This window comes from Dyella nitratireducens (assembly GCF_014642835.1).
Lineage (GTDB): Bacteria > Pseudomonadota > Gammaproteobacteria > Xanthomonadales > Rhodanobacteraceae > Dyella_B > Dyella_B nitratireducens.
In genome coordinates this window covers 170,614-285,956 of record NZ_BMJA01000005.1, presented here as the reverse complement: position 1 = coordinate 285,956, position 115,343 = coordinate 170,614, and the positions used below count along the sequence as shown (strand labels likewise).

Sequence of the window (115,343 nt, the reverse complement as noted above, 5' to 3'; positions counted from 1 at the left end):
GCGAACGTACGTCACGGCGTTCGCGGATGGCGCGGTAAAGGCCTGCGCGCTCCTCATCGGTAAAACTATGATCGGTCATGCAGGTACCTCACGGGCCGGCAAGCATGGCGGCGATTTTTGCCATGTGCGACTCGGCCGTTTCGCGCACCATTTCCTTATCGGCTTCCGGGTCCTTGCCCTCCCAGTGCAGATCATCTTGCGGCAGTTCCTGCAGGAAGCGGCTGGGCTGGTTGCTGTGGATTTCGCCGTAGCGCTTGGTTTTCGACGACCACGACAGGGTGAGCAATTCCTTGGCACGGGTGATGCCCACGTACATCAGGCGGCGCTCTTCTTCCACGCGACCTTCGTCGATGGCTGCGTCATTGGGTAGCGTGCCGTCCTCGCAGCCAACGATGAAAACGAAGCGGAATTCCAGGCCCTTGGCGGCGTGCAGCGTCATCATGCGCAGCGCGTTGCCGGGCTCGTCGCGATCGGCGTGTGAGAGTAGGGCCAGCTGCGCGGCGAGGTCGCCAGCGCTGTTGCCCTTCTGCATGGCACGGAACCAGTCGGCCAGCTCTTGCAGATTACCCATGCGGCGATCACGCAAAGCCGCATCCTGCGTGCTTGCAGCGATGTGTGCGGCGTACTGCGTGCGGGTCAATATACGAGAGACCAGGTCCGCCGCACTTTCATGCAGCGAGGCGCTGCGCAGTTCATCCAACAGTTCCGAGAACGACGCAAGCGCGGCAGCAGGGCGAGGGCTCAGCTGGCGCAACACGCTGTCGCTGCGTGTCGCTTCGAGTAGCGAGCAGTGTTTCGTCTGGGCGATTTGTCCAAGCTTCTCCAGCGTCGTCGCGCCGATCTCGCGCTTGGGTACGTTGACCACGCGCAGGAACGCAGCGTCGTCGCTGGGATTGGTAAGCAGGCGCAAATAGCAGAGCAGATCCTTCACTTCCGCACGATCCAGGAAGGACAGCGCGCCGGTGAGGTGATAGGGCACACGCGCCAGCCGAAGCGCCTTTTCCAGTGGACGCGCCTGGAAATTGCCGCGATACAGGATGGCCATATCGTGCCAACGCACCTTGTGCTTTTCCGCCAGCGTCGACGCCATGCCGGCGATACGCTCGGCTTCGTGCTCGGCTTCCTTGCATTCGATGACGCGGATCGCTGCGCCTTCCGGATGCTCGCTCCACAGTTTCTTGGTGTGTACGTGCGGGTTGTTGGCGATCAAGGTGTTGGCTGCGCGCAGGATGCGCTTGCCGCAGCGATAGTTCTGCTCCAGCTTGATCACCCGCAGGCTCGGCCAGTCCTTGCCGAGCTGTTCGATGTTTTCGGGATTGGCGCCACGCCATGCGTAGATCGACTGATCGTCATCGCCCACGCAAGTGAAGCTGCCGCGGTCGCCGGCCAGCACTTTCAGCAAGCGATACTGCGCGTCATTGGTGTCCTGGTATTCGTCCACCAGCAGATAGCGCAGGCGTTCACGCCAGGTATCGCGGCATTCTTCGTCGCTTTCGAGGATGCGCAGCGGCAGGCGGATCAGGTCGTCGAAATCGACCGCGTTGAAGGCGGCGAGGCGTTGCTGGTAGAGCTGGTAGATCGTCGCGGCTTCCAGCTCGCGCGGACTGCGCGCGGCGGCCAGTGCCTCCTCGGGCGACAAGCCGCTGTTCTTGGCGCGGCTCAGCAGGTTACGCAAGCCGAACAGCACATCGGGTTTGGCACCCTTGGGCGCCAATTCCTTGACGATGCCTTCGCTGTCGTCCGCATCCAGCACGGAAAAGCCGCGGCGCAAGCCGGCGCGCGCGTGCTCCATCTGCAGGAATTTCAAACCCAGGGCGTGGAAGGTGCAGACGGTCAGTGCTTGTGCGTCGTCCGCACTCACCAGCTTGCCGACGCGCTCGCGCATCTCGCGCGCGGCTTTGTTGGTAAAGGTGATGGCGGCAATCCGGGACGCGGCCAGTTTGCGGCGCTGCACCAGGTGCGCAATCTTCTGCGTGATCACGGAGGTTTTGCCGGAGCCGGCGCCCGCGAGCACCAGCAGCGGGCTGTCGATGTGTTCGACGGCGGCCAGTTGTTGGGGGTTGAGCATGCGTCGGTCGGATCGGTCAGGTGGGCGCAGCGTGATGGATGATCGTAGCAAACCCCAGGTCCCGCGAGCAGGCTTGCAACCGAACCGTCACGGTGGCAGTGGGCCGGGTTACCATGCACGCCTCCGCATGCCCGTCGATCCGCATGGCCAAGCTCTATTTCTATTATTCATCGATGAATGCCGGCAAGACCACCAACTTGCTGCAGAGTGCGTACAACTATTACGAGCGTGGTATGCGCACGCTGATCCTGACGCCTGCGCTGGATAATCGTTACGGCGAGGGCGTGGTGGCTTCGCGCATTGGCTTGCGTTCGCAAGCGGAGCGTTTCACGGCTCAGACGGATTTGTTGGCCATCGTGCGGGCAAACATGGCAGAACATGGCGCATTGCATTGCGTGTTCGTCGATGAAGCACAGTTTCTGACCAAGGCACAGGTATGGCAGCTTACGGACGTGGTCGATGAGCTCGCCATCCCGGTGCTGGCCTATGGATTACGCACGGATTTCCGCGGCGAGCTGTTTGAAGGCAGCCGTTATCTGCTGGCTTGGGCCGACACCCTGGAAGAAATCAAGACCATCTGCCATACGGGTCGCAAGGCCACCATGGTGGTGCGGGTGGACGAGCAGGGGCGGGCGATCACCGAAGGGCCGCAGGTTGAGATCGGCGGCAACGAACGCTATGTCTCGGTGAGCCGCGCCGAGTTCAAGAAGATTACCCAGGGACAAGGCCGCATCGAACTGAAGCAACCCAGCCTGCCGCTGGAAGAAAAGCACTGATCCGGTCTGGATCACATCAAGGAAACCCATGAGCAATCCGGTCACCTACTTCCCCGCCTGGCAGCGCCCGCATTGGCAGCCCAATGACGAGGAGGTCATTTTGCAGTTCTACGTGTTCGGCAATTTCCAGCCGACGCGCGTGCCGTCTGCCACCTATGGCAGCGACGGTCTGCCGGAGGAAGTGCAGCTTTCCAGCCATCATCATCATGTGTTGCGCGATTGGGAAGGCTACCCGCTGAAGGCGCCGCTGGGGGATTTGTTCAAGCACGATTCCCCGGAGACATACGAGAAAGCGCTGGCTACGCCGCAAGTCCTGGTGTTGCACGGCCGCTTCAAGGATCAAGCCGATACCGGCTATTTGCGCGATACCTTCGGCGTGCTGGCCGGATTGCTCGACATCGGCGGTGTGGCGATTCTCGATCCGCAGATGCTCAGCTTGTTCGATGCGGACGAATGGCGCCGACGCTATCTGATCAAGGATGGTGCACCCCTGCGCAGCCACGTGCTGATCCTGCGTGACGAAGATGAGGCTGGCCGCTATTGGGTGCATACGCGCGGCATGCGCAAGTTCGGCCGTCCCGACATCAGCTTGCGCCATGTGCCGGAGAGCGATGTCGACCGTGCCGGCGCGCTATGCCAGCGATTGATTGAACTGGAAACGTTAGGCGCACACTTCGTGCAAGGACAGAACCTGGAGGTCGACGGTATCTTTGGTGGCTTGGTGGCCGAACTAGGTGGCGGATACGACAATCCGGAATTCAACAACACTTATGTGGCCTTCCACTGGCCGGATGAAGGTTGATCGCTATTTCTGGCAACGCGGACACCAGAACGTGGAGCGTTGCCCGATCACTTGCTGACGGATTGGCGTGCCGCAGACCTTGCACGGCTCGCCTTCGCGTCCGTACACGAACAGCTCGCGAAAGAAATACCCTGGCGCACCATCCGGGTTGAGAAAGTCACGCAACGTCGTGCCGCCGCGTTCGATAGCCCACGCCAGGATGCGCTTCACTTCGCCTGCCAGGCGCTGATAGCGCGCACGCGACACCGTACCTGCCGGTCGGCGTGGATCGATGCCGGCCGCGAACAAGGCTTCGCTGGCGTAGATATTGCCCACGCCCACGACAATCGCGTTGTCCATCAGAAACAATTTCACGGCCGCTTTGCGGCCGCGCGAGCGTTGCCAGAGCAGATCGCCATCGAAGGCATCGGTAAGCGGTTCCGGTCCGAGATCGGCCAGCAATTCGTGCGTGGTGCCTGGCGCTTGCCATAACAAACAACCGAAACGGCGCGGATCGGTGAAGCGAAGAATGCGCGGGCGTTCACCCTTTAACGGTTCCAGCGCCATGTCGAAGTGGTCATGAAGGCCCGGCTGTACGTCGGGTGGTAGCACGCGCAACACGCCAGTCATGCCCAGATGCATCAGCGCGCTGCCAGCGTGCGTATGCAACAGCAGGTACTTGGCGCGGCGCTCCACTTCATCAATGCGTTGGCCAGGCAGCAGTTCGGTGATTTCGCGCGGAATCGGCCAGCGCAAATCTGCGCGACGCAACGTTACACCGGCGATGCGCCGGCCGATCAGATACGGGGCGATACCGCGTCGAGTGGTTTCGACCTCAGGCAACTCAGGCATGTCATTGCGCCTGGATGGATGCGCTTTGTGCGGAGCGCGGCATGTAGCGTAATGACACGATACCCACGCGCTCGCCTACTTGCACGTAGACGTTGTGGCCGATGGCGGTCATCGTGCCGAAGCGTAGTGTTTCATCGTTCAATGCCAGCGTGGCCTGCGGCGGCGTCAAGCCGATTTTGGCAAGGTCATAGCTGTTGGCAGGTTGCCAGCTTTGCACCGGCGCGGCGGCAATGCGCAGCAATTCGGCCAGGCGCATGTTGTCGGCACGTGTGGACGTTGCCTGGTCGACACGCCACCAATGCTCGTCACGCTTTACGTAGTGCTCGGCCGGTGCGTTGCCCATGCCGAGTGTTACCTGCGTGATTTTGTCGGGGGCGATGGGCAGCAGCGTGCCGGGGGCGGAAGCACGATCGCTGCTGACTTGCCACCATGCCGCGACGAGCAGCACGATCACGGTGATCAATAACCACAACTGGCGTTGCAGGCCACGCTTCATGCGCGCCGCCTGCGCCAGGCAATCCAACCACCGATCACCAGCAGCGCTATAGGCATGACCAGCATGAAGCCGATGGTCAGTGCGCTCAGTTCACCTTGCGATACGTTGAGTACGCGATCCGGTGCACCACGTGGCGGCATGCTGATCAGCTGGTCATCGCCCAGCAGCCAGTTGAACACGCGCTCGCCCAGTGCGCGGTTGCCACCGTTGCCGAGATAACTGTTGGAAAGAAAGTCGCCATTGCCGATCACGACAACGCGTTGCTCGCTCTTGGCCGGACTGGGCGAGAGACGGCTGAAAGCAAAGCCGAAATCGAGCGGGCCTTTCAGCTGCGCAGCGGCGTTGCCGTCCAATGATTGTGTCGTGGCTTGCGGGCTGGAGCGCAGAAACGGCTCGATTTTCCAATCGCTCTGGCGTGTTTCCGCCAGCGGTGCGACTTCCGGGAACAGCGTGGTGAGCGTGAAGCCGCGTGTGATCATGCTGGGCAGGTAATCGCCAAGTACGATCGTGCGTGGGTCTTTCAATCCCACCGCCGACGAGGAGCCATCGATCAGTTCACCCGGCAGCACGCGAATGCCCAGTGTATCCGCGATGGGCTGCAGGCTTGCATCAAGATTGCCCGGATCGACCAGCCAAAGCAGATTGCCGCCATTGGCAAGGTAATCCGTCAACGCTTTTGTGGCACCTGGAGTCAACGGCGTTTGCGGACCGGCAAGCACGACCAGGTCGGTCTGTCCGGGTACGCTGGTCACTTGCGAGAAATTCAGCGGCACGGCACGCATGCCGCTCTGTTCGAGCTGCGAGGCGAAAGTGCCGAGATCCGCGTTGGCGACGCCATCTGCACGACGCTCACCATGTCCGGTGACGAAGGCGACGATGCGATCGTTGCCGCGTACCAGGCGCTCCAGTGCATCGGTCATGCTGCGCTCGGTCAACGTGTCGAGGCGTTGCTGACGATCGCGATAGTGCAGGATCAGTTCGCCATCCACCGTAATGCCGAGATTGCGCATCGCCGCCGGATCTTGTTGTGGATCGACGAAGCTGAGGTGTAGGTCAGGCTTGGCCTTTTGATAGCGCAGCAGGGCGGTAGCGATGGTCTGGCGCAAGTCGCCTTGTGGGCTCGCATAACTGACGATATCCACCGGACCATCGAATTTCGCCAGTACGGCGCGCGTTTCCGGCGACATGCTGACGCGGCTGTTGTACGTCCAGTCGACGATGTGATCGTGGCGCGCAGTGAGAAATCCGATGGCCGCCGCGCCCAGCAACACCAGCAGCGCGAACACCCAGCCGTTGAGACGGTGCAGTACGTGCCTGTTCATCAGCCGCGCTCCCGATCGGCGGCCAGGCGTTGCGTGCCCAGCGCCAGCGCCACCGCAATCGCCAGCAGGAACCACACGATGTCTGCGCTCGATACCAGGCCGCGCAGCAAGGTTTCCTGGTGCGTGCTCATGGCCAGCCAATTGATGAAGCCGCTGCTGACGCCCGCGAGCTGTGCTCCGAGGTTGATGCAATTAAGCGCGATGCCAATCATCAGGGCTGCTACCGCTGCGACGGCAGGATGCGAGGCGAATGCCGAGCAAGCCACCCCGACCGCGGCCAGCACGGCGAGTGCGAGAAAGGTGCCCAGCGTGGCGGCAGCGAGCTTGCCCCAATCCAGCGTCACACCATGCGCAAGGCTCACCGGCACGGCGATGGCCAGCAATAGCCACAACGCCAGCCAGATCAGCACAGCAAGATATTTGCCAAGCAGGATGCGCGACGCGGACAAGCCGGTGGAAAACAGCAGCGGCAAGGTACCGGTACTGCGTTCGCTGGCCAGCGTGGACATGGTCAGTAGCGGAACCACCAGCAACGCGAGTTCGGTCACGCCGAACGGCAACGGACTGCCGGTGATCAAGCTGCTGTAGAGCCGCACCGCTACCAGGTCGGTGTAGCCGGGGCCATCCGGCAGCGCGGCGAGTTTCACCTGGTTGAGCAGGAACAACTGCAATAGCAACGCAAAGCGCCAGCCGAGTTCCGCCAGCGCAAGAGCGCCGATGGTCCAGCCGAGCGGACGCACGAACAGGCGGCGCAATTCGAGCCGCGTCACAGCGAATAAGGTCATGCGGCTTGAGCCCTGCCGTTCATGGCGATGTCGAAGAACGTTTTTTCCAAAGCAGCATGCTGGTCGGGCGGCAGCGGCGCGTCGTGGCGCAGCACACCTTCATGCAGGATCGCCACGCGGTCGCATACGGCGGTCACTTCGGTCAGCTGGTGTGTGGACAGGATCACGGCGGTGCCTTCGGCAGCCAGTTCGCGTAGCAGCTTGCGCAGCGCGACCACCTGTACCGGATCGAGCGCGTTGGCCGGTTCGTCCAGCACCAGCAGGGCGGGGCGGTGCAGCAGTGCGCAGGCAAGTCCCAGCCGTTGACGCTGTCCCTGGGACAACACACCCGCCAAGCGTTGGGACAGGTCCTGCAATTCCAACCGTTCCAGCACCGCATCGCCGGCTTGCTTGAGCCGGGCGCCGGAGAAGCCACGCAGGCGACCATGTGCATCCAGGTGTTCGCGGATGGTCAGTTCCGGCCACAGCGGGGCAGCTTCCGGCAGCCAGCCGATGGTCTGCCGAGCCAGCTCGGGGTGCTCCAGAAAGTCCTGACCTTGCAGGTGGATCGTGCCGCTATCGGGCATCAGCGCCCCGGCAATCAGGCTCAAGGTGGTGGACTTGCCAGCCCCGTTCACCCCAAGCAGCCCAAGGATTTGGCCGGTCTCAAGGCTTAGCGAGAGATCACGCACGGCCGGGCGGCTGGCCCGGCTTCGGGCGACCCTTTCAAGTTTTAGTACGGGTACTAAAGAGGAGGTAGGCGCATTCATTGCATGATTGTCGGGGTGACCCCATCCCGCAGACAACCGTTGGCTGTCACGATTTAACGGAAGTCGAAAGGATAGGGTCCTACCATGCTGGTAGGTACGGACGCCCTCGACTAGACTGCTTTTTCCTGCCCAGGACTTTCCCACAATGCTCGACGCTGTACTGCATTTCCTTTCCGGCGGCGTAGCCCAGGCCGGTTGGGTGACGATCCTCGTCTACTTGTTGGTGGTCACCCAGATCACCATCTTCACCGTCACCCTCTACCTGCACCGCTGCCAGACGCACCGCGGCATCGATCTGCATCCTGTCATTGCGAATTTCTTCCGTTTCTGGGGCTGGCTCACCACGGGCATGGTCACCAAGGAGTGGGTGGCTGTGCACCGCAAGCACCACGCCAAGGTGGAGACGGAAGAAGACCCGCATAGCCCGCAGATCTACGGCATCAAAAAGGTGTTCTGGGATGGCGTGTCGCTGTATCGCGATGCGAGCTACGTGAAGGAAGATCTGGAAAAGTACGGTCGCGGCACGCCGGACGACTGGATCGAGCGCAAGCTCTACACCGGTCATCCGTACTGGGGGCCGGCGCTGATGCTGATCATCGACTTCACGCTGTTCGGCGTTATCGGCGCGGCAGTATGGGCGGTGCAGATGGCCTGGATTCCGTTCTGGGCGGCCGGGTTCGTCAACGGCATCGGCCACTGGTGGGGCTACCGCAATTTTGAAAGCTCCGACACCGCTACCAACCTCATCCCGTGGGGTTTCTGGATCGGTGGCGAAGAACTGCACAACAACCATCACGCATTCCCGAGCTCGGCCAAGTTTGCGTTGCGCAAGTGGGAATTCGACATCGGCTGGGCCGCCATCTGCGTGCTGCGCAAGCTGGGCTTGGCCAAGGTGCTGCGCGTGGCGCCCACGCTGGACACGCGCCCCAACGTGCACCTGCCTGACGCGGAGACGTTAAAGGCGGTGCTTACCCACCGCTTCCAGGCGATGACCGACTACTACCGCAACGTCATCGTCCCGACCCTGCGCGATGAAGCGCAGCACGCTGGCGAGGGCATCAAGTCGATCCCGCGTCGCCTGCGTCGCGCTCTGGCCGATGGCGGTCGCTGGCTCGACGGTGAAAACCGCGAGCGCATGCAGGACGTGTTGGCGAAGCGCCCCATGCTCAAGACGGTGTGCGAGTTCCGCAACCGCCTGGCCGAGCTGATGGAGCAGCGTGGTGCCGATCAGGCGCTGAAGGGCCTGCAGCAGTGGATCGTTGAAGCCGAGCAGAGCGGCATTCGCGCACTGCAGGAATTTGCTCAGCGGTTGAAAGGGTACTCAGTGGCCGCTGGTTGATTTGGACGGCTAAACGCAACAAGAAAGCCCGCCTCGTTCAAGGCGGGCTTTTTTTATGGGGAGCATCACGGGGATGCGAGTGCTATTGATCGGCGCAACCGGTGTGTTCGGTGCGCGCATCGCCGCACGCCTGGCGCATGATGCGCGGTTCGAATTGATTATCGCGGGACGCACGCAAACAGCGCTGGAGCGCTTGCGGAACGATCTGGGCGATCCGTCTGTGCAGGTGGCGGTGATTGATGTCGAGGCGGTTGATTTGCAGGACATGCTGCGCAGTCATGCGCCCGAGCTGGTGATCCATGCTGCAGGCCCGTTTCAGTCACAGGACTACCGCGTAGCGAGAGCCTCCCTTGCTTGCGGCAGCGATTACGTGGACCTGGCCGACGGGCGCGAGTTTGTAGCAGGCATTCGCGTATTGGATGACGAGGCGCGCAAGGCGGGCTGTCTGCTGATTAGCGGTGCGTCGACGGTTCCGGCGCTAAGCAGCGCGGTGGTCGATCATTTGCGTGACAGATTTGCTGCCTTGGCCTCCATCGAACACGCCATCAGCCCCGGCAACCGCACACCGCGCGGCGACGCGACCGTAGCGGCGATACTCGGCTACTGCGGACGTCGCGTACCCGTTTGGCGAAACGGCAGGTGGCAGGCCGGATATGGCTGGCTTTCGACGAGGCGCAGCTGGTTCATGTCGGGGCCGCGCTGGGTCGGTTTGTGCGACGTACCTGATCTCGCGCTTTTTCCGGAGCGCTATCACGGCGTGCAGCAGGTGATGTTTCGCGCCGGCCTGGAATTGCGCCGGCTTCACTTCGGCGTATGGCTGCTGGCTTGGCTGGTGCGCCTGGGCGTTTTGAAAAACTTGGCGCGCCACGCGCGCCGGTTGCGTCGTATCAGCGAGTGGTTCCTGCATGCGGGCAGCGATGAGGGTGGCATGGTGGTGATGTTGCGGGGCCTCGATGCGAACGCGAAGCCATTGACGCTGCGCTGGTCATTGCATGCGGCAGCTGGTGACGGACCATATATCCCGGCCATGCCAGCCGTGGTGTTGGCGCGGAAGAAGGCGGACTGTCTGCTTAAAGACCGAGGCGCCATGCCATGCATGGGGCTGTTCAATCTGGACGAAGCGCTGGCTGCGCTCTCCGATTATCAGATCAGCACGAGACTGGAAACGCTCACGACATGAATCGTGAGCGTTGTTCTGGCGTGGGTACGAAACATTGCTCGCTGCGCCCGAACAGCCGATAGCGGTGACGGGCAACAATGCGGTAGGCGACATCTCGAATCGAATGGGGAACTGACAACATCATCGCGCTCAACCACCGCCAGCGCCGATAGGGCAATCCGCGCAACACCCGTGCGATGGCAGTGGCGTCGGTATAACCGTGGCCATCTTCAACCAGCAGCATCGAGAGTGGCGAGTCGGGATCGAGGCCATGTGCCTGCAACAGGTGCCTGCCATTCTCCGATTGCATCGAAGCAAATCGATAGCGACCTTCCGTATCGCGCTCCAGCAGAAAGCGCACCCAGCGGCTGCACAAAAGACAGACGCCGTCATACACAACCACAGGTGACGAGATGCTCTCAGTCATCGGTGCTGATCTCCAGCCAGCCACGGTAGGCAACCAGTCTGCCTATCCATGGCAATCGAGTATCGATGGTGAATGCGTAACGGCCGTTATGCTCACCGCTGTGCGAAAGCACGGTGCCCAGCCAACGGCGCGGCAAAGGCATGCCAAGCATGCGTGCGCCGTTCAAGTGCCAAGCTATGCCGTGGGCATCTGGACACAATGTGAAGCGAAGCGTCACTGGGCCAAGCTGTTCCAACAGATGTGTAGCGCTTGCATCGTGGCGCAGGGTGGATTGCATCCGGCCATGCGCAAAACGCCGTGTCCACGTTTCATGATTGCCTCGACGTTCGATGCACACTTCCAGGGTTTGTTCTGGACCAGGAGAGGGAAGTTTTAGAAGGCATCGCAAGGCGCGCACCACGGCGTTGCCATCACCCTCTACATCGGCCTTGCCGCGCGCCAGGATGCGAGGTGCTGAGCCGTGCATGGAGCGCACCGGTCCAGGCAAGTCATGCCAGGCATTTTTGAGCAGGGCCGGAAAAAGTGCGTCGCTTGTTTCCATGCCGCGATCATGCTGAAACGTTCTTTGCATGCGCAAGCGGGCAAAAGAAAACCCGCCTTGAGGACGGGTTTTCAATAGATCCTGGTTTTCACCGGAAGGATTCACCTGACGGTGGATCACTTGATCTTGCCTTCCTTGTAAATCACGTGCTTGCGCACGACCGGATCGTATTTCTTGAATTCAAATTTGTCCGGAGTGTTCTTCTTGTTCTTCTGCGTGGTGTAGAAGTGGCCGGTACCGGCCGAAGAGATCAAACGGATCTTGTCGCTCTTGCTCTTGGACATGACTTAAGCTCCTTAGATCTTTTCGCCACGGGCACGCAGGTCGGCGATCACGGCCTCGATGCCCTTCTTGTCGATGGTGCGCAGCGCCTGGTTGGAGACGCGCAGTTTTACCCAGCGGTTTTCGCTGGCAACCCAGAACCGGCGCTCATGCAGGTTGGGCAACCAGCGGCGGCGGGTCTTGTTGTTGGCGTGCGAGACGTTATTGCCGGTCTGCACACCCTTTCCGGTGACTTGGCATACACGGGCCATGATGACCTCCGTAGATTCTGTAAACCGCCCGTTGGCCAGGGCGACATCGGCCCAGCGGCGCTGTGCGCCACGCGATGCTGGAGGGTGTTGCGGGTCGCTTGGTCGTAAGGTCCGCATCGCGTTGCGGACATGCCCGGTAGGCCGGGTCGACAGGGGCGAGCCGTGCATTATCCCGTAAAAACAGGCGAGTGTGCAATCTGTCACCACTTTTGCGGCTTTCGCCGACATGGCGACAGACGGGGATGTATGGAACAATTCCCCTCCTTTGCGCCGCGCGCGCTTTGCCTTATTGAATCGAGGGATACCCATGGTAGATATCACCGCCAACGGCCAGGGTGCTGGTCAGGCCAATCAGCCGCAGCTCATGCTGCAGAAGATCTACGTCAAGGACGTGTCCTTCGAGGCGCCCAATGCGCCGCAGATTTTCCAGGAAATCGGTGAAATCACCGAGGCTCCCCAGGTGCAGCTCAACCTGTCGCAGCGCGCGACCGGCTTGGGCAGCGACCTGTATGAAGTGGTGCTCACCCTGACCCTTACCTGCACCATCAACGAGCGCACCGCCTATCTGGCGGAAGTGCAGCAGGCGGGCCTGTTCGGTATCGCGGGCTTCACCGAGGCCGACCAGGCCGGCATCATCGGCAGCTACTGCCCGAACCTGCTGTTCCCCTATGCCCGCCAGGTGATTTCCTCACTGGTGCAAGAAGGCGGCTTCCCGCCGTTCCTGCTGCAGCCGATCAATTTCGAGGCCCTGTACGCCGAACAGCAGCGCCGCATGGGCAGCGGTGGCGAAGCGCCGACGCTCAACAGCTGAAAGTCTAGCGAACAGGTCCTGACATGACCGACCAGCCGATCCTGGCTGTCCTCGGGGCTGGCTCCTGGGGCACCGCTCTGGCCACGTTGGCCGCGCGCAACGGCGTGCCCACTCGCCTGTGGGGACGCGATGCGGCGGCTTTGGCGTCGATGGCTGCCAACCATCGCAACCAGCGCTACCTCCCGGATCTGGAGTTGCCATCGGGGCTCGCTTTTGAGCCCGATCTGGCCAAGGCAGTGCGTGGCGCCACCGCGCTGTTGATCGTGGTGCCCAGTCATGCCTTTGCAGAAATGCTGAACGAGATCGCGCCGTTGCTCGATCCAGGCACCAGCATCGCCTGGGCCACCAAGGGCTTTGAACCGGGGACCGGGCGGTTCCTGCATGAACTGGTGGCCGAAAGGCTGCCGGGACGGGCGGCAGCCGTGCTCACCGGTCCTTCGTTTGCACGTGAGGTGGCCGCCGGCCAGCCCAGCGCGGTCACGGTGCATGCCGAGAACGAAGCCTTCGCACAACATCTCGCCAACTTGCTGCATGCGCCGAACTTCCGTGTCTATACCGGCAAGGACGTGCTGGGCGCGGAACTGGGTGGTGCGATGAAGAATGTGCTGGCGGTCGCTACCGGCGTAGCCGATGGCATGCAGCTCGGCCTGAATGCCCGCGCAGGTCTCATCACTCGCGGCATGAACGAAATGCTGCGCTTGGGCGTAGCTCTGGGCGCAAAGCCGGAAACGCTGATGGGCCTGTCCGGCCTGGGCGATCTGGTGCTGACTTGCACCGGGGATCTCTCGCGCAACCGGCGCCTCGGTCTGGCGCTGGGACAGGGCATCGGCATTCATGAGGCGGTGGCGCAGATCGGCCAAGTGGTCGAAAGCGTGGTCACGGCCAATGAAGTCGTGCGTCTGGCCGACAAGCACGGCCTGGATTTGCCGATCAGCAAAGGCGTGCGTGCCGTGCTGCACGGCGAAGTGACGCCGGTCGAAGGCATGAAGGCGCTGATGGCGCGCGAGCAAAAGCCGGAATACCCGCAAGGCTTGTTCGGAACGCATTGAGCTTTTTGTGATGCATACGCGTACCCGCGCGCACCCGAATCGCTGCTAAGCTCAAGGTTTTGATCGCCCCAGGGATCGCATGCGCATGCACCTACCGGACGAGAACCAGCACGGCGATCCTTCCGCCCATGAGGAGCGCGAGGAAAGCCTACCCGGCGTGTGGCGCAAGCTGCTCGGCAAACCTGCTGTTGCCGGAGCGCACGAGCATGTCGTGCTCGGTTTCTTCTTCGAGGTGATGCCGGAAGATGGCGCTCCTTTTGCGCGACTGGACTCAGCCCCGGTACTGCTGGCGCCTGGCGAGCACGGCCGTTTCACACGGCCGGCTCCGTTGGAAAGCAAGATGCTTTCCCATTCCATACTGACGCTGCACGAGCAACGGCTGGCCACCACCGTGCTCGGCCTGCCGCAGGCGTTGCGCAAGTCGCGCAGTTACGCGCGTCTGTCTGGCCATGTAGGCAACGCACTCTTGGCCGAGATGCTGGATACCGCGCCCTGCTTCCTCGGCGGCCTCGCCGGCCTGCGCTTGTCACGCGGTAGATCGCATCAACTGAACTGGCATTGGCAACTGGAACAGGACGGCAGCCAGCGCTTGTTGCCGGCGTTGCCGCATAGCCAGCGCCTGCTGCGCATTGACGGGTTGTGGTACCTGGATGCAGAGCGGGCCGAACTGGGCCATCTGGAAGCCGATCCGGAAGAAACACACTGGCTGGATCTGCCGCCGCTCAAGCACGAATACAGTCGTCTCTTGCGCGGCGCATTGCCGTCCAGCCGCCTGGCGCACCGCATCCCGCAGCCGCAGGTGTTCGACGAGCTGCGTCGTGCCGAACTCGCGCCCAAGCCGGTGCTGACCTTGCACGCACTGACGCGGCATGCACGTCTGGCCGCCGGCACACCGCCGTTGGCCTACGCACGCCTGGCCTTCGACTACGCCGGGGAGCGCCTGCCCGGACGCGGCGGTGAGCCACTGGTGCGCCGCGTGCGTAACGGCCAATTGGTGGAAATCACCCGCAAGCGCGCCGAAGAACTGTCCACGATGGAGCAATTGGAGCGCGCCGGCCTGACGCTGGGTGTGGATACCGAAGGTCTGCCCTGGGATCTGGCCGACACGCTGCCGGAGGACGCCTGGCTGTTCCCCGGCAAGGGCCACGCTGGCGCACTCGAAGTGAACACGCCGGCACGCTGGCTTGCGCTGCGTCCGAAACTCGAAGCGGAAGGTTTTCTGCTCGAGTACGCGCCAAGTTTTCCGTTCGAAGTGCTCGAAGGCCCGGTGCGTTGGTACGGCAACGCGGTGGAAGATGCCGACGACCATGCCTTCGATCTGGAAATCGGCATCGAAGTGGAAGGCAAGCGTCGCAATCTGTTGCCCGCCGTAGCACAGGCGCTAGCCGAGCATCAGCTCAATCTCAGCCCCGCGCCGAATGAGCCCGAGGATGCCGTGTGGTACGCGCCGGTCGATGAGCGCCGTCGTGTGCCGGTGCGCCTGAAAGAACTGCGCGGTCTGCTGGCGCCGCTCGCCGAATACCTCGAAAAGCCGAAGAAAAAACTGCATCTGCCGCGCGTTCAGGCCGGTCGCCTGGAGGAAATCGTTGAAGCGTTGCCGGCTGGCGGTGAGCTGCAGGCGCCGGAGCAATTGCGAGGGTTCACCGCGCGCCTGCGCGATGCGGCCGAACGTGCAAGCGATGCCATTCCCGAAGGCCTCACCGTTGAATTGCGCCCCTATCAACGCGAAGGTTTGCGCTGGTTGAACGCATTGGCCGAAGCCGGTGTCGGCGGCGTGCTGGCCGATGACATGGGCCTGGGCAAAACGCTGCAACTGATCACGCATTTGCTGGCGCTGAAAGAACGCGGCGCCTTGCAGCAGCCCGCGCTGATCGTGGTGCCCACCAGCCTGATTCCAAACTGGCTGGCGGAAATCGGGCGCTTCGCACCGTCCCTGCGCGCGCTGGCGCTGCATGGTCCGCAACGCAGCGGCGATTTTTCGCAAATCGCCGCCCAGGACATCATCCTCACCAGCTACGCCTTGCTGCCGCGCGACGTGGTGACGCTGCGCAAGCAGCCGTTCTCGCTGATCGTGTTCGACGAGGCGCAGCAGGTGAAGAATCCGCGCACGCAAGCACGCCGCGCCGCACTCACTTTGCGCGCGCCACGCTGCATCTGTCTCACCGGCACGCCGTTGGAAAATCATCTGGGCGAACTCTGGTCGCAGGTGGATCTCGCCGTACCGGGTCTGCTGGGCGACGAAGGTGCATTCCGCCGCCACTACCGCGTGCCGATCGAAAAGCAGCGCGACGAAGATTGTCAGGCGCGCCTCAACCGTCGGCTCGCACCGTTCATTCTGCGCCGGACGAAGGCACAGGTCGCGGCAGAACTGCCATCCAAAACCGAAATCACCCGCCGCGTGGTGCTCGACGGCCGCCAGCGCGAGCTGTACGAAAGCTTGCGCCTGTCGCTGGCCGATGAACTGCGTGAAGTGATTGCCCAGCGCGGCATCGCCCACAGCGGCATCGTGGTGCTCGATGCCTTGCTCAAGCTGCGTCAGGTTTGCTGCGATCCGCGCTTGGTCAAGCTGGAGGCCGCGCGCGGCGTGCGCGATTCCGCCAAGTTTGAATTGCTGATGGACATGCTGCCCGCATTGCTCGCCGAAGGCCGCAAAGTGCTGCTGTTCTCGCAGTTCACCGAGATGCTCAAGCTGATCGCGAATGATTTGGAGCGGCGCCGCATCCGCTACGTGATGCTTACAGGCGAAACGCGTGATCGCGCTGAGCCGGTGCAGCGCTTCCAGGAAGGCGATGTGCCCTTGTTTCTGCTCTCGCTAAAAGCTGGCGGCGTCGGTCTCAACCTCACCGCCGCTGATACGGTCATTCACTACGACCCGTGGTGGAACCCCGCGGCCGAGGCGCAGGCCAGCGATCGTGCGCATCGCATCGGGCAAGACAAGCCGGTGTTCGTGTTCCGCCTGATTACGTCGGGCACCGTGGAAGAGCGCATCGAAGAACTGAAAGCACGCAAGGCGGAGCTTGCCGAAGCAGTGCTGGAAGGTGGCGGTACGCGCGAGAAGCTGAGTTTCGATCAGGCTGATCTGGATGCACTGCTGGCGCCCGGCTAAGTAGCTAGGTAGGTTGGGGTGTAAACCCCAACATCGCGCTCCATGGATGCATGGCAATGTTGGGGTTTGCACCCCAAGCTACGGCTATTTCGCATCACTTCCTTGCGGTGTATCCAATGGCTTCGCTTGCACCCACTCCGGTTTGCCGACCACCACCGTGCCATGCACGTCGCTGAAATCAGTGTCTGCCTGGTCATGCAATTTGTTGGCGATGGCAAACGCACTTTGCGGAAAAGGTGAGAACCCGTGCAGATAAACAATGCCGCCACTGCGCGCGGCATCGTCGATCGACTGGATGGCATGATTGAAATGCTGGATCGCACGCGGCGCGGCAATGTGATCGGCGTACTTCTGGCGCAACTTCAAATAAACCGTGCGGGCCTGCCGGATCTCCTGCGGCGTGGCTTTGCTGCGAGCCGTGGCATAGGCCAGCTGGTATTGCGGCTTTTTGCGCTCCGCCGCGAGTGCCAGCCAGGCGAGGCCCAGCGGACGATTCTGCGGCACGTCCGGGGTATCGCCGTTGAAGTACATCAGGCCGAGCACGTACTGCGCGTCCTTGTTGGCCCAATAGGCGGATTCCTCCAGCATGTCCGCCATCTTTCTGTAATTCTCATGCCCGGAGGCGGAACGCGCTTCGCAGGCATAGTAATCGGCGGGCAGGATCGGCTCGAGCGCGGTGGGACAATAGATATCCTTGTCCGAGACGGGCGAATTCGAATTGTCCTGAGCGGGCTGGTATTGCGCAGCATCGGGCTTCGCGCCATTGATCGTGATACCCGGCGCCGAGGATTGCGCCGACGCGGCCGCAGTGAACAAGAGGCCTGCGGCGAGCGTGCTTAAAGCCAATAACGATGGTTTGAACATACCCCTACCTGAATCATTTTCCCCAAAGAGCCATAACGGCCCGGGGCGGTTTTCGATGACATCGTTGCGATCAGTCGCGGGCAGCCACTTCGTCGATATGTTTGAGCAGGTCGGCCGGATCGTCATAGACACGGAACGCACCGGAGCGTTGCAGCTCATCCTGGCCGTAGCCACCCGAAAGCAGCCCCACGCCTAAAGCTCGCGCACGCTGGGCCGCCAGCATGTCCCAGATACTGTCGCCAATCACCAGCGAGTGATGAATATCCACACCCAGCCGTTCGGCGGCAGCGATGAACAAGTCCGGATCGGGCTTGGCGTGGCGCACCATGTCGCGCGTGACCACCGGCACCTGGTTGGGATCGACGCCTAGCGCCGCGAGGTTGTGCGCGGCGGTACGCATGCGGCCGCTGGTGGCGATCGCCCAGGGAATCTTTTCCTTGGTGAGAAACTCAAGCAGCTCGCGTGCACCCGGCAGCGGCCGCACCGAGCCCTGGGTGTGATGGCGATTGAAGGCTTCCGCATGCCGCTGTTGCAGGCGCTCGATGCGTTCCGGCGTGATGTCCAGGCCGGTTTCGCGCAGCAGGATGTTGGTGAACAGGCCGCCACTCATGCCGATCTTGCGGTGAATGTTCCATACCGGCAGCACGACGCCTTCCTCATCCAGTGCTTCCTTCCAGGCCAGCACGTGCTGGTACACGCTGTCGATCAGGGTGCCGTCGAGGTCAAACAGAAATGCGGTATTCGAGCGGGGCATGGTGATCCTCATAACTGCCTGAGGCCGTCATTCCCGCGAAAGCGGAGGCGCTTTACAACGGCGAATGCCGGTCAATCCATCTTTGTTTCTGCATCAGATCACATTGGATTCCCGCTCTCGCGGGAATGACGAATGTGGGGGATTTACATATTTGGCAAGCTACGCCCCGATTCCAGCACAGCCAGCGCCGCCGCACCGAGCAAACCCGGTTCCGGATGCATGATGGCGATAGTCGGCACATGTTCCATCGTGTCGCGGAAGCGGCCCTTGGCTTCGAAGCGCTCGCGGAAGCCGCCGCGCTGCAGCCAGGGCATCAGAATTTTCAGCACGCCGCCGGTCAGGTACACGCCATCCCAGCCACCCAGGCTCAGCACCAGATCGCCGGCCACGCTGCCGAAAATGCCGGCCAGCGTTTCCACCGTGCGCACGCACAGCGGGTCGCTGCTGTCGGTGGCGCGCGCGGTGATGTCCTCGGGTGTGTATTCCTCGGCGGGCTGGCCGGCGATATCGGCCAGGGCAAGGTAGAGATTCACCAGGCCGTTGCCGCAGATCATGCGTTCATTCGAGACGCGGCCGAAGCGCGCGTTCAAGCGATGCAGAATCTCCACATCTTCGGCGGTATGCGCCGCAAAGCCGGAATGGCCGCCCTCGGTTTCCAGCACGATCCAGTGGCCGTGGCGGAGCAGCAGGCCGGCCACACCGAGGCCCGTGCCTGGACCCATCACGACAAACGTCTGCGTGGATTTGTGGTTGTGCTCCGGTGGCATCACCGTACCGACGGCTTGCAGCTCATCTCTTTTGAGCAGCGGAATCGACATGCCCTGCGCCGCGAAATCGTTCACCAACCGCACGCGCTCGAAGCCCAGTTCCGCCTCCAGGCCATGCGCAGACACCGCCCAGGGATTGTTGGTGATCTTCACCGTCTCGCCGTTGGCGATGCGGCCGGCAGCGGCGATGATCGACTGCGTGGCGGTATGGCCGGTGTCGGCGAAGTACTGGCGCATGGCATCGGCCAGCGTGTCGAAATCCTTCACGCGATAACGCCGCACGCTGTCCAGCAGCAGCGGCGAGGATGATGCGGCATCGGCAAGGGCGAAACGGACGTTGGTGCCGCCGAGATCGGCCAGCAGAGTGGGTGAGGTGATGGAGCGATCCATGGGGAATCCAGGGTAGCGAACCTGACAAGACTGCCCGTTGTCATCGGATTCGTCCAGCATCGCGAGCGGCTTCCTCTCCCCAAGCTTGTGAAAAAATTCACTATCGTCGCCCCGACGAAAGCCCGGGCCCAGCGTGTTGATTCGCAAGCGAAGTCACTGGGTCCCGGCGTGCGCCGGGACGACAGCTTTGAGTCTTTCTGCAGCTTCTCCGGCAGGCGTTGCTATGCCATCAACCTTGCTGCGCCGACAACGCACTCAGCAACGCCTGCCCATTTGGACTACCCAACCCCGTGCACGCATCCCACCCCGGGCCCGCCTGATACGTCCCGTTATTACCCTGCGTGATATCGCGGAACGCCGATTCATCGATCTGGTACAGCGCCGCATGCACGTCGCCCACCGGCTTGCCCAGTTGCTGGTTGATCCGCGCCAGCAAGGCTGCCCACAGCGGTGCCGCGGCGCTGGTGCCGCCGACAGCCTGCGTCTGGCCGCCGACCAGTATTTCGTAGCCGGTCAAGGGGTCGGCGTTAGCGGAAACGTCCGGCACGCCACGCCCGGTGCTGCCGCTGGGGGCGTTGGGTACCTTCGCGTTTTGCTGCCAAGTTGGCAGGGGATATTCGATGCTGACGCCGCCACCCGTTGCACCGTCATTGCTGGCGGTCTCGTTCCACACCACCTCGCTCTGGATGGTCTGGCCGTTGGCCGTCAGCGTGGTGCCGCCGCAGCCCAGTGCGTAAGGACTGGAAGAAGGAAAGTCGACATGCGGCTGGCCGTCGGTTGCACCATCGCTGGAGCCGTTGTCGCCCGCCGCGGTAACCACCGTCACGCCAAGCGCCGCCGCATCCTGCAAGGCCGTTTCCATGGCATCACGCGACTGGCTGCTCCAGCTGTCTTCGGGGCCGCCCCAGCTGATCGAAATTACCGACGGCTTGTTCGTCGTGTCGTGCGCGGCTTGCGAAATGGCTTCGTAAAAACCCTGATCCGTATTCGGCGCGAAATACATGGCGATGGTCGCGCCGGGTGCGAGCGCACCGGACACCTCGATATCCAGCGTCACTTCGATATCGGCATCGCCGCCGCCGGGCTGGTTCTGTCCGCCGGCCACTGAAACAGCCACGACATTCGGCGGCTTGCTGATCCCCAGGTTCGAAAAGTACTGGCTGAGATCGGTGCTGGTATAGCCGCCACCCAACTCGATGATGCCAATGGTCTGCCCCGTGCCATCCGTGCCGGCAGGAAAGTTGTACAGCTGCCCGAGCTGCAGCGGGGTGTAATACGTATTCGGCTGCGCATTCGGCACGCGGACATGCGGCCGCGCTACCGGCCGCCGATCCAAGCCCAGCACGGCGATGGCCGCGGGTGGCAGCGTAGGCGCATGGCCGCATCCCACGAATTGGCGATCGTCGATCTGGTATTTGCCTAGCGTCACCCCAAATGCCTGCTCCAACTGTGTCGGTGTGCCACGCAGGTGCAAGACGCGGCGATGTGCCTCACAGCCGGTTTCGGTAAGGCCATGCGTGTGCGCAAAACCACGCACATTTTCAATATCGGCAGGATTGGCACCGTAGTGATCGCCGAACTGTCCACGAGGAAAGCGCGGTGATTTGGGCCATTCGGCCGGCGTGGGTGCGGTATCTGAGCGGCGGCGCAATACAACAGTGACATCAAGCGGTTCGGTGCCCTCGTGCGGGCCCAGGTACTTCATGCCTTCGGGGGAGGTCCAGTGCGACGGACGCTTGGCATGCTGGATCATGACGCAGCTCCTAATGAGAGGGGACATGCGCCATCAAAGATGGCACACAACATGTGTCGAACTTGCGCATAAACAGTTCGGCGTTTAACTACGGTGCTTATTGTTGAACCGATGCATCTCACCCATTGAGCCATCAGGCTGCGGCGTTCTGTGCCAACGCCGTCACGATGCTGGCGCTAAACTAGGTGTAGTTTTTGCGCGAGACATCCCCATGAACTTCCCCGCCATCCGCATGCGTCGCATGCGCCGCGATGCTTTCTCACGCGCATTGATGCGCGAACACACGCTGCAGCCTTCCGACCTGATCATGGTGGCCTTCGTGATCGAAGGCGAAGGCAAGCGCGAGCCGGTGCCGTCGATGCCCGGTGTGGAACGGGTGTCGATCGACAGTTTGCTGGCAATGGCCGGCGAATGTGTGCGCCTGGGTATTCCCGCGCTGGCGCTGTTTCCCTCGCCGGACGCCTCCGCAAAAAGCGAAGACGCCGCCGAAGCATGGAGCCCACAAGGCTTGATGCAGCGTGCGACGCGCGCACTGAAGGCAAAACATCCCGAATTGGGCCTAATTGGCGATGTGGCGCTGGATCCGTATACCACGCACGGCCAGGACGGTCTGATCGACGAACACGGCTACGTGATGAACGAGCCCACTGTCAACGCGCTGATCAAGATGTCGCTGGCGCAGGCCGAAGCAGGCATGGATTTCGTCGCGCCCTCCGACATGATGGACGGCCGCATCGGCGCGATTCGCGAGGCGCTGGAAAATGCCGGCTACATCCACACGCGCATTCTCGCCTATTCCGCCAAGTACGCCTCGTCGTTCTATGGGCCGTTCCGCGATGCGGTCGGTTCTTCCGCCAATCTCGGCAAAGGCAACAAGCACACGTATCAGATGGATGTCGCCAACAGCAATGAAGCGCTGCGCGAAGTCGAGCTGGATATCGCCGAAGGCGCCGATGCGGTGATGGTGAAGCCGGGTTTGCCGTATCTCGACGTGCTGCGCCGTGTGAAGGATGCCTTTGGCATGCCAACCTTTGTGTACCAGGTGAGCGGCGAATACGCGATGTTGAAAGCCGCGGCGCAGAATGGCTGGTTGAACGAGCGCGCGGTGGTACTGGAAACACTGACGGCGTTCAAGCGTGCGGGGGCGGATGCGATTCTTACGTATTACGCGATCGATGCTGCGCGGTGGTTGCGCGAGTAACGATCACGCTACCGTAGGTTGTGGGTTGCACCCTGATGTATCCCCACGTTTTTCGTCATTCCGGAAAGAACCGAAGTTCGCGTTAATACCGTTTCAGAGCGAGTCGTCATTCCGGCGAAGGCCGGAATCCATGCTTCGTATTCGCGATGGATTCCGGCCTTCGCCGGAATGACGTTGAGGCAAGACTGGCTTTTTTCTCCGCGAACGACGCTTCGCAGGTCAAAAAATATAAAGATTGCACCCAAGCCTACGCAATCACGCGTACTGTGCAACTCCATTTCCAAACGACCAATTTTCCTTGGCCGTTTCCAATAAATTGATAAATACATCCTCCGGCCGTAAGCCGGGATCGGCCGTCAGCTTCTCCACCACACTCCGATAAAACCCCTGCTTCTGCTCCACCGTGCGCGTGTTGTTGCATGCAATCTGCACGATGACCAGATCGTCGGTGCGCGCGATACCAAGATAATTCGGGTCGTAATCGAACTCATCGGCATCATGCTGGCTGACCAGGATGAAGCGATCGTTTTCCGGTACGTTGAAGCTTTCGCGCATGGCAGCATAGATGCCGTTGCGTAGTGCGGCGATATACGCAGGCGACTTGCCGCGGCGTAGAGCGATGCGAACGAGAGGCATGGGATGCTCCTTGATGGCTTAGTGTTTTGAGGAAGGTTGCGACACGTGGCCGACTCGATAAACGTCTACAGCGTCGCTGGAAGCATGGATGGCGTCGCGCCACAGACGAAAGCGCATCATCGTCCAGCCGGTGGGGTCGAAGGCGCTGACCGCGGCAAGTGCGCCGCCAGCGACATCGGCGCGAACGCTCGCCAGCTCTGCATCGCGCAAGGCACCCAGCGCCATAGGCTCGGTGATTGACGCGGTTTCGCAGGTTGCATAAGTGGCGATGGAAAGATCAGGTGCCGTTTCCGCATGCCACACCGACCACGTGCGCACCACTGGCCGTCCAAACGAGTCGATAACGGCACCAAAGCCTGCGCCGCCGAGAAAGGCGTTCATGCCTTCCGTGTCATGCCACAGATAAAACGGCGCGTAACGGTTCTCCCGGCCTGTGGCGTAGGGCTCGTTGCGGTCGGCATAGAGATAGGCCTTGAACGCAAGTTGCGGAAAGTCGTCGGTGAGATGCCCGCGATCGGCGATGCGCTTGCGGATGATCGTCATGTCGTAATCGGCGGGCAGGGTGATGCGGTACTGCATGGTGATCACGGCGATCTCCTTGGCAGGCTTGACGAGCATCAGACTACTGGCTCAGGATAATCCTTAAAATCGGGAATTTATGAACTAATAATCCTGAAAAACTGGATGATTCCATGAACCGCCTTCACCTCGATCTGGACGTCATGCGCAGCTTCGTCACGGGCATCGAGCTGGGCAGTTTTGCCAAGGCCGCCGATCGCCTAAGCCGTTCCACTTCCGCCGTCAGCGCGCAACTGAAAAAGCTGGAGGACCAGGCTGGCACGCCACTGTTGCGCAAAGCCGGGCGCGGCATGGTGCTGACCGAGGCGGGCGAGGTGATGCTCGGGTATGCGCGTCGACTGTTGGAACTGAACGATGAAGCGGTCAGCGCCGTGCGCGGTGTGCAACTGGAAGGACGCGTGCGACTGGGCATGCAGGAAGATTTTGGCGAAAACGTGCTGCCCGAAGTGCTGGGACGCTTCAAGCGCGCGCACCCCAGGTTGCGTGTGGAAGTGCACATCGCACGCAATACCGTGTTGCTGCAGTCACTGGAGGCCGGCCGTCTCGATCTTGCACTGGCCTGGGAAACGGATACGCGCACGCCACACAGGCAGCATATTCAAACCTTGCCGATGCGCTGGATCGGCGTAGCTGCCGAGCAGCTTCCCTATGAGCCTGGCGAACCGATTCCGCTGGTGATGCTGGATGCGCCGTGCCTGATGCGCACGGCGGCTATCGATGCATTGGACCGCGCAGGTCTCGCTTGGCGCATTGCTTTCACCAGCGCGAGCCTGGCCGGAACCTGGGCGGCGGTGAAAGCGGGATTGGGTATCAGCGTGCGCACGCCGCTTGGTGTGCCTGCCGATCTGCGCACGATGGAGGCGAAAGAAGCCGCTTTGCCGGCATTGCCGCAGCTTGGACTGGCGCTTTATCGCAGCGAAGCGGAATCGACACCCGCGGTGATGCGATTGGCCGAGCTTATCCTGCAGCGACTGGCTACTACGTAGGTTGGGGTGCAAACCCCAACATCGAGAAACATGAGCATGCCGGATGTTGGGGTTTGCACCCCAACCTACATCAATGATCGGACTTCGGCGGCGTCAGCTTGATCTCATAGATCGACGGCCAGCGCTTGCCGGTGACAAACAGCCGATCCTGCTTCTCGTCGTAGGCAATACCGTTGAGCACATCGTTGCTGGGATCGGCCAAGGCACTCGGATCAGGAGCGAGCCCGGTGAGGTTGATCACGCCAACCACCTTGCCGCTATTCGGATCGATCTGCACGATGTTCTGGGTCAGCCACACATTCGCGTAGATTTTCCCTTTCACCCATTCCAGCTCGTTGAGATTGACCAGCGGGCGGCCCAATGCCGTCACGTCGATCTTGCCGACCTGCTTGAGCGTTTCCGGATCGAGCACGCGGATCGTTGCGGTGCCGTCGCTCATGTAGATGCGATGTCCGTCCGTCGTGAGCGCCCAACCCTCGCCGGGATAACTGAACTGGCCGATCTTCTTGAAGCTCTTCAAGTCGTAGATATAACCGCGCTGCGATTGCCAGGTGAGCTGAATCAGGCGGTTCTTGAACGCCACGATGCCTTCGCCGTAATCGGGTGGCGACAGCTCCACTTGCTGCAGCACTTTGCCGGTGTTGAGGTCCAGCTTGTGGATGAACGATTCGCCCGTCGTGCCGGTGCTCTCGTAGAGATAGCCGTCGAGATAGAACAAGCCTTCCGTATACGCCTTGGTGCTATGCGGATAGGTGTGCAGCACTTGGTAGCCGTAGATGGGAATGCTGTTTTGCGCATAAACGGACGACGCCAGCATCAGCGCGAGAAGGACGAGCAAGCGAGTGATCGGTTTCATGGGGCCGGATGATCGCATGCGAGATATGAGGGCGTCAGCCGCGTACTCCCCATCCATGGACCAGTGCGTGAAATAATGTTTCGCAGGAACTTGCAGGCGGAGGACGCGTGAGCAGCCAACACTTTCTGGAAACGGCGGTCATCTTCTTGCTCGCTACGGTGATTGCGGTACCGATCACAAAGCGTTTTCGCCTGGGTGCCGTGCTTGGTTATCTGCTCGCGGGCGTCGTGATCGGCCCAGCGGAGCTGCATCTGGTTGCCGAGCCCAGTCGTGCCAGCGATATCGCCGAGTTCGGCGTGGTACTGATGTTGTTCGTGATCGGCCTGGAGCTGTCGCCACGGCGCCTGTGGGTGATGCGCCATGCCGTATTCGGTACCGGATTGCTGCAAGTGCTGGTGTGCGGTTTGGCCGTGGGGAGCATCGCTTACGCTTTCGGCCTCGCGCCGAACGCGGCGGCGATCGTCGGCGGCAGCCTGGCGCTGTCGTCCACCGCGTTCGGCTTGCAGATTCTCGCTGAGCGCAAGGAAGCGTCGACGGCCTATGGCCGGCAATCCTTCGCCATTCTGCTGTTCCAGGATCTGGCGGCGATTCCGTTGATTGCGGCCGTACCGCTGCTGGCTTCAACGTCATCGCATCATGGCGTCGATCCGATGGCGGTGGCGCGTACGGCTGCGGTGATCGTGGCGGTGGTGATCGGCGGCCGCTATCTGCTGCGCCCCGTGTTCCGCTTCGTGGCGCGCGCCAAATCGACCGAGGTATCCACCGCGACGGCGTTGCTGGTGGTGCTGGGCACGGCCTTATTGATGGAAAACCTCAACGTCTCGGTAACGCTCGGCGCGTTCCTTGCTGGTGTATTGCTGGCCGACTCGGAATACCGCCACGAGCTGGAATCCAACCTCGAGCCGTTCAAGGGCCTGTTGCTGGGTCTGTTCTTCATCAGCGTCGGCATGTCGATGCAGATCAATCTGCTGCTGCAAATGCCGCTGATCGTGCTGGGCCTTACCTTCGGCCTCTTGCTGGTGAAAGGCGTGTTGCTGTGGCCGCTTGGCCGTGTGCTTGGCGGCCTCAACCGCGTGGATGCCTTGCGGCTCGCGGTACTGTTGGCTAGCGGTGGCGAATTTGCTTTCGTGGTGCTGCGTCAGGCGATGGAGCGGCATTTGATCGCCGACCAGCAAGGCGCTGTGCTCGTACTCGCTATCACTCTCTCGATGGGCTTGACGCCACTGCTGGTGGCGGCCACCGCCAAACTGATCGGCGCCAAGAAAAAACAGGCACCGCAGCGGCCCTTCGACACCATCACCGTGGATCATCCGCGCGTGATCATCGCCGGCTACGGCCGCATGGGCCAGATCGTCGCGCGCATCTTGCGCACGCGGAAAATTCCCTTCGTGGCGCTGGACCAATCGGTGGAACAGCTCGACTTGGCCAATCGCTTCGGCACCAGCGGGGATATTTTCTATGGCGATCCCGCACGCCCCGAACTATTGCGCGCAGCGCAGGCTGACAAGGCCGAGGTGTTCGTGCTTGCCACGGATGAAGCGGAATCGGCCCTGCGCGTGGCACGCGTGGTACGCCGCCAGTATCCGCATTTGAAGATCATCGCCCGTGCACGCAATCGCCAGCACGTATGGCGTTTGATGGATTTGGGGATAGAAGAACCGGTACGCGAAACGTTTTTCTCCAGCTTGAAGATGAGCCGCAAAACGCTCGAGGCGCTGGGTTTGAGCGCCGAGGAAGCGACGGAAGAGATCGAGCGCTTCCGCCGCAAGGATGCCGAGCTGCTCAAGGCGCAGTATCTGGTCTACGACGACGAAGCCAAGCTGGTGCAGACCACGCGCGAGGCGTTGGAAGACCTGGACCGGCTGTTCGAAGCGGATGCGCAGACCCCGGCACCGCCAGAAAAAGGGCCGGATGCCGATACGCCACTGCTGGCAGGCAACGAGGAGCGGGGAACGGGAGGCGCGTGAATCGCGCGCACCTGTCCGCCATTTCATAGCAAGAAAATACGGTAAGTTTCCCGTAAGCGCACGGCACGCATGCTTGCCGGATGTGAAATCATGACGAGTGCTCGCTGCTTCTCCGCATGTCGATACCTTTCCGTCCGCTCGTCATCCGCTTCGGCCGCCTCGGCGATACGCTGTTGCTGCAACCGTTGTTGCGCCGTCTGCATGCCCGCTATGGCCAACCCTGCACGCTGTTGGCGGCCGGTGGTTATGCGATCGATCTCTATCGCGAGCAGCCTGATGTCGCGGAAGTGATCGCCCTGCGATCCCATCATCGGCCGCTGCCACTGAGCCCCGAACAATGGCGTGCGATCGCTGCGCTGCGGCGCATGCGGCATGTGCCGGTTTACGTATGCGAACCCCAACCGCGCTCCTTGGAGCGCATTGATTCGCTGTTGAAGCTGGCAGGCATTCCCCGTAGCCATTGCGTATTTCTCAACGATATTCCGCTGACACCCGGTGGCCACTGGATCGAGCATCTGCTGGAACTCGCTGATGCCACGCCGACCGCGTTTGCCGATCGTTTTGCGAATGTGGCGTGTGCCACCAGTGTCGTGCCCGAGTTCGTCGTCAGTGCATCCGAACGTGCCGAATGCGATCGGTGGCTGGCAGCGCGTGGCCTCGCCGGCCGTCCGCTCGTGCTGCTGCAGCCTGCCAACAAGCGCACCCTCCGTTGGAGCGGTGTGCGCAAGGCGAGTGACGATGACAAGTCGTGGCCGATTGAAAACTGGGCAGGCGTCGTTGCGGCCATTCGCATCCAACTGCCGCAGGCGCGCGTGCTCCTGTGCGGATCATCCGCGGAATACGGCTACCTGGAAAACATTCGCAAAGCGATGGCACAGCCCGATGTGGAGGTCGTCGCCAAAGAACTGCCGTTGCCGCGCATGCGTGCCCTGCTGGCGGTGGCACACAGCATGATTTCCGTCGATACCGGGCCTGCGCATCTTGCGGCGGCGATGGGATGTCCGCTGGTGGTGATGTTTGGTTCCGTATCGCCCGGGCATTGGCGGCCGCGCAGCCGTGTGCCGGAAGCGGTGCAGGTGTTAGGTGGCCCACCGGTGAGTACGCGTGTCGATGCGATCACGCCGGTGCAGGTCATTGATGCGTGGCTAGCGTTGCAGTTGCGTGCAGAGAAGGCTGCGGCGCAAGTGTTGGAACCTACTTCATTGCGATGAGTATGGCGATGTTGGGGTTTGCACCCCAACCTACGTCAGCATCGGTAGGTTGGGGTGCAAACCCCAACATCGCCATACTCATGATTCAATCCGGCTGCGCCGGCTGCCGCAGCGTTTGCCGCACGCTGGGAATCACGCTATGACGCGCAGCCAGCTCATGCGCAATATCGATCAGGCCCAGATGCCTTGCCACGTCCGCGGCGGTGCGGCCAAAAGCGTCCGCAGCATTGCGATCTGCGCCGCGCGCGAGCAGCAAGCGCGCGGGCGGCAGCAAGGCGTGCATGGCGCAAGCATGCAGGGCCGTGACACCGCGCTGATCGGCGTGCTCGATGCGCGCACCAGCGTCGAGCAATACCGGCAAGAGTGCGCCGATATGCGTGGCATCGCACTCGCTGCCGGGACGCAGATGCGCACCGAGCAGCAACAGCAATGCCGTCTTGCCTTCGCCGTCGGCCAGATTCGGATCGGCCTTGCGCTTCAACAACACGTCGAACAGGCGGCGTGCGCGCAAACTGTCGTTCTGCTCGAAACCAAACTGCGAGGCAGCGTGTAGCGCGCTGTGTCCACGTGCGTCGACTGCATTGGCATCGGCGCCGGCATCGAGCAATCGTTCGGCGATGTCGGGATAACCCTGTACGGCAGCGATCATCAGTGCCGTGGCATCGTTCGGCAGACGCTGATCCACCACGGCGCCGCGTTCGAGCAGCAGCGCTACCAGCGCTTCGCGCCGCGCTGCGACGGCTGCAGCGAGCGGCGTCATACCGTTGCTGGCGCTGGCGGCAATGTCTGCACCTGCCTCGATCAGCGCCGCGGCGACGTTGCGGTGGCCAGCACCGCAAGCGTGCAGCAGCGGTGTGGCGCCCTGCGCATCGTGGGCATCCACGGGGAAACCCAGTTCCAACAGGCGGCGTACCGCCGTATCGGCCCCCTGCTTGGCGGCCTGGATCAAATCATCGTCTCGCAGTGGGCGATGTGGACGCTGCCAGCCGTTCCAGTCGAGCCAGCGCTCCAGCTCCGGATGTTCCAATGCGAGGCCGAGCGGCGTTTCACCGTTTGCATCCATCGCTTCGGCATCGGCGCCATGGGCGACCAGTGCACGAACCAGCGGCAGTGCATCGGCGCCATGTTCCAGTGCGGCGAACAGCGGCGTGCGGCCATTGGTGTCGCGATGGTTCGGATCGCAGCCGCGCGCGAGCAGTGCCTGCAGCACGTTGAGCTGGCCATTGGCCGTGGCCAGATGCAGCGGCGTGCGTTCGCGCTCGTCTGTGCCAAACGGATCGGCACCGCGTTCGAGCAGGGCGAGTGCCAACGTGGAAGAGGGCTGCTGCAAGCGGCTCAGCACCTGCGCGAGCAAGCCTGCGCCGGCTGGGCTTGCGCCCGCATCGAGCAGATCTTCGATCGCTTCGGCACTTTCCGGCAGCCGTGCGATCGAGGCATCGAACAGACGCTGGCCGAGCGGTGGCAGCGTGGGATGCTCGCTGTCGAGCTCATCAATCAGTTGAGGTTGCAAGCGGGCCTCCGCCGGCAATCCATGGTCGAGCAGCCAGCGCCGCGCGGTGCGCAAGCCAGGTTCGGTCAGTTCCAGAAATAACGGAGCAAGCTGCTCCTGCGGCCAGTCGCGTATCCGTGCGGCAAAGCTGGATACGATCGCCCAGTGCCCGAAACGCAAAGCGTCAAGCAGATGTGCAGGTGTGTCTGCGCCTTCAGAAATGGCTGCCAGATCGAGGCTGGCGGGCAGCGGCGTATCCGGATCAAGCAGCGCGACCAGGTCCCAGCGCCCGCTGGCGGCGGCGTGGTCAAGCGCACTGCGGCCATCGCTGCCCGGGGCCTTGGGGTCCGCGCCAAGCGCAAGCAAGGCACGCACCGTTTCCACCTGTGCATGCGGCGACTGGCAGGCGAGCGTGAGTGCGTCGCGACCATGTTTGTCGCGGGCATTGGCATCCGCTTGTGCATCGGCGAGCAGTTCCATCACGCCCGCGGCGCCTGCGCGTGCGGCTTCCATCAAGGCGGTGCTGCCGTGGTGATCGGCCAGGTTGACGTCGGCACCGGCAGCACATAGTGCGCGTGCAATCTGCTGATGCCCTTCGGCGGCAGCCATCATCAGCGCGCTGCGCTGGCGCGCGTCCACCGCATTCACCGTGGCGCGGTGTTTCAGCAGCATTTTCACGCCGGTGACGTCGTCATCGGCAATGCCGGCCGCGGCGACCAGTGCCGGCTCGCCGTTGGCCAGTGCGGTCTTGGCACCGCGTTCGAGCAGGAAGCGCACCAGCGGCCAGTTGGCAGCGCGACAGGCGATCGAGAGTGGCGTTTCGCCATGCTTGTTGAGTGCATCGATGGCGGCGCCGGCATCCAGCAGCATGGCTGCCACGTTGGGTTCGCCGCTGAGCACGGCGCCGTGCAATGACGTGTTGCCATCGGCATCCGTGGCCAGCGGGTTGGCGCCATTGGTAAGCAATGTCATCACGGCTTCGGCGCGGCCATGCCAGCTGTCGCGTGTCGCGGCGAGCAAGGGCGTAAGACCGCCGCTGGCGCGATTCACGTCGGCACCCTTGGCAATCAAGGCGCGCAGCAGGCGGGTATCCGGCAGCAGCGCGGCCAGCATCAATACCGGGCGTTGGTCGCGATCGCCGGCATCAGGCGTGGTATTTGGATCCGCGCCGGCTTCCACCAATGCGAGCGCACGTGCCGCATCACCGCTGCGTGCGGCGGCAAGCACGGCTTGCGCCTGTTCGGGTGTGCCGGCGGTGCGCTCCTGTTCGCTCAACGGTGCTGGAGCGAGGATGGGTTCCACCTTCTCCCCGCTGCTCCGTTCTTGCCGGCGTGGCCGACGGCTTTCGCAGAGCATCACGCGCAATGTGCGGTTGGCGATGACCAGGCAGCCAAGCGGCACCAGCAGCACCGCATACAGCACCAGCGCGGCCGTACGCATTTCCGATGGCAGCACGCCGTAAAGACCGCTCAATGCAATCGCGGCGAATGCGAGGATCAACAACGCGAGTGCGCTAGGCAAAAAATGGCTGAAAAATTGCTCTTCGCGCGAAAGATGCCGGCCGAAAGCCACGCTGCGCGCGGTGGCGGTGAACAGCCAGGAGCCTTCGCCCTGGCCGTGCGCAGGGTAGGCGTCATCCCACACATAAACCAATGCAAAAGCCGGCCACAGGCGCCATAGCGCCACCAACGCCACCACCAAGGCCGCCGCCAGCATCAGGCTGCCGCCCAGGGTGGGATACTGTGTAAGCCTCAGCATCGGCCACGCCACCAGCAGAAACACCAGCGCGACGTAGCAGGTGAACATGGTCAGATGGGCCGCACCCCGGCGCATCACGGTACGCAGGAAATCCGGTTCCGGATCGAAACCGATCGCGTGGCACACCGCCGCCATGGTCAGCGTATTGGCCAGCAGCAGAGGAATCAGCGTAATCGGATGCGCACCCAGTGCGGCGATGCCTGCGCACAGCCACCCAGGCAGAAACCAGACGAGCGAGATGAACAACGAGGAGGGGCGGCGCGGTTTATTTGTAGGCATGCGGGGGAGTATAGAAACCGGAAAAGCGTCAGACGGTAATCTGTTGTTAACAATCATCCGATGGCGTCGTTATTCGTCCTGACGCTTGGGTTCCATCAACTGCTCCGGGGTGCCCGGGGGAGCGGCCAGTGTTTCTTGTGGCGGCAACTGCAGATGCCAGCCTTGCGTGCGCAGGTGCTGCATCACCACCTCTGCGTCTTCGTGCGGGAGGCGGCGCTCCGGATGCAGTTCCACTTCGAGTACGAAACGCAGATCGCCCAGCAGCAGCGCCAGGGACGCCGGCAGTATGTCGAAGTGGTCTCTGCGATCCAGCCATACGTACGTATCGGCCTTGCGCTGGCTGGCGTAGACGAAGCAATGCATGGCTATGCCCGCGAAAAGTCGTAAGGGGCAGGAAGGTTAGCAGGGCGGGAATCGGGAATGGCGAATAAGGAACAGCGCATTGCGCTAGCTTTCAGTCTTGCATGCTTGTCCTTCGATCTTTCCATCCCGGTGCCCCTGCCAGCCCATGCTGCAACCGCACTTGCGTGCCCGTGCCTGAGCCGGCAGAGTGCCCGCCAGGGGTATCAAACGCGCGTATGAATTTCTGTTCGGCCCCGCTATGACCCGAGCCGAGGGGGCGTGCAGCCTTCCGGCAAGACCCGGCCTTCCGGGCCGGACTCGTCACCAAAAGAAAAGCAGGAGCAAACGATGCACATGTCCTTTCGTAACACCGTCCATGGTGGCCGTCCGTTCGCACTGGCCGCGCTGGGGCTGGCTATTGCCGGCGCCCTGGCAGCGCCGCAGCAGGCCCACGCCAGTTCGTTCCAACTGAAGGAAGACAGTGCGCAGTCGATGGGCCGTGCCTACGCCGGTTCCGCGACGGCTGGCGGTGACGTTTCCGTGGTGGCCAATGCACCGGCAGCGATGAGCGATCTGAAGGGTACCTATTTCGAAGCCGACGTCACTGCTATCAATTTCAGCACCACCTTCACTGGCAGCGCCCATGACGTGCTGGGCAGCCCGATCAGCGGCGGCAACGGCGGCGACGCCGGCACCACTTTACCGGTGCCTTCGTTCTTCTTCGCCACCCAGGTCACCGACCGTCTGCACCTCGGTGCCGCGGTGACCGTGCCGTTCGGCTTCAAGACCACCTATGACAATAACTGGGTCGGCCGTTACAACTCGATCTACTCCAAGTTCGAGTCGCTGGACGGCACCATGTCTGCCTCGTTCGATGTCACCGACAACTTCAGTGTTGGTGCCAGCGCCATTGCCCAGCGCACCACCGCGACGTTGACCAATGCCATCAACTTCTCCAGCGTGGCACTCGGTTTGATCGGCCCTGGCACGGCCTCGAACCTGCCGGTCAACGAGGTTTATGGACTGGTGCCGCCAGGTACCGACGGCCAGGCGCGCATTACCGGCAGCAGCTGGGCGTGGGGCTGGCAGCTGGGCGCCTATTGGAAGCTTGATCCGCAGGACCGCTTCTCGTTCAACTATCGCTCCAAGATCAGCCATCGCTTGCAGGGCACGGCCAATTTCGATGTACCGCAGAACGTGCAGGTACTGGTTGGCGAACTTGCGCCGGCACTGGGCCTGAGCGCCAGCCAGCTGCCGTTCCAGCACACCAGCGGCACGGCCGAATTCACCACGCCGGCCGAAGCCACCGCCAGCTATTGGCACCAGGAAGACAAATTCGGTTTCGGCGCCGATGTGTCGTGGACCGGGTGGGATGTGTTCAAGAACCTCACGGTGAATTACGGCAACCCGTCGCAGCCGTCCACCACGCAGGAATTTAATTGGCATAACTCCTGGTACTTCGCAGTCGGTGGCGACTACTACCTCACCGACAAGCTGACCCTGCGCGCCGGCTTGGGCTACGACACCACGCCGACGACGGCTGCCTATCGCGAGCCGCGCGTGCCGGATGAAACCCGCAAGCTGCTGTCGGTGGGTCTGGGCTACAAGGCCACCGAGCACTTCTCGATCAATGCCTCGTACGCGCATATCTTTGTCAATCGGGCGGCGATCAATGGCGCGGTTAGCGCGACCGATGATGTGCTCACGGGTTCGTCTGATGATGAAGGCAATCTGTTTGCCTTGTCGGCGATCTACAAGTTCTGATCCGCTTGTGTGCATAAAGCGCCGGGAGCCCAGGCTCCCGGCGCTTTTGTTTTGATGGTGGTCAGTGGCGAATAATCGCAATCACGATTTCCACCACGATCAATACGATGATCGCCAGCTCCAGCAGTTCTGCGCGTTTTCCCGACGCTTCTTCGTAAAGCGCGGCATACGTATCCCGGATGATCGCCAGCTTGCGATCCACCGCAGCACTGACATGGCGCACGCGGAACAGATCCAGTGCCGCGGCGTAGACGCGAGCCAGATAGACATCCTCGGTGACCTGCAGGGCGTTATCGACCTTTTCGGTAATCTCGGTGACTTCCGCCACCAGGGTGTACAGCTTGCGCGCCAGATCGGCGAAGTGACGTGCCCCAGCTCCTAACGGATTGCCGGCATGGTAAGCAGCCTCGACCATGTCGTACATGCGCGGCAACTCGGCATCGAGCAACTCGTCGTAGAAGCGCATTTCCAGCAGCTGCGCGTTGGCGACCTCAAGAATGTCGGTTACGTCAGAATCGCCACGCGGTTCGTAGATGAAAGCGCGGTCCCAGGTAATGACGACCAGGTCATCCGCGTAATAAGAGAACCGTTGCTGCAATAAATCCCTGCGCGCCTGCTCCGACAGAGGACGCTGCTCGCCCGAGAGCAGCGGTACCAGATCGATACGTTCATGCATCGCGCTCACCGGTATCGTCTCGTCGAAGGCGTGCACGATACCCAGCAGATAATCTTCGTGCAGGGAGGCGGGGCTGGGTTTCGTCAACGCGGGAAGCAGTGCTGCGCGAACGTGCTCCAGCAATTGCGTCCATACCGCGCTGTCGGCCCCGGGGCCCAATAGTGCATCTACCGCGTTCACCAATTGCGAGAACGAAATCCAACTGCAGGACGTGACCGGAATCTGTACCGAAAAGGCCACTGCACCGAAATCGTAGAGCCGCACGGTGGCATCGGCCCGGTAGGTCGTGCCAAGCAGTGGGAGATCGAGCGGGTCCAGCCGCAGCACAACCGGAGGAACGCCAAAGGCCATCGCTTTCGGAGGCGTGCTGGCAAGTTTGCTGCGTATCGCAGCAGGACGCTGTTGTTGATGCCACAGCGCTTCTGCGCTCGACAAGTCGATAGCATCAGCCATATCGACCAGATGCATCGCGATCACGACGGCCGATTGAACGTTGGGTTGCTCGTACGGCATGCACATACACCCAGGAAAGCGTCAACGCGTACACATACCCTATCCGAGCTACATGACTCCGTCGAGGCAAGCGACGTGACAGTTTGAATTTTTATTCAACCGTTACGTCGTGTAGGTTGGGTTGGCGTGCAACCCGACCATGCGTCTAGCCCCTGCGCAGCAAAATCTCCAGCAATTGCCGAAAGCGCTTGCCATACGGTGGATTGAACAGCTTTACACCATTGAGGCGGGCTTGCCGGAACACAGGCTTCATGTGCGAGAACGTGCGGAAACCCGCTTCGCCGTGATAACCGCCCATGCCGGAAGGCCCCACGCCCCCGAAGGGCAACTGATGCTGGGCGATGTGATAGATCGTGTCGTTGAGCGTGACGCCGCCCGCATGCGTACGGGTAAGCACTTGATTGATACGTGCCTGATCCTGCTCGAACAAGTACAGCGCGAGTGGGCGAGGATGACCGGCGACATAATCAATGGCTTGGTCCAGCGTGTCGTAAGGCACTAGCGGCAACAGCGGGCCGAAGATTTCCTCCTGCATGACCGGCATGTCGTCATTCACGCCGATCAGCAAGGTGGGTGTGAGCATGCGTCGCTCAGGACGATCCGCGGCGCCGCTCAGCACTTCGCTGCGCGCACCGGCGTTCACGGCGCGATCACGCAGATCCACCAGGCGGCGATAGTGGCGATCGGTAGCAATGCTGGCGTATTGCCGGTTGTTGGCGAGATCAGGATACAGGCGTGCGGTGATCTCCCGTGCGGCAGCGCTGAAACGCGCCACGTCTGCGCGCGGTAGCAGCACATAGTCGGGCGCGATGCAGGTTTGTCCGGCGTTGATCAGCTTGCCCAGCACGATGCGTTCCACCGCATGTTCGAAACGCGCACCAGGCCCGATGATGGCGGGCGACTTGCCGCCGAGTTCCAGCGTGACCGGCGTGAGATTGGCAGCGGCCGAACGCATCACGTGATGGCCGACGGTGGTCGAGCCGGTAAACAGCAGATGATCGAACGGCAGTGCCGCGAACGTTTGCGCCACCGCCGCATCACCATTGACCACCATGACCTCATCGGGCTGGAAGTGGCGTGCGATCAGCTCTGCGAAAAGCTGCGAAAAGCGCGGCGTGTATTCGCTCATCTTGATCATCGCGCGATTGCCGGCGGCGAGCGCATCGATCAGCGGACCTGCAGCGAGAAACAATGGATAGTTCCAGGGCACGATGATGCCCACCACACCCAGCGGCTGCGGACGTAATTCGATGCCCGCCGGCAGAAAGGCCAGGCTCGCCATGCCGCGCCTGGCCTTCATCCAGCGGCGCCCATGGCGTAGTGCATGGCGAATCGCAGACAGACTGGGAAACACTTCCAGCATGTCGGTTTCTTCGCGCGGCCGGCAACCGAAATCCACGTTGATCGCGAGGGCGATTTCTTCGCGGTGCTGGCTGATAACCGCTTCCAGTGCGCGCAGACGACGCGCGCGGGTCGGCCAGTCCGGCAGCGGATCGCGCGCCTGTACGGTGCGCAGGCGCTGCAGTTCAGTGGCGAGATCGAGTCGGTCAGGCTGGTTCATCAGAGTTTCGCTCGCAATGCCACGCCATGGGTGTGCGGTGGCGTCATGGTGGCATACGGTGTGACGAAATCCTTGGTGCTAATGCAAGACCACGCAATCCCCCGATTGCGCGGCGATCCACGCCTTGATCAACGCAAGCCCTTCCTTATGCACGGTGCTGCGCCCGATCTCCGGCATCATCGTGCCGGGCTCGGCCGAGCCAAGGCGGTAAGGCACAATCGAATCGTCCGGATGGCCAGGCACGATGTCGAACAGGTGATCGCCGGTGCCTTGTCCTGCCGCCGTCGGCGGTTTGCAGATGCCGATATGGCGATCTTCGGGCGTACTGATATCCAGCGTCAGCCCAGTGGTATTCGCTGCACCCTTCGGGTTGTGGCAATGGCCGCAGTTGATGTCCAGATAAGCGCGGGCACGTGCGTCAAACGAAGCATGCGTATCCATCCAGTTCGCATTGCGCGGTGCATCTGCAGGCGCCGGTGCGCCGGTGAGGTAACCCACGCGCGTAAGATGGACAAGTTCGTTTTCATCGCCATCGGCATAGGGGTAACTACGATTGAGATGACGCGCTTTCGGGCCGATCGGCTGCAGTGCACGCGTGGTCCAGTCGTGTGCGTGACAACTGACGCATTGGCTTTGATCCGGTACCACGTAATTGAAGTTCTCGCGTTCGCCATCGTCGCCGACCAGGGTCAAGGCCTGCACGTCGCCAGTGCGAGCGAGCATCGCGTCAGTCTGGTCGGCGTTCCAGACATAGGGAATGGCCACCCAACCATCTTTGCGCCGTACCAGCAGGCGCGTTTCGATCAGATGGATGTTGGCGAGCTCCAGGCCTTGTCCTGGTCCGGCGAAATCGCGGCTGGTGTCATACGTACGTGCTACATCCGTAGCATGGCGCGCTCCATCCTTGGGCAACGGATAGAAGAAGGTCTTGCTGATGATCGTGCCTACTGGAAAGTCGAAGGTGTCCGTGGGGTTGTATTTGGCTGACGTGCTCTTGGGCATCCAGATCGTGCGCAGCTTGTGTGCGTAATCGGTAAACAACGGCGTATTGAGTTCGTACGGCACCACACCCTGGTTCATCTGCAACATGCCGTCGCGCGCTTCCACCACATGCCAATCACTGAGCTTCGACGGATAGCCATCATCGTGAAAGGCCACCGGCTGCATGCCGTGCTGGCAAGCAGTCAGGTTCGCCAGTGCGATCAGCAGTATCCATCCGCGCACCCACATCTTTATCGACATCAGCGACGCTCTCAGACTTTCGGTTCCGGATTCAGCGCAACGGGCGGCAGCTTAGGCAGGCTGCACTGGAAAGGCTTGGTGTCGGTGGTGGGATTCTTGTAACCGTGTGGGCCGTCGGCATCGAGCACGCCGTTGGCATCCTGGATGCAGATGCGATCGTCCGGCGATGGACTGCTCGCCTGGTCTTTGGGGTCGACATAGCCATCCCACAGCACATCAGGGAAGCTGCCATTGATACCGTATACGGCGGCTTTCAAGGTTTTTAGCGCGAGACCATCCGGCGAGTTGCCGCCACCTTTGAAGCGATTGCTGTAGACGTAGATTCCTTTCGGATAGGGGTTGTAATCGGCCGCTACACCAAGCTTGTTGTAGTAATTGGTGGAGAAATAGCTGGAGATGATGACGTTGGCCGTCTGATTGTCAGCCACGTCATTATCGAAGATCTCCACCTTGTCGTTGGAATTCACCACGACGCCTGAGCCTGCTGGCACACTGGCCACCGCCGCACCTTTCCTGGCGAAATTGGCCGTGTTGTTGGCAAACACCTTGTTATGGAACACGCGCGTGGCGTGGCCTGCCTGCGAAAGATTCGGCATGTTGAAAACCAGGATGCCGCCGGTGTTTTTCGTTGCGGTGTTGTCGTACACATCGGCATTCACCGAGTTCTCGATCTCGATGCCAGCCACGTTCTGCTCGGCGCGATTGCGTCGCACGACGATGGTGTTCGACTGCCCCACATAGATGCCGGCATCGGATGCACCGATCACGACCGAATCTTCCACCAACACGTTTTGCGTCTTCACCGGATACAGGCCGTAGGCACCGTTGGTGCTCTTGGGGCCGTCCGTCCATTCAATACGCAAACCATGAATGGTGATGTTCCTGCCCTGGTTGATCTTCAGCGCATCGCCCATCGTGTCTTCGATGGCGAGGTTCTCGATGGTGAAATCGTCCGCATTCACTAGCAGGCCTTCGGGGCCGACGATCTGTCCTTTGAACGACAGCACGGTCTTGTCCATGCCTGCGCCACGGATGGTCACGCCATTCGTGCGCAAGCTCAAACCGCGCTTGAGTGTGTAGTGGCCTGCAGGAATGTCGATCACGCTGCCAGGTTTGGCATCCAGCAGTCGTTGTTCCAGCTTGCTCTCGAAGGAAGCGTCATTCTGGCTTTGCGCTGCGTTCTCCTGATGCCCGCAGGCAGGCAGCAGCAATGAAAGGGCCATCAAGATATGGATCTTGCGCATGCCGGCATATCTCCCCTCGCGCCATACGAGTGCGTACCTATGCACTGTCCCGCAAGCTGCTCAAGAGAGGGAGGGCAAAAGGGACGGGGATGGGGGGTAAATCGGCCAGCCTGCGGAGATGGTGACCAGCCGGCGGTTATGTCGGGCAAGCGCTGAGCGCGGTGATCCGGCGGCTGATCCACCACGTCCAGCCTTGAAGCATGTTTAAGACTGTCTTGCCGAGATATCGCTACTTCGGTTCAAGCCATGCCTCTATCTTGAACATCCATCAACGATAAGTGAGGAGGCAGCCATGCGTTCTCGTTGGGTTGGACGCTGGTTTGGGCAAGGCGACGGCGGTGGATTTGCCCCCGACAGGCGCCGCGCGAATGGGCAGGTGATGGGCGGAGCCGGCAAAGGCCGACAAGCTCAAGGTCCCCAGGTTATCCGTGCAAAATCGTCGCGCATTTGCCTTGGTATTGGCGACGGCAGCGTGCATCGGCAATAAGCATAAAAAAGCGCACCGCAAATGCGGTGCGCTTGAGTTTGTCTGGTGATTATCAGCGTGCGCCGCCGCCCGCGTACAGGCGCTCACCCGTCAACCAATACGAATCGTCGGAAGCCAGGAACACGGCAATCGAAGCGATGTCGTTCGGCTGGCCAATGCGGCCAAGCGGCGTGCTGGCCAACGCGTATTTTTCGAAGTCACCGCCGATCGCGCCGGCGGCATGGGTGCCCTCGGTTTCCACCATGCCCGGGTTGAGCGCGTTCACGCGAATCTTGCGTGGTCCCAGCTCTTTCGACAGCACGCCGGTGATGGCATCCACGGCACCTTTGGTGGCCGTGTACACGACAGTGTTCGCGGGCACGATGCGCGATACCAGCGAGCCGACATTGATGATGCTGGCGCCTTCACCAAGGTGTTTCACAGCCGCCTGGGTGGTAAGCAGCAGGCCGCGCACGTTTACGTTGAATTGCCGGTCGTAATGCTCCTCCGTGATCCCTTCGATCGGTGCGAATTCGTAAACACCCGAGTTATTCACAAGAATGTCGAGACGGCCGTAGTGCTTGACGGCCCCATCCACAATCGCCTGCGCGTCGGCAGCTTTCGAAACATCGCCCTGCACGGCAACGGCCTTGCCGCCCGCCTTCACGATGTCACTGACCACGGCATCCGCGCCCGTCTTGCTGGAGGCGTAATTGACGACGACCGACGCGCCTTCCGCCGCCAAAGCCTTGGCGATGCCGGCACCGATGCCTTTGGATGCGCCCGTAACGATGGCGACCTTACCTTTCAGCTTGCTCATGGAATGTGTCCTGATGGGAGTGAGGGAGTTCTGAAATCCGGTAGTTCGTAACTTATGAACTATAGAACTAGAAATCAAGTGCCGATAAAATGCACACCATGCGGCCGCTGATTCACCCATCCATCGAGGACATCACCGTCGAGGGCATCCTCCACGCCCTGTCCGACCCCGTGCGCGCCGCCATCTACGCCGAACTGGCCGTCTCCAGCGGCGCTACCTGTTCCAACTTCCTCAAGATCAGTGATCGCGACATTCCCAAGTCCACGCTATCGCAACATTTTCGCGCGTTGCGTGAAGCGGGCCTGATCCGCAGCGAGCGGCAAGGTGTGGAGATGCGCAATACCACGCGCTGTGCGGAGATTGAGCAGCGGTTTCCTGGGCTGATCATCTCGATCATGAAAGCGCATCAGATCCAGGCGGCTGAGCGTTTGCGTTCGGTTAAGCACAAGCCGAACAATAAATCTCGAACTGGATAAGGTTTGGCTGCAACACGCGTCGTTGAAATTTTTTAGTGGTGATGCGCCGCGCATAAGGCCGCCGCAATCCCTGCGTTACCGTGACAGCATGTGTGTGACGTATTGATTGAGGCTGACGCCTTCAATCCTTGCTTTACGGGCGAGACGAGCATGCAACGAGCGCGGCACGCGCACGACGAATTTGCCGCTATAGGATTCGAGCGGTTCTACAGTGGACGGAGGCGGAATGACATGTCCTGCGGCCGTGGCAGCCTCAATCCATGCATTGATAGCGTGTTTGACTTCACGCGCAGCATCGCTTTCGGTGGCTCCCCATGCAGAACACCCCGGAAGATCGGGTACCTCAGCGATGTAACCCTCATCTTCTTCAGACCAAAAGATTTCGATGGCGTAGTGGTTCATGATTTGTCTCCGTACTTCTCGATCATCGCGCCGAGTTGGCGAGCCTGGTAGGGCGGCAGAAACCCACCACGATTTTGAAAATTCAGGCCCACGGGTTCATCTGCTCTGACAAATGCGCGATGCGACCCACTGCCGCCACTGTGCACAAAGCCAAGAAGTTCAGCAGCCTTGCAGGCTTCGCTGAAACGAACCTGCTTCGGATTGGCGAGAATGGATGCGAGAAGCTTGGCTTTCGTGTTCATACCCGAATTGATACTAAATATAGTATCACTTGCGGGATAGGCCAAGACTGAATTTCAGGGCAGGCTTCGTCGCGCAACCTTGGGCGGCATCCCCGTCCAACGCTTGAACGCACGGCGAAACTCGCGCGGATCACTAAAGCCAAGCTCGATACCAATTTCCGCCACGCTCAATTGACCCGCGTGCAGCAGTTCCAATGCGCGTTCGGCGCGAACGCGATCATGAATTTCGCGGAAGATGCGTCCGCTTTCGGCGAGCCTGCGGCGCAGCGAGCGCTCGCTGAGGTGCAGGGTACGTGCAACTTCGGTGAGCTTGGGGTGTTCGCGCAGGCGACTGCGCAGTAGGCGTTCGACGGAGACGACGATTTCGTCGGAAGCGCTGGTGCCGCGCAGTTGCTGGTGGCACAGCGTCAATGCCTGGCGGGAAACCAGCGGGTTGTAGCCGGAAAGCGGGTGTGCCAGCCAGTTCGCGTCCACCACGATGCGATTGTGTTGCGCGCCGAAGCGCACGTCGCACTGAAATGTTTCGCCGTATTCGGCTGCGTAAGCGGGGGGCGGGTAGGTGAATTCCATGCGTATCGGCGTGATCTTTGCGCCTACCAGTTCGCGCGCGATGGCCAGGCAACTGGCGAACAATTCTTCGCACAGGAATGGCAGCAATTCGATTTCGCCGTAGCGTGGCCATGCCTGCACGCCGACGGTTTGCGCATCTACCGCGACGAAGTCCACGTCGAGCAGGCTGCCGCAGATTTTGTGGTTTTCGATACCGGCACTCATGGCCTCGCCGAAATTGCGCGAAGTCATCATCGCCAGGCCAAGCAATCCGAAACTGCCGATGGTTTCGTTGCGGCCGATCAGCAGGCCCAGCGCGGGATGGCGTATCGCTCGCAACGCGCGAGCAATCACCATGCGCGCCTGACGGTAGGAAACACGCAGACCAGGGTCGTTGATCTGCTGACGGGTGATGCCTAGTCCGGTAAACCAAGGCTCGCTGGCAATGCTGTGGCGGGCGGCAAATTCGGTGAGATGGACCAGCACGTTGGGCGGGATGTCGGCAGCTTGCGCGCGCGGATCGGGCTCGATGGCCGCTGAAGCCGCCCGCCGTGTGTCGCGTACTTCGAATGCCGTTTGTGACATGTCGAACCTTTCCCCCGTGCCAACCTAGATGGCGCAGGAGTTCGTTCTAGCACGGGTGGGACCGGGGTGGTTGGCGCGGCGCACAAGTCCACTGAATTCACGGGGCAACGCCGCACGCGCACAGACTAGGGCGAGGGAGGTTTTCCATTCGGCGCTTGTGCCGACGCTGCTGCGCGTTTCCATTGCTCGACCCAACTGCCGAGGTCGGCCAGGCGCTTGGCAGGATCATCCTGCATGGACATGCCAACGGCTGAGCCGGCCACCCGGCCGGCCGGGTCGAGCAGCATCAAGGTGGGGTAGATGCCTACGCCCAACGTATCGGTGAGTGCTTGGCCGTGATACAGCACATTCCAGTCCAGGCCGCGCTCCTTTACGAACTGGCGCGCGGTGTCGGCATTTTCATAGGTTATAGCGACGAAATTCATATCGCCGTGCTCGAGCGCATAGGCATTGAGCGTGGGTACTTCGGCGATGCATGGCGCGCACTCGGCGAAGAAGAAGCTGACCAAGGTGTAGTGGCCGTGGAAGTCGCTCAGCCGTTGCGTGCTGCCTCGCAATGATGGCAATTCAAACGGAGGAAAGGTGTCACTGCGACCGAAGGCAAAGCGGCCTGGCTCACCCGCACGAGCGCCGGCTGGGCGCAAGCGCAGCACAGCCATGCCGGCCTCAGTATCGTGAGTGATGCTGTAGTGGCGGCGGCCTTCGTGCATTTGTTGCGCGAAGTTGGTGTAGTCGATGGACTTGCCGTTGGCGTCGAGATAGTGGACTTGAGGTGTGGCGCCGAGATGTAGCGTGGCTACGAAGTGTTGTTCGTCTGAGCTGGGATTGGCCGCTTGTGCTGTGATTGCCAGCGAGAGTAGTGAGAGAAATATCGCTATTCGTCGCATCACGGATGCCTTTGATGGCCAGTACTGATGATGTTCGCGCAGACCGCTACGAATGTGCCGGCGCAATCGTAGGTTGGGTTAGCGCAGCGTAACCCAACGTATTCGCACGGCATGGTTGGGTTACGTTGCGCTAACCCAACCTACGCGATATATGCAGTTTTCTGGTGAGATTCGCCCTCTCTCCGGCGGGAGAGGGCGTGGACTGCGCGTTACTCGCCAATTGTGAGCAGCGAAGCATTACCACCCGCCGCCGTGGTGTTGATGGTAAGCGTACGCTCGGTCGCAAACTTCACCAGATAGTGCGGACCACCCGCCTTCGGCCCGGTGCCCGAAAGCGATTCGCCACCGAACGGCTGCACACCCACCACCGCGCCGATCTGGTTGCGGTTGACGTAGCAGTTGCCGACGCGTGCGTGACTACGGATGTATTCCACCGTGTCGTCGATGCGGCTATGCACGCCGAGGGTGAGGCCGTAGCCGGTGCGGTTGATCTGGTCGACGACCTGCGGCAGTTCGCTACCCTTCCAGCGGATCACGTGCAGCACGGGACCGAAGATTTCGCGCGTGAGTACATCGAGCGATGGAATCTCATAAGCACGCGGCGCGAAGAACGTGCCGTTGGCAGTGCTGGCCGGATCGAGCGTGGCCTCGGCGATCTTCTTTGCTTCCTTGTCCATGCGCGCGGCGTGGTCGACGAGAATTTTCAGCGCATCGTCGTCGATCACCGGACCCACGTCGGTGGACAGCTGGCCTGGATCGCCTACCTTCAGTTCGGCCATCGCACCACCGAGCATGCCGATCACCTTGTCGGCGATGTCTTCCTGCACGAACAGCACGCGCGCGGCGGAGCAGCGTTGGCCGGCGGATTGGAAGGCGGAGGCGATGACATCCTTCACGATCTGCTCGGGCAGTGCGGAGGAATCGGCGATCATCGCGTTCTGGCCGCCGGTTTCGGCAATCAGCGCGGCAATCTGCGCGTTGCGTGCGGCGAGTGCGCGGTTGATGGCCCACGCGGTTTCGGTGGAACCGGTGAAGGCGACGCCGGCCACGCGCGGATCTTTCGTCAACGCAGCACCCACGACGGCGCCGTCGCCCGGCAGGTATTGCAGCACATCAGCAGGCACACCGGCTTCGTGCAGTAGCTTCACCGCGACGTAGCCAATCAGTGTGGTTTGCTCCGCGGGCTTGGCGATCACGCTGTTGCCGGCGGCCAGCGCGGCGGATACCTGGCCGAGGAAGATCGCCAACGGGAAGTTCCATGGGCTGATGCACACGAACACGCCGCGTCCATTGAGGAACAACTGGTTGCTCTCGCCGGTCGGGCCGGGCAATTGCTCCGGATGGCCAAACAAGCGGCGCGCCATTGCAGCGTAATAGCGCAGGAAGTCTGCAGCCTCGCGGATCTCGGCGATCGAATCGGGCAGGCTCTTGCCGGCTTCACGCACGCACAACGCGATGAATTCACCGCGGCGCGCTTCAAGCTGGTCCGCAGCATGTTCCAAGATTGCGGCGCGGCTGGCAGCAGGCAGGCGATCCCAGCCCGGCTGCGCGGCAACGGCATTGGCCAGCGCCTTGTCGACCAGCGCGGCATCGGCGCTTACGTAGCTGCCTACGGCTTGGCGGCGATCGGCAGGATTGGTCACCTGCACGGTGGGGCCTTTGCTCTCCGCGCCGGCTACCAGCGGGCCGGCCGCCCATGTCGCGGACTTCGCGTTGACCGCCTCGGCGAGGGCCTTCAGTTCGTTGTCATTGGAGAAGTTGACGCCCATGGAGTTTTTCCTGGATACAAAATTTGAGTTCTGCGCAGGCGCAGAACTGTCACCGAATAAATTGACCGGCACAGGAATGCGCGGATGCGGAATGGAAGCGAAGCGGCGCACGGTCTCGCACGGATCAGCCACGAGATCGCGCACCGGCAGCGTTTCATCCACCACGCGATTCACGAAACTGGTGTTAGCACCGTTTTCCAGCAGGCGGCGCACCAGGTACGGCAGCAGATCTTCGTGGGTGCCCACCGGCGCATATACGCGGCAAGGCACGTTGAGGTTCTGCTTGCCGATCACCTCGGCATACAGATCCGTGCCCATGCCATGCAAGCGCTGGAATTCGAACGGACGTCCGCGCGAGATGTGATGCACGGCGGCAATCGAGTGCGCATTGTGCGTGGCAAACTGCGGATAGATCAGCTCGATGCCGGCATCGAACAGTTTGTGCGCGCAGGCGAGGTACGACACGTCGGTATTGGGCTTGCGCGTGTACAGCGGATAGCCGGACAGGCCCAGCTCCTGCGCGCGCTTGATTTCCGCATCCCAATACGCGCCTTTCACCAGGCGCACGTACCAGCGGCGGCCGCTGGCGCGCGCGGTTTCGATCAACCAGTCGATCACGAACGGCGTGCGCTTGGAGTACGCCTGCACCACGATGCCCAGACCATTCCAGCCCTGCAGGGATGGATGCGCAAACACATCGCCAATGATGTCCAGCGAGAGCTCAAGACGATCGGCTTCTTCCGCATCGACCGACAGCGCAATGCCTTGCTTCATCGCCAGCTGCGACAGTTCCAGCAGCTTGGCCGTGAGATCGCGGCGCGCACGCTCGCGATTGGCCACTTCGTAGCGCGGATGCAGCGCGGACAGCTTCACCGAAATCGACGGCGCATCCGTGTGATTGGCGAACGGACCGCGTGCACCGATGCGCGCGATGGCGTTGCGGTAATCCTGCTGGTAGCGCTCGGCGGTTTCCGCGGTGAGCGCGGATTCGCCCAGCATGTCGTAGGAGTAGCGGTAAGCGGCGTATTCGCCCTTGCTGCAGCGGTCCAGCGCTTCATCGATGGTGCGACCCATCACGAACTGATGGCCCATGATGCGCATGGCCTGGCGCACAGCGAGGCGGATGGCAGGTTCGCCTGCACGGCCGACCAGGCGGCGCAGCGCGCTGGTGAAATCCTGCCGGGTTTCCTCGGCCAGGTTCACCAGCTTGCCGGTGAGCATCAAGCCCCAGGTGGAGGCGTTGACGAACAGCGACTCGCTCTGCCCCAAGTGTTTCTTCCAGTTCGCATCGCCCAGCTTGTCGCGGATCAGTTTGTCCGCCGTGGCTTTGTCGGGGATGCGCAGCAAGGCCTCGGCCACGCACATCAGCAGCACGCCTTCCTCGCTGGAAAGATCGTACTGGCGCATGAAGGATTCCACCGCGCTCTGGTCCTTGGCGCGGGCGCGCACGCGGGTGACCAGGTCGGCAGCAAGGTCGATCACTTTTTCGCGCTCGACCGGCGGCAAGGTGGCCTGGGCGAGCAAGTCGTTGACGGCTTCCGTTTCGTCGCGCAGCCAGGCGGCGGTGATGCGCGCGCGGGCCGGCTCGACGCTGGTCGGCAATTCGGGGGTAAGAATGGGTTGGGTCACGATGGCGTGGCGCGTGGGAGGGGGAAGGGAAACAGGGAATGGCGAATTGTACGGGGGCGGCCAAGGCCGTGCATTCGAGCACTGCAGCAATCAGCGGGGAGGCTGCGCAGGCCGTGCAGGCTGGACGGGAACGTAGGTTGGGTTGGCGCAGCGTAACCCAACATTTCGAGGCGGCATCGTTGGGTTACGCTGCGCTAACCCAACCTACCGGCTCGTGGCGGCGCACGGCGCGATGCGTGAAAACACACGAGACAAATTGTCGCGCCCAGCATAGCGTTCAATGTTGCCCTCGTCCTTGCTCACCGCCATCTGCGCGGCCTATGATCGAACACGTTCCAGGCACGCCGGACTTCCATGATCGTGCTTCGACCAGCCCTCGGCGGCCTGCCGTGCGTGATGTGGCTTCGGCCCAATCGCGTACTCAGCCGGCGCGGCCTGCGTCAGCTCATCCTGGTGTTGGCTGCGCTGGCGTTGATAACGGCAGGTCTGGGAGCGTGGCAGGGCGATGTCTTCGCCCCGTTATTCGCCCTGATCGAGGCTTCCGCCGTAGCCATTGCCTTGAGCGTGGCTTGGCGGGCCGGCGACCGCAGCGAACGCATCACCCTCGACAATTCGTCGCTGGAGGTGCACACCCTGCCAGGTCGCCGTTGCACGCGTTTCCAACCGTATTGGGTGCGTGTGCTGCTGGAGTCAGGGGAGGGGCGTTACCGATTGTTGTTGTCGTCGCACGGACGCAAGCTGGAGGTCGGGGTTTTCCTCACCGATGAGGAACGCGCCGAGTTATTCCGGAAACTCAGGGCGTTGCTGGCTGACTTCCAGGCGCAACGCGGGTAGGTCCAACAAAGGTGCAAACATGACAGTTGGCGGCATCGGAAAGCACGGCATCCGGTTCAGGGGTTCGCAGCACTTCAGGCATGTCATCGGGGCGATGAGCGTCGCCGCCTCCAGTTTGTTCGCCAGCAGCGTGCTGGCCAACCCGCAGCCCGGCCAGTTGAACCTCACGCCTGGCGTGACGACGTATTCCGACGTTCCCTACATGCTCAACAACGTGGCGTTGGGCGTGTGCGTGGTGATCGGCATCCTGGTGTTCGGCGCGATGTTCATCGCCATGTTCCGCTTCCGCAAATCGCGCGGCGCGGTGCCGGAGAAGTGGTCGCACAACACCACCGTCGAAATCATCTGGACCGCCATTCCGGTGGTCATCCTCGTTTCCCTTGCATGGCTGGCCACCGATGGCTTGCGCAAGTTCTCCGATACCACCGGCGCGCAGATGACGGTGAAGGTCACCGGCTACCAGTGGAAGTGGCGTTACGACTACGTCGATTACCTCGGCAAGCCGGTCAGCCACGTCGGTTTCATGTCCAAGCTGGACGATCGCAGCAACGCCACCCGTCAGCTGGATTCCGGTCTCGATCCGTATGCCGTGAAGGTGGGTGACGAGAATACTTATCTGCTGGATGTCGATCATCCGCTGGTGGTGCCGGTCGATACCAAGATCCGCTTCGTGATCACCGCCGATGACGTGATCCATTCCTGGTTCGTGCCGGCGCTGGGCTGGAAGATGGATGCGATCCCGGGCGTGGTGAATGCCACGTGGACCAATATCAAGGTGCCTGGCGTGTATCGCGGTCAGTGCGCCGAGTTGTGCGGCCAGGATCATGGCTTCATGCCGATCGTGGTGAAGGCCGTGTCGAAGGAAGATTTCGTCAAGTGGTTGGCCGATCAGCAGAAGCCGGCTACGCCTGCACCGGCATCCACCGCGGCAGCACCCGCGCAGGCAACGGCGCAGGTTGCAACGAAACAGAACAATCAGGGTTGATCTCTCGGCTGCTTAAAAGCAGTTCACGACCGAAGCATTCATTGAGGTAGAGGTTCAAGGCTATGGCCCACGCAGCCACCCACGATGAGCACCACGACGAGCATCATGAGCACCAGAATTTCTTCCAGCGTTGGGTGATGTCCACCAACCACAAGGATATCGGCACGCTGTACCTGGTCTTCTCGCTGCTGATGTTCTTCATCGGCGGCAGCTTCGCGATGGTGATTCGCGCCGAGCTGTTCAAACCAGGCTTGCAGTTGGTGCAGCCATATTTCTTCAACGAAATGACCACCATGCATGCGCTGGTGATGATTTTCGGCGCGGTGATGCCGGCCTTCGTAGGCCTTGGCAACTGGATGATTCCGATGATGGTCGGTGCGCCGGACATGGCGCTGCCACGCATGAACAATCTGTCGTTCTGGATTCTGCCGTTTGCATTCGCGCTGATGCTGTCCACCTTGTTCCTGCCGGGTGGCGGTCCCGCCGGCGGCTGGACGATGTACCCGCCGCTGTCGCTGCAGAGCGCTTCGACCGCCTACGTGGTGTTTGCGATTCACTTGATGGGCATCAGCTCCATCATGGGCGCGATCAACATCATCGCTACCATTCTCAACATGCGCGCACCGGGCATGGACCTGTTGAAGATGCCGGTGTTCGTATGGAGCTGGCTGATCACGGCCTTCCTGCTGATCGCGGTGATGCCGGTGCTGGCCGGTGCGGTGACCATGCTGCTCACCGACAAGTATTTCAGCACGCACTTCTTCGATGCCGCCGGTGGCGGTGACCCGGTGCTGTTCCAGCACGTATTCTGGTTCTTCGGTCATCCCGAGGTGTACATCATGATCCTGCCGGCGTTCGGGATCATCTCGGAGATCATTCCCACTTTCGCGCGCAAGCCGATCTTCGGCTACAAGGCGATGGTGTTCGCGATTGCCTCGATCGCGTTCCTGTCGTTCATCGTATGGGCGCACCACATGTTCGCGGTGGGCCTGCCGTTGGGCGCAGAAATCTTCTTCATGTACGCGACGATGCTGATCGCGGTGCCGACCGGCGTGAAGGTATTCAACTGGGTTGCCACCATGTGGGGCGGCTCGATGACCTTCGAAACGCCGATGCTGTTCGCCATCGCGTTCGTCATCCTGTTTACCATCGGCGGTTTCTCCGGCCTGATGCTGGCGCTGGTGCCGGCGGATTTCCAGTATCACGACACCTACTTCGTCGTGGCGCACTTCCACTACGTGCTGGTCACTGGCGCGATCTTCGCGATCATGGCGGCCACGTATTACTGGATCCCGAAGTGGACCGGCAACATGTACAGCGAGTTCTGGGGCAAGGTGCACTTCTGGAACTCGGTGGTGTGGGTGAACGTGCTGTTCTTCCCGCAACACTTCCTCGGCCTTGCCGGCATGCCGCGCCGTATTCCGGACTACAACGTGGCCTTCGCCAACTTCAACATGATCAGCTCGATCGGCGGCTTCTTGTTTGGCGCCTCGCAGCTGATCTTCCTCAGCGTCATCATCCATTGCGTGTGGTTCTCCAAGAAGAAAGCCACCGATCGCGTGTGGGAAGGTGCTCGCGGGCTGGAGTGGACCTTGTCGTCGCCGCCGCCGCATCACAGCTTCACGATCGCGCCGGTGATTCACGACGAAGAACTGGCGCATGGCCACGTTGAGGATTGATCGGATGAAGCTCGATCATCGCTCGCTGGAATCGGATCAGGAACGACGCTTGCGTCGTGCGCGGCGCACAGCGAAAGTCGTCGGCATCGTCGCTTTCGTCGTGTTCGTGGTCTCGATCGCGCAGATGCTCTGGTTAAAACATCATCCGCAGGCACACGCGCAGGCAATCCAGGAAGCGCTCATGCAGTAACCCGCTGCGGCGGGGGAGAACGTAGGTCACCAGAACGTAGCTCATCAGGAACGTCTACGGGATACAGATCATGGGTCAGCAGCACGACATCTACTACGTACCGAGCAAGAGCCAGTGGCCGATCGTGGCCGCGGTGGTCATGTTCCTCACCGTGTTCGGTGCGGCGCATTGGCTCAATGCCGATCCGGACGAAACAGGCTTCGGCAAGACGCTGCTGCTGATCGGCTTCGTCGGCATTCTGTGCATGTTCTTCGGTTGGTTCCGCTCGGTGATTCACGAGTCGATGGCCGGAAGCTACAACACCCAGGTGGATCGCTCATTCCGCATGGGGATGATGTGGTTCATCTTTTCCGAGGTGATGTTCTTCGGCGCGTTCTTCGGCGCGCTGTTCTACATCCGCATGTTCTCGGTGCCGTGGCTAGGTGGCTACGGACATGGCGTGCTGACGCACCAGTACCTGTGGAGCGACTACGCGGCATCGTGGGGTGCGGGCGGTGGCAATGGCCCGGCGCATGTCGGTGGCGCCTTCCAGACCGTGGCGCCGTGGGGCCTGCCGCTGCTCAATACACTGATCCTGCTGAGCTCCAGCGTCACCGTGACCATCGCGCACCATGCGCTGAAAGCGGGGCATCGCGGCAAGGTACTGGCCTTCCTCGGCTTTACCGTGCTGCTGGGCGCGAGCTTCCTGTTCTGCCAGGCGCATGAGTACATGGAGGCCTACAAGGAACTCAACCTCACGCTCGGCTCCGGCGTGTACGGCTGCACGTTCTTCATGCTCACGGGTTTCCACGGCCTGCATGTGACGCTGGGTACCATCATGCTGGCCATCATCTGGCTACGCGTCCTGGCTGGCCACTTCAGCAAAGAGCACCACTTCGGCTTCGAGGCCGTGGCCTGGTATTGGCACTTTGTGGATGTGGTATGGCTGGGGCTCTTCATGTTCGTCTACATCCTCTGAGGCGTCGCTCATGTGGAGTAGATTGTTTTGTCTTACGTAGGCTGGGATGAAATCCCAGCTTTCTGGTGGCATCACGATGCCGGGATTGTCATCCCAGCCTGCGCGCTAAAGGTCGCAGCCACGCTGCCTGACAAAGCAGCCCGCTACAATTACTGGCCCACGCCGTGCGGGTGGATCCAGCCCATCCGGATGCCGACGATCACCATCGCAATCAGTAGCAGTGAAAAGCTGATGCGGCGGGTCAGTGCCCACACGGTGCGTTTGCTTTCGTCCTTTTCGGTCATCATGAAATACAGGGCCTGGCCAAGGTTGAAGATCACCACCAGGAACATGATCACCAGCGCTACTTTGTAGATGGTTTCCACGTGAGAATCCCAGGCACGCCCGACATCACCAGTATAGCCATGCATCACGGAGTTGCCGCGTGAGCGTGATGCGTCGTCCGGCGTGGTGGTCGGTGTTGCTGACCCTGGTCGGAGTGCTTGTTTTCGTGCGTCTGGGCGTGTGGCAGTTGCATCGCGCGCAGTACAAGGATGAGCTTCTGCGACGGTATGCCGCGGCGGCCGGCGCGCCGGCGCAGGCGTTCGATAAAGTGGCCGATCAGCCCCCCATGGATGCGTATCCGCGTGTACGCGTGCAAGGGTGTTATCGTGTTGATCGCCTATATCTGCTGGACAACCCCAAGCACGACAGCATGGGTGGTGTAGAGGTGTACGCGCCATTTCAGCCTGACGGGCAAAGCAAATGGCTGCTGGTGGATCTGGGCTTTTTGCCGGGTAACGGCACGGACAAAGCGCCCCAATTGCCTGCGCTACCTACCGATGCGCAAAGCCTGCAAGGTATCTACCAGCCGCCACCAGGTGCGGGGTTGGAATTGGGCGGGAATGCGCTCACGCGGCAAACGCAGTGGCCAAAGACGTCGGTGTATATGGATTTGGATCAGGTGGCGGCCGACTTGCATGTCACGCTGTATCCGCGCGTACTGGTACTGGATGCTGATCCGTCGGCGATCTTTGTTCGCGTGCATACGCTTGATCTCTCTTCCATGCCGCCAGCGCGGCATCGTGCGTATGCGTTTCAGTGGTTCACGTTTGCCATCGCGGCAGTGATTATTTTTATCGTACTGCACCGCAAACGCCGTAATCCTCATGGCCGTCATTCCCGCGAAAGCGGAGGCGCTTTACAACGGCGAATGCCGGTCAATCCATCTTCGCCTTCTGCGCCAAAGCCCATGGATTCTCGCTTTCGTGGGAATGACGGCAAGGAAAAATAAGGCTTTACATGATTACCCCGACTACCTCAAATCAACGCACGGGCCGCCTCAAATTCCTGCTGGTGATCCTGATATTCGCTATACCAGTCATCGCTGCTGCGCTACTCAATCTCAGTGGCTGGCAGCCGAACGGCAAAGGTTATGGCGAACCTATCGTCCCCCAGCGCAACTTCGCGCAAGAACAGGTGCAAGTGCGTCTGGCCGACGGAAAGGCGTGGCCCTGGCGTGATACCTCGCCGCGCATGACGCTGATCGCGCTGGCCGGCCCGAATTGCACCACGCAATGCATCGACGCGCTCACCAAGATGGCCGCCGCACGCATCACGCTCAACAACAACATGTCCCGCCTGCGCCTTTTGTATATCGGCCAGCTGCCTGCCAACGCGGCCACCAACGGCATGGAAAACTACTGGGCGATCGGTTCGGACCCGGATGGTCGCCTTGCCGCGTATCGCCCGACCACCCCGGACAGCGTAAGCGCCCTGCTGGTGGAATCCGACGGCACCGCCCTGGCACGGTATCCTGTTGGTTTCGATCCAAGCGGCCTGCGCAAGGATCTGCAGAAGGTGATTCATTGATGCGCACCCGAAAGATCATTCCCTATCTGGCTGTGCTGGCCGCGGTGTTCGCATTCGGCCTGGTGATGTTCGGGGCATTCGTGCGGCTGTCCAATGCCGGGCTTTCCTGCCCCGACTGGCCGACGTGTTACGGCAAGGCGACTTGGCCGCACCATGCGCAAGCGGTGGCGCAGGCCGATGCAGCGTTCCCTGATCGGCCCTACGAGGCGGATAAAGCCTGGCGCGAACAGGTGCATCGTATGCTGGCCGGTACGTTGGGCGTATTGGTCGTGGCGCTCGCGTTGCTGGCGGCGCGACGCGAGCGCATCGTCATGTTGGCGATTGTTGTAAGTGCGCTGTTTGCGGCGGTCGGCGTCGGGCTCTATCTGCATGGCGAACGCAACTGGTCGTCGGGCCTGGCGTTGCTGGCGATACTTTTGCCCACGACTGGCGCGTTCTGGCTGCGCGAACATGGAGCGCTCAAGATGTGCGTGCTCGCGTTGGCCGTGATCATCTTCCAGGCCATGCTCGGCATGTGGACGGTGACGTTATTGCTCAAGCCGATCGTAGTGATGGGACATCTGCTTGGCGGCATGACCACGTTCGGCCTGCTGGCATATGTCGCCTTGCGCAGCAATGGCATGGGGTCATCGGATAATCGCTATGCAGTACTGCGCAGAGCGGTGGTGTTCGGTATTGTGCTGCTGGCGTGCCAGATCGCGCTGGGCGGCTGGACGTCGGCCAACTATGCGGCGCTCGCTTGCGGTACCGATTTCCCCACGTGCCTGGGGCAATGGGCGCCGCCTACCGATTTCCATCAAGGCTTCGTGCTGTCGCGCGAGATCGGCGTGAACTATGAAGGCGGCGTGCTGGACATGGCAGCGCGCAGCGCGATCCAGATTACGCATCGCATCGGTGCGCTGGTGGTGTTCTGCTATCTGCTGTGGCTTGCGTATCGCCTGCTGCTCAGCGAGTTTCGTTTCGGCGGTATCGCGGTAGCGGTAGTACTGGTCGTGCAGGTATTGCTCGGCATCAGCAACGTGCATTTCGGTCTGCCGCTGCCGGTCGCGACCCTGCACAACGGTGGCGCTGCCTTGTTGCTGTTCACGCTGCTGGCAAATTACGCACGCCTTCAATCCTGGCATGCGAATGATGTGGAGCCGCTTGCATGATGCTGGTGCGTGAATATCTGCAGCTCACCAAGCCGCGCGTTGTGGCGCTGCTGGTGTTCTGCGCAGTCATCGGCATGTTCCTCGCCGTGCCCGGCATTCCGCCATGGCGCGCGCTGGTGTTCGGCACGCTCGGTATCTGGCTGGCCTCGGGTTCCGCTGCTGCGTTCAATCATCTGATCGATGAGCGCATCGACAAGCTGATGGCGCGCACTGCACGCCGTCCGCTCGCCACCGGCAAACTCAACGCACGACAGGTGCTGGTGTTTGCAGCAGTGCTGGGCATTATTTCGATGGTGATACTTGCGTCGTTAGTGAACGTGCTGACCGCGTGGCTCACTTTCGCCGGCCTGATCGGTTACGCGCTGGTATATACGGCATACCTCAAGCGTGCCACTCCGCAAAACATCGTCATTGGCGGTCTGGCCGGCGCGATCCCACCCGTGCTGGGATGGACCGCCGTCACCGGCGCACTGCATCCCTTCCCCTTGCAGTTGTGCCTGATCATCTTCGTCTGGACTCCGCCGCACTTCTGGGCGTTGGCGATCTTCCGCCGCGACGACTACGCCCGCGCGCAAATCCCCATGCTTCCGGTCACCCACGGCGTGGGCTACACCCGCTGGCAGATTCTGCTTTACACCATTCTGCTGGTGCTGGTGAGCGTGCTGCCCTCCGTGACCGGGCATAGCGGCCTGATCTACTTAGGCGGCGCGGCGGTGCTAGGCGCAGGCTTCCTCTATTACGCAATCCGCCTGATGAACCCGCCGGATGAGTTCTTTGCCATGCGGGTGTTCAAGTATTCGGTGATTTACCTAATGGCGTTGTTCGCTTTCTTGCTCGCCGACCATTGGCTACTACCGGTTTCTCCCGCAATGAACCTTTCGTTTAGCTGACTTTTGCAATTGCATTCTTAATGGCTATGGCAGCGGTTTTACAGCCGTATTACAGCCATTCCAAAATTTCTTACTGCAAAATCTTGCTCATTGACGACAAGTAAGGGGTGCGTGAGCATGCCCAAAGGGGGAGCGCATAACACGCCTTTGCCATTCGCTAATGGACTAGCGTCATTGCCTCTTGAATCAATAGGTATGTGCGGTAGGGATGCGGTATGGCAGTGGCAGAAGCGTACTGTGAAGGGGATGCGGCTGGAGCTGCCGATACAGGCCTGGCCTGTCTGGTAATCATTGCTCGCCTGCATGGCATTGCGTTGGACCCCGCGCAGATTCGACATGAGTTTGCCGAACCAGGGCGCCTCTTTGATGCCGACCTCATTCGTCTGGCGGCCGAAAAATTCGGGCTCAAGGCCAAGCTGGTTCATGCGGAGCTTGGACGGATTGGGCATCTGGCATTCCCCGCGCTGGCTATCGATAACGATGGCGTCATGTATGTCATCGCGCGTGTCAATGAAAAGAAAATCCTGATCCAGGACCCGCGCCATGGCAGTCCTCAGTTGCTATCACATGAAGAAATGGCCAATCGGTGGTCCGGCAAGGTCATGCTCTTCACTTCGCGGGTGTCGATCGCCGGCGAGTTATCCAAATTCGATTTCAGCTGGTTTATTCCAGCTGTCGTCAAGTATCGCAAGCTGCTGGGCGAGATTCTCGTCGTTTCCTTCTTTTTGCAGTTGATCGGTCTGGCGACGCCATTGTTCTTCCAGGTGGTGATGGACAAAGTGTTGGTTCATCACGGTTTGACCACGCTGGATGTCATTGCGGTAGGCCTGCTTTTCTGCTCGATCTTCGAATCGCTGCTTAGCGGTTTGCGCACCTATGTCTTTGCGCATACCACCAGTCGCATTGACGTCGAGCTCGGGGCTCGTCTCTTCCGTCATCTACTGTCGCTGCCGCTCGCTTATTTTCGCTCGCGCCGAGTCGGTGATTCGGTGGCGCGAGTCCGTGAGCTGGAAAACATTCGCAGCTTCCTGACTGGTAATGCCATTACGTTAGTCATGGACGTACTGTTCTCGTTCGTCTTTATCGGCGTCATGCTTTTTTACAGCGGTTGGTTGACGCTGGTGGTTGTCGCCTCGTTGCCCGTGTATGCCTTGCTTTCGATGACCCTAACGCCAGCCCTGCGTGCGCGGCTGCGTGAAAAATTCAACCGTGGCGCAGACAACCAGTCTTTCCTGGTCGAAACGCTCAGTGGTATCGACACCGTCAAAGCGATGGCAGTGGAACCCCAAACCATGCGGCGCTGGGACAACCAGCTGGCCGGCTATGTGGACGCGGGCTTCCGTACCGTCGCCTTGGGTACCCTCGCGCGAGAAGGTGTGAACTTTGTAGGCAAGCTGGTCACCGTGGCCACCATCTGGATCGGTGCACGTCTGGTTATTAGTGGCGACTTGACGGTGGGCCAGCTCATCGCTTTCAACATGCTGGCCGGGCGGGTAGGACAGCCCATCATGCGCATTGCGCAGCTCTGGACGGATTTCCAGCAGACCGGCATCTCTATGCAGCGCCTGGGTGACATCCTCAATGCACCTGGCGAGATCCACGGTAACAGCCGTAGCACGATGCCGCGGTTGGAAGGGCGCATTGAACTGGATGCGGCCACGTTCCGCTACCGGCCGGATACGCCGGAAGTGCTGCATACCGTCAACCTCAAGATCGAACCAGGCGAAGTGATCGGTATCGTCGGTCGCTCCGGTTCCGGCAAAAGCACGCTCACCAAGCTGATTCAGCGCTTATACGTACCCGAACGCGGCCGAGTATTGATTGACGGCATGGATCTAGCCATGGTGGACGTTTCCTCGCTGCGCCGCCAGATAGGCGTGGTGCTTCAGGAAAACATCCTGTTCAACCGCAGCATTCGCGAAAACATCGCGCTCACCGATCCGGGAGCGCCGTTGGATGCTGTCATCACGGCCGCCAAGCTGGCCGGCGCACACGATTTCATTATCGAACTGCCCGAAGCTTACGACACCCTGGTCGGCGAACACGGCTCTACGCTATCGGGTGGCCAGCGTCAGCGCATCGCCATTGCACGTGCGCTGATGAACAACCCACGCATTCTTATCTTCGACGAGGCGACCAGTGCGCTGGACTATGAGTCCGAGCGCATCATTCAGAACAACATGCGTGCCATCTGTCAGGGCCGTACGGTGCTGATCATCGCGCATCGATTGTCGGCAGTAAGAGATGCGAACCGCATCATCGTCATGGAGCGCGGCAATATCGTGGAAGAGGGTAGCCATACCGAACTCCTGCAGAAACAGGCCGGCCACTACGCGCGCTTGCATCGGTTGCAGCAGACATGAGCACATCAACCCTGCGATGGCTAGCCATGCGCGACCTGCTCGGGCGCTACGCACGCGTGTTTCAAGCTGCCTGGGGTATGCGCACAGCGCTTGATGTACCCCTGCGCCTGCGCCACGAAATCGAATTTCAGCCGGCCGCACTGGCCCTGCGTGACGCACCCATTCATCCAGCGCCGCGTTGGGCCATGGGCCTGATCGTAGGGCTGCTGGCACTAGCAGTGGCCTGGGCCAGCCTGGGCAAGGTGGATGTGGTGGCAACCGCCGAAGGCAAGATTGTCCCCAATGGCGACGTGAAAACCATCCAGTCGGAAGACACCGCGGTCGTCACCGCCATCCACGCCACAGATGGCCAGGTTGTGAAAAAGGGCGATGTGCTGATCGACCTGGATGCCACCGATGCCGCAAGCAACGCCAGCGATGCCGAGGCACTACTCATGGCAGCACGTCACGAAGCGGTGCGTGGGCGCGCATTGTTGGAAGCCATCGACAAAGGTCAATCGCCAGTTTTTTCAGCGTCTTTCATTTCAAACACGTCTGACCTGGTAACTCAGCGCCAGGTATTGGCAGGCGAATATGCAGATTATCTCGGCACCGTGCGCGAAATGGAAGCCGACATTGCACAAGCGTCCGCCAGCCTCAAAGAAACGGCCGCAGAAATCGCCAAGCTTCAAGGCACTTTACCGATCGAGGAAACCAAAGAGCACGATTACGCCCAGCTCGTGCAACCTGGCTACGTTGGTCGTCACGATTACTACAACGAGCAACAGGCTGTGATCCAGCAAAAGCAGGATCTGGCTGCACAGAAGGCCAAGTTGATCGAGACCCAGGCGACGCTGGATGCAGCCAGGCGCAAGCGCGATGCGTATATCGCACAAACCCGCCGCACATGGCTGGAAAAAATCCAGGACGACGAGACCAAGGCCACCACAGCAGCAAGCGACCTGGCCAAGGCGCGCAACCATACGCGTCTCATGCACTTGGTTGCACCGGTGGACGGTACGGTGCAGCAGTTGTCGGTGCACACGGTCGGCGGCGTGGTAAGTCCTGCGCAAACGCTCATGACCGTAGTGCCAGCCGGACATCAGCTATTGGTTGAGGCCACTGTCGACAATCAGGACATTGGTTTTATCCAGGTTGGGCAACCTGCGGAAGTAAAAGTGGAAGCGTTCCCATACACCCGATATGGCGTGCTGCACGGCACGGTGGCGCAGGTATCCAATGATGCCAAACAGGACGAGACCGACAAGCGCAAGTGGGTGTTCACAGCTCAGATAGCGCTGCCCACAGACCACATAGTGATCGAAGGAAAGTCCGTGCATCTCACGCCGGGTATGGCGGTTACTGCGGAGATCAAGACGGGACGGCGGCGGATTATGAGTTACTTGCTGAGCCCGCTGATTCAACACGCGCAGGAGAGCATGCATGAGCGGTGACCAAGTGAAATCCAAGGTGATTATTAAACACCGTTTAATACTTAAATAATGGTGAAAAGAAATATGCGACTAAGATTAATGATTTTGTCGGCTGTGATCGGTGTCATATGGACGTCGATGTCTATCGCTTCGCCGCAGGCAGTAAATGCGAGTACTGTGGCGCCGCCAACAAAGGACGTGGACGGCACGCAATTTGAGGAATTACGAAACGCCAGATTACTCATCGCCAAACAAGATGAACCTGCGGCGCTTTTGCGCGTGGAGGGTGTCATTAACTATTTTGAGACGAAATATGGAAGTGCCAAGAAGCTCAAGTTCAGCGCTCGCACAGTTACCGAAGCCCTTTACTACATGACCCTCGCAGCGCAGCAACACAAAGAGGCTCAAGTTTATTCGGCCGCATGGGCCACGGCTTACGATATGAAGGGCTATATATTGCAAGACCTTGGCAGGCGTCCCGAAGCGAAAATCGCCTTACAGCACGCTTTGAGGCTTGCGCCACAGAACTCACAAATACTGTCTGAGCTCGCTAATGTTGATGAGAACGATAAGAGCTGGGATGAGGCATTGCGTCATTTTACTGATGCAGAGAAGGCTACGGAGTTTTCTCCGCCACAGTTGAAGAACGTTGAGCTGGGAAGAGCTCTTCGGGGCCAAGGATATGTTTTGGTGGAATTGCACCGACTCGATGAGGCGGCTGCGAAATATCGTCGATGTCTTGAGATCGACCCTAACGATCAGGCTGCGACTCGTGAATTGCAGTATGTCATTGGCCTTGGTCAAAAACAGGCGACCAATCTTTAGAAATGAAGGACGCACCTGATTGGCTTTGTCATCCGTACGTTACATGTGCGTCGTTTTTTTACTGCATCTACCAATTATGTAGGTTACACAGTCAACCAGGTTTTTCATTTCTTTCAAACGAATGGTAGGTATATGAATTCATTCAGGTCTTCGATAAATCCTGCTGTGAGGTTACTTCAAAATAGGAAGATCTGGTGGGTGGCCGCGTTGATGATTGTTCTTGACGGCTGTGCCCTCCATGCAGGCCATCAAGCGACATCTTTGGTTTCGGCATCTAGTCCTGTTTCTTCTTATGAAGGCCGGTTACAAGATCCCTCCCAGGGGCAGGGTACGTCACTTGATCGCTCGGGAACTAGGAATCCTCTGCCTGATAGGGCGACAACCCAGGATATCTGGGAAAGATTCATTGAACTGCTCAAATTACCCCATGGTTTGGTCACAGGTGACGATATTGATCGGGTCTTTGGCGGTCATGTGGAGTATTCCGACAAAGATTCAAAGGGTTACATGGCAAGATCGGAAAACATAAGAAACAAAAATTACTTTATTTCTTTGAACTATTCGTACAGAGCCATTGATAAAAGAAGATTGGTTGGACCTACCTCTGTAATCGATATACAGCTCCCGACCTCCGATTGCCTTAACGTTGACCAGGCGGATAAGGACTTACTGCGTCTTGGCATGCATTTTTTAGTAGAGCAGCAATCATTGATGTCGCCACGGGGAAGGAGCTATCTGTATCCAGACAACAATGGAGAGGTCACACTTCTTTATCGTATGGTTTATCCACAAAGCAAGTCATTGTACGCACGAACTCAGTCGCTGGTGGATTGGAAAAATATCTGCGTGAGCTCATTGATCCTTTACGGATATGTGCGAGTTCCGTAGCGGCGTGATGTTTTTCCATCTTCATTCCTCTAAAACGAAAGGGAGTTCATATGAGCTCAATTAGTTCTGCGCTAAATAAAGTTTTAACCGCATTTCAAAATTCCAGTGGTGTGACGTCTGCGCAATACCAAGAAGTATTGCAAGCCATCAACGACTCGCCAGCGTTGTTGGCGTCGTTGAATGCGGATGCCGCATCAGGGATGGTGACGGGAATCAATCTCCAGAGCACGGCAGGATCTGATTTTGACACCACGAAGGGTGTCATCAACATCAACGTACAAGATCTGAATAACGACATTTCAGGTTTCAGTGGTGCTGGCGAAAACAGCCTCATATTTGTGCTTGCGCATGAAGATCAGCATGCTGAGGACTGGGGGCTGCCTGGCAATCAGGCCAGCCCTGCCGTTGGAACCGTCGCCTACAACGAGCAGCAAGCTCAACAGGATTTATCTCAGCAAATACAGAATGCGGGCGCTGGTGGGCTTTCTTCCGCGGCTCAAACCGCCTGGGCCGCGGGCTACCAGGGCATCGGCCTGGATGACGAGGCCCAGGCCAATATCAGTGGTTGGAATGCGGTGCTCAGTAAAGCAGAAGCCCAGAATGGCGGTGCGTTGTCCTCGGCAGAATTGAATAATCTGATCAACGCAACTCCCCAGTCCTATTCACTGTTTACCAATGCTGGTGGTCAAATTACGACTTATGGGGGGATTACTCCGAACACGGATGGGTCCATAACAGCGACCCCTGAAAATATTGACGCTGCCTCGCATGTTGTGGCGAACATCGCCACCTCCACGACGGGTGATCCGTATGCATTATTTTATGGGCAGGAGGCTATTGCATGGATCGCGGCTTACAACGACAACCAGGCTTCCGTGAGCTATTCCGGCCTAGGCCTTACCACCGGAGCGACGATTACTGGCTTGAATTCGACATCGGGCCAAGGTGGTGGCCCGCTCACGTCGCTGCAGATTGATCAAGGCCTGTCTTCCTATTTTTCATCGGATAGTGCCAAGGCTTCTAAGGCGATCACCTTGGTAGACAATGACGATAATTCGACGGTTACCTATACACCAACGGTGAATAGTTTTGGGGTGGATGGCACCTACACTCAAACCATCCCTGCACCTGCCGCATCTGTGACATCAGTAACAACCGATGCAGGGCTTAATTCGGTGGGAGATGAGGTCTATCAAGAAGTTGATACGCTTGCGACAAACGGCATTCTGAGTTCTGACATCAGTGGTGCCGGCGACGTCGCCAATTTGACCAACGCGATCGTGGCGGCATCGGCCAACTCGACATTTATCTTGAACGGTTCCGGCAACACGGTGACAGTGGGAAGTGGCGGCGCGCTGACTGTGCAAGGGAATAATAATGCGGTAGACGCTACCGGTGGGGCGATCAATGTGTCGGCGGGTGATACGGGCAACACCTACGATGGCGATCAGACGACGATCAACGCGGCCGCCGACTTCGCTGGTACCATCGATGGCACGGATAACTCGATTTATCTGGCATCCAATAGCAGCACCAGTCTTACCCTTAGCGGCACGAATGAATCCGTCTCCTCTACTGGCAACCAGATCAGCCTCGTGGGGACTGGTACGAGTGCTTCGGTAACGGGCGTCAATACGGTTGATGTGAATGGCTCCAATCAGTCACTGACGCTGGCTACGAACGGTGACACTGTTGATACCAGCGCCGGTGACACCGGCGAGATGCTCAATGGTTCCGGCTTCACGTTGAACGGTGGTGCCGGCCAGTTTACTGGCACGATTACCGGCGGCGGAAACACGTTCAATCTCGATGCCGATAGCGGGTCATCGTTGAGCTTGAGTGGTACCAGCAATAATTCCGACATCGTGAATGGGGCCAGCGCTGCAGTTACCTTGGCCGGAAGTACTCAAGCCAATGTTAATGGCAATAGCAACACGATTAATGAGGTGAGCAATGACGTGCTAGGTGTCTACGGTGGCGGCAATACCATCGACGCCGGCGCGGGCGAATATCTGGTGATCGGCAACACCAACGACAACCTCGACATCGTCAACAGCACTGGCGATGCGGGCGGCGGTACGTCATCGGATGGCTTTGGTACGGGCATCAGCTTGAATGTCAACGCGCAGGCCAATGTGGACGGCAGCGGCAACATGGTCTACGGAAACACCAGCGATGTGTTGGGTGTCTACGGCGGTGGCAACACCATCGACGCCGGCGCGGGCGAATATCTGGTGATCGGCAACACCAACGACAACCTCGACATCGTCAACAGCACTGGCGATGCGGGCGGCGGTACGTCATCGGATGGCTTTGGTACGGGCATCAGCTTGAATGTCAACGCGCAGGCCAATGTGGATGGCAGCGGCAACATGGTCTACGGAAACACCAGCGATGTGCTGGGTGTCTACGGCGGTGGCAACACCATTGATGCTGGTGCGAATGAGCTTCTGGTAGTTGGCAACACTGACAGCAATGTAGACACCATTAATGCCACCAATGATACCAATGGCGGCACAACGTCCAATGGCCAAGGCACCGGCATCTTTCTCGATGCCGGCAGTGATGCCAACGTTAACGGCAGCGGTGATGACGTCAACCTGCAGGCTCACGACACCCTCACGCTGAATGGCAACAACGATATTGCCAGCGGCAGCGACGATACGCTCGCCCTTGATGGCACGGGCGACACCATAGACATCAGCCACGCCACGATTGATGTATCCGGCGACGATGGCGTCACTATCGACGGGTCGGACGACAAGATCGTGGGTAATTCGGGTGACGATTTCACCATCACCGGCACCGACGACACCGTGGATGCGTCGGATGCGTCGATCACCTTCGATGGAACGAACACGGGCGATTACGTCAGCGGTTCGGGTGACTCGGGTTCGAACTGGGATGATCCCACGGGTAGTGGCGGCTATTCCGACCCGGGAACGGGTTATTACGGCTATGGCCTGACGAAATGGAAGAACAAGAGCCCCAGCGCTGCGCAAATTGCCAAGGCCGAGCATTCGGACAGCGTATACGAAGGAGCCAAGTGGGCCGACCAGACCATCACCTGGAGCTTTGCGAGCGCTGGAAATGGCTATAGCGATGCCATCACGAATAGCGCCGAACAGACCGCGGTAGCACAGGCGTTCCAGGCGTGGGCAAAAGCATCGGGTCTCAACGTCGACGAAGTGGCAGCCGGCAGCAAGGCCGATATCGAAGTGGGCTTCAGCGATTTGAATCCGGCCAGCACGAACCAGATCGGCCTGACCAAGTACAGCAGCCAGGCCGGCGTGCTCACCGGCGCCAACGTGGCATTGGAAGACCCGAGCCAGGCGGCACTCACGACCGACGCTAGCGGTCAGCTGGAGTACGCCAATACAGATGCCACGTTCGAGCAGGTGGCCTTGCATGAAATCGGGCATGCATTGGGATTAGCGGATACCGATGTGGCTGGGTCGATCATGAATGCGGTGTTGGGTACGGATAACCAAGCCATCAGTGCCACCGACGCGACCAATGTGCAGAAGCTCTACGCCAACACATCCAGCAGCAACGCTGAGCTATCTCAGGTGCATCAGCTGGTACAGGCGATGAGCACGTTCGATGCGGGCGAGCAGGGGATCGATCTCAGTCCGATGGCGGAGCTGTATCTGCAGAAGGAGCAACCGCTGGTAGGCAGCTTGAGTCATGTTCGAGCCGCATAGTTGAAGGTAATGAGATCTGTGCGCCAGCTAGGCACGCAGGTCTCTTGGTTTGCTATGGCAGCATTCCAAGGAAGTCTACATGCGCACTAATACAGCCAATGCCATCTTGCTGTAACGAAGGTGGGTGGATCCGAGATGCAAGAGTGACGAGCGATGAAACAGAGTAAGGTGCTGATAATTTGTTTTATGGTTTTCGCCGGTCAGATCGGTAGCGATGTCGTGCGAGCTACAGATGCTGCTCCTCCCTATCAAGCCTCAGCTTCGTTCTCGTGCCACCATGATCCCAAGTCGGCGCTGCCCTGTGCGGGCACGGGGTTGCCTGAGCCACGTGATGTGGATGCCTTCTGGCAGAACATGATCGCCATGGTGGTCGAGGGACATGGCTATGTCACGCCCCAACAGGTGCAGCGTTCACTAGGAATTTCATTTTCCTCTGTGCACCGTGATGCGGACGGGCATCTGGTTGTCAAGTACGAGGGTAACCAGAGAGTAGTGCCTCTAAGCATCCAACTGGACGGCTATCCCGCGAACAGGAAATTGATGGGTTGGGAACGCGCTCAGGGCGAACCGGTGCGAGCGTATTCTGTGCTCAATATCGCTGGGGGTGATTTGGGCTGCGTTCCTTTGCAAAAAGCGCAGAAATTATTGACTGACAAGGGCTTTGTACTACAGGGCTCTATTAGTTATCCGATGTCGAATACATATAAATCGAGATCGGAGTTTGTAGAAAGACACGGATCTGCCGCGCTCGTCGTGTACTACGACAATGGAGCGATAACCATGCCTTGTGTTGAATCAATCAAAGTGGTTGGTCTCAAATAGTTGCTTCGTTATTAGTAAATACTTCGATGTGTGCTTGCACCGTCGGCATCACATAGGGGCACGGACGGGCCGAAATGCAACTTCGGGCTGTTGATCGCAAACTGGGAGAAGAAAGTGTCAAACCCTACAATCAACGTATCCGCTTTTCAGGCGGCAACGGGCGGCAACCAGCAATTGATGGACCTCATTCCGATATTGAACAACTCGCCCACGCTGGTTGGCTTGATCAATACATTTACCGCCAATGCAAATAACAAACTTGTCATTGGGACGAACAATCAGGATCCGGTAAATACGTCCGGATCCGGGAGCACGGCCACCATATCTTCGAGTTTCTTCGCCAACTTTGATCCGACGACCATCAACGTTGCACAAAACGACGGGGTCAACGAAGCGGAGGCCATCGGAGTGGAAATCGGTCACGAAGTGGCACATACGGTGTCGCAAGGTGGCCAGTACACACAAAATCCGACGAGCCTGTCACAGGGAGAAAGCGCGGACCTTAATGCGGAAGGGGTCGCTTCGGTAGCCTCATACAATGTGGCGAATGAATTCAATCAATGGAACACCGCCCAATACGGCGCCGGATTTGACGTGCAGGCGGCCAATGACAACAGTGGTCTTCAAAACGTTCTAAACGGAGTCACCATTGGATCCTACCCGAGCCTCGCTGCAGCTCAGGTGGCCGCAGCGGCTAACTGGATGTCGACGCAAAATCCATCGTCGGCAACCAGTCTCACGTATAAGCAATATATTGATGACAGTGTGGCTGTTCAGCTGTGCAACGGATCGTCGTCCACCATCAATTCGGCAGGACTCAATAATTCACTGATCACTTGGCCAAGTGTTACGCCTAATAATTTTGTCGTCACACCCGATGCCAATGGTGATGGCGGTTGGTCGCTGAGCGCGCAGGGCATCCAGACTTCGAACGGAACTTTCAGCCTGAGCGGATCTTCTAGTCCATCGCAGGTAACGAAGTGCGTTTTTAACCAGACCACGCCTTCCGGTCAGCAGTCGGCCTATCTGTTTGGCCAGGGCGCACAAGACGACATCAGCAACGCCACCGTATCGGCTGCTCCAGCGAGCCAAGTTGCAATCACCGGCAATGCCAATAATGTCACCTCCGGTAGCGGCACGACGACCGATGTGCAAGGCAATGGCAATACCGTCACCGCGATGGGTGGGACGATCAACGATACTGCTGGTGATTCCGGTAACACCTTTGATGGTGACCAGACCATCATTAATGCTGGGGGCAGCTTCTCCGGCACAGTCGATGGTATCGGCAATTCCATCTACCTGGTCTCCAATACAAGCTCCGACCTGACGTTGGGTGGAGCGAGCCAGTCCGTGTTCTCTACAGGTAACCAAATCAGTCTTATGGGCTCGGATGCCGGTGCTACGGTGACCGGCGTCAACACGATCAGCTTGGAGAGTGCAAATCAGTCGCTGACCTTGGATACCAGCGGCGACACGGTCAATACCAGCGCCGGTGACACCGGCGAGATGCTCAATGGTTCCGGCTTCAGGTTGAACGGTGGTGCAGGCCAGTTCATGGGCACGGTGTCGGGTTCCAACGATACCTTCAACCTGGATGCCAGCAGCAATTCGTCGCTTGCGCTCACGGGTACCGGGGAAACTGTCACATCGGCCGGCAATACCATTGCTTTGGATGGCGCGGATAGTAGCGGAACCGTTGCTGGTGCCAATACCGTTGATATGAACGGTACGAATCAATCGCTGACGCTTTCTAGCAGCGGCGATACGATTGCTGTCGCTGCAGACGACACCGATACGATCAATGGTTCGGGTGCAAACATCAGTGCTGGCACGGATGCGTTCGTCAACGCGTTCGGCAGTGACAATACTGTGAAGGGAACGACCGGTGATGGAATGGGCGTCACTGGTAGCGGGAATACGATCGACGCCGGCTCCGACGAGTTGGTCTGGATCAACGGAACGAACGGCACAGCCGACACAGTCGTTGGCAGCGCAATCGCCACAGGCGACACCATGGCCAATGGCCAGGGCAGCGGCATCTGGGTGGCAAACAACGCCCAGGTGAATGTCGAAGGCAGTGACAACAGCATCGGAGGCGCGAGTGGTGACAGTATCGGTGTCAATGGCGGCGGCAATACGGTTGACGCCGGTTCGGACGAATTGGTCTGGCTCAATGCGACGAACGGTACGGCTGATACAGTCATCGGCAGTGATATCGCTACGGGCGATACGATGGCCAACGGCCAGGACAGCGGCATCTGGGTGGCCAACAATACTCAGGTAAATGTTACGGGTAGCAGCAATACCATCGCGGGCACGAGTGGTGACAGCATCGGTGTCAATGGCGGTGGCAATACGGTTGACGCCGGCGCTGACGAATTGGTCTGGCTCAACGCGACGAACGGTACGGCCGATACGGTCGTCGGTAGCGATATCGCGACGGGCGACACGTTGGCCAACGGCCAGGACAGCGGTATTTGGGTGGCCAACAATACGCAGGTAAATGTCACGGGTAGCAGCGACACCATCGCGGGTACGAGTGGTGACAGCATCGGCATCAATGGCGGCGGCAATACGGTTGACGCCGGCGCTGACGAATTGGTCTGGCTCAACGCGACGAACGGTACGGCCGATACGGTCATTGGCAGCGATATCGCGACGGGCGACACGTTGGCCAATGGCCAGGACAGCGGCATCTGGGTGGCCAACAATACGCAGGTAAATGTTACGGGTAGCGGCGACACGGTCGCCGGTACGACAGGTGACAGCATTGGCGTTACCGGCGGCGGCAATACCATCGATGCCGGCTCGGACGAACTGGTTTGGGTCAATGGAACGGGTGGCAACGCCGACACGGTGATCGGCAGCAATATCGCCAACGGCGATGCGATGGCCAATGGCCAGGATAGTGGCATCTGGGTCACCGACAACGCCCAGGTGGATATCGATGGCAGCGGCAACGCTATCGGCATGGGGTCGGGCGACGTGTTGTCGTTGAACGGCAGCGACAAGAATGACTTTTTCAGTGGTTCCGATGACACGCTGCATGCCGACAGCCAGGATGACTTCACTATCGATGGCAGTGATGACACGGTCACCGGCTCGGATGATCAGGTCTCGCTAAGCGGTCAAGGTGACCTGATCGATATCAGCCACGCCACGGTTGACGTGTCCGGTGACGATGGCGTCACCATCGACGGGTCGGACGACAAGATCGTGGGTAATTCAGGTGACGATTTCACCATCACCGGCACCGACGACACCGTGGATGCGTCGGATGCGTCGATTACTTTCGATGGAACGAACACCGGCGATTACGTCAGCGGCTCGAGCGATACCGGTTCCAATTGGGATGATCCGACCGGCAGCGGTGGTTATTCGGATCCAGGAACGGGTTATTACGGCTATGGCATGACGAAATGGAAGAACAAGAATCCCAGTGCCGCGCAAATTGCCAAGGCCGAGCATTCGGACAGCGTATACGAAGGTGCCAAGTGGGTGGACAAGACCATCACCTGGAGCTTTGCCAGCGCTGGAAATGGCTATAGCGATGCCATCGCGAATAGCGCCGAACAAGCCTCGGTAGCGCAAGCGTTCCAGGCCTGGGCGAAGGCGTCGGGCCTCAACTTCGATGAAGTGGCGGCCGGCAGCAAAGCCGATATCGAAGTGGGCTTCAGCGATTTGAATCCGGCCAGCACGAACCAGATCGGCCTGACCAAGTACAGCAGCGAGGCCGGCGTGCTCACCGGCGCCAACGTGGCGTTGGAAGATCCGAACCAGGCGGCACTCACGAGCAACGCCAGTGGTCAGCTGACGTATGCCAATACGGATGCCACGTTCGAGCAGGTGGTCTTGCATGAGATCGGGCATGCATTGGGATTGACGGACACCGATGTGGCTGGGTCGATCATGAATGCGATGCTGGGTACGGATAACCAAGCCATCAGTGCCACCGACGCGACCAATGTGCAGAAGCTCTACGCCAACACATCCAGCAGCAACGCTGAGCTATCTCAGGTGCATCAGCTGGTGCAGGCGATGAGCACGTTCGATGCAGGTGAGCAGGGGATCGATCTCAATCCGATGGCGGAGCTGTATCTGCAGAAGGAGCATTTGCTGGTAGGCAGCTTGAGCCATGCTAGAGCGGTATAAGTGAAATGCAGAAAGGCCCTGCATGGCGATACGCCATGCAGGGATCCCCAGTGCACGCAAGTAGTGCCTGCGCGTGTTAAGGCGTGATTAACGCCCATGCTTATCGATTCCAAGAGAAAGAAAAATGCAGTCCTGTAACCATTCCGTACATTTCATATCAGGGTTGCCGAGATCTGGCTCAACGCTGTTATCCGCTATTCTTCGGCAAAATCAACGGTTCTCCGCCGGCATGAGTAGTCCGGTGGCGTCGTTCTTCAATGCAGTGCTTCCCAAGATGAGCGGGGCAAGCGAATATGCGTCGTTCTTTGGGGACGAACGTCGGCATCGTGTATTGCATAGCTTGTTCGGCGCATATCACCACGATGATATCGAGCAAGATAAGCTGATCTTCGATACGAATCGCACATGGACGGCGAAGCTCTCGCTGCTGAACGCTCTGTTTCCTCAAGCCAAGGTGATCTGTTGCGTGCGAGAAGTACCATGGGTGATCGATAGTGTCGAGCAGCTCGTTCGGCGCAACCCAACCCATGTCTCGGGAATGTTTCAGAGCAAAAGTGCGCGCAACGTTTATGGGCGAGTAAAAGACCTGATGGATTCGGAGCGAGGGCTTGTCGGGCTTCCCTGGGGCTCGTTGCGCGAAGCATGGTTTGGTGCGTACGCCGATAAACTCATTGTCATGAGGTACGAGTCTCTGGTTAGAAACCCTTCAAGTGTTATCGGTCGCCTTTACGATTTCCTCGGCGAGCCCTCGTTTAAGCATGATTTTGAGAATGTCGAATACGCCGAAGACGAGTTCGACCGAAGATTGGGAATGCCTGGTCTTCATACCGTAAAGCGAAAGGTTGAGGAGCGAAATCGCCCTACGCTTCTTCCACCCGATATTTTCATGAAATATGCGGACATGAATTTCTGGGAGAGCGAAAAGTTGAATACGAAGAAGGTTGCAGTGCTTTGATGGCTGGTTGCTTGAAAAATATGCAGTGAAAGTAGCGGTGTAAAAATCTGCTCAGGACCAGAGCTCTATGAAGATTGTCGGTAACAAGCAGTTGCTATTGGCGTTGATCGCGTTGTTCTTGGCGGCCTCTTTGGTCAGCGCAGAGGACATCTCCGACGCCAACAAAGCTCCCGCAGCGATGCTGCAGCACGAGCGCATACTTCATGTGGCGAGTGACCCAGGCGATCTCGTTACCTTGGTCATGACGGTTTACACTCCGGACGGTCCAGGGCCATTTCCTCTGGCGGTCATGAACCACGGCTCCACGTCGGATCTGCCGCCCGCGGAGCAGCCTCGATATCACCTGACCTTCTCGGCTTATTACTTCCTCTCGCGTGGCTATGCAGTGGCGTTGCCGATGATGCGTGGCTATGCCGGATCGGGCGGGCATATTCATGCGCATGGTTGTGACTTTGTTGAGACTGGCCTTGAAGCCGCGAAGGATATACGCGCGGTAATCGGGTATTTGAAGCAGCAGCCTTATATCGATGGTTCACGGATCGTGGTGGCGGGACAGAGTTTTGGTGGATGGAACACCTTGGCTTTCGGCACGCTCAACGAGCCTGGTGTTAAAGGCCTGGTGAGTTTTGCAGGTGGCATGAAGGCATCGGATTGTCGTAATCCTGACAAGGCGCTGATTGCGGCGGCAGGTGCGCTTGGTACGCGAGCATCCACGCCTTCGATCTGGTTCTTCGGTGACAACGACGCATTGTTTGCGACACCGGTCTGGCATGCGATGTTCGAGCGCTACACGGCCGAAGGAGCGCCGGCGGAACTGGTTGCCTATGGCAAGTTCGAAAACAACTCGCACAATCTGCTCGGCTCGGGTGCGGGCCTGAATCTGTGGATGCCGAAGCTGGATGCGTTTCTTGCGCGCGTTGGTTTGCCGAGCACACTCGTTTATCCCGCATACCTGCCCACGCCGGCTCCGCCACCGAGCCACTATGCGGCGCTGGATGATGTGCAGGCGCTGCCGTACCTGAGTGTTCATCCGGACCAGGCCGCGGCGTATTACCAAAAATTTCTCGCTAAACCGTTACCCAGGGCGCTGGCCATCGGCATGCACGGTGCGAGTGAGGCTTCGGAAGGCTTTGATCCCATCGCACGAGCGTTGCAACTGTGTAGTCAGAGGAGCCCCGATTGCAGGCTTTATGCAGTCGACAATGACGTCGTGTGGACGCGCCCGACTCCCGTTCCCCCACCTACGCATTTCGCCCCGCTTGCCAATGAGCAGGCCGTACCGTATCTCGATGCGAAAGGGCGTGCAGCCTATGAGAAATTCCTCGCCATGCCCCGGCCACGTGCTTTTGTCATCGCTGCCGATGGCGGCTGGGATGCTGCGGCATTAGGCGCCGATCCGGTGGCCTACGCCCTCGCGAAATGCAACGCGAAGCATCGGGACTGCCGTTTATATGCGGTGGATGGCGACGTGGTCTGGCAGCAGTGACCTTTCATCATCCTCATTGGCCGTTTGCTTGATGACAGATTTAGTGAATCGCGAAAAAGTTTATGACCAAGGCTTGACAGTTTCGCACCGCAGCAAGACAATTCCCGCGCCCACCGGCGCAGTACGACCGGCCGGGCCTCTGTCCGAACTAACCAAGGCATATGGACGTTTACCCTAGTCGCAACGTCGACATCCGCGAGCATCGGGTGCCGGCATTGCATAACAAGCTGATCGTTCGCGGCAACCGCCAGCGGTTGGCCGGCGCTTTCCTCGACTAGGGAAGTCCGGCCTAACCCTCACGGTGCCGCGGGCACCGAATGAGGAGATGGGCCAATGAAGCTCCTTCGCGATTTCTTTCGTTTCCGCACCGCGGGCCGGTTTTCCCTGGCTGGCCGCCGTCAAGCCGTGCGTCCCGTTATCACCGTCACCGTTCCCCAGCCACTGACCCCGCGGCAGGCGGTCGAGCGTGCCCAGGCCGATGTGGCACGCACGTCCCGTCATCTTCATTTGGTATCAAGTCACTAATGCGTCATCCGCGGCTTCATAAAGGGTGGCCTCCGCCAGGACCGCAACGCCGGTCCGCGGGGCGTCGTCCTGGCCGCGGATTGCCCTGAGGGGGCGGGCCTTTCCTTAAAGCTTGCCTCCGTCGCAACAACTTGATCCCACGGAAGCGAGCGATGATGAACCGAGTCACCCAGGCGGCCAAAGCCAAGACTGCGGCAGCACCCCAGCATGTGGCAGCCGCGCAGGATGCATTCCGCGAAAACGAAGCCTTGCTGAGCGGCCTGGACACCAGCCTGGCTGGTCTCGACGAAGAACAGATCACCGAACGCCTCGAACGCGACGGCATCAACGAGGTATCGCACGAGAAGCCGCCGCACTGGTCGGTGCAGCTGCTGCGCGCCTTCAACAACCCTTTCATCATCGTGCTGGTGATCCTGGCGGTGGTGCAGGTGTTCGTAACGCCGGATGACCTGTCAGGCCCGGTCATCATCGCGGTGATGGTGGGCATCAGCGTGCTGCTGAGCTTCAGCCAGGAATACCGCTCCTCGCAGGCGGCGGAAAAGCTCAAGGCGATGGTGCGCAATACCGCCACGGTGACGCGACGTGCCTCGGATGGCCACAGCGAGCGCATCGAAGTACCGGTGAACGAGCTGGTGGTCGGCGACCTCGTGCATCTGGCGGCGGGCGACATGGTGCCTGCGGATCTGCGCTTGCTTACCGCCAAGGACTTGTTCATCAGCCAGGCGATCCTCACCGGTGAATCCCTGCCGGTGGAAAAGGCCGGCCCAGCGCAGGCACACGTGGTGGAAGCCGGCGAGCACGGCGCGCAGAAAGGTAATCCGCTGGACCTGCCTACCGTTTGCTACATGGGCACCAACGTGGTGAGCGGTTCGGCCACTGCGGTGGCGGTAGCGACGGGTTCGCGTACCTACTTGGGGTCGTTGGCCAGCACCATTGTCGGCGAGCGAGTGCAGACCAGCTTCGATCGCGGCGTAAAGAGCGTGAGCTGGCTGCTGATCCGCTTCATGCTGGTGATGGTGCCGGTGGTGCTGGGCATCCAGTGGTACAAGCACGGTTTTCTCGAGGCGCTGATGTTCGCGCTGTCGGTAGCCGTGGGCCTCACGCCAGAGATGCTGCCGTTGATTGTCACGGCCAACCTCGCCAAGGGCGCCATGGCGATGTCCAAGCGCAAGGTGGTGGTGAAGCGTTTGAATGCGATCCAGAACTTCGGCGCGATGGACGTGTTGTGCACGGACAAGACCGGCACGCTGACGCTCGACAAGATCGTGCTGGAACGCCACCTCGACCTGGATGGCGAAGATTCGGATGACGCCCTGGAATACGGTTATCTCAACAGCCACTTCCAGACCGGTTTGAAGAACCTGATGGACAAGGCCGTGCTGGCGCATCGCGATCTGGAACCGATCGTGTCGCGTTACCGTGTAGTAGACGAAATCCCGTTCGACTTCCAACGTCGCCGCATGTCGGTGGTGCTCGCCAATGGCGACGGCCACAACCTGCTGGTGTGCAAGGGCGCGGTGGAAGAGATGCTGGCCATTTCCTCCACCGAGCGGCGCGGTGACGAGATCGTACCGATGACGGAAGAGCGCCGCCGCGAAATCAAGGCGATGACGCGCCGCCTCAACGAGGATGGTCTGCGCGTGCTGGTGGTGGCGATCAAGCAACAGCCGCCGAGCAATCGCGCCTATGGCGTGGCCGACGAAACCGAGCTGACCGCGGTCGGTTGCCTCGCCTTCCTCGATCCGCCGAAGGACACGGCAGCTACCGCCATTGCGGCGCTTCACCATCACGGCGTGGAAGTGAAGGTGATCACCGGCGACAACGAAGCGGTGACGCGCAAGATCTGCCGCGAGGTTGGCCTGAACGTGGAGAACTCCGCGCAAGGCCGTGACATCGAACCGTTGGATGATGCCGCGCTCGATGACTTGGTGAAGCGCACTACCGTGTTCGCCAAGATGTCGCCGCTGCAGAAGGCGCGCGTGGTGAAATCGCTGCAGCGCCAGGGTCACACGGTGGGCTTCCTCGGCGATGGCATCAACGATGCCCCCGCCTTGCGCGAAGCGGACGTCGGCATCTCGGTGGATACCGCCACCGATATCGCCAAGGAATCGGCCGACATCATCCTGTTGGAAAAGAACTTGATGGTGCTGGAGGAGGGGGTGGTGGAAGGCCGCATTACCTTCGGCAATATCATCAAGTACATCAAGATGACTGCCAGCTCCAACTTCGGCAACGTACTCAGCATGGTGGTGGCGAGTTTCTTCCTGCCGTTCCTGCCAATGCTGCCGTTGCAGGTGCTGGTGCTGAATCTGCTGTATGACATTTCTCAGTTGTCGATTCCGTTCGACCGCATGGATGAGGAATATCTGCGTAAGCCGCGCAAATGGGATGCCAGCGACATTGGCCGCTTCATGGTGTGGATCGGCCCGACCAGCTCGATCTTCGATATCACGACGTTTCTGCTGTTGTGGTTTGTATTCGGTGCCAACGCCGGGGAGCATCAATCACTGTTCCAGTCGGGCTGGTTTATCGAGAGCCTGCTCACGCAGACGCTGGTGGTGCATATGATCCGCACGCGCCGGATTCCGTTCCTGCAGAGCGTGGCCGCGGCGCCGGTATTGGGCCTCACGACGGCGATCATCGTGATCGGCATGGTCATCCCGTTCACTGGGATCGGCACGAAGATCGGCATGGTGCATTTGCCCGATGCGTATTTCGGCTGGCTGGCGGCCACCGTGGTGGCTTACTGTGCGCTGACGCAGGCGGTGAAGGTGCTTTATATGCGCCGTTACCGGGGATGGTTGTAATACCACCGCGGTTTATTTTTCCGTAGGTTGGGTTAGCGCAGCGTAACCCAACGATATCGCGCGAATACGTTGGGTTACGCTGCGCTAACCCAACCTACGTTCGCACCTACCAACGTTGAAATTTTTGGGAGGCCGGCCATGAAAGGCACCTTCGCACTCTTCGACATCGCCGGCTATGTCGCCCTGCTCTTGTGGGGTACGCACATGGTCACCAGCGGCGTACTGCGCGGTTACGGCAGCATGCTGCGCCGTTCGCTAGGCCGTTTTCTCGGCACCCGGCCGAGCGCTTTTGCGTTCGGCATCTGCATCACTGCGCTGCTGCAGAGCAGTACTGCTACCGGCATGATGGCTACCTCGTTTGCTGCCAGCGGCATGCTTGGGCTCGCCCCGGGTCTCGCGGTGATGCTCGGCGCCAACGTCGGCACTACGCTGATCGTGCAGGTGATGTCGTTCAATATCGCGCTGATCGCACCGATTTTGATTTTGTTCGGTACCGCCTTGCACCGACGCACGGATGATGTGCGCTATGAAAACATCGGCCGTGTCGGTATCGGCCTGGGCCTGATGCTGTTGTCCCTGCATCTGCTCGTACTGACCATGGCGCCGATGGAAAACGCGCAGTTGCTCAAGGCGGGCATGCAGGCACTCGCAGACGAGCCAGTTATCGCTGTACTGGTCGCTGCTCTGCTGACCTGGATGTGCCATTCCAGTGTGGCCGTGGTGCTGCTGATCGTGTCGCTTGCCACCGGCGGAGTGGTCGATGCGACGGGTGCGATGGCGCTGGTGCTCGGCGCCAATCTCGGCAGCACCTTGCCGGCCTTGCTTGAAGCACATACGCCGGTCGCGCGCCGGTTGCCGCTGGGTAACCTGCTGGTGCGAGCATTTGGCTGCGTTATCTGCCTGCCGCTGCTGCACCCGATGGCGCACTGGCTGTCGACGCTGGGCGATGCGCCTGCGCGTGTCGCCGTGAATTTTCACACCGCCTTCAATCTTGCTTTGGCGCTGATTTTCCTGCTGCCGGTGAACAAGCTCGCGCAATGGCTGGTACGGTTGCTGCCTGAGCCGCCACAGCCGGCCGATCCGGGCATGCCGCTGTATCTGGAAGAGGCCGCGCTGGAAAGCGCCGGTGTAGCGCTGGTGAACGCACAGCGTGAATCCATGCGCATGGCCGACATGGTCGAAGACATGTTGAAGGGCCTGGTCGAGATCTTCGGCAAGGACGACAGCGTGCGTGCCGCCGCCATCAGCAAGAAGGACCCCTATCTGGACCGCCTCGGTGTCGCCATCCGACAGTACTTGGCCGACCTCGGCGGCGAAGCGTTGAACGAAGAAGACGGCGAGCGCAGCCAGGAAATCCACGCGTTCGTCATCAACATCGAGCACATCGGCGATATCACCGCCAACAACCTGGTGGAATTCGCCGCCAAGAAAGCCCAAAGCGGCCAGGATTTCTCGGCCGACGACATCCAGGATCTTGCCGCCATGCACGCGCAGATCATGGAAAGCCTGCGCCTGGGCCTTGCGGTGTTCATGCGCGGGGATCTGCGCGCCGCCCAGCAATTGATGGAGCGCAAGGAATTGCTGTGGCGCCTGGAAAACGACGCCTCCGACCGACACATCCGCGAGCTGCGTCAGCAGCGAGACGGTGGCGGTGGCGACGTGTACCTCCGCATCCTGCGCGATTTGCGCCGTATTCATTCGCATCTGGCGGCCATTGCCTACCTGCCATTGGAACGCGCCGGCCTGCTACAGGGCCGGCTGGTGCAGCCCAATGGACACCATCACGCCGTTGCAGAAGGAAAAGCCTGAACTTGGACAGTCATACGCAAGCCGAACCTCCGACTATTAGTCCGTTTAGCTGACTGCCGCCCCGCGTGACCCGGAGGCGGTGGTCTTGGACGGCCAAACCGCGGTCCGGGGCACGCAAGGCTTTGCCTTGTCCCCTTCACCGTTTTGCAACACGGCTGTGGCCTTGTGGCTGCAGTAAGCGCCATGGCGCCGAATCGATGGGGAACAAAACGATGCTTCACCTGCTGAAAACACATGGACGCCGACTGTCGGTCGCCATCACTCTCGCTCTGACCCTGGCAGCCTGCTCGCACGGCTCCCATCAAGAGGCTGACCAGCCGCCGGCCTTCACCGTCGAGAACGGCCTGATCAAGGTGCCGGATGGCTCCCCGCTGCGCAAAGAGCTCGTGGTACAGCCGGTGGAATCACGCCAGGCGCCACACGCGATGACGTTTCCAGGCAACGTAGAAGCCGACCCGACGCACACGGCCAACGTATTGCCGCCACTCACCGGCAAGGTGATGGAGTTGAAGGTGGGGCTAGGTGACCGTGTCAATAAAGGCCAGCTGCTGGCCGTCATTGACTCCGGCGATTTCGCACAAGCCGATGCCGATGTTGCAAAGGCGCGGGATGCGCTGGATCTTGCGAAGAAAACGCTCGATCGCGCACGCGTTGTAAAAGCGGCCGGCGGCAATGCCACCAAAGATCTGGAATCGGCGCAGAGCGGCTACAACCAGGCACTGGCCGAATTCAAGCGCGCGCAGACCCGCCTCACCGCCGTGGGTGGCACGCAGGATGCCGCAGCTCAACGATTGATGCAGGTCGTGGCGCCGACCAGCGGTTACGTCACCGCGCTGACGGTGTCGCCTGGTACATACGTCAACGATGCCACCGCGGCGATGCTGACCATCTCGAATCTTGATTCGGTGTGGATCACTGCCAACGTGCCGGAAAGCGATGTGGGGCTGGTTGCCAAAGGCGACAAGGTGGATGCAGCGCTGTCAGCGTATCCGGGCCAGGCGTTCCATGGCACGGTCGCTTTCGTGAGTCCGGTACTGCAGGCGGATACGCGCCGCGACCTGGTGCGTGCCGTGTTTGCCAATGTAGGCGACAAGCTCAAGCCCAACATGTACGCCAACGTCAACATTGACGTACCGCAACCGGTGCAGGTGTTCGTACCCGAGTCCGCCCTGTTGATGAACAACGACAACATCAGCGTGTTTGTTGAAGTATCGCCATGGGCGTTCGAGCGCCGCACCGTGGACCTTAGCTACGACGAATCCGGTGATACGCGCGTGCTTAAGGGCTTGAAGTCGGGCGATCGCGTGATCGTCCGTGGCGGAGTGCTGCTCAATGATTAATCAGCTCTTCCGCTTCTGTTTCGAGAAACGAAAACTGTTCATCGTGGTGACGTTTCTCGTCATTTGTTTCGGTTACTACTCGTGGACTCGGCTGTCGATCGAGGCGTATCCGGAACTGAGTGATGTCACCACGCAGGTCACCACGCAGGTACCGGGCCTTGCGGCAGAGGAAATCGAGCAGCAGATTACCATTCCGCTGGAACGTGAACTGGCCACCACGCAGAACTTGGTGATGATGCGTTCGAGCAGCACGTTCGGCCTGTCGCTGATCACCATGGTGTTCAAGGATGGCTCCGATGACTACTGGGTGCGTCAGCGCGTCCAGGAGCGCCTTAGTCAGGTCACACTGCCTGCGGGCGTTTCGCCGGGGCTGGACCCGGTCAGTGGACCGGCCGGCGAAATCTATCGCTACACGCTGGAATCGAAGTCGAAGAACCTGATGGAGCTGTCGGAGATCCAGCGCTGGATTGTGATCCCGGCCTTGCAGCAGGTACCAGGCGTCATCAACGTCGACAACTTCGGCGGTTTCACCAAGGAATTCCAACTTGAGCTGGATCCCACGCAACTGCTGCACTACGGCGTAAGCGTGAACCAGGTGACGGCGGCGATTTCCGCCAACACCTCCAACGCTGGCGGTGGGCGCATCACGCGTGGCGAGCAGTCGTACATCGTGCGTGGCGTCGGCATGGTGCATTCGCTGAATGATCTGGGCGACATCGTCGTCACGCAGAACAATGGTGTACCCGTGCTGGTGCGCGAGCTCGGCAAGCTGCGCTATGGCCATCAGGTGCGCGAAGGCATTCTCGGCAAGGACAGCAATCCCGACACCATCGAAGGCATCGTCGATCTGCTCAAGTACGAGAATCCCTCGCGCGTGCTCGACGGCGTTCACGCCAAGGTGGCGGCGTTGAACAAGCAGCTCGCGACGCAAGACGTAAAGATCGTGCCGTACATCGATCGCGACTACTTGGTGAATGCCACCAAGGAAAAAGTCTTCCACACCGTGATGGAAGGCATCGGCCTGGTGTGCATCGTGCTGATCCTGTTTCTGGGCAGCCCGCGTTCCGCGCTGGTGGCGGCAGTGGCTATTCCCATGTCGTTGGTGACGGTGTTCATCCTGATGCAGTTCACGCACATGTCGGCGAATCTGTTTTCGCTCGGCGCGATCGACTTCGGCGTGATCGTGGATGGTGCGATCGTGGTCACCGAGGCGATCCTGCGTCAGCGTGAGATGAAGCCGACGGAAGTGCTGGTCGAAGACGATGTGATGCTGGTGACGGGTCATGTCGGGCGCTCCATCTTCTTTGCGACGTTGATCATCATCACCGCGTATTTCCCGTTATTTGCGTTCGAGCATGCGGAAGGCAAGCTGTTCCGGCCGATGGCCTTTACCGTCAGCTACGCACTGCTGGCGGCACTGCTGTGCACGGTTACATTGACGCCGGCGCTGGCGTTCCTTGCCCTGCGCAAGCCGCGCAAGATATTTGAAAACAAACCGCTCAAGCGCCTGCAGGAAGGCTTTACGCATACCTTGGGCCGATTGCTGCACAACCTGCCGGTGGCTTATGGCGTTGCCATCGTGGCATTCGTCGGCGTGTTGATATTGGGCGCAACCATCGGCCGCGAGTTCCTGCCGGACCTCGATGAAGGATCGCTGTGGCTGCAGGTGCAGATGCCTACCGGCTTGTCGCTGGACAAGGCCAGCCAAATGACGGCGCAACTGCGCAAGGTTGTGCGCGAATTTCCCGAGGTGTCTTATGTGGTGACACAGCTTGGCCGCAACGATACCGGTTCCGATCCATGGACGCCGTCACACGTCGAGGCTGCCGTGGGCCTTACCCCCTACAGCACCTGGCACGGTGAGACCAAGGCTGAATTCCTGCGTAAATTCAGGGCGCGCATGGACCAGATGCCGGGCATCAGCGTGGGCATCAGCCAGCCGATCGTGGATGGCGAGAACGATATGATCGGCGGCGCACATAGTCCGCTGGTATTGCGCATCTATGGCGACGATTTCCATGAGCTTCGCCGTATCGGCAACGAAATCGTCGGCGTGTTGAAGGGCGTGCGCGGTACTGCCGACGCATCGATTTTCCAGGAGCCGCCGATTCCGCAGCTGACGATCACCGCCGATCGGGATGCGGCCGCGCGCTACGGTATCAACGTCGGCGATATCACCAATCTGATTCAGACCGCCATCGGTGGTTCACCGATCACGCAGGTGTATGTGGGCGATCGCGTCTATAACGTCACGGCGCGCGTCTCCAACGATGTCGCCAACAATCTCGAAGCAGTGGGTGAATTGCCACTCACCTCGGCCACCGGCGCACAAGTGCCGTTGAAGCAAGTGGCGCATATCCAGCTTGCAACAGGGGAAAGCACCATCTCGCACGAAAACGGCGAGCGCGAGCTCACCATCCGCATCGACAATCGTGATCGTGCATTGTCGGAATACCTGGCCGATTCGCAGAAGCAGATCGCCGACAAAGTGCATTTCGACCCGTCCCAATATAGTCTCGAATGGGCTGGCAATTTCCAGAACGAACAGCGTGCGCAGGCGCGACTGATCGTGGTGATGGGCCTGGTGATGGCCATCATGGCGGTGTTGTTGTTTGCCGAATTTGGCAAGTTCCACCAGGCCGTGCTGGTGCTCGGCGTGGTGCCGCTGGCCACCGTGGGTGGCCTGATCGCGCTGCACTTCCGCGGCGAGACGCTCAACATTGCCACGGCTGTCGGCTTCATTGCGTTGTTCGGCGTCGCGGTGCAGAACGGCATCATCATGGTGTCCAACATCAATCGAGTGCGACATGAGGGCTTGTCGCTATTCGAGGCCGTGCTGGTCGGCGCCACCGAGCGCTTCCGTCCCGTGTTGATGACGGCGACGGTAGCTAGCATCGGCATGTTGCCGGCAGCGCTTGCCACCGGCATCGGCACTGATGTGCAGCGCGGCCTGGCGACGGTGGTGGTGGGTGGTTTGCCAATCGCTACGCTATTGACGCTATTCATCCTGCCCAGCCTGTATTACGGGATGGAGAACTTCATCAAGCAACGCTGGGGACATGCGCCAGGCGAGGTGGAGATCTGATCATGGCCAAGCATCGTCTTTTCAAATGGCGTCGTCCCGTGCTCGTGGCTGGCGCGAGCCTGGCTCTCGGCGCCTGCGCGGTCGGACCGAATTACCATCGGCCCGCACCGCCTGCTGCACAGGGCTATATGGAAGAGGGCACGCCCTCGGCGACCGCCTCCGCACCAGGTGCGGACGGGAAGGCACAGCACTTCAAAACGGACATGGATATCCCCGGCCAATGGTGGACGCTGTTTCAGTCCCAGCCGTTGAATGGCCTGATCGATGATGCGCTCAAGCACAATCCCGATGTCGCGGCCACACAAGAGGCATTGCGTCAGGCGATGGAAGACGTGCGCGCGCAACGCGGCCAATACTTCCCGCAAGTGAGTGCCGGCATCGATCCCACCCGGCAGAAAACCGGGCAGGTGCTTTCCAGTGCGCTCACTTCCAACAGCACGCTCTATAACCTCACCACGGCACAGCTCAGCATCTCCTACGTGCCGGACTTGTGGGGAGCCAACCGTCGGCAGGTGGAATCGCTGGTGGCGCAGGCGGATGCGCAGCGCTTTCAGTTGGAGGCGACGTATCTCACGCTGACATCCAACCTGGTCAACGCGGCGGTGCAGGAGGCTGCGCTGCGCGCGCAGATCGACGCCACGCAAGACATGATCGACAGCCAATCCAGGATCCTCGAAACCAGCAAAAAGCAGCTGGACATCGGTGATGCTTCAGACAATGACGTCGCCGCGCAGGAGGCCACGCTGGAGCAAACACGTGCCGGCCTGCCACCCTTGCGTAAGCAACTGGCACAGCAGCGGGACGTGCTGGCGGTACTGACCGGCCGTACACCCGACCAGGATGTCGCCGCCCATTTCACGCTGGACAGCCTGCAACTGCCGCAAGATTTGCCGCTGACCTTGCCCGCGCGACTGGTCGAGCAGCGTCCGGATGTGCGCATGGCCGATGCGCAATTGCATGCCGCGTGCGCGCAGATCGGCGTAGCGTTTGCAGCCCGTTTGCCGAACATCAACGTCACCGCCAACTGGGGCAGCGCCACTGATCAGATGCATACGCTGTTCGGTTCGGGCACCGGCTTTTGGAACATCGGGGCCGCGGTGACCGCACCGCTGTTTGATGGCGGTACGTTGAGGCATAAGCAGCGCGCCGCGGAAGCCGCTTATAAGCAAGCAGCGGAGCAGTATCGCAGCACGGTGCTATCTGCATTGCAAAACGTCGCCGATACTTTGCATGCCTTGCAGTCTGATGCGGACGCCATGGCCGCGTCCGCGCGTGCCGAACGGGCGGCTGCACGCAGCTTTGACATCGCCCAGAAGCAATATGCGGCGGGTGACATCAGCATGGTGGCGTTGCTCAATGCGCAGGTGACGTATCGGCAGGCGCAGCTCAACCTGATCCAGGCGCGTGCGGCACGCTATGCGGATACGGTGGCACTGTTCCAGGCGTTGGGCGGAGGCTGGTGGAATCGGCACGACGTGGCCGTGGCCCCGTAGTCACAGGTTGGGGTGAGCGTATGCGAATCCCAACATGGCCATGTTCATGTTGATTGCGGTGTTGGGGTTCGCATACGCTCACCCCAACCTACGGTTACACGCAGCTTCCCGGTCAACACATCCGCAGGAGAAGCACGATGCTGTATCTGCTGGATCACCCGATCGAACTGTTTGTCGTCGCTACCGTCGTGCTGTTGCTGGCGCACGAACTTGGCTATCGCTTGCGCGCATTCGCCAAGCATCCTGAGGACAAGGACTGGGAAAGGGAGGTCCACCAGACCCGCAACCAGATTGCCGTCTTGCTGAGCCTGCTGATCGGTTTCGCCATGAGCATGGGGCTCAGTCGTTTCGACGAACGCAAGCAACTGGTGATCGACGAGGCGAACGCCATCGGCACCGCCTATCTGCGCGTTGGCATGCAGGCCGAACCGGTGCGTAGCGCGGCACCTCAGCTATGGCGCGAATATGTCGATGCACGCCTGGCGATTTTCGGCACGGGATCCCATGTCGACGAACACGATCCCGCGGTAAAGCGGACCAGGCAAATCCAGGATGAACTGTGGGGTCAGGCGGCAACCGTTGCACAACAAACGCCTACACCCATCACGGGCCTCTACATTGCAGCGTTGAATGATGTGATCGATCTCGACGCCAAGCGCGTGGCGGCGCAACGCAATCGCATACCGCTCGATATCTGGGCGCTGATGGCGGTGCTGGCCATTCTGACGTCACTGGTCGTCGGCTATGGCCAGCGTCATCGCGCAGCCATGGCCACCTTTATTCCAGTGTTGATGGTGGCGATCTCGATGAGTCTGATTGCGGATCTTGATTCGCCAGTGAACGGTTTGATCCAAGTGAGTCAGCAGAGCATGCAAATGCTGAGCGAGGATTTGCATAAGCAGTTTTGAGTTGCACGTTCATAGGTTGGGGGTGCAAACCCTAACATCGTGCTTCATGTAGATGGCAATGTTGGGGTTTGCACCCCAACCTACTCCGCATAGCGGCGCTTGCGGCGCCGCCACCACAGCACCAGCACTATCAGCACCACCAAAACGCCGACCAGCCACAGACTGTTCTGCCCCCGCTGTATCCACATCCCCAGCCATTCGCGCCGATTTGCACCGAAGTAACCCAGGTACACCCAAATCGGCACGCTGATCAGCGCGGCGGTACCATCGAGCAGCAGAAACCGCCAGAAACTCACGCGATGCGTAGCACCCGCGGTGGTGTAGATCGCCGTGCGCATGCCGGGCAGAAAGCGTGCGAAGAACATCAGGCGATTGCCGTAGCGTGTGAACTGATCCTGCACTTTCGCGTAGCGACGTGGCGGCATCAGCCACGAGATGGGTTTCCATTGCAGGATATGCGTGCCGAAGTGATGGCCAAGCAGAAACATGCCCGCATCGCCGGCCAGCACGCCGACCATGGTGACGGCGACCATGATGTGCACGTTGACGTAGCCAAGACCGGCGATCACGCCGCCGGCCACCAAGGTGATGTCTTCCGGTAGCGGCAAGCCGGCGCCGCACAGCAGCAGCGCCATGAAGACCGCCACGTAACCGTGCTCCGCGAAAAAAGTGATCAGGCGTTCAAGCAAATCCATCGACGTTCCTTGTTGCTGGCAGGCCGGTCATGACGCGGCGGTCGGCTTCGGTGCGCGTGCGGCGAGCAGCTCACGCAGTTCGGCCTTTTCGGCACTGGTCAATGTGCCTTCGCGATTTTTGGCGACCAGCGCATCGCGGCGCTGATCGATAGCCTGCTTTTCCATGCGTGCGAGCGCGTCCAGGAATTCTACGCGCTGCGTCTCCGGTTCGCCGACAGCGGTAGTGGCCATCAGCTTTTGCAGCGAGGCGTATTCGGGACGCCCAGTAAAATGTTCCACCAGCATGGCGGCGTTGATGCCGGGCCTTGCGCGTGCGGTGTCGATCAACGCGGCCAGCAGGTCCACACCCGGTTTATCCAGGCGCAGAAAGCCGTAGGGCTGTTCCACTTCATCAGCCATGCCAGGTTGTGCCAGCAGCAGCGCGATGGCGCTGCGCACCAGCGAGCGTTGCACAGCACCTGGACGCTGCACAGCTTGTCGTGCAGCAGGTTCAGCTTCCAATACCGCGCGTGCGCCGGTGCGTTTTTCCAGCTCTTGCGCCATCAGGTCGCGGAATGCACCGTCCGGTAGGCGTGCGATCAGCGGACGGGCGCGTTCGGCCAGGCGTGCGCGTCCGTCGAGCTTGCTCACGTCCACGTCATGAGAGAGTTCGCCGAAGAAGTATTCGGATAGCGGTGTCGCTTCGCGCAGACGTTTCTCGAAACCTTCTTTGCCTTCCTTGCGCACCAGCGTGTCCGGATCTTCGCCGTCTGGCAGAAACAGAAAATACGCCTGGCGTCCGTCGCGCAAGCGGGGCAGGGCGGATTCCAATGCTTTCCACGCCGCCGCGCGGCCGGCGCGATCGCCGTCGAAGCAGAACACCACGTCCGGCGCGGCGCGGAACAGCACTTCGGTGTGCTCGGGTGTGGTGGCGGTGCCGAGTGTCGCTACGGCAATCGGCAAGCCTGCCTGATGCAGGGCGATCACATCCATGTAGCCTTCCACCACCACGATGCGCACGAGATGGCTGTTGGCCTGCTTGACCTGCCACAGCGCGAACAGCTCGCGGCCCTTGTGGAATAGCGGCGTTTCCGGTGAGTTGAGGTACTTGGGTCCTTGTTCCGATTTCAGCACGCGTCCGCCGAAAGCGATCACGCGTCCGCGCCGATCCAGAATCGGGAACATCAAGCGTTCACGGAAACGGTCGTATTTATTGCCGCGCTCGTTGTTGGCGACCATGCCCGCTTCGGTCAGCAGTTGCATGCGCTTGTCGTTGGTGCCGAGGTTGCGGATCACGCCATCGAAACCCGCCGGCGCCCAGCCGATGCGGAAGCGCGAGATGGTATCCGCATCCAGGCCGCGCTTTTGGCAATACGCGTTGGCTTCGCCGCTTTTTTTCAGCTCGCCTTGGTACCAACCTGTTGCAGCGTCGAGCACGGCGTAAAGATCAGTCTTGTCCTCGCGCGGAGCATTGTCGCGCCCGCCTTCGTAGGGGACTTTCAGGCCCACGGCCTGGGCCAGTTCTTCCACGGCGTCCGGAAATTCCAGCCGCTCGTAATCCATCAGGAACTTGATCGCGCTACCGTGTGCGCCGCAGCCGAAGCAGTGAAAAAACTGCTTGGCGGGGCTCACGTAGAACGATGGCGTTCGTTCGTTGTGGAAGGGACAGCAGGCAGTCCATTCGCGTCCGGCTTTTTTCAACGGCACGCGCCGCTCGATCACGTCGACGATGTCGACGCGGGCAAGCAGTTCGTCGATGAAACTGTCGGGGATACGGCCGCGCATCCGGTTAGTCTAGCCGGACACCGCGGCGAGATCGCTAAGGATGTGGGCTACGTCACCAGATGGAACACGCCGATCACCGCCAGCACGGCGATGATGAAGATGATGACGAAAATCCCGAACAAAACCTTGGCGATGGTGGCGGCAATACCGGACAACGTGCCAAAGCCCAGCCAGCCGGCAACCAGGGAAATGATCGCAAAGATGATCGCCCACTTGAGCATGCGTCTTTCTCCCGTGGCGTGTCGCGTGGGAGCATCTAAACGCGGTCAGCGTGAAGGCAGCGCCTGCGGCGCTGCCGTGGCCTGCATCAGTTCAGGCGGGATTTGATCCGTGCCGACACCTGTGCCATATCGGCACGGCCGGCGGCTTTGGCTTTGACCGCCGCAACCACCTTGCCCATGTCGCGTGCGCTGCTCGCGCCGGTTTCGGCGATGGCGGCCTGGATCATGGCGTCGATTTCGGCGTCGCTGAGCTTGGCGGGCAGGTAGGTTTCGATCACCACCATTTCAGCGCGCTCCACGTTGGCCAGATCCTCGCGACCGGCGGCGGCGTACTGGCTCACCGAGTCCTTGCGCTGCTTGAGCATCTTCTCCAGCACGGCGATGATCTGGGTGTCGTCCAGTTCGATCCGCTCGTCCACCTCGCGTTGCTTGACGGCAGCGAGGATCAGGCGGATCACTCCGAGGCGATCCTTGTCACCGCCGCGCATGGCGGTTTTCATGTCTTCGGTAATTTGCTGTTTCAACGACATGGAACGGCTCCTTCGGAAAGCACAAAGCCGACGTTGCGGAACAACGTCGGCCCATGCATTGCCTTGCAGGTGGTGGCTGCGGATGGACGCGCCGGCTGCAAGCGCTGAACAGGTGCGGCGCGATACGCGCCAGAACCTAAGAACCCGCCGAGGCGGACAGCGCTCAGTACAGGCGGGTCTTGCGCGACACGTCGCGCGACAGGCGGCGCAGGTGACGCTTCACGGCAGCGGCGCGTTTGCGCTTGCGTTCCTGGGTCGGCTTTTCATAGAACTCGCGCTTGCGGGTCTCGGCGAGAATGCCGGCTTTTTCGCAGGTGCGCTTGAAGCGGCGCAGGGCGAGTTCGAACGGCTCGTTCTCGCGGACTTTTACGCTGGGCATGGAAACTCCGGGTAGTAAACGTGCCGCAGAAATGCGGCGAGCCGCAAAGTATACGCCGATGCGGGTGAAAAATTCAAAGAGTTGGGCATACAGGGTGTCGCGAAGGCACGCTTATCGGCAAAAATGCACGCCTACGTCCTTAAGACTGGCACATCTGAAGATGCCTGACGCTCTCCGCCCCATCCTTGGCATCGAGACCTCTTGCGACGAAACCGGCGTGGCCCTGCTGCGCTGGGAACCGAAGCAGCCGGGGCACGGCCTGCTCGCGCACGCCTTATATACACAGGTGAAACTGCATGCCGACTACGGCGGTGTGGTACCGGAGCTGGCCAGCCGCGACCACGTGCGCAAGCTGCTGCCGCTGGTGCGGGAGGCCTTGAAGGATGCGGGGATGACCCCCGCCGATCTCGGTGGTGTCGCCTACACCGCTGGTCCTGGCTTGGTGGGCGCGCTGCTGGTCGGTGCAGCGACCGGACGCGCGATGGCCTGGGCGCTGGGCGTGCCGGCGGTTGGCGTACACCATATGGAAGGACATCTGCTTGCGCCGCTCTTGGAGGACGATCCGCCGCAACCACCCTTCGTGGCCCTGCTGGTTTCCGGTGGCCACTCGATGCTGGTGGAAGTGGAAGCCATCGGCCATTACCGCATTCTGGGCGATACCCTGGATGACGCCGCCGGCGAGGCCTTCGACAAGACCGCCAAGCTGATGGGTCTGCCGTATCCGGGTGGCCCGGCGCTGGCGGCCCTGGCAGCACAGGGCCGCCCGGGTGCGTTTCGTTTTTCGCGCCCGATGACCGATCGCCCGGGACTCGATTTCAGCTTCTCCGGCCTGAAAACCCAGGTGCTGCTGGCTTGGCAGCAATCCGACCAGAGCGAGCAGACTCGCGCCGACATCGCCCGTGCCTTCGAAGAAGCCATTGTCGACACGCTGCTGATCAAATGCCGCCGCGCGCTGTCCGAAACCGGCGCGAAACGGCTGGTGATCGCCGGGGGCGTCGGCGCCAACCGCCGTTTGCGCGAAGAACTGGCCGCCGCCGGTGCGAAGGACGGTTTCAAAACCTATTTCCCCCGTCTGCAGTTCTGCACCGACAACGGCGCGATGATCGCCCTGGCCGGCGCCATCCGACTGGCGCACGGACAGCATCAGAATGAATCGGTGCAAGTGTTCCCACGTTGGGACCTGCAGACCCTGCCGCCCGCCGCTTGATCCTATCGCCCGCACCCACGACGCTTGCACGCATGGATATCGTTTTTATTGAAGACCTGCGCATCGACACCGTCATCGGCATCTATGACTGGGAGCGGCGCGTGCGCCAGACCCTGTCGTTCGATATCGAGATGGCGTTCGATAACACCGTTCCCGCCACGTCCGACGACATCGCCGATACGCTCAATTACAAGGACGTGTCCAAGCGCCTGATCGCGTACGTGGGCGAATCGAGCTTCGGCCTGGTGGAAACGCTGGCCGAGCGATGTGCTGCCATCATCCGCGAGGAATTCGGTGTGGCATGGGTACGGCTGAAGCTGTCCAAGCCCGGTGCGGTGCGCGGTGCAAAAGCCGTGGGCGTGTGCATCGAACGTGGTAAACGGCCGGCTTGATATGTCGCGCGTTTATTTGAGCCTGGGTTCCAACCAGGAACCGCATCGCTATCTCCCGGTCGCCATCGAAGAACTGCGTGCGCGCTTCGGACAACTCGACATCTCACCGGCCTACCGCAGCGCTGCAGTGGGTTTCGATGGTACGGATTTCGTGAATCTTGCGGTTGGTTTGGATACCGATCTTTCGCCCATTGAACTCAACGACTGGCTGCACGCGCTGGAAGATCGTCACGGTCGCCGCCGCGACGTGCCACGTTACGCCGATCGCACACTCGATGTGGATATCGTGTTGTACGACGACCTGGTCACCCAGGGACCAGGGCATCTCGATATCCCGCGCAAAGAATTGAAACACGCCTTCGTGCTGAAGCCGATCACCGATATCGCGCCAGATGTTTGCCATCCCATGAACGGGAAAACGATGCAGGAATTGTGGGCGAGCTTCCCAGCAGAGAGTGAGCCTTTAACGATCGTGACGCTGTAAACGCCGATGTGACGGTAACGAGCAAGCACTTTACTTGCTTGTGGCTGCTTTTTTGTTTGCCTTGACGATACGTATGTGATGCATGCAGTTTGCTATGCAGCAACGTGCTGCTTTGAATGGTGCAGCCGTGATGAATAGCTTGGTACTACAAGGAGGCATGCATGGACTGGACGCGATATCGATCGTCAACGTGGGATGAACTCGTTGCATCCGATGGTCAGCCAAGGCCAGCTGCGCGCCCACTGCTTGACTACCTGTCTGGCCTTAGCCGGCACGAACTGACAGAACGACAGCTTGCCGCGGACGTTACCGCCCGCGTCATGGGCATCACGTTCACGGTGTACAGCGAAGGGCGCAACGTCGACCGCACCTTGCCGTTCGACCTGATTCCGCGCGTCATTGAACGCCGCGAATGGGAACGTACCGCCGCCGGCTTGCGCCAGCGCATGCGCGCGCTGAATCTTTTCATCGGCGACATCTACGGCGATCAGAAGATCATCAACGACAACGTCTTTCCGCGCGAGCTGCTCAAGGAATCGGTGAACTTCCGTCCGCAGTGCGTGGGCGTGAAGCCGCCGCTTGGCGTATGGGCGCACATCTGCGGCTCGGACCTGGTACGCGATGCCGACGGCACGCTCTATGCGCTGGAAGACAATCTGCGCATTCCCAGCGGCGTCTCCTACATGATCGAAAACCGCATGGTCGCCAAGCGTGTGTTTCCAGAGCTGTTCGAAACCAGTGCGATTCTGCCGGTGGACAACTATCCCACGCAGCTCTACGACACACTGGCGGCACTCAGTCCGCGTCCCGGCGATACACCGGTGATCGCGCTGCTTACGCCGGGCATCTTCAACAGCGCGTACTTCGAGCACTGCTATCTGGCGCAAAGCATGGGTATCGAGCTGGTCGAAGGCGGTGACCTGTTCGTTGGCGACGATGACGTCTGCTACATGCGCACGGTGTATGGACCCAAGCGGGTGGACGTGATCTACCGTCGCGTGGACGACATGTTCCTCGATCCAGAAGTGTTTCATCCCGATTCGGTACTTGGCGTGCGTGGTCTGATCCGCAGCTGGCGAGCAGGCAAGGTGGCGCTCGCGAATGCACCAGGTGCCGGCGTGGCGGATGACAAGGTGGTGTTCACCTACGTGCCCAAGATGATTCGGTACTACCTGGGCGAAGAGCCGATCCTGCCCAATGTGCCCAGTTATCTTTGCCATGACGCGAAGGATCGCGCCTACGTGCTCGCGCATCTGGACCAACTGGTGGTCAAGCCGGCGAATGAATCGGGTGGCTACGGCATGCTGATCGGTCCCCGCGCCACCAAGCGCGAGCGCGAAAAATTCCGCCGGCTAATCGAGGCGGACCCGCGCAACTACATGGCGCAGCCGACCTTGTCGCTATCCACCGCACCGATCCTTGGTGGCAAGGAACCGGAGCCGCGTCATCTGGATCTGCGTCCTTTCATCTTGTCGCGCGAGGACATCTTTGTGACCACCGGCGGCCTGACTCGCGTGGCGATGCAAAAGGGTTCGTTGGTAGTCAACTCATCGCAAGGTGGCGGCGCCAAGGACACCTGGGTCGTGGATCTGGAGGAGGCTGCCTGATGCTGTCCCGTGTTGCCGATAATCTCTACTGGTTCAGCCGTTACGTGCGTCGCGCCGAGAATATGGCGCGACTGATTGATGTGAATGGCCAGATCCAACTCGATCTGCCGCGTGGAGCGCATATTGCCTGGCGTCCCTTGGTGAATACCTTGGGCGCCGGCGCCCAGTTTGAGCGGCTGCATGGCGGCGAGACGCCGCATGAGGCCGACGTGGTGCGCTTCCTGCTGGTCGAACCCGATAACCCGGTGGCTCTGCGCAATGTCGTGAGCCATGCCCGCGAGACACTACGCACGGTGCGCGAAACCTTGCCGCAAGATTGCTGGGTGGCCATCAACGACCTGCACCTGTACATCGAATCCAATCCCGAGCGCGCCGGCAGCCGCCGCCATCGGCCGGAGTTTCTGGGTCGTATCGTCGACGGTTGCATGCATGTTTCAGCACTGCTGACGGCCAACGTGAGCCGCGACACCGGCTATCAATTCCTGCGCTTGGGCACCGCCATCGAGCAGGCGGACATGACCTCGCGCATCATCGATACGGCGGCGGCAGGGCTGATCCAGGCACGCTCGGACGATGACGCCGAAGCATTCCAGGCCATGCAGTGGATGGGTGTCTTGCGCTCGCTGGCGGCCTACCAGATGTACCGGCGTCATCTGCGCCAGAAAGTCAGTGTGGAACTGGCTTTGGAATTTCTGCTCAAGAACCGCGAGTTTCCGCGCAGCGTGCTGTTCTGCCTCAGCCGCATCCAGGGCATCTTGCCGCAAATGCCGCCGCGCAGACAGGTGGAGCAGGTATTCCGTGGAGCGATGGGATTGGTGTTCGATGCCAATCCAACACGCCTGGCGGTAGTGGGGCCTGGCTCGTTCGTGGATCGCCTGCAGCAGGAACTGGCAGCGCTGCATGGCGCGGTGCATGAGTCTTACTTTCAGGCTTGAGCGTCGCTTCGGCGCACCATTTCCCCAGTAGCCATCTAGGTTGGGGTGTAGACCGCGATATGCCCCGATGCTTTTTTGGCCTTCGACGCACCGTTTGCCGCGAAAAAGTTAATCTCGCCTCGGCGTCATTCCGGCGAAAGCCCGCTGCTGTCCGGGGAAATTTTGCGGAAAAGTAACGAGCACGTGAGAGACAACACGTTTGCATGATTCGCGCAGCAAGCGACTTAAAAAAGTTGGTTCAACGCGCTATCCAGAAGTGAACCGGAAAGGGCTCCCTCCCCTGCGTGCAGGGGAGGGCTGGGGTGGGGTGGGGTGGGGCGAGCGAAGCTCGGTTCCCGCTACGCGGGAATGGATACGAGACATGATGGAATCTCTGGCGAGGTTGCTTCACCCCACCCCAACCCTCCCCTACTACACGTAGGGGAGGGGGCCGATCCGGCAAGCTAAAAACTTCCCCGGACAGCAGTGGGCGAAAGCCGGAATCCATCGCAAGTACGAAACATGGATTCCGGCCTTCGCCGGAATGACGATTCGCTCTGAAACAGCATTGACGTGAACTTCGATTCCTGCCGGAATGATGGCAAGTAATCGGAGCATGACGCAGTTGCTGCTACTGCTGTGCGGCACCCTCACCGATTTGCTGCTCGGCATAAGAAGCAGGTTTGCGTTGCGCCAGCGGCAGCGCCTGAGCCGTCGACGTATTCGCGGGCTCCCACGCAAACCGCGGCAGGCGCTGCACGGCATCGGCAAGTTTGCTTGCCCAACTGTCACAAATGTCCCGATAGAACTTCGAATCGGCATCCAGCCGCATGCGTTCGCCGATCTTCACGTCATCGGCACGCAGCAGCACCAGATCGATCGGCAGGCCAACGGATACGTTGGAGCGGATGGTCGAATCCAGCGACAACAGTGCGCAGCGCGCGGCATCTTCCAGCGAGGTGCTGGGCGCAATCAGATAATCCAATATCGGCTTCCCATACTTCGATTCACCGATCTGCAAATACGGTGTTTCCGGCGACGCGGCAATGCAATTGCCCAATGGATAAATGAGAAACAGCCCGGGCGCCTCGCCAGCAATCTGGCCGCCGAGGATCAATGTGGACTCCACATTCACACCGTTCTGCAGGGCGTTGCTGGCCACTTGCGCCTGAGCCGCCACCAACGCTTGACCCACATACTCGGCCACCTCGAACAAATGCCGCGGCGTGCGCAGATTCGTATGTGCGTTATCAGCGATATCTCGCTGCAGGCGCGCCATCACGGCCTGTGATGTGCCGAGGTTGCCCGCCGACATCAGAACGATGCTGCGCTCACCGGGGAAATCGAACACGTGCATCTTGGTGTACACGCGCACGTCATCGAACGATGCGCTCGTGCGCGTGTCGGAAGCGAGAACCAGGCCTTGCTCGACCTGGATGCCGACGCAATAAGTCATACGGAAAATCCAAACCTCATGGATAGCCGCATTCTATAAGCGATAACCCAGTGGGGATGTCTATCTGCGCAGCGCGCAATGCTGTAGCTGCGACGCCTTGACGTGTAAGTGTTGGCCTATACCGTTACGCTGCGGCCACCGTCGACACGAATGATTTGTCCGGTCACGAATGGCGCATCGCGCAGCAGCCACAGCACAGCACTGGCGACGTCTTGCGGGGCACCGGCACGCTTGAGTGGTGTGCGTGCCAGCATCGCTTCCTGATCGGCGTACGGTTTGCCGTCGCTTGGCCACATGACGGCACCAGGTGCCACGCCATTGACCCGTATCTCCGGGCCAAGGTCCAGCGCCAGGCAACGCGTCATCGCACTCAACGCTGCCTTGGCCATCACGTAGATGGGATGCTGCGCGAGTGCATGTTCCGCATAGATATCTACCAGGTTCACGATGGTGCCGCGTGCGGAACGCAATGCAGGCAGCGCGGCTTGGGCAAGAAAGAAGGGCGCTTGCGCATTGGAAGCGAACAGCTCATTCCATTGCGCGGGAGTGGCCGTTTCCATCGGAGTCGGGTAGAACGCGGAGGCATTGTTGATCAATGCGTCGAGCCGGCCGTAGTGCGAGAGCGTCGTATCAATCAGCGTTGGCAACGCCGACAAATCCGCAAGATCGGCGTGCAGAACCAGCGTGCTGTTCGCGCGTTGCGCCGAAAGTTCAGTCGCCAGCGTATCCGCTTCCGCGGTGGAATGGCGGCAGTGCAGGACGAGATCGTAGCCGGCAGCATGCAGCGTGCGTGCAATCACCGCGCCGACGCGTTTGGCGGCGCCGGTGATCAGGACTACCGGGCGATTGAGTGGCTCCATGCGATAGCTCCCGCAACTTGGCAATGCTTAATCTTGCCATGTCGCCGTTCCAGCTTGCGCTGGCATGGCGATAACGAGGCTGTGAGGCTTGATCGAGCTACCGGCAGTGCTAATGCAGTCGTGTCGCCTGTACTTCCTGCGTCTGCGTAGCCACCACACTGACGTCGTCATCCCCCTCCGCCACGCCGATCTCGCTCTTCAACATCGCCATCGCGGTGGCTGCCACCTGCCGTGTGTCGTAATACGCGTACCCGCCCACACCGATGGCGCCGATCACCGGCATCCAGCGCGACAGGCCTTCACCCAGTGCGCGCTGCGTCACCTTGACGCCGATCTGTTTGGCAACGCGTTCGATCACGCCGTAGGACACGCGCCGGAAAATCAGCCGGTCGCCCAGCCGTACCACCAGATCACGAAAGGCCTGCGCGGAGGTGTGGCGGAACAGACACCACAGCATTTGTTCGCGGCCGAGTTCCGCGTGCTTGCCGTAAGCGGCAGCGATATCGCTGACCAACTGGGCCTGGATTTTCCAGATCGTGATCAGCTCCGGCAGGATGGTGAGCCAGCCCAGTGGACCCGGTGGCAAGGCGAGCGTACCGGCAGTAACGGCGGCGCGCTGGGCGGCACGATTGGCAAGCCGCCGCGCTTCGACGTCCGGGTCGCGATGGGAATGCACCTTGCTGTCGGGGATCTGGCTGATGAAATCCAGGATCGCCCGCGTGACCCGGTTGCTGGCGTCGTCTTGCGTGATGACGGCAGGGAGGTTGGTGTTGCTGGGCTGCGTATCGTTGCGCTCGGTCATGCCGCGCTCCGTGAGAACAAACAAGGTTCGGCGATCATAGTCCGCCCCTGTGCAGTCCTGATGAGAACGGCATGAACCGCGCGGCTGAAAGTCTGCTCGGATTTCAGGCATGACTTCTGGGAGGGTCGTTCTATCGTGAGGGAAATGTTATAACATTTCGGTCCGTTTCCCCTGCCAAACCCGCCCGGATTCCCTTTGCATGAAAGCATCCCCACTTGCCCTTGGCCTTAGTCTGGCGCTGTATGCCGCTGCCGGTTGTGCCGCCGCTACAACGCCTGGCGCTGGTCAGGTCCCGGCCGTCAATTCTCCGGCTGCCGCGGCACAACCGATGGCCACCAGTACGAACGACCCGAACGATACTTCTGACGATCAGAGTTCGCGCAACCGCCGTGGGACGAAGGCGAAGGAACTCGGCGCAGTGAACGTGACCGCTGCGTTGGACATGGCGCGCAACAACCTGTCGCCGGATACGGGCAGCAGCGAGTACGTGATCAATTCGCAGGACATCCAGGCGCTGCCGTTGGGTGCGTCCTCCCCGCTGAATCAAGTGCTGTTGCAGGCGCCGGGTGTGGTGCAGGATTCCTACGGCCAGCTGCATGTGCGCGGTGACCACGCCAACCTGCAGTACCGCATCAACGGCGTCATGCTGCCGGAATCGATTTCCGGCTTTGGCCAGACGCTCGATCCGCGCATGATCCAGAGCGTGAAGCTGCTCGACGGTGCCCTGCCGGCGCAATACGGGGAACGTACTGCCGCTGTCGTAGACATCACCACCAAGAGCGGCGCAGACCTGGGTAATGGCGGTGTGGTGGGCATCACTGGCGGCTCGTTCGGTACGATCAATCCGTACGCGTCGATCTGGGGACATAGTGGCAACTGGAGCTACTACTTCACTGGCAATTACCAGGAAAACAACGTCGGCATCGAGAATCCAACGCGCAGCCGTGATCCGATCCACGACCATACCAACCAGGTGAAGGGCTTTGGCGACATCAGCTATCTGATCAATAACGACACGCGCCTGAGCTTTCTGTTTGGCGTGACCAACAACCGTTTCCAGATTCCGAACAACCCGAGTCAGACGCCGAATTTCGGCTACCTCGATGTCACGAACTTCGACTCCGCCAATTTGAATGAGCGCCAGAATGAGCAGACGCGCTTCGGCATGCTGGCGTTGCAGGGCAAGCTGGGTGATACCTCGTATCAGGTGGCGGTAGGCCAGCGCTACAGCGGCTTGCAGTATTACCCGGATGACGTTGGCGACCTCATGTTCAATGGCGTGGCCGGCCAGATCATCCAAGGCGATCGCGCTTCCACCTTCCAGGCAGATTTCGCCACACCATGGGCGGGCAATCACACCTTGCGCTACGGTGCGTATTACGAATTCGATCGCGCCTTCACCAATACCAATTCGCTGGTGTTCCCAACCAACCCGGACGGCAGCCAGGCCAGCACGGTGCCGTTCAACATCTTTACGGGTGATCGCATTCTCGCCAAGACCGCGGCGATCTATTTGCAGGACGAGTGGGATATCAGCGAAAACTTCACCCTGAACTATGGTCTACGTGGCGACCGTTACACCGCCTTCCGCGAGGAAAGCCAGTTGAGCCCACGCGTCGGCATGGTATGGCAGGCTACCGATAGCACCACCGTGCACGCCGGATATTCGCGCTACTTCACGCCGCCGCAGACTGAGCTGATTTCCACCGGAAATATCGAAGCATTCGCCAATACCACCAATGCCGTGAAGGACTACGGCAACAACACGCCGCTGACGGAACGCTCGAATTACTTCGACGCCGGCGTGCAGCAGAATATCGGTGACTGGACGCTTGGCGTGGACGCTTATTACCGCAAGGTGGATCGCCTGCAGGACGAAGGCCAGTTTGGCACCGCACTGATCTACTCCACCTTCAACTACAAATACGGTCGCGTGCGCGGTACGGAGTTCTCAGTCACCTACAACCATGGCCCGATCTCCGCGTATTTCAACGCGGCATACAGCCGCGCCATGGGCAAGGATGTGATCACCAGCCAATACAACTTCGGTCCCGACGAACTGGCCTATATTGCCGACAACTGGATCCATCTGGATCACGACCAGAAGCTGACCTCGTCGGGCGGCGTGACCTATGCCATCAATGACAACACCAAGGTGGGCGCCGATTATCTGTTCGGCAGCGGTCTGCGTGAGGAGGGCCTGGTGCCGAACGGCCTCTCGCTGCCGTATTACTTCCAGCTCAACCTCAACGTGTCGCATGACTTCGACTTCGACAGCATCGGCAAGATCCATACGCAGTTGGCGGTGCTCAATGCGCTGGATCGTTCGTTCCGGCTACGTAGTGGCACTGGTGTCGGCGTTGGCGCGCCGCAGTACGGACCGCGGCGTGGTGTGTATCTGACGTTGGAAAAACCCTTCAGCTTCTGATCGGCTAAATAGCTCCCTCGTCACACGCGGCAGCCGCGTAGGTTGGGGTGCAAACCCCAACCCCTGCTGCATGTAGATGGCGATGTTGGGGTTTGCACCCCAACCTACGTTCAATGTGCGACAGGTTGTCCGGCGTCTTTGCGCAGGGCTAGTCCCTTCAAAATATTCAACGCCTGCGACAGCGCATAATCGCTCGTCGCCAACTTCGCGTTTTCGGCGGAACCATCGTTATTGATGGCGCCAGCGCCGGAGGCCGCGATTTCGTTCGCCAGGTGATGGGGCAGATCGGCCTCTGAACTGATCGGTACCTGCGAGTCATCCACCTTGGTCACTGCCAGGTCCGCCAGTGCGATGTCCGGCTTGATGCCCTCGGCCTGGATCGAGGTGCCGTTGGGCGTGTAGTAGCGCGCTGTGGTCAGCTTCACGGCGTGGTCGGCATCGAGCGGCAATACCGTTTGGACTACGCCCTTGCCGAAGGTGCGGCGGCCGACAATCAAGGCACGATGATTGTCCTTGAGCGCACCGGACACGATCTCCGCGGCGGAGGCCGTGCCGTTGTCGGTCAGCAGCACCATCGGCGCGCCATTCAACAGGTCGCCGGGATGGGCGCTGAAAGTCAGGTTGGAATCGGGCAGGCGACCACGCGTGGTGACGATGGTGCCGGAATCGAGGAAGTCATCGCTCACCGCGACGGCGGAGGTCAGCAAGCCGCCGGGATTGGAGCGCAAGTCGAGGATCGCGCCCTTTTGCGCGCCGTTCTTTTGCAGCAGCCCGCCAAGCTTTTTTTCCAGATCACCGGCGGTGTCGTCCTGGAACTGGCTGATGCGGATGTAGGCGTAGCCGGGTTCGAGTTCGCGCACCTTCACGCTGGTCATGGAGATGCGTTCGCGCGTGAGTGTCATGGTGACCGGCTGGTCGGCCTTTTCATGCAGGATGCCCAGCGTGATCTTGCTGCCGGGGTTGCCGCGCAGGTCGTCGAACATGCTGTCGATGTTGTCCGGCGTGACTACCTTGCCATTCACCGCCGTGATCACGTCGCCTGGCTTGATGCCGGCGCGCGAGGCAGGCGTGTCGTCGATCGGGGAGACGATCTTGAGCAGGCCGTTGTCCTCCATCACTTCGATGCCAAGGCCACCGTATTGGCCGGTGGTGTCTTCGTTGAGTTCCTGCAGGCCGTCCTTGTCGAGATAGGCGCTGTGCGGATCGAGGCCGGCAAGCATGCCCTTGATCGCATCGTTCATGAGGGTCTTGTTGTCGACTTTCTCGACATAAGCCTGGCGGATGATCTGGTAAACGTGCGCAAAGTTGCGCACGTCGTCCAGGTCTACCTGATCCGCCGGCGCTACGCTGCTGGCCGCCTTCGCGGGTGCGGCCGGCGCGGCGGTACTTTCGGCCGGCGCCACCTCGGGCGCCGCCTGCGCATGCAGCAGGGGCGTCGCCAGCAACAGGGCGAGGAGGCAGGGACGGGGGAAACGCATGGGGCAAAACTCCATAAGAAAGGATGTGACGGCGGTGTTGAGACCGTTGGGGACCGTCGGAAATTCACTCAAGAGGATACGCCGAACTTGGCTGCAAATACCTGCGCCCTGTCTTACCCGAATCGTGAAAACCTCCCACTAACTCGCCGGGACGACGAGCCTGAGGTTTTTTTCACAAATCCATCTAAAGAGGAGGTATCAGCGCTTCTGGGTCAACCACGTCCGCGGATCCACCGGCTTGCCGTTCTGGCGCAGCTCGAAATACACCCCGGTAGTGTCGCCGGTGCTGAGCATGGCGGTGCCCAATGCTGCGCCGGCCTCAACATCATCGCCCACTCCATGCAGGAGGGTCTCGTTGTTGCCGTACATGCTCAGCCAGCCGCTGCCGTGACTCAAGATGATCAGCTGGCCATAGCCGCGCAGAAAGTGCGCATACACCACCCGCCCGCGCGCCACCGCGCGCACTTCGGCGCCGCGTGGGGCGGCAATCAGCACACCATTGCCGAAGGTATGCACGGGGCCGGGCGCCGGCCAGGGCAGGTTGCCGCGGATGTTGGCCAGTGCCTTGCCGGTGCCGCCGCTAGGCACGGTGGGGTTGGCGCGGGCCTTGCGCTCTGCTTCGCGGGCGGCATCATCGATCGCCTTCTGCAGTTTGGCCAGCAGGTCATTCAATGACTGCTCGTTTTGCTTCAGCGCGGCCAGCTTCTGCGCCTGGTTCTTGTACTGCGCGTCGATCTGGCTGGCGAGTTGCTGTTGCTGCTTGCGCTGCTGCTGCAGGGTATCGGCCTGCTGCTGGCGTTGTGTGCGGGTGGCCCGCAGCGCCTGTTGCTCGGTGGTGATCTGGTTCTCCAGGTCCTGCAGCTTGGCCAGTTCGGTCATCAGCTGCTGCACTTTCTGCAAGCGATCTTGTTGGAAATACTTGGAGTAGGTGAGCGAGCGGGCGATGCGCCCGATGTCCTCGTCGCCCAGCAGCAGGCGCAGATCCGAACCGTGGCCGATGGCATAGGTGGCGCGCAGCAGATCCGCGATTGCCGCGCGCTGGCTGCTCAAACTTTGATCGAGCGCCGATCGTTGCGTTTGCAACTGATCGAGCTGCTGCTGTTTGGCGGCGATCTGTGCGTCGGTATCGCGCACCGACCTGGCGGCGGTGGCCACCGCATCGGATTGCTTCGCCAATTCGGCATTCACGCTGTCGCGCTTGGCGGCAGTGTCGGCTTGCTCCTTGGCCAGCGTCTGCATCTTGGCGCGCAGGTCTGTCAGCTGCTGCTTGGCCTGGGCCTGTTGGGCCTCGGCTTTGCTGTCCTGCGCGGCTCTGACGATGGCCGGAAAGCTGATGGAAAGGGTGGTCGCGGTGGCGAGCAGGGTGAAAACGAGTGGTCGGAGAACACGGAGGGATGTCGGCATGCCGAGGATTATGTCTGAGCTGGACTCTCTCCGCGAGACGCCGCAAATGGCTCCCGAATGCGCCTTTGAGCATGCGTTTGGGGGACTGGTCTGTTAGCGCGCGCGCATACAGCTAACAACCGTTTTTCATTTGGACGTCTAGCCGGCTTTGACGCGACGCACAAGTTGTGCTTAAAGTCGGGTTGCAAGCCATTTCGCATGCCGCTTGCCGCTCACGAGGCGGCAGGCTTTTTGCGCCCTAGCGCACCGGGAGGAAATCAGGATCATGTCAGTGTTGCCGCGGTTGTACGACCCCAGTTTTGAGCACGATAGCTGTGGCTTTGGTCTGGTTGCCCAGATCGATGGCCGCGCGAGTAAATGGGTGGTCGACACGGCGTTCACGGCACTGGCCAAACTTTCCCACCGCGGTGGCGTGAATGCCGATGGCGTGACCGGCGACGGCTGCGGCGTGCTCATTCATCACCCGCATTCGTGGCTGCGTGCGCTGGCGGTGCAGGCAGGCATCCCGCTGGGTGAGCGTTTTGCTGCCGGCCTGGTATTCCTTGAATCGGCCGATAGTGAAGCCGCCAAGACGCTGCAGCGCTACGTGGCGGAAGAACGCCTGCATGTGGCGGGCTGGCGCGACGTGGCGGTGAATGCAGAGGCCTGCGGCCCGATCGCCGCCGCGGCCAAACCGGTGGTGCGGCAGATCTTTATCAATGCCGCGGACAATATGGACGACGCCAGCTTCGAGCGTGCGCTGTTCCGTGCGCGCCGCCGTGCCGAGCATGCGCTGGCAGACGATCCGCAGTTCTATGTGGTCTCGCTCTCCGCCCAAGTGATTGGCTACAAGGCCATGGCAGCGCCGGGCCGCCTGCGCGACGTGTTCGACGACCTGCGTCATCCCGCCCTGGTCGCGGATGCCGTGGTATTCCACCAGCGTTTCTCCACCAACACCACGCCGCAATGGCGCCTGGCACAACCGTTCCGCTTGCTCGCGCACAACGGCGAGATCAACACCATCCGCGCCAACCGCCGCTGGATGCAGACGCGCGCGCAGGTGTGGCGTTCGCCGCTGGTGGATTTGAGCGACATCGGCCCGTTCGTGCGCCAACGCGGTTCCGATTCGGAAAGCCTGGATAACGCATTGGAACTGCTGCTGGCCGGCGGACTGGACATGCTTGCTGCCATGCGCGTGCTGGTGCCACCGGCTTTCGCTGCGCGCGAAGGCATCGATGAAGACCTGGCCGCGTTTTACGAGTACTACGCGTTGCATAGCGAGCCGTGGGATGGCCCTGCAGGTCTGGTGATGTGCGATGGCCGTTATGCGGTGTGTACGCTCGATCGCAACGGTCTGCGTCCCGCGCGCTGGGCGCTGTCCGACGACAATCATCTGATCGTCGCTTCCGAAGCGGGCCTGTGGGATGTGCCGAGTTCGCGCGTGATCGCCAAGGGCCGTCTGGCACCGGGCGAAATGATCGCCGTGGATTTCCAGGCGCATCGTCTGCTGCGTGATGCCGATATCGACCAGATCAACCGCAAGCGCGCGCCTTATCGCGACTGGTTGCGTGCGGGTGTGAGTTACCTTGAGTCCGACCTGATCGATCCATCGCTGGCCGCCGAGCCGCTGCCGGCGGATGAATTGCGCTGCTACCAGAAGCTGTACGGCCTCTCGCGCGAAGAACGCGAAACGGTATTGAAGGTGATCGCCGAACTGGAGGCGGAAGCGACCGGTTCGATGGGCGATGACACGCCGATCGCGGCCATGTCGCGCCAAGTGCGCCCGCTGTTCGACCGCTTCCGCCAGGCGTTCGCGCAGGTCACCAACCCGCCGATCGATCCTTTGCGCGAAAAACTGGTGATGTCGCTGGTCACGCAGATCGGGCCGGAAGGCAACGTCTTCGACTTGAAGCCCGAGAACGCTGCACAAATCCTGATCAACTCGCCGATTCTTTCGCAGCGCAAACTGCGTCAGCTGGTGGCGATGCCGCAGTACGCGAACGCGCCGCGCTTCGATCTGATGTATGCGCCGGAAGAAGGATTGGAGGTCGCGCTGCGCCGACTGTGTCGTGAAGTAGCACAAGCGGTGCGTGATGGTTGCGCGCTGGTGTTCCTCAGCGATCGTTATCCCAATCGTGATCTGCTGCCGATTCACTCGCTGCTGGCGACGGGTGCGGTGCATGCGTATCTGATCGACGAAGGCTTGCGCTGCCAGTGCAACATCGTCGTCGAGACGGCCGCACCGCGCGATCCGCATCAGTTCGCCTGCCTGATCGGTTTCGGCGCTACCGCCATCTATCCGTGGCTGGCGTACCAGAGCTTGTTCGAACTCGGCCGCGAAGGGCATATCGAAGGTGACCGGCAGGAAATCGGCCGCAGCTATCGCCGCGGCATCCGCAAGGGTCTGTTGAAGATCCTGTCAAAGATGGGTATCTCGACCGTCGCCGGTTATCGCGGCGCGCAGTTGTTCGAGATCGTGGGCCTGGCGCCGGAAGTGGTGGAACTGTGTTTCCCTGGCACGCCGTCGCGCATCGGCGGTGCAGGCTTTGCCGACCTGGAACACGAGCAGCGTCTGCTGGCCGCGGAGGCCTGGAATCAGGCGCAATCACTGCGTGCAGGTGGCTTGTACAAATACGTGCACGGCGGTGAGTACCACATGTACAACCCCGACGTGATCGCCAGCTTGCAGAACGCGGTGCGTACCGGCAATGCGCGTGACTATCGCATGTATGCCGATCACGTCGATCATCGTCCGCCGTCCGCGTTGCGTGATTTGCTTGGCTTGAAGGCAGCGACGCCGATTCCGCTGGACGACGTGGAATCCGTCGATGCGATCCTCAAGCGCTTCGACTCCGCCGGCATGTCGCTGGGCGCGTTGTCGCCGGAAGCGCACGAATCGCTGGCCATTGCGATGAATCGTCTTGGCGCACGCAGCAACTCCGGCGAAGGTGGCGAAGATCCCGCGCGCTACGGCACGGAGAAGGCGTCAAAGATCAAGCAGGTTGCATCCGGCCGCTTCGGTGTCACGCCGGCGTATCTCGTCAACGCCGAAGTGCTGCAGATCAAGATCGCGCAGGGCGCCAAACCAGGCGAGGGTGGTCAGCTGCCTGGCCACAAGGTGGATGCCACCATTGCGCGCCTGCGTTATGCGAAGCCGGGCATTGGCCTGATTTCGCCGCCGCCGCATCACGACATCTATTCCATCGAAGACCTGGCTGAGCTGATTCACGACTTGAAGGAAGTGAATCCTGAGGCATTGATCTCGGTAAAGCTGGTTTCGCACGCAGGCGTCGGCACGGTCGCCGCGGGTGTAGTGAAAGCCGGCGCGGACCTGATCACCGTGAGCGGCCATGATGGCGGCACGGGCGCAAGCCCGCTTACGTCCATCAAGTACGCGGGTACGCCGTGGGAACTCGGCTTGGCCGAAACCCAGCAAACGCTACGTCGCAACGATCTGCGCGGCCGTGTGCGCCTGCAGACCGACGGCGGTTTGAAGACCGGTCTGGACGTGGTGAAGGCGGCATTGCTCGGTGCGGAAAGCTTCGGCTTCGGCACCGGGCCGATGGTGGCGCTCGGTTGCAAGTATCTGCGCATCTGCCACTTGAACAACTGCGCCACCGGCGTGGCCACGCAGCATCCGGTGCTGCGCAAGGATCACTTCATCGGTTTGCCCGAGATGGTGATGAATTATTTCACCTTCATCGCGCAGGACGTGCGTGTGCATCTGGCGCAACTCGGCGTGCGTTCATTGGGCGATATCGTGGGCCGCACCGATTTGCTGGAACAGCTGGAAGGCGTCACGCCGGTACAACACCGGCTTGATCTCACACCGCTGATCGATGGCTCGGGCTTGAGCGCACGCAGCGAGTTTGCGTGCACGCTGCCGCGTAATCCGATGCGTGATGACGCCGAATTGGCTTCGCGGATCGCGGCCGATACGGTGGCTGCCGTGGCGAACAAGACCGGTGGTTCGTTCGCTTATCGCATCGAGAACACCGATCGAGCGATCGGTGCGCGCTTGTCCGGCGACGTCGCGCGCCGCCATGGCGATCACGGCATGGATGCGAATCCGATCGAACTGAAGCTTGAAGGCGCCGCTGGGCAAAGTCTCGGTGCGTGGAATGCCGGCGGCGTGCACATCGAACTGGTTGGCGAAGCGAACGATGGTGTCGGCAAGGGCATGGCGGGCGGTCGCATCGTGGTGCGTCCACCGGCGGATGCGCCGTATGCCAGCCAGGATGCATCGATTATCGGCAACACCTGCCTGTATGGCGCCACCGATGGCGAGCTGTATGCCGCGGGCCGCGCCGGCGAGCGCTTCGCCGTGCGCAATTCCGGCGCGATCGCCGTGGTCGAGGGGGCGGGCGATCACTGCTGCGAATACATGACCGGCGGCGTGGTCGCCGTGCTCGGCAAGGTCGGACTCAATTTCGGTGCCGGCATGACCGGCGGCTTTGCTTATGTGCTCGATCTCGAGCGCGATTTCGTCGACTGCTACAACCACGAACTGGTTGATATTCTGCGTATCTCACCCGAGGGGATGGAAAACTACATGCAACACCTGCGGAAATTGGTCACCCGCCATGTTGAATTGACGGGCAGCGAATGGGGTCGGCAGATTCTGCGTGACTTCCGCGGCCTGCAATACAAATTCTGGCTGGTGAAACCCAAAGCCGCGAGCCTTGCCGTGCTGGCCGAAGAACTGCGGAGGGCAGCATGAGCGCCAAACTGTTCCAATTCCTCGACGTACCCCGACAGCCGCCGCGCACCGTCCCTGTGGCGGTGCGCGTACTCGGTTACGGCGAAATCGGCGGCGACTTTGCATCGCCGCAGGCAGCTACGCAGGCAGAGCGCTGTATCGATTGCGGCAACCCGTATTGCGAACATGCCTGCCCGGTGCACAACTACATTCCCAACTGGCTGAAGCTGGTGCAGCAGGGTCGCATTCTCGAAGCGGCCACGCTGATGCACGAAACCAATCCGCTGCCGGAAATCTGTGGACGCGTGTGTCCGCAGGACCGTCTTTGCGAAGGTGCGTGCACGCTGGAGCAAACCGCGTTTGGCGCAGTGACCATCGGCAGCATCGAACGCTGGGTGACGGATGAAGCATTGCGTCAGGGCTGGCGTCCGGATCTTTCCAAGGTGCGCGAAACCGGTCATCGCGTCGCCGTGATCGGTGCCGGCCCTGCCGGTTTGGCGTGTGCTGATCGCCTGCGCCGCGAAGGCATCGCCGTCGACGTCTACGATCGCCAGCACGAAATCGGTGGCTTGCTCACCTTCGGCATTCCGCCGTTCAAGCTCGACAAGGGCGTCGTGCGGACGCGGCGCGACGTGCTCGAAGGCATGGGCGTGCGCTTCCTGCTCGGCAAGGAAGTCGGCCGCGATGTGGAATTCGGTGCCCTGCTGGAAGAGTATGACGCGATCTTCGTCGGCACCGGTGCCTACACCTTCGTGGATGGCCAATTGCCCGGCCGCGAACTGCTCGGTGTGCACGATGCATTGCCGTTCCTGATTGCCAACACCGAACGCGTGTTGCGCGACGAACCAGCTTCCACGTTCGACTTCCGCGGCAAGCACGTCGTAGTGCTTGGCGGTGGCGACACCGGCATGGATTGCAACCGCACTGCGATTCGTCTTGGTGCGGCGTCCGTCACCTGCGTGTATCGCCGTGACGAAGCGAGCATGCCCGGTTCCGCGCGCGAGGTGAATTACAGCCGCGAAGAGGGCGTCACCTTCATGTTCCATCGCCAACCGGTGGCCATTCTCGACAACGGCAACGGCCAGGTGCGTGGCGTGCGCGTGGTGGAAACGGAATTGGTCGATACCGGTGATGGACGTCCACGGCCCAAGAATGTTGCCGGTACGGAGTCGGACATCGTTGCGGACGTGGTGATCCAATCGTTTGGCTTTTTACCGAGCCCACCAAACTGGTTGGCAGCGCATGGTGTTGAACTGGCGCGTTCCGGCAAAGTGATCACCGGCGCGAACGGGCAATTGCCACATCAGACCAGCCATTCGAAGATCTTTGCTGGCGGCGATAACGTGCGCGGTGCCGATCTGGTGGTGCGTGCGGTGTATGACGGCCGTGAGGCCGGCAGAAGCATTGCCAGCATGTTGATTGCTGCGTCAGTCAAAGAAGCCGTGGCCGTGGGCTGAAATTTTTTTCTCATGCTTGAAAGTTCTGCCAGCACCCTCTCTGTAACCAGGGAGGGTGTTTTGCTATCAGGCAATTTCCATTTGGCGCTTCGACGTGATTGTCAGACGTTAAGACCGGATTGAGCAGGTCGACGAAGTCGTACAAACGCTTAAACATATTGCTAACGAAGATAGATTCGGCGTTTTGTGCATTTTGCTTATGCAGCATGAAATTAGTCGCGCCACTTCGCATTTGACTTCATGGCGGACCTCGCAAAGTCCTGCGCAATGTTAAGGACTTGTCTGATTGCATAAGTATGTGGAACACTCCGACCCCGTCGTGTCCCCACACGCCGCCCAACTTCCCCCACCCCTACCCATCTAGTTGGGCGCATAACAATCCGCTGTACCTCGGAGGGTATGAAAAATGACTCGTAATAAGCTTGCGCTCTCGTTGGCGGGCTTGCTGTTTGCCCCGATCGCTGGCACCGCTTTCGCGCAAAGCACTCCTGCAACCACTGGGCAGGATCAATCGCAGAACACCAAACAGCTGCAGACCATCACCGTGACCGGTTCGGCGCTGCCGCGCGTCGACACGGAAACCCCTTCGCCGGTGACGGTGATCTCGGCGCAGCAGATCGCCCGTAGCGGTTACACCACCATCTCCGACGTCGTGCGCTCCATCTCGGCGGACAACTCCGGTTCGATCCCCAACGCCTTCACCAACGGCTTCGCTGCCGGCTCTTCGGGCGTGGCGCTGCGTGGCCTCACCGTGAACTCCACCCTGGTGCTGATCGACGGCCAGCGTGCCGCCAGCTATGCAGTGTCCGACGACGGCCAGCGCTCCTTCGTGGACCTCAATACCATTCCGCTCGCTGCGGTCGAGCGCATCGAAGTGCTGAAGGACGGCGCCTCGTCGATCTACGGTTCCGACGCGATCGCCGGTGTGGTCAACATCATCCTGCGTCCCAGCTTCCAGGGTGTCGAAGGCACGGCGGATGTCGGCAACTCGCAGCATGGCGGCGGCTTCACCAAGAAGGCCACCTTCATGGCCGGCACCGGTGATCTGGATAAAGATCGCTACAACGCTTACTTCAGCGTGCAGTACGAGAAGGACAACCCGATCTTTGCTCGTGATCGCGACTTCCCGTACAACACCGACAACCTCAGCCCGATCGGCGGTCCGAATCCGGAAGTGCCCGGCAACAATATCGGCTCCACGGTAGGTTCCATTACCAACCCGGCCACCGGTTTGTTGCAGCCGCTGGGCAACTGCACCGCGGGCTCCAAGCTGGTCACCAATGACTCCAAGAATCCTGGCAGCTATTGCTCGCAGAACCTGGCCAATCAGTACAACCTGATCCAGCCGCAGACGGAACAAGGCGGCATCTATGGCCGCTTCACGGTGAAGATCAACGACACCACCAAGGCGTATCTGTCTGCCAGCTACATGCAGTCGAAGACCTGGGGCATCAACCAGCCCGAGCAGATCCAGAACAGCACGCCCGTCAACACCAACAGCATCACCTTGCCGGTAGGCAATCCGTCCAACCCGTTCAATCAGCCGGCGCCGATCAATTACGCGTTCGGTGATATTCCGCGTGGCACCAACTACACCAATCACAACATGCGTTTGGTGGGTGGCGTCCAGGGCACCATGGGTGACTGGAACTACACCACCACGGCGACCATCAACCACACGTCGCTGGATACGAACCAGTTCGGTTACATCAACTACGCGGCGTTGATCAGCGCGATCAACAACGGCACTTACAACTTCGCCAATCCGTCGTCGAACTCGGCTGCTGTCCGTGCATCGCTGGCGCCTGGTTATGCCAAGACCTCCACGTCCGACCTGGATTCGCTGGATTTCAACGCCAACCGCGAACTGTGGGATCTGCCGGGTGGTCCGATGGGCCTGGCCGTGGGCGCGCAGGTTCGCCACGAAGCGCAGGACGACCCGACGCTCAACCCGAACTTCGAGTTCGAGGGCCTGGGCAACGCCACCACCAAGGGTAGCCGCGATGTGGCCGGTACCTATGCCGAACTCGACATGCCGTTGCTGGAATCGTTGGAAGCCGACGTCTCCGGCCGCTTCGATCATTACTCCGACGTGGGCAACAACTTCTCGCCGAAGATTGGCCTGAAGTGGAAGCCGCTGGATTGGGTCGCGATCCGTGGTACGTACTCCAAGGGCTTCCGTGCACCGAGCTTTGCGGAAAATGGTTCCAGCTCCTCGCAGGGCTTCGTCACCATTACGCCGCCGACCAGCTTCCAGGATCTGCATGGCGGCAATGCTTACAGCTCCTCGCCGTATTCGATTTCCGAGTACACGCTGGCGAACCACAACATCAAGCCGGAAAAGGCAGACAGCTTTACCTTCGGCGTGGTCGTACAGCCGACGAGCTGGCTGAATGCCTCGGTGGACTACTACAACATCCGCAAGAGCAACGTCATTACTGCGCCGGATTACGGCAGCGCACTCGCCGCCTACTGGGCGAACGGTGGCACCGTGCCGGGCGTGACGATCACGCCGGATCTGGTCGATCCGCAGCACCCGGGTGCGCTGGCGCGTCCTGCCGTGCTCACGGGCGAGTACATCAACGCCAATTCGCTCAAGACCTCCGGTGTGGACGTGGATATCCAGGGCCACTGGGACTTCGGCAGCGTGAAGTACATCAGCGAGCTGCAGGGTACGCAGATCTTCAAGTGGCAGATGATCCTGCCGGGCGGCATCGTGCAGAACTACGTCGGTACGCAGGGGCCGTATAACCTGTCGTCCGGCGCAGGTACGCCGCGCACCAAGGGTTCGTGGTCCAACACGGTCATGTACGGACCGGTGACCGTTACCGGCACGCTGTACTACACCAGCGGTTACCAGGAGATCGCAGAAGACGTCGGCGTGGGTCCGGGCTCCTGCCTGTTCCTCAATGCCGCCGGTACGGCTTTCATGCCGTCGAACTGCCGCGTTGGCTCGTTCTATGATTTTGACCTGACGGGTAGCTACGACATCAACCAGCACGTCGCGATCACCGCATCGTTGATGAATGCGTTTGACCGCAAGGCACCGTTCGATCCGGCTAACTACGCGGCTACCAACTACAACCCGACCTATAGCCAGGCCGGTGCTGTCGGTCGCTTCTGGAACGTTGGCGTGAAGGTGAAGTTCTAAGCCCAGCGGAGCTTCAAGCTGTTACACAAGGCGCGTCGGGCAACCGGCGCGCCTTTTTCTTTGACCAAGTGGGATAAGGCAGATGGGGCCCATGCATGCGTCATGAGCAATGCGACTAAGGCGCATACGGTATACGGCAGGCAGTGTCGTGCTAGCGTGCCTTGGGGTTTGTCACCGGTCTTTCGGTTGAATTTTTAAACTAGGGGAAAGCACGATGCGGATGGGTCTTGCCGCCAACGCACTTCATCACGATCACGACGATGCGGCGCTGTTCCGCTGGCTGCGGGTGTGCGAACAGGGCATCCGCGAGTTGAACCTGCACTTGCATGCGGTGGGGCGTACTCATGCCGCCATCGAGCGCAGCGGCTATCTCACCGATTACGCCGGATTGCTGCATTACCCGTATGGCCGCGAGGGTGGCCTGATGAAACTCGTAGCGGAAGTCGTGGGCATGCACGAACCGCAGCGTACGCTGGATGGCGCGATCTACTTGATCGATCCGGTGGATCCTTCTTCCATCTTTCCTGAAGCTGTGGCGCTGAAGCGTCAGTGCGTGATCCACCAAAAGCCATTCGTGTCGACGGTGGCGTCGGCGCGTGATTGGGTCGAAATGGAGCGTATCCAGGCTGGATTCCCGCCCGATCCCGGTGCGGATGCGCTGCACATGCTGGAAAAGCAGACGATCGCTTTGATTGCGCATGACGCGATGAAGCCGCAAATGATGGCGTACGCCGCTGATCACTTCGACGTGCTTGCGCGTTTCGCACGGCGCGTGGCCACTGGCACCACCGGCCAACAGTTGAACGAGCTGGCATGGAGCCGCGGGTGGCCGCAAGGAGAAAACTGGGTGGATCGCTATCAGAGCGGCCCGATGGGTGGCGATGCACAGATTGCCGACCTGGTGCTGGAGCGGCGTTGCCAGCGCGCGATCTTCTTCGAGGATCCGCACGTGGCGCGTCAGCATGAGGCGGATATTCAATTGCTGGAGCGTGCGGTGACCACGGTGACGGATGAAACGGTGTGCATGACGTCGCCGCGGGTGGCTGCGCGCTGGGCGGATGCGGTGCGAAAGCGTGTCGCCCATTCGTAGGTTGGGGTGTAAACCCCAACATGGGGATGCATGCATGCACGGTATGTTGGGGTTTACACCCCAACCTACGCAAAGCGCTTGGCATCCCGATAAGGTAACCTTTCCTGCATGTGCCTGATCGCCTTCGCCTGGCAAACCCATCCCCGCTGGCGCCTGCTGCTCGCCGGCAACCGCGATGAATTCCACGCGCGCCCAAGCGCGCCGCTATCGCACTGGACGGACATGCCCATCATCGGCGGGCGCGATCTCGAAGCCGGCGGCACGTGGCTAGGCGTCGCGAAGGAAGGGCGATGCTGTGTCGTCACCAACGTGCGCGATCCCAGCGATCCGCAGCAAGGTACATCGCGCGGTCTGCTTGCCACGGATTATCTGGCGGGCCCTGATGACGCAACACGGCACGCGAACACATTGCAGGCATTGGCATCCAGCTATCGCCCCTTCAACTTGCTCACCTTCGACGCCGAGCATGGCTTCTATATCGGCAATCGTCCTTCCTCCAAGGCGCAGCCGATCGAGCCGGGCGTACACGGTTTATCCAATGCCGATTTCAATACGCCGTGGCCGAAAACGCGTGCATTGATGCAGCGCCTGCAGGCATGGATGGATGCAGGGCACGAAGTGGATTTTGCGCCGCTGTTTCGTGCGTTGGCCGACGAACATCAGGCGCCCGACGAACTGCTGCCCGACACCGGTGTGGGGTTGGAGCGGGAACGCTGGTTGTCTTCCGCATTCATTCGCGGCGAACGCTATGGCACGCGTGCCTGCACCATCGTGGCGATTGGGTATGACGGCAAAGGATTGATCGTGGAACGGCGGTTTGGACTGGCGGGTCGTTTCGAAGGTGAAAGCGAACTGCCTTTGTAGGTTGGGTTAGCTCAACCTATTCTGGAAACCGCCCATCCAGGTAATACCAGCGCCCCTGCTCGCGCACGAAGCGACTGATTTCATGCATGCGCTGCGCCTTGCCGCCGCCGTAACGCAGGCGTGCCACGAACTCTACCGTGGCGTGCTCGCCTTCTTGCTGGTGCTGCTTGACGTTCAATCCCAGCCAGGTGGGCATCGGCTGCTGCGCCGTCAGTTTCAGGCTGGCCGGGCGCGTACTGGGGTGCCAGGTGGCCAAAAGATAATCCTCTCGCTTGAGCACATAAGCACTGTAGCGTGAGCGCATCAAGGCTTCGGCGGTTTGTGCAATGCCGCCATCATGCAGCGGACCGCAACAGCGCGTGTAACCGGTGTGATTGCCGCAAGGGCAGGGCGTGAGGGTGTCGACAGCTTGCAAGGCCAGCATCCCGCAAAAAATACGGCCTCCATCCTGCTCCAGGCACGCACAAATGCAAGAGGTAGTGCGAAAAGTCATGCATGGCGCGCCCGCCGGATCGCTTAAAGTCATACCGCTGCCGGGAGGATCGCGAAGCCTGGACGCACTGTATGGCCGCAATCCGCAAACCTTCGTGCAAAACATCTTTGACGCAAAGCCGTCGGATTACGTGAAAGCGACACAGCGCGTGTGGCACACGCCGGATCATGCGAGCTTTATCAGCTTGCCGGTGGTGTCAGAGAAATAACGCCAACTGCCGTCTCGTAGGTTGGGGTGCAAACCCCAACATCGCCATGTATTGAGGATCACGATGTTGGGGTTTACACCCCAACCTACGGCACCCGGCAGCGATCAACACTCAAACGGGTCGCCCGCTGAGTACCCGCGCTGGCAACATCAGTAGTGCCTTCAGAAACGCAAAGACGGCATGCATGGTGATGCCGACCAAGCGGAACGGCAGCAATAGCAGCCACACGATGGGATACAACACCAGTGCCAGCAGTGCGAGCGGCCAGCAGAACACCAGCAGCACCAACCAGAGCAGAAAACCGACCATGGGGCGTTACCTCCTGCGATCGAACGCTTTGACTGTAGCGTAGCCCGTCATTGGGGCGTAGATGACTACTGGCACCTCTTAAGCCATGGGATTCACGCCGAATAGCCAGTTATGCAGCCAGAACGCAAACAAGGCCCAAAGCACGATACCTGCCACGACGGTTATCACGGTGCCCTTCACCGTGCCCGGCGGATAAACCGTGCCAAGGCGCCGGTCACGGCGGCGTGAGGCCGCAAACAGCGCCACCGCCCACACCAGGAAGGCGCCGAACAGCAGCACGTCGTACTGCATGCCGGTCGCAAGCAGATGGCCGAAGGCCCAGGTTTTCACCGCCAACACCTGCGGATGGTGCAGCTTGGCCTTGATGGCGTTGTTCGGTACGCGCGCCGCCGGGAACAGGATCAGCGCGATCAGCATGAACAGGGCATTGAGATGCCGCAACCACATCGGCGGTATGTACAGAATCACCGGGTTGCGCCGCGCCATGATGAAGCCCACGACGATCAGCACGAGGCCGATGGCGGAGATGATGGAGTAGATCGCCTTCCAGCGATTCAGGCCGATGCGCTCGATCTGGCGGGTACGCCAGTCGTCGGCGACGATGCGGATGGAGTGCAGGCCGAGGAAGAGGATAAGACCGAGGATCAGCACGAGCATGGTGGACGCCTCAAGCAGAAGAGAATGATGGCCTCAGTTACCGTAAAGCTTGATATCCCTCACCGTCATTCTGGCGAAGGCCGGAATCCAGTACAAACGTGTTGTGCGAAGCACTCAATATCCAAAATAGGTTTTGTGTGCTTCGCACGGTGTATTTAAACTGGATTCCGGCTTTCGCCGGAATGACGAGCGACAGGCGTTAATCTCCCAGCAACTCCACACGCGCCACAAGTGCCAATGCCCCGACATCCAGTGTGACACGCCCAGTCAGCGGCGTTGGCAACCATGCATCTCCAGCCTGCATACGCCCATCCGACGTATCGACATGTCCGCGCGCGCAGTAGATCAGCACTACGGCATCATCCACTACCTGCCGCCCCGCATCTTCCCAAGTTACCAATTCCCCGCGTGCCTTCGACCGCCTCAGCATCAAATTGAAATCACGCGTAGACCCGCCCTGAAGTGCAATCGTCACCTTCGCCTCACCTGGGAACGCAAAAGGTGCGAACGGCGTGGTAAGCGCATGGCTGCGGCCATCGTCCAGCGTCATCGTGAATCCAGCACCTTCCAGCAGCGCGATGTAACGATCAACGCCTTCGAAGGCTGAAAACGGTGCAGCGCTATCCACTTCCGCCACACTCGCACGCCACGCAAAATCCTCCATGCTTGCACCGGCAGGATAGACGGCCAATTCACGCGTACGCCCCATGCCATTCTTCCACGGCACGGCCGGACAATCGCGCAGACGGATGATGCTCATGCAGTACGCTCGATCACGCGTTGAAAGGGAGGCAGGGCTTTAAGCATCTGGCTGCCGTATTGCCGCGTAATGACACGGCGATCCAGCAACACGATGCGGCCGCGATCCGACTCACTGCGAATCAATCGTCCGCAATATTGAATAAGCAATCGCGTGGCTTCCGGTACTGCCACTTCCATAAAAGGATTGCGCCCGCGCGATTCCAGCCATTCGGCATACGTGGCACCGACCGGATCCGTCGGCACGGCAAATGGCAATTGCGTGATCACTACCGTCTCACACAACTTGCCGGGCAGGTCCAAACCTTCGCCGAACGACGCCAGGCCGAACAGCGTGCTGCCTTTGCCGGCCTCGATGGTGGCGACGTGCTCGGCAATCAATTGCGTCTTGCCCAGCGAACCTTGCGCGCGCACTTTGCGCACCTTGTCGATCGGAAGACGTTGCAGCACGCGTTCGAGCTTCGCACGTGACGTGAATAGCACCAGGTTG

At 60.4% G+C, this 115,343-nt stretch carries 96 protein-coding genes (2 of these 96 only partly in view); 50 read left to right on the top strand and 46 right to left on the bottom strand.

Going from position 1 to position 115,343, the window contains the following annotated elements:
• Positions 1-79, bottom strand: the start of a protein-coding gene (bluB, locus tag IEX75_RS21570) for a 5,6-dimethylbenzimidazole synthase (protein WP_188797644.1). Its footprint begins 617 nt before the window's first position; the window shows 79 of its 696 coding nt (coding positions 1-79); its start codon is at positions 77-79; its stop codon lies beyond the left edge, outside the window.
• A gap of 9 nt (positions 80-88) precedes the next feature.
• Complete coding sequence (locus IEX75_RS21565; protein WP_188797642.1) at positions 89-2,068, bottom strand: UvrD-helicase domain-containing protein; 1,980 nt, start codon at positions 2,066-2,068, stop codon at positions 89-91.
• 143 nt (positions 2,069-2,211) lie between these two features.
• Between IEX75_RS21565 and IEX75_RS21560 the strand changes: the two genes are divergently transcribed.
• Both IEX75_RS21560 and IEX75_RS21555 read left to right on the top strand, forming a co-directional pair.
• Positions 2,212-2,844 carry a thymidine kinase gene (locus IEX75_RS21560; protein WP_188797785.1) on the top strand — a complete coding sequence of 211 codons (633 nt, stop codon included), beginning with the start codon at positions 2,212-2,214 and terminating at the stop codon, positions 2,842-2,844.
• Between the two features lie 28 nt (positions 2,845-2,872).
• On the top strand, positions 2,873-3,646 hold the full coding sequence (locus IEX75_RS21555) for a hypothetical protein (protein ID WP_188797640.1): 774 nt from the start codon (positions 2,873-2,875) through the stop codon (positions 3,644-3,646).
• A gap of 3 nt (positions 3,647-3,649) precedes the next feature.
• Here IEX75_RS21555 and mutM read toward each other — a convergent pair whose 3' ends face one another.
• The 5 genes from mutM to IEX75_RS21530 are packed head-to-tail and all read right to left on the bottom strand — an operon-like array spanning position 3,650 to position 7,829.
• Positions 3,650-4,477 carry a bifunctional DNA-formamidopyrimidine glycosylase/DNA-(apurinic or apyrimidinic site) lyase gene (gene mutM / locus IEX75_RS21550; protein WP_188797638.1) on the bottom strand — a complete coding sequence of 276 codons (828 nt, stop codon included), beginning with the start codon at positions 4,475-4,477 and terminating at the stop codon, positions 3,650-3,652.
• 1 nt (position 4,478) lies between these two features.
• A complete protein-coding gene (locus IEX75_RS21545) occupies positions 4,479-4,973 on the bottom strand; it encodes a DUF4340 domain-containing protein (protein ID WP_188797636.1) in 495 nt (164 codons plus the stop codon).
• Entirely contained in the window at positions 4,970-6,295 is a 1,326-nt protein-coding gene (locus tag IEX75_RS21540) for a GldG family protein (RefSeq protein WP_188797635.1), read from the bottom strand. The genes IEX75_RS21545 and IEX75_RS21540 overlap by 4 nt, the downstream gene beginning before the upstream one ends.
• Complete coding sequence (locus tag IEX75_RS21535) at positions 6,295-7,080, bottom strand: ABC transporter permease (RefSeq protein WP_188797632.1); 786 nt, start codon at positions 7,078-7,080, stop codon at positions 6,295-6,297. The genes IEX75_RS21540 and IEX75_RS21535 overlap by 1 nt, the downstream gene beginning before the upstream one ends.
• The gene (locus IEX75_RS21530; protein WP_188797631.1) at positions 7,077-7,829 is read right to left on the bottom strand and encodes an ABC transporter ATP-binding protein; all 753 of its coding nucleotides are present in this window, start codon (positions 7,827-7,829) and stop codon (positions 7,077-7,079) included. Before IEX75_RS21530 ends, IEX75_RS21535 begins: the two co-directional genes overlap by 4 nt.
• Before the next feature lie 145 nt (positions 7,830-7,974).
• Here IEX75_RS21530 and IEX75_RS21525 point away from each other — a divergent pair, with 145 nt between their 5' ends.
• A complete protein-coding gene (locus tag IEX75_RS21525; RefSeq protein WP_188797628.1) occupies positions 7,975-9,168 on the top strand; it encodes a DesA family fatty acid desaturase in 1,194 nt (397 codons plus the stop codon).
• Between the two features lie 73 nt (positions 9,169-9,241).
• Complete coding sequence (locus tag IEX75_RS21520) at positions 9,242-10,348, top strand: saccharopine dehydrogenase family protein (protein WP_188797626.1); 1,107 nt, start codon at positions 9,242-9,244, stop codon at positions 10,346-10,348.
• On the opposite strand, the gene IEX75_RS21515 is transcribed toward IEX75_RS21520, so the two are convergent.
• The 4 genes from IEX75_RS21515 to rpmB form a co-directional block, all read right to left on the bottom strand.
• Positions 10,338-10,754, bottom strand: coding sequence for a thiol-disulfide oxidoreductase DCC family protein (locus IEX75_RS21515; RefSeq protein ID WP_188797624.1), 417 nt, complete (start codon positions 10,752-10,754; stop codon positions 10,338-10,340). The genes IEX75_RS21520 and IEX75_RS21515 overlap by 11 nt on opposite strands.
• Positions 10,747-11,295 carry a DUF4166 domain-containing protein gene (locus IEX75_RS21510; RefSeq protein WP_188797622.1) on the bottom strand — a complete coding sequence of 183 codons (549 nt, stop codon included), beginning with the start codon at positions 11,293-11,295 and terminating at the stop codon, positions 10,747-10,749. The genes IEX75_RS21515 and IEX75_RS21510 overlap by 8 nt, the downstream gene beginning before the upstream one ends.
• A gap of 116 nt (positions 11,296-11,411) precedes the next feature.
• The gene (gene rpmG, locus IEX75_RS21505; protein ID WP_026635435.1) at positions 11,412-11,579 is read right to left on the bottom strand and encodes a 50S ribosomal protein L33; all 168 of its coding nucleotides are present in this window, start codon (positions 11,577-11,579) and stop codon (positions 11,412-11,414) included.
• A 12-nt stretch (positions 11,580-11,591) separates the two neighbouring features.
• On the bottom strand, positions 11,592-11,828 hold the full coding sequence (rpmB, locus tag IEX75_RS21500; protein WP_026635436.1) for a 50S ribosomal protein L28: 237 nt from the start codon (positions 11,826-11,828) through the stop codon (positions 11,592-11,594).
• 307 nt (positions 11,829-12,135) lie between these two features.
• On the opposite strand from rpmB, the gene secB reads away from it, so the two are divergent.
• From secB to IEX75_RS21485, 3 genes are all read left to right on the top strand, one after another.
• The gene (gene secB, locus IEX75_RS21495) at positions 12,136-12,639 is read left to right on the top strand and encodes a protein-export chaperone SecB (protein ID WP_188797620.1); all 504 of its coding nucleotides are present in this window, start codon (positions 12,136-12,138) and stop codon (positions 12,637-12,639) included.
• A gap of 23 nt (positions 12,640-12,662) precedes the next feature.
• Positions 12,663-13,688 carry an NAD(P)H-dependent glycerol-3-phosphate dehydrogenase gene (locus tag IEX75_RS21490; RefSeq protein ID WP_188797618.1) on the top strand — a complete coding sequence of 342 codons (1,026 nt, stop codon included), beginning with the start codon at positions 12,663-12,665 and terminating at the stop codon, positions 13,686-13,688.
• 85 nt (positions 13,689-13,773) lie between these two features.
• Positions 13,774-16,794, top strand: a complete 3,021-nt coding sequence (locus IEX75_RS21485) for a DEAD/DEAH box helicase (RefSeq protein ID WP_188797616.1) — start codon at positions 13,774-13,776, stop codon at positions 16,792-16,794.
• An 84-nt stretch (positions 16,795-16,878) separates the two neighbouring features.
• Here IEX75_RS21485 and IEX75_RS21480 read toward each other — a convergent pair whose 3' ends face one another.
• The 4 genes from IEX75_RS21480 to IEX75_RS21465 form a co-directional block, all read right to left on the bottom strand.
• Entirely contained in the window at positions 16,879-17,658 is a 780-nt protein-coding gene (locus tag IEX75_RS21480; protein ID WP_188797614.1) for an SEL1-like repeat protein, read from the bottom strand.
• Between the two features lie 70 nt (positions 17,659-17,728).
• Positions 17,729-18,412 carry an HAD family hydrolase gene (locus IEX75_RS21475; protein ID WP_188797611.1) on the bottom strand — a complete coding sequence of 228 codons (684 nt, stop codon included), beginning with the start codon at positions 18,410-18,412 and terminating at the stop codon, positions 17,729-17,731.
• A gap of 143 nt (positions 18,413-18,555) precedes the next feature.
• Positions 18,556-19,569, bottom strand: a complete 1,014-nt coding sequence (gene glk, locus IEX75_RS21470) for a glucokinase (RefSeq protein WP_188797609.1) — start codon at positions 19,567-19,569, stop codon at positions 18,556-18,558.
• A 229-nt stretch (positions 19,570-19,798) separates the two neighbouring features.
• Positions 19,799-21,322 carry a S53 family peptidase gene (locus tag IEX75_RS21465; protein ID WP_188797607.1) on the bottom strand — a complete coding sequence of 508 codons (1,524 nt, stop codon included), beginning with the start codon at positions 21,320-21,322 and terminating at the stop codon, positions 19,799-19,801.
• Positions 21,323-21,533: 211 nt separating this feature from the next.
• On the opposite strand from IEX75_RS21465, the gene hemB reads away from it, so the two are divergent.
• Positions 21,534-22,523, top strand: coding sequence for a porphobilinogen synthase (gene hemB, locus IEX75_RS21460; protein ID WP_188797605.1), 990 nt, complete (start codon positions 21,534-21,536; stop codon positions 22,521-22,523).
• Positions 22,524-22,778: 255 nt separating this feature from the next.
• Here the strand turns inward: hemB and IEX75_RS21455 are convergent, their stop codons facing one another.
• A complete protein-coding gene (locus tag IEX75_RS21455; protein ID WP_188797603.1) occupies positions 22,779-23,159 on the bottom strand; it encodes a tautomerase family protein in 381 nt (126 codons plus the stop codon).
• A gap of 18 nt (positions 23,160-23,177) precedes the next feature.
• Positions 23,178-23,777: a DUF4865 family protein gene (locus IEX75_RS21450; protein WP_229721012.1), complete on the bottom strand. Its 600-nt coding sequence runs from the start codon at positions 23,775-23,777 to the stop codon at positions 23,178-23,180.
• 74 nt (positions 23,778-23,851) lie between these two features.
• Between IEX75_RS21450 and IEX75_RS21445 the strand changes: the two genes are divergently transcribed.
• Entirely contained in the window at positions 23,852-24,724 is an 873-nt protein-coding gene (locus IEX75_RS21445; protein WP_188797601.1) for a LysR substrate-binding domain-containing protein, read from the top strand.
• A gap of 70 nt (positions 24,725-24,794) precedes the next feature.
• Here IEX75_RS21445 and IEX75_RS21440 read toward each other — a convergent pair whose 3' ends face one another.
• A complete protein-coding gene (locus IEX75_RS21440; protein ID WP_188797599.1) occupies positions 24,795-25,580 on the bottom strand; it encodes a glutaminyl-peptide cyclotransferase in 786 nt (261 codons plus the stop codon).
• Positions 25,581-25,687: 107 nt separating this feature from the next.
• On the opposite strand from IEX75_RS21440, the gene IEX75_RS21435 reads away from it, so the two are divergent.
• Positions 25,688-27,547, top strand: a complete 1,860-nt coding sequence (locus IEX75_RS21435; RefSeq protein ID WP_188797597.1) for a monovalent cation:proton antiporter-2 (CPA2) family protein — start codon at positions 25,688-25,690, stop codon at positions 27,545-27,547.
• 116 nt (positions 27,548-27,663) lie between these two features.
• Complete coding sequence (locus tag IEX75_RS21430; protein ID WP_188797595.1) at positions 27,664-28,758, top strand: glycosyltransferase family 9 protein; 1,095 nt, start codon at positions 27,664-27,666, stop codon at positions 28,756-28,758.
• Positions 28,759-28,843: 85 nt separating this feature from the next.
• On the opposite strand, the gene IEX75_RS21425 is transcribed toward IEX75_RS21430, so the two are convergent.
• The gene (locus IEX75_RS21425) at positions 28,844-32,284 is read right to left on the bottom strand and encodes an ankyrin repeat domain-containing protein (protein WP_188797593.1); all 3,441 of its coding nucleotides are present in this window, start codon (positions 32,282-32,284) and stop codon (positions 28,844-28,846) included.
• Between the two features lie 69 nt (positions 32,285-32,353).
• On the bottom strand, positions 32,354-32,647 hold the full coding sequence (locus IEX75_RS21420) for a YcgL domain-containing protein (RefSeq protein ID WP_188797591.1): 294 nt from the start codon (positions 32,645-32,647) through the stop codon (positions 32,354-32,356).
• Between the two features lie 327 nt (positions 32,648-32,974).
• Between IEX75_RS21420 and IEX75_RS21415 the strand changes: the two genes are divergently transcribed.
• A complete protein-coding gene (locus tag IEX75_RS21415) occupies positions 32,975-34,390 on the top strand; it encodes an OmpP1/FadL family transporter (protein WP_188797589.1) in 1,416 nt (471 codons plus the stop codon).
• 61 nt (positions 34,391-34,451) lie between these two features.
• Here IEX75_RS21415 and IEX75_RS21410 read toward each other — a convergent pair whose 3' ends face one another.
• From IEX75_RS21410 to IEX75_RS21390, 5 genes are all read right to left on the bottom strand, one after another.
• Positions 34,452-35,579 carry a hypothetical protein gene (locus tag IEX75_RS21410; protein WP_188797587.1) on the bottom strand — a complete coding sequence of 376 codons (1,128 nt, stop codon included), beginning with the start codon at positions 35,577-35,579 and terminating at the stop codon, positions 34,452-34,454.
• Positions 35,580-35,724: 145 nt separating this feature from the next.
• Positions 35,725-37,140, bottom strand: a complete 1,416-nt coding sequence (locus IEX75_RS21405) for a coniferyl aldehyde dehydrogenase (RefSeq protein ID WP_188797585.1) — start codon at positions 37,138-37,140, stop codon at positions 35,725-35,727.
• Positions 37,141-37,218: 78 nt separating this feature from the next.
• Entirely contained in the window at positions 37,219-38,382 is a 1,164-nt protein-coding gene (locus tag IEX75_RS21400) for an SO2930 family diheme c-type cytochrome (protein ID WP_229721010.1), read from the bottom strand.
• A gap of 11 nt (positions 38,383-38,393) precedes the next feature.
• A complete protein-coding gene (locus IEX75_RS21395) occupies positions 38,394-39,626 on the bottom strand; it encodes a parallel beta-helix domain-containing protein (RefSeq protein WP_188797583.1) in 1,233 nt (410 codons plus the stop codon).
• A 539-nt stretch (positions 39,627-40,165) separates the two neighbouring features.
• The gene (locus IEX75_RS21390) at positions 40,166-40,912 is read right to left on the bottom strand and encodes a glucose 1-dehydrogenase (protein ID WP_188797581.1); all 747 of its coding nucleotides are present in this window, start codon (positions 40,910-40,912) and stop codon (positions 40,166-40,168) included.
• A 98-nt stretch (positions 40,913-41,010) separates the two neighbouring features.
• Here IEX75_RS21390 and IEX75_RS21385 point away from each other — a divergent pair, with 98 nt between their 5' ends.
• Positions 41,011-41,388 carry an ArsR/SmtB family transcription factor gene (locus tag IEX75_RS21385; RefSeq protein ID WP_188797579.1) on the top strand — a complete coding sequence of 126 codons (378 nt, stop codon included), beginning with the start codon at positions 41,011-41,013 and terminating at the stop codon, positions 41,386-41,388.
• A 75-nt stretch (positions 41,389-41,463) separates the two neighbouring features.
• On the opposite strand, the gene IEX75_RS21380 is transcribed toward IEX75_RS21385, so the two are convergent.
• From IEX75_RS21380 to putA, 5 genes are all read right to left on the bottom strand, one after another.
• Positions 41,464-41,790, bottom strand: coding sequence for a type II toxin-antitoxin system HicB family antitoxin (locus tag IEX75_RS21380; RefSeq protein WP_188797578.1), 327 nt, complete (start codon positions 41,788-41,790; stop codon positions 41,464-41,466).
• Positions 41,787-42,032: a type II toxin-antitoxin system HicA family toxin gene (locus IEX75_RS21375; RefSeq protein WP_188797577.1), complete on the bottom strand. Its 246-nt coding sequence runs from the start codon at positions 42,030-42,032 to the stop codon at positions 41,787-41,789. The genes IEX75_RS21380 and IEX75_RS21375 overlap by 4 nt, the downstream gene beginning before the upstream one ends.
• 54 nt (positions 42,033-42,086) lie before the next feature.
• Positions 42,087-43,166 (bottom strand): AraC family transcriptional regulator, encoded by a 1,080-nt coding sequence (locus IEX75_RS21370; protein WP_188797576.1) that lies wholly within the window; start codon positions 43,164-43,166, stop codon positions 42,087-42,089.
• A 125-nt stretch (positions 43,167-43,291) separates the two neighbouring features.
• Positions 43,292-44,053, bottom strand: coding sequence for a TlpA family protein disulfide reductase (locus IEX75_RS21365; protein ID WP_188797575.1), 762 nt, complete (start codon positions 44,051-44,053; stop codon positions 43,292-43,294).
• A gap of 209 nt (positions 44,054-44,262) precedes the next feature.
• Positions 44,263-47,451 carry a bifunctional proline dehydrogenase/L-glutamate gamma-semialdehyde dehydrogenase PutA gene (gene putA / locus IEX75_RS21360; protein WP_188797574.1) on the bottom strand — a complete coding sequence of 1,063 codons (3,189 nt, stop codon included), beginning with the start codon at positions 47,449-47,451 and terminating at the stop codon, positions 44,263-44,265.
• A gap of 396 nt (positions 47,452-47,847) precedes the next feature.
• Here putA and IEX75_RS21355 point away from each other — a divergent pair, with 396 nt between their 5' ends.
• From IEX75_RS21355 to IEX75_RS21335, 5 genes are all read left to right on the top strand, one after another.
• Positions 47,848-48,285: a DUF2244 domain-containing protein gene (locus tag IEX75_RS21355; RefSeq protein ID WP_188797782.1), complete on the top strand. Its 438-nt coding sequence runs from the start codon at positions 47,848-47,850 to the stop codon at positions 48,283-48,285.
• Positions 48,286-48,379: 94 nt separating this feature from the next.
• Positions 48,380-49,270 (top strand): cytochrome c oxidase subunit II, encoded by an 891-nt coding sequence (gene coxB / locus IEX75_RS21350; protein WP_229721009.1) that lies wholly within the window; start codon positions 48,380-48,382, stop codon positions 49,268-49,270.
• Positions 49,271-49,332: 62 nt separating this feature from the next.
• Complete coding sequence (gene ctaD / locus IEX75_RS21345) at positions 49,333-50,949, top strand: cytochrome c oxidase subunit I (RefSeq protein WP_188797571.1); 1,617 nt, start codon at positions 49,333-49,335, stop codon at positions 50,947-50,949.
• Positions 50,950-50,953: 4 nt separating this feature from the next.
• Positions 50,954-51,139, top strand: a complete 186-nt coding sequence (locus tag IEX75_RS21340) for a hypothetical protein (protein WP_188797569.1) — start codon at positions 50,954-50,956, stop codon at positions 51,137-51,139.
• 70 nt (positions 51,140-51,209) lie between these two features.
• A complete protein-coding gene (locus tag IEX75_RS21335) occupies positions 51,210-52,097 on the top strand; it encodes a cytochrome c oxidase subunit 3 (protein WP_188797566.1) in 888 nt (295 codons plus the stop codon).
• Positions 52,098-52,246: 149 nt separating this feature from the next.
• Here IEX75_RS21335 and IEX75_RS21330 read toward each other — a convergent pair whose 3' ends face one another.
• Complete coding sequence (locus IEX75_RS21330) at positions 52,247-52,462, bottom strand: twin transmembrane helix small protein (protein WP_188797564.1); 216 nt, start codon at positions 52,460-52,462, stop codon at positions 52,247-52,249.
• Between the two features lie 68 nt (positions 52,463-52,530).
• Here IEX75_RS21330 and IEX75_RS21325 point away from each other — a divergent pair, with 68 nt between their 5' ends.
• From IEX75_RS21325 to IEX75_RS21230, 20 genes are all read left to right on the top strand, one after another.
• Positions 52,531-53,370, top strand: coding sequence for an SURF1 family protein (locus IEX75_RS21325; protein WP_308422167.1), 840 nt, complete (start codon positions 52,531-52,533; stop codon positions 53,368-53,370).
• An 8-nt stretch (positions 53,371-53,378) separates the two neighbouring features.
• Positions 53,379-53,948, top strand: coding sequence for a hypothetical protein (locus IEX75_RS21320; protein WP_188797560.1), 570 nt, complete (start codon positions 53,379-53,381; stop codon positions 53,946-53,948).
• A complete protein-coding gene (locus tag IEX75_RS21315) occupies positions 53,948-55,099 on the top strand; it encodes a COX15/CtaA family protein (RefSeq protein ID WP_188797558.1) in 1,152 nt (383 codons plus the stop codon). The genes IEX75_RS21320 and IEX75_RS21315 overlap by 1 nt, the downstream gene beginning before the upstream one ends.
• Positions 55,096-55,989, top strand: coding sequence for a heme o synthase (cyoE, locus tag IEX75_RS21310; protein WP_188797556.1), 894 nt, complete (start codon positions 55,096-55,098; stop codon positions 55,987-55,989). Before IEX75_RS21315 ends, cyoE begins: the two co-directional genes overlap by 4 nt.
• A 215-nt stretch (positions 55,990-56,204) precedes the next feature.
• Positions 56,205-58,352, top strand: coding sequence for a type I secretion system permease/ATPase (locus IEX75_RS21305; RefSeq protein WP_188797554.1), 2,148 nt, complete (start codon positions 56,205-56,207; stop codon positions 58,350-58,352).
• Complete coding sequence (locus IEX75_RS21300; protein ID WP_188797552.1) at positions 58,349-59,785, top strand: HlyD family type I secretion periplasmic adaptor subunit; 1,437 nt, start codon at positions 58,349-58,351, stop codon at positions 59,783-59,785. Before IEX75_RS21305 ends, IEX75_RS21300 begins: the two co-directional genes overlap by 4 nt.
• A gap of 117 nt (positions 59,786-59,902) precedes the next feature.
• Positions 59,903-60,589: a tetratricopeptide repeat protein gene (locus tag IEX75_RS21295; protein WP_188797550.1), complete on the top strand. Its 687-nt coding sequence runs from the start codon at positions 59,903-59,905 to the stop codon at positions 60,587-60,589.
• Positions 60,590-60,787: 198 nt separating this feature from the next.
• Complete coding sequence (locus tag IEX75_RS21290) at positions 60,788-61,477, top strand: hypothetical protein (protein ID WP_188797548.1); 690 nt, start codon at positions 60,788-60,790, stop codon at positions 61,475-61,477.
• A 110-nt stretch (positions 61,478-61,587) separates the two neighbouring features.
• Positions 61,588-65,181 carry a beta strand repeat-containing protein gene (locus IEX75_RS21285; protein ID WP_188797546.1) on the top strand — a complete coding sequence of 1,198 codons (3,594 nt, stop codon included), beginning with the start codon at positions 61,588-61,590 and terminating at the stop codon, positions 65,179-65,181.
• A 153-nt stretch (positions 65,182-65,334) separates the two neighbouring features.
• Positions 65,335-66,003 carry a hypothetical protein gene (locus IEX75_RS21280; protein ID WP_188797544.1) on the top strand — a complete coding sequence of 223 codons (669 nt, stop codon included), beginning with the start codon at positions 65,335-65,337 and terminating at the stop codon, positions 66,001-66,003.
• A gap of 114 nt (positions 66,004-66,117) precedes the next feature.
• Positions 66,118-70,158 carry a beta strand repeat-containing protein gene (locus IEX75_RS21275; protein ID WP_188797542.1) on the top strand — a complete coding sequence of 1,347 codons (4,041 nt, stop codon included), beginning with the start codon at positions 66,118-66,120 and terminating at the stop codon, positions 70,156-70,158.
• 124 nt (positions 70,159-70,282) lie between these two features.
• A complete protein-coding gene (locus IEX75_RS21270; protein ID WP_188797540.1) occupies positions 70,283-71,113 on the top strand; it encodes a sulfotransferase family protein in 831 nt (276 codons plus the stop codon).
• A 67-nt stretch (positions 71,114-71,180) separates the two neighbouring features.
• Positions 71,181-72,599, top strand: a complete 1,419-nt coding sequence (locus tag IEX75_RS21265; RefSeq protein WP_229721008.1) for an alpha/beta hydrolase family protein — start codon at positions 71,181-71,183, stop codon at positions 72,597-72,599.
• A gap of 333 nt (positions 72,600-72,932) precedes the next feature.
• Positions 72,933-73,124 (top strand): hypothetical protein, encoded by a 192-nt coding sequence (locus IEX75_RS21260; protein WP_188797538.1) that lies wholly within the window; start codon positions 72,933-72,935, stop codon positions 73,122-73,124.
• A gap of 155 nt (positions 73,125-73,279) precedes the next feature.
• Complete coding sequence (gene mgtA / locus IEX75_RS21255) at positions 73,280-75,931, top strand: magnesium-translocating P-type ATPase (RefSeq protein ID WP_423373300.1); 2,652 nt, start codon at positions 73,280-73,282, stop codon at positions 75,929-75,931.
• 138 nt (positions 75,932-76,069) lie between these two features.
• The gene (locus IEX75_RS21250; protein WP_188797534.1) at positions 76,070-77,740 is read left to right on the top strand and encodes a Na/Pi cotransporter family protein; all 1,671 of its coding nucleotides are present in this window, start codon (positions 76,070-76,072) and stop codon (positions 77,738-77,740) included.
• Positions 77,741-77,952: 212 nt separating this feature from the next.
• On the top strand, positions 77,953-79,080 hold the full coding sequence (locus IEX75_RS21245) for an efflux RND transporter periplasmic adaptor subunit (protein WP_188797526.1): 1,128 nt from the start codon (positions 77,953-77,955) through the stop codon (positions 79,078-79,080).
• Complete coding sequence (locus IEX75_RS21240; RefSeq protein ID WP_188797524.1) at positions 79,073-82,165, top strand: efflux RND transporter permease subunit; 3,093 nt, start codon at positions 79,073-79,075, stop codon at positions 82,163-82,165. Before IEX75_RS21245 ends, IEX75_RS21240 begins: the two co-directional genes overlap by 8 nt.
• Positions 82,166-82,167: 2 nt before the next feature.
• A complete protein-coding gene (locus IEX75_RS21235) occupies positions 82,168-83,658 on the top strand; it encodes an efflux transporter outer membrane subunit (protein ID WP_188797522.1) in 1,491 nt (496 codons plus the stop codon).
• A 137-nt stretch (positions 83,659-83,795) separates the two neighbouring features.
• Positions 83,796-84,566, top strand: coding sequence for a bestrophin-like domain (locus IEX75_RS21230; protein WP_188797520.1), 771 nt, complete (start codon positions 83,796-83,798; stop codon positions 84,564-84,566).
• 80 nt (positions 84,567-84,646) lie between these two features.
• Here IEX75_RS21230 and IEX75_RS21225 read toward each other — a convergent pair whose 3' ends face one another.
• From IEX75_RS21225 to rpsU, 5 genes are all read right to left on the bottom strand, one after another.
• Complete coding sequence (locus tag IEX75_RS21225) at positions 84,647-85,261, bottom strand: DedA family protein (RefSeq protein WP_188797518.1); 615 nt, start codon at positions 85,259-85,261, stop codon at positions 84,647-84,649.
• Between the two features lie 27 nt (positions 85,262-85,288).
• Positions 85,289-87,025: a DNA primase gene (gene dnaG / locus IEX75_RS21220; RefSeq protein WP_188797516.1), complete on the bottom strand. Its 1,737-nt coding sequence runs from the start codon at positions 87,023-87,025 to the stop codon at positions 85,289-85,291.
• A gap of 47 nt (positions 87,026-87,072) precedes the next feature.
• Positions 87,073-87,246, bottom strand: a complete 174-nt coding sequence (locus tag IEX75_RS21215; protein WP_188797514.1) for a DUF1328 domain-containing protein — start codon at positions 87,244-87,246, stop codon at positions 87,073-87,075.
• Between the two features lie 86 nt (positions 87,247-87,332).
• Positions 87,333-87,776, bottom strand: a complete 444-nt coding sequence (locus IEX75_RS21210; RefSeq protein ID WP_188797512.1) for a GatB/YqeY domain-containing protein — start codon at positions 87,774-87,776, stop codon at positions 87,333-87,335.
• A 163-nt stretch (positions 87,777-87,939) separates the two neighbouring features.
• Positions 87,940-88,155 carry a 30S ribosomal protein S21 gene (gene rpsU, locus IEX75_RS21205; RefSeq protein ID WP_109724432.1) on the bottom strand — a complete coding sequence of 72 codons (216 nt, stop codon included), beginning with the start codon at positions 88,153-88,155 and terminating at the stop codon, positions 87,940-87,942.
• A 160-nt stretch (positions 88,156-88,315) separates the two neighbouring features.
• Between rpsU and tsaD the strand changes: the two genes are divergently transcribed.
• The 5 genes from tsaD (at position 88,316) to IEX75_RS21180 (ending at position 92,780) form a co-directional block, all read left to right on the top strand.
• The gene (tsaD, locus tag IEX75_RS21200) at positions 88,316-89,362 is read left to right on the top strand and encodes a tRNA (adenosine(37)-N6)-threonylcarbamoyltransferase complex transferase subunit TsaD (protein ID WP_188797510.1); all 1,047 of its coding nucleotides are present in this window, start codon (positions 88,316-88,318) and stop codon (positions 89,360-89,362) included.
• Between the two features lie 32 nt (positions 89,363-89,394).
• Positions 89,395-89,754: a dihydroneopterin aldolase gene (gene folB / locus IEX75_RS21195; protein ID WP_188797508.1), complete on the top strand. Its 360-nt coding sequence runs from the start codon at positions 89,395-89,397 to the stop codon at positions 89,752-89,754.
• Position 89,755: 1 nt separating this feature from the next.
• A complete protein-coding gene (folK, locus tag IEX75_RS21190; protein WP_188797506.1) occupies positions 89,756-90,238 on the top strand; it encodes a 2-amino-4-hydroxy-6-hydroxymethyldihydropteridine diphosphokinase in 483 nt (160 codons plus the stop codon).
• A gap of 161 nt (positions 90,239-90,399) precedes the next feature.
• Entirely contained in the window at positions 90,400-91,845 is a 1,446-nt protein-coding gene (locus tag IEX75_RS21185) for a circularly permuted type 2 ATP-grasp protein (RefSeq protein WP_188797504.1), read from the top strand.
• On the top strand, positions 91,845-92,780 hold the full coding sequence (locus IEX75_RS21180) for an alpha-E domain-containing protein (RefSeq protein WP_188797502.1): 936 nt from the start codon (positions 91,845-91,847) through the stop codon (positions 92,778-92,780). The genes IEX75_RS21185 and IEX75_RS21180 overlap by 1 nt, the downstream gene beginning before the upstream one ends.
• 610 nt (positions 92,781-93,390) lie before the next feature.
• Here the strand turns inward: IEX75_RS21180 and IEX75_RS21175 are convergent.
• From IEX75_RS21175 to IEX75_RS21165, 3 genes are all read right to left on the bottom strand, one after another.
• Positions 93,391-94,215: a proteasome-type protease gene (locus IEX75_RS21175; protein WP_188797500.1), complete on the bottom strand. Its 825-nt coding sequence runs from the start codon at positions 94,213-94,215 to the stop codon at positions 93,391-93,393.
• A 116-nt stretch (positions 94,216-94,331) separates the two neighbouring features.
• Positions 94,332-95,075, bottom strand: coding sequence for a pteridine reductase (locus IEX75_RS21170; RefSeq protein WP_188797498.1), 744 nt, complete (start codon positions 95,073-95,075; stop codon positions 94,332-94,334).
• Between the two features lie 109 nt (positions 95,076-95,184).
• The gene (locus IEX75_RS21165; RefSeq protein WP_229721007.1) at positions 95,185-95,877 is read right to left on the bottom strand and encodes an EcsC family protein; all 693 of its coding nucleotides are present in this window, start codon (positions 95,875-95,877) and stop codon (positions 95,185-95,187) included.
• Positions 95,878-96,076: 199 nt separating this feature from the next.
• Between IEX75_RS21165 and IEX75_RS21160 the strand changes: the two genes are divergently transcribed.
• Positions 96,077-98,305: a TonB-dependent receptor gene (locus IEX75_RS21160; RefSeq protein WP_188797496.1), complete on the top strand. Its 2,229-nt coding sequence runs from the start codon at positions 96,077-96,079 to the stop codon at positions 98,303-98,305.
• Positions 98,306-98,415: 110 nt separating this feature from the next.
• Here IEX75_RS21160 and IEX75_RS21155 read toward each other — a convergent pair whose 3' ends face one another.
• Together IEX75_RS21155 and IEX75_RS21150 are read right to left on the bottom strand one after the other, a co-directional pair.
• Complete coding sequence (locus tag IEX75_RS21155) at positions 98,416-99,783, bottom strand: S41 family peptidase (protein ID WP_188797494.1); 1,368 nt, start codon at positions 99,781-99,783, stop codon at positions 98,416-98,418.
• A 198-nt stretch (positions 99,784-99,981) separates the two neighbouring features.
• Positions 99,982-101,187 (bottom strand): murein hydrolase activator EnvC family protein, encoded by a 1,206-nt coding sequence (locus IEX75_RS21150; RefSeq protein ID WP_188797491.1) that lies wholly within the window; start codon positions 101,185-101,187, stop codon positions 99,982-99,984.
• Between the two features lie 265 nt (positions 101,188-101,452).
• On the opposite strand from IEX75_RS21150, the gene gltB reads away from it, so the two are divergent.
• From gltB to IEX75_RS21125, 5 genes are all read left to right on the top strand, one after another.
• Complete coding sequence (gltB, locus tag IEX75_RS21145; RefSeq protein ID WP_188797489.1) at positions 101,453-105,886, top strand: glutamate synthase large subunit; 4,434 nt, start codon at positions 101,453-101,455, stop codon at positions 105,884-105,886.
• The gene (locus tag IEX75_RS21140) at positions 105,883-107,322 is read left to right on the top strand and encodes an FAD-dependent oxidoreductase (RefSeq protein WP_188797487.1); all 1,440 of its coding nucleotides are present in this window, start codon (positions 105,883-105,885) and stop codon (positions 107,320-107,322) included. The genes gltB and IEX75_RS21140 overlap by 4 nt, the downstream gene beginning before the upstream one ends.
• Before the next feature lie 406 nt (positions 107,323-107,728).
• On the top strand, positions 107,729-110,473 hold the full coding sequence (locus tag IEX75_RS21135) for a TonB-dependent receptor plug domain-containing protein (RefSeq protein ID WP_188797485.1): 2,745 nt from the start codon (positions 107,729-107,731) through the stop codon (positions 110,471-110,473).
• 214 nt (positions 110,474-110,687) lie between these two features.
• Positions 110,688-111,563 carry a methylglyoxal synthase gene (locus IEX75_RS21130; RefSeq protein ID WP_188797483.1) on the top strand — a complete coding sequence of 292 codons (876 nt, stop codon included), beginning with the start codon at positions 110,688-110,690 and terminating at the stop codon, positions 111,561-111,563.
• Between the two features lie 108 nt (positions 111,564-111,671).
• The gene (locus IEX75_RS21125) at positions 111,672-112,427 is read left to right on the top strand and encodes an NRDE family protein (RefSeq protein WP_188797481.1); all 756 of its coding nucleotides are present in this window, start codon (positions 111,672-111,674) and stop codon (positions 112,425-112,427) included.
• Positions 112,428-112,443: 16 nt separating this feature from the next.
• Here IEX75_RS21125 and IEX75_RS21120 read toward each other — a convergent pair whose 3' ends face one another.
• A complete protein-coding gene (locus tag IEX75_RS21120; RefSeq protein ID WP_229721020.1) occupies positions 112,444-112,851 on the bottom strand; it encodes a YchJ family protein in 408 nt (135 codons plus the stop codon).
• Between the two features lie 67 nt (positions 112,852-112,918).
• Here IEX75_RS21120 and IEX75_RS21115 point away from each other — a divergent pair, with 67 nt between their 5' ends.
• Complete coding sequence (locus tag IEX75_RS21115; RefSeq protein WP_188797799.1) at positions 112,919-113,128, top strand: hypothetical protein; 210 nt, start codon at positions 112,919-112,921, stop codon at positions 113,126-113,128.
• A 111-nt stretch (positions 113,129-113,239) separates the two neighbouring features.
• Here IEX75_RS21115 and IEX75_RS21110 read toward each other — a convergent pair whose 3' ends face one another.
• The 4 genes from IEX75_RS21110 to dinG all read right to left on the bottom strand — a co-directional run.
• Positions 113,240-113,437 carry a hypothetical protein gene (locus IEX75_RS21110; protein WP_188797477.1) on the bottom strand — a complete coding sequence of 66 codons (198 nt, stop codon included), beginning with the start codon at positions 113,435-113,437 and terminating at the stop codon, positions 113,240-113,242.
• A gap of 78 nt (positions 113,438-113,515) precedes the next feature.
• Positions 113,516-114,094, bottom strand: coding sequence for an NnrU family protein (locus tag IEX75_RS21105; RefSeq protein WP_188797476.1), 579 nt, complete (start codon positions 114,092-114,094; stop codon positions 113,516-113,518).
• 199 nt (positions 114,095-114,293) lie between these two features.
• Positions 114,294-114,854: a HutD/Ves family protein gene (locus IEX75_RS21100; RefSeq protein WP_188797474.1), complete on the bottom strand. Its 561-nt coding sequence runs from the start codon at positions 114,852-114,854 to the stop codon at positions 114,294-114,296.
• On the bottom strand, positions 114,851-115,343 hold the 3' end of the coding sequence (dinG, locus tag IEX75_RS21095; RefSeq protein ID WP_188797472.1) for an ATP-dependent DNA helicase DinG. The gene runs 1,610 nt beyond the window's last position; 493 of the gene's 2,103 nt are visible here — the last part of the coding sequence; the start codon falls outside the window, past its right edge — the gene reads right to left on this strand; it ends in the stop codon at positions 114,851-114,853. Before dinG ends, IEX75_RS21100 begins: the two co-directional genes overlap by 4 nt.

Bases quoted from the DNA above. Each gene is read 5' to 3' on its own strand.
- IEX75_RS21260 (WP_188797538.1), top strand. From the start codon at position 72,933: ATGAAGCTCCTTCGCGATTTCTTTCGTTTCCGCACCGCGGGCCGGTTT.
- IEX75_RS21115 (WP_188797799.1), top strand. From the start codon at position 112,919: ATGCATGGCGCGCCCGCCGGATCGCTTAAAGTCATACCGCTGCCGGGA.
- IEX75_RS21335 (WP_188797566.1), top strand. From the start codon at position 51,210: ATGGGTCAGCAGCACGACATCTACTACGTACCGAGCAAGAGCCAGTGG.
- dnaG (WP_188797516.1), bottom strand. From the start codon at position 87,025: ATGCGCGGCCGTATCCCCGACAGTTTCATCGACGAACTGCTTGCCCGC.
- IEX75_RS21160 (WP_188797496.1), top strand. From the start codon at position 96,077: ATGAAAGCATCCCCACTTGCCCTTGGCCTTAGTCTGGCGCTGTATGCC.
- folK (WP_188797506.1), top strand. From the start codon at position 89,756: ATGTCGCGCGTTTATTTGAGCCTGGGTTCCAACCAGGAACCGCATCGC.
- IEX75_RS21455 (WP_188797603.1), bottom strand. From the start codon at position 23,159: ATGCCTCTCGTTCGCATCGCTCTACGCCGCGGCAAGTCGCCTGCGTAT.
- IEX75_RS21520 (WP_188797626.1), top strand. From the start codon at position 9,242: ATGCGAGTGCTATTGATCGGCGCAACCGGTGTGTTCGGTGCGCGCATC.
- folB (WP_188797508.1), top strand. From the start codon at position 89,395: ATGGATATCGTTTTTATTGAAGACCTGCGCATCGACACCGTCATCGGC.
- IEX75_RS21425 (WP_188797593.1), bottom strand. From the start codon at position 32,284: ATGCCTACAAATAAACCGCGCCGCCCCTCCTCGTTGTTCATCTCGCTC.
- rpsU (WP_109724432.1), bottom strand. From the start codon at position 88,155: ATGCCCAGCGTAAAAGTCCGCGAGAACGAGCCGTTCGAACTCGCCCTG.
- IEX75_RS21170 (WP_188797498.1), bottom strand. From the start codon at position 95,075: ATGGAGCCACTCAATCGCCCGGTAGTCCTGATCACCGGCGCCGCCAAA.
- IEX75_RS21540 (WP_188797635.1), bottom strand. From the start codon at position 6,295: ATGAACAGGCACGTACTGCACCGTCTCAACGGCTGGGTGTTCGCGCTG.
- IEX75_RS21395 (WP_188797583.1), bottom strand. From the start codon at position 39,626: ATGCGCAAGATCCATATCTTGATGGCCCTTTCATTGCTGCTGCCTGCC.
- IEX75_RS21235 (WP_188797522.1), top strand. From the start codon at position 82,168: ATGGCCAAGCATCGTCTTTTCAAATGGCGTCGTCCCGTGCTCGTGGCT.
- IEX75_RS21530 (WP_188797631.1), bottom strand. From the start codon at position 7,829: ATGAATGCGCCTACCTCCTCTTTAGTACCCGTACTAAAACTTGAAAGG.
- IEX75_RS21325 (WP_308422167.1), top strand. From the start codon at position 52,531: ATGCGTCGTCCGGCGTGGTGGTCGGTGTTGCTGACCCTGGTCGGAGTG.
- IEX75_RS21420 (WP_188797591.1), bottom strand. From the start codon at position 32,647: ATGCATTGCTTCGTCTACGCCAGCCAGCGCAAGGCCGATACGTACGTA.
- IEX75_RS21280 (WP_188797544.1), top strand. From the start codon at position 65,335: ATGAAACAGAGTAAGGTGCTGATAATTTGTTTTATGGTTTTCGCCGGT.
- IEX75_RS21305 (WP_188797554.1), top strand. From the start codon at position 56,205: ATGGCAGTGGCAGAAGCGTACTGTGAAGGGGATGCGGCTGGAGCTGCC.
- IEX75_RS21385 (WP_188797579.1), top strand. From the start codon at position 41,011: ATGCGGCCGCTGATTCACCCATCCATCGAGGACATCACCGTCGAGGGC.
- IEX75_RS21490 (WP_188797618.1), top strand. From the start codon at position 12,663: ATGACCGACCAGCCGATCCTGGCTGTCCTCGGGGCTGGCTCCTGGGGC.
- IEX75_RS21370 (WP_188797576.1), bottom strand. From the start codon at position 43,166: ATGTCACAAACGGCATTCGAAGTACGCGACACACGGCGGGCGGCTTCA.
- IEX75_RS21110 (WP_188797477.1), bottom strand. From the start codon at position 113,437: ATGGTCGGTTTTCTGCTCTGGTTGGTGCTGCTGGTGTTCTGCTGGCCG.
- coxB (WP_229721009.1), top strand. From the start codon at position 48,380: ATGAGCGTCGCCGCCTCCAGTTTGTTCGCCAGCAGCGTGCTGGCCAAC.
- IEX75_RS21265 (WP_229721008.1), top strand. From the start codon at position 71,181: ATGAAGATTGTCGGTAACAAGCAGTTGCTATTGGCGTTGATCGCGTTG.
- ctaD (WP_188797571.1), top strand. From the start codon at position 49,333: ATGGCCCACGCAGCCACCCACGATGAGCACCACGACGAGCATCATGAG.
- tsaD (WP_188797510.1), top strand. From the start codon at position 88,316: ATGCCTGACGCTCTCCGCCCCATCCTTGGCATCGAGACCTCTTGCGAC.
- IEX75_RS21140 (WP_188797487.1), top strand. From the start codon at position 105,883: ATGAGCGCCAAACTGTTCCAATTCCTCGACGTACCCCGACAGCCGCCG.
- IEX75_RS21365 (WP_188797575.1), bottom strand. From the start codon at position 44,053: ATGCGACGAATAGCGATATTTCTCTCACTACTCTCGCTGGCAATCACA.
- IEX75_RS21515 (WP_188797624.1), bottom strand. From the start codon at position 10,754: ATGACTGAGAGCATCTCGTCACCTGTGGTTGTGTATGACGGCGTCTGT.
- IEX75_RS21510 (WP_188797622.1), bottom strand. From the start codon at position 11,295: ATGGAAACAAGCGACGCACTTTTTCCGGCCCTGCTCAAAAATGCCTGG.
- IEX75_RS21545 (WP_188797636.1), bottom strand. From the start codon at position 4,973: ATGAAGCGTGGCCTGCAACGCCAGTTGTGGTTATTGATCACCGTGATC.
- IEX75_RS21465 (WP_188797607.1), bottom strand. From the start codon at position 21,322: ATGATCCAGCATGCCAAGCGTCCGTCGCACTGGACCTCCCCCGAAGGC.
- IEX75_RS21415 (WP_188797589.1), top strand. From the start codon at position 32,975: ATGCACATGTCCTTTCGTAACACCGTCCATGGTGGCCGTCCGTTCGCA.
- secB (WP_188797620.1), top strand. From the start codon at position 12,136: ATGGTAGATATCACCGCCAACGGCCAGGGTGCTGGTCAGGCCAATCAG.
- IEX75_RS21185 (WP_188797504.1), top strand. From the start codon at position 90,400: ATGGACTGGACGCGATATCGATCGTCAACGTGGGATGAACTCGTTGCA.
- IEX75_RS21270 (WP_188797540.1), top strand. From the start codon at position 70,283: ATGCAGTCCTGTAACCATTCCGTACATTTCATATCAGGGTTGCCGAGA.
- IEX75_RS21175 (WP_188797500.1), bottom strand. From the start codon at position 94,215: ATGACTTATTGCGTCGGCATCCAGGTCGAGCAAGGCCTGGTTCTCGCT.
- IEX75_RS21565 (WP_188797642.1), bottom strand. From the start codon at position 2,068: ATGCTCAACCCCCAACAACTGGCCGCCGTCGAACACATCGACAGCCCG.
- IEX75_RS21320 (WP_188797560.1), top strand. From the start codon at position 53,379: ATGATTACCCCGACTACCTCAAATCAACGCACGGGCCGCCTCAAATTC.
- IEX75_RS21340 (WP_188797569.1), top strand. From the start codon at position 50,954: ATGAAGCTCGATCATCGCTCGCTGGAATCGGATCAGGAACGACGCTTG.
- IEX75_RS21155 (WP_188797494.1), bottom strand. From the start codon at position 99,783: ATGCGTTTCCCCCGTCCCTGCCTCCTCGCCCTGTTGCTGGCGACGCCC.
- IEX75_RS21180 (WP_188797502.1), top strand. From the start codon at position 91,845: ATGCTGTCCCGTGTTGCCGATAATCTCTACTGGTTCAGCCGTTACGTG.
- IEX75_RS21555 (WP_188797640.1), top strand. From the start codon at position 2,873: ATGAGCAATCCGGTCACCTACTTCCCCGCCTGGCAGCGCCCGCATTGG.
- IEX75_RS21135 (WP_188797485.1), top strand. From the start codon at position 107,729: ATGACTCGTAATAAGCTTGCGCTCTCGTTGGCGGGCTTGCTGTTTGCC.
- IEX75_RS21125 (WP_188797481.1), top strand. From the start codon at position 111,672: ATGTGCCTGATCGCCTTCGCCTGGCAAACCCATCCCCGCTGGCGCCTG.
- rpmB (WP_026635436.1), bottom strand. From the start codon at position 11,828: ATGGCCCGTGTATGCCAAGTCACCGGAAAGGGTGTGCAGACCGGCAAT.
- IEX75_RS21230 (WP_188797520.1), top strand. From the start codon at position 83,796: ATGCTGTATCTGCTGGATCACCCGATCGAACTGTTTGTCGTCGCTACC.
- IEX75_RS21480 (WP_188797614.1), bottom strand. From the start codon at position 17,658: ATGTTCAAACCATCGTTATTGGCTTTAAGCACGCTCGCCGCAGGCCTC.
- IEX75_RS21300 (WP_188797552.1), top strand. From the start codon at position 58,349: ATGAGCACATCAACCCTGCGATGGCTAGCCATGCGCGACCTGCTCGGG.
- IEX75_RS21475 (WP_188797611.1), bottom strand. From the start codon at position 18,412: ATGCCCCGCTCGAATACCGCATTTCTGTTTGACCTCGACGGCACCCTG.
- IEX75_RS21430 (WP_188797595.1), top strand. From the start codon at position 27,664: ATGTCGATACCTTTCCGTCCGCTCGTCATCCGCTTCGGCCGCCTCGGC.
- IEX75_RS21525 (WP_188797628.1), top strand. From the start codon at position 7,975: ATGCTCGACGCTGTACTGCATTTCCTTTCCGGCGGCGTAGCCCAGGCC.
- mgtA (WP_423373300.1), top strand. From the start codon at position 73,280: ATGAACCGAGTCACCCAGGCGGCCAAAGCCAAGACTGCGGCAGCACCC.
- IEX75_RS21380 (WP_188797578.1), bottom strand. From the start codon at position 41,790: ATGAACCACTACGCCATCGAAATCTTTTGGTCTGAAGAAGATGAGGGT.
- cyoE (WP_188797556.1), top strand. From the start codon at position 55,096: ATGATGCTGGTGCGTGAATATCTGCAGCTCACCAAGCCGCGCGTTGTG.
- IEX75_RS21390 (WP_188797581.1), bottom strand. From the start codon at position 40,912: ATGAGCAAGCTGAAAGGTAAGGTCGCCATCGTTACGGGCGCATCCAAA.
- rpmG (WP_026635435.1), bottom strand. From the start codon at position 11,579: ATGTCCAAGAGCAAGAGCGACAAGATCCGTTTGATCTCTTCGGCCGGT.
- IEX75_RS21485 (WP_188797616.1), top strand. From the start codon at position 13,774: ATGCACCTACCGGACGAGAACCAGCACGGCGATCCTTCCGCCCATGAG.
- glk (WP_188797609.1), bottom strand. From the start codon at position 19,569: ATGGATCGCTCCATCACCTCACCCACTCTGCTGGCCGATCTCGGCGGC.
- IEX75_RS21440 (WP_188797599.1), bottom strand. From the start codon at position 25,580: ATGAAACCGATCACTCGCTTGCTCGTCCTTCTCGCGCTGATGCTGGCG.
- IEX75_RS21450 (WP_229721012.1), bottom strand. From the start codon at position 23,777: ATGCTCGTCAAGCCTGCCAAGGAGATCGCCGTGATCACCATGCAGTAC.
- IEX75_RS21120 (WP_229721020.1), bottom strand. From the start codon at position 112,851: ATGCTGGCCTTGCAAGCTGTCGACACCCTCACGCCCTGCCCTTGCGGC.
- IEX75_RS21375 (WP_188797577.1), bottom strand. From the start codon at position 42,032: ATGAACACGAAAGCCAAGCTTCTCGCATCCATTCTCGCCAATCCGAAG.
- IEX75_RS21150 (WP_188797491.1), bottom strand. From the start codon at position 101,187: ATGCCGACATCCCTCCGTGTTCTCCGACCACTCGTTTTCACCCTGCTC.
- IEX75_RS21225 (WP_188797518.1), bottom strand. From the start codon at position 85,261: ATGGATTTGCTTGAACGCCTGATCACTTTTTTCGCGGAGCACGGTTAC.
- IEX75_RS21215 (WP_188797514.1), bottom strand. From the start codon at position 87,246: ATGCTCAAGTGGGCGATCATCTTTGCGATCATTTCCCTGGTTGCCGGC.
- IEX75_RS21245 (WP_188797526.1), top strand. From the start codon at position 77,953: ATGCTTCACCTGCTGAAAACACATGGACGCCGACTGTCGGTCGCCATC.
- mutM (WP_188797638.1), bottom strand. From the start codon at position 4,477: ATGCCTGAGTTGCCTGAGGTCGAAACCACTCGACGCGGTATCGCCCCG.
- IEX75_RS21100 (WP_188797474.1), bottom strand. From the start codon at position 114,854: ATGAGCATCATCCGTCTGCGCGATTGTCCGGCCGTGCCGTGGAAGAAT.
- IEX75_RS21105 (WP_188797476.1), bottom strand. From the start codon at position 114,094: ATGCTCGTGCTGATCCTCGGTCTTATCCTCTTCCTCGGCCTGCACTCC.
- IEX75_RS21405 (WP_188797585.1), bottom strand. From the start codon at position 37,140: ATGAACCAGCCTGACCGACTCGATCTCGCCACTGAACTGCAGCGCCTG.
- IEX75_RS21315 (WP_188797558.1), top strand. From the start codon at position 53,948: ATGCGCACCCGAAAGATCATTCCCTATCTGGCTGTGCTGGCCGCGGTG.
- IEX75_RS21400 (WP_229721010.1), bottom strand. From the start codon at position 38,382: ATGTCGATAAAGATGTGGGTGCGCGGATGGATACTGCTGATCGCACTG.
- gltB (WP_188797489.1), top strand. From the start codon at position 101,453: ATGTCAGTGTTGCCGCGGTTGTACGACCCCAGTTTTGAGCACGATAGC.
- IEX75_RS21410 (WP_188797587.1), bottom strand. From the start codon at position 35,579: ATGCCGTACGAGCAACCCAACGTTCAATCGGCCGTCGTGATCGCGATG.
- hemB (WP_188797605.1), top strand. From the start codon at position 21,534: ATGAACTTCCCCGCCATCCGCATGCGTCGCATGCGCCGCGATGCTTTC.
- IEX75_RS21445 (WP_188797601.1), top strand. From the start codon at position 23,852: ATGAACCGCCTTCACCTCGATCTGGACGTCATGCGCAGCTTCGTCACG.
- IEX75_RS21250 (WP_188797534.1), top strand. From the start codon at position 76,070: ATGAAAGGCACCTTCGCACTCTTCGACATCGCCGGCTATGTCGCCCTG.
- IEX75_RS21165 (WP_229721007.1), bottom strand. From the start codon at position 95,877: ATGACCGAGCGCAACGATACGCAGCCCAGCAACACCAACCTCCCTGCC.
- IEX75_RS21130 (WP_188797483.1), top strand. From the start codon at position 110,688: ATGCGGATGGGTCTTGCCGCCAACGCACTTCATCACGATCACGACGAT.
- IEX75_RS21240 (WP_188797524.1), top strand. From the start codon at position 79,073: ATGATTAATCAGCTCTTCCGCTTCTGTTTCGAGAAACGAAAACTGTTC.
- IEX75_RS21355 (WP_188797782.1), top strand. From the start codon at position 47,848: ATGTGGCTTCGGCCCAATCGCGTACTCAGCCGGCGCGGCCTGCGTCAG.
- IEX75_RS21535 (WP_188797632.1), bottom strand. From the start codon at position 7,080: ATGACCTTATTCGCTGTGACGCGGCTCGAATTGCGCCGCCTGTTCGTG.
- IEX75_RS21210 (WP_188797512.1), bottom strand. From the start codon at position 87,776: ATGTCGTTGAAACAGCAAATTACCGAAGACATGAAAACCGCCATGCGC.
- IEX75_RS21295 (WP_188797550.1), top strand. From the start codon at position 59,903: ATGTCTATCGCTTCGCCGCAGGCAGTAAATGCGAGTACTGTGGCGCCG.
- IEX75_RS21560 (WP_188797785.1), top strand. From the start codon at position 2,212: ATGGCCAAGCTCTATTTCTATTATTCATCGATGAATGCCGGCAAGACC.